The sequence below is a fragment of the Spirosoma harenae genome (assembly GCF_054776975.1).
Genome location: NZ_BAAHBD010000008.1, coordinates 57672 through 167635, shown reverse-complemented (window position 1 = coordinate 167635; position 109964 = coordinate 57672). Strand labels below are relative to the sequence as shown.

Annotated in this window: 95 protein-coding genes and 1 tRNA gene; 46 read left to right on the top strand and 50 right to left on the bottom strand. The window is 46.6% G+C overall.

The window, feature by feature from the left end:
* Positions 1 to 195: 195 nt before the first annotated feature.
* Positions 196 to 429: a hypothetical protein gene (locus tag ACYVE4_RS08995; RefSeq protein ID WP_461039192.1), complete on the bottom strand. Its 234-nt coding sequence runs from the start codon at positions 427 to 429 to the stop codon at positions 196 to 198.
* 710 nt (positions 430 to 1139) lie between these two features.
* On the opposite strand from ACYVE4_RS08995, the gene ACYVE4_RS08990 reads away from it, so the two are divergent.
* The 5 genes from ACYVE4_RS08990 to ACYVE4_RS08970 all read left to right on the top strand — a co-directional run bounded on the left by ACYVE4_RS08990 (position 1140) and on the right by ACYVE4_RS08970 (position 4072).
* A complete protein-coding gene (locus ACYVE4_RS08990) occupies positions 1140 to 1367 on the top strand; it encodes a hypothetical protein (RefSeq protein WP_461039190.1) in 228 nt (75 codons plus the stop codon).
* A 47-nt stretch (positions 1368 to 1414) separates the two neighbouring features.
* Positions 1415 to 1786: a hypothetical protein gene (locus ACYVE4_RS08985; protein WP_461039188.1), complete on the top strand. Its 372-nt coding sequence runs from the start codon at positions 1415 to 1417 to the stop codon at positions 1784 to 1786.
* A 60-nt stretch (positions 1787 to 1846) separates the two neighbouring features.
* Positions 1847 to 2086 (top strand): hypothetical protein, encoded by a 240-nt coding sequence (locus ACYVE4_RS08980; RefSeq protein ID WP_461039186.1) that lies wholly within the window; start codon positions 1847 to 1849, stop codon positions 2084 to 2086.
* A 421-nt stretch (positions 2087 to 2507) separates the two neighbouring features.
* Complete coding sequence (locus tag ACYVE4_RS08975; protein WP_461039184.1) at positions 2508 to 2942, top strand: hypothetical protein; 435 nt, start codon at positions 2508 to 2510, stop codon at positions 2940 to 2942.
* A gap of 191 nt (positions 2943 to 3133) precedes the next feature.
* Positions 3134 to 4072 carry a sterol desaturase family protein gene (locus ACYVE4_RS08970; RefSeq protein WP_461039182.1) on the top strand — a complete coding sequence of 313 codons (939 nt, stop codon included), beginning with the start codon at positions 3134 to 3136 and terminating at the stop codon, positions 4070 to 4072.
* Between the two features lie 149 nt (positions 4073 to 4221).
* Here ACYVE4_RS08970 and ACYVE4_RS08965 read toward each other — a convergent pair whose 3' ends face one another.
* A complete protein-coding gene (locus ACYVE4_RS08965; RefSeq protein WP_461039181.1) occupies positions 4222 to 5052 on the bottom strand; it encodes a DNA/RNA non-specific endonuclease in 831 nt (276 codons plus the stop codon).
* A gap of 325 nt (positions 5053 to 5377) precedes the next feature.
* Positions 5378 to 5459, bottom strand: a tRNA-Leu gene (locus ACYVE4_RS08960).
* A gap of 150 nt (positions 5460 to 5609) precedes the next feature.
* Here ACYVE4_RS08960 and ACYVE4_RS08955 point away from each other — a divergent pair.
* The gene (locus tag ACYVE4_RS08955) at positions 5610 to 6017 is read left to right on the top strand and encodes a DUF3127 domain-containing protein (RefSeq protein WP_461039179.1); all 408 of its coding nucleotides are present in this window, start codon (positions 5610 to 5612) and stop codon (positions 6015 to 6017) included.
* Between the two features lie 132 nt (positions 6018 to 6149).
* A complete protein-coding gene (locus tag ACYVE4_RS08950; protein ID WP_461039177.1) occupies positions 6150 to 6869 on the top strand; it encodes a tetratricopeptide repeat protein in 720 nt (239 codons plus the stop codon).
* A gap of 82 nt (positions 6870 to 6951) precedes the next feature.
* Here the strand turns inward: ACYVE4_RS08950 and ACYVE4_RS08945 are convergent, their stop codons facing one another.
* Both ACYVE4_RS08945 and ACYVE4_RS08940 read right to left on the bottom strand, forming a co-directional pair.
* Positions 6952 to 7761 (bottom strand): SDR family oxidoreductase, encoded by an 810-nt coding sequence (locus ACYVE4_RS08945; RefSeq protein WP_461039175.1) that lies wholly within the window; start codon positions 7759 to 7761, stop codon positions 6952 to 6954.
* Between the two features lie 40 nt (positions 7762 to 7801).
* A complete protein-coding gene (locus tag ACYVE4_RS08940; RefSeq protein ID WP_461039173.1) occupies positions 7802 to 10042 on the bottom strand; it encodes a T9SS type B sorting domain-containing protein in 2241 nt (746 codons plus the stop codon).
* Positions 10043 to 10110: 68 nt separating this feature from the next.
* Between ACYVE4_RS08940 and rlmD the strand changes: the two genes are divergently transcribed.
* Positions 10111 to 11556, top strand: a complete 1446-nt coding sequence (rlmD, locus tag ACYVE4_RS08935; RefSeq protein ID WP_461039171.1) for a 23S rRNA (uracil(1939)-C(5))-methyltransferase RlmD — start codon at positions 10111 to 10113, stop codon at positions 11554 to 11556.
* A gap of 10 nt (positions 11557 to 11566) precedes the next feature.
* Here rlmD and ACYVE4_RS08930 read toward each other — a convergent pair whose 3' ends face one another.
* The 12 genes from ACYVE4_RS08930 to rho form a co-directional block, all read right to left on the bottom strand.
* The gene (locus ACYVE4_RS08930; protein ID WP_461039169.1) at positions 11567 to 12556 is read right to left on the bottom strand and encodes a ComEA family DNA-binding protein; all 990 of its coding nucleotides are present in this window, start codon (positions 12554 to 12556) and stop codon (positions 11567 to 11569) included.
* Between the two features lie 71 nt (positions 12557 to 12627).
* Positions 12628 to 13212, bottom strand: coding sequence for a phosphatase PAP2 family protein (locus ACYVE4_RS08925; protein WP_461039167.1), 585 nt, complete (start codon positions 13210 to 13212; stop codon positions 12628 to 12630).
* The gene (locus ACYVE4_RS08920) at positions 13196 to 13861 is read right to left on the bottom strand and encodes a Uma2 family endonuclease (RefSeq protein ID WP_461039165.1); all 666 of its coding nucleotides are present in this window, start codon (positions 13859 to 13861) and stop codon (positions 13196 to 13198) included. Before ACYVE4_RS08920 ends, ACYVE4_RS08925 begins: the two co-directional genes overlap by 17 nt.
* Positions 13862 to 13907: 46 nt before the next feature.
* A complete protein-coding gene (locus ACYVE4_RS08915; protein WP_461039164.1) occupies positions 13908 to 14822 on the bottom strand; it encodes a sugar phosphate isomerase/epimerase family protein in 915 nt (304 codons plus the stop codon).
* Positions 14823 to 14883: 61 nt separating this feature from the next.
* The gene (deoC, locus tag ACYVE4_RS08910; RefSeq protein ID WP_461039163.1) at positions 14884 to 15651 is read right to left on the bottom strand and encodes a deoxyribose-phosphate aldolase; all 768 of its coding nucleotides are present in this window, start codon (positions 15649 to 15651) and stop codon (positions 14884 to 14886) included.
* A gap of 162 nt (positions 15652 to 15813) precedes the next feature.
* Complete coding sequence (locus tag ACYVE4_RS08905) at positions 15814 to 16047, bottom strand: response regulator transcription factor (RefSeq protein WP_461039162.1); 234 nt, start codon at positions 16045 to 16047, stop codon at positions 15814 to 15816.
* A 106-nt stretch (positions 16048 to 16153) separates the two neighbouring features.
* The gene (gene trpS / locus ACYVE4_RS08900) at positions 16154 to 17125 is read right to left on the bottom strand and encodes a tryptophan--tRNA ligase (RefSeq protein WP_461039160.1); all 972 of its coding nucleotides are present in this window, start codon (positions 17123 to 17125) and stop codon (positions 16154 to 16156) included.
* Positions 17126 to 17211: 86 nt separating this feature from the next.
* On the bottom strand, positions 17212 to 19479 hold the full coding sequence (locus ACYVE4_RS08895; RefSeq protein WP_461039158.1) for an NADP-dependent malic enzyme: 2268 nt from the start codon (positions 19477 to 19479) through the stop codon (positions 17212 to 17214).
* 147 nt (positions 19480 to 19626) lie between these two features.
* Positions 19627 to 20184, bottom strand: a complete 558-nt coding sequence (locus tag ACYVE4_RS08890; protein WP_461039156.1) for a LuxR C-terminal-related transcriptional regulator — start codon at positions 20182 to 20184, stop codon at positions 19627 to 19629.
* Positions 20185 to 20200: 16 nt separating this feature from the next.
* A complete protein-coding gene (locus ACYVE4_RS08885) occupies positions 20201 to 22348 on the bottom strand; it encodes a tetratricopeptide repeat-containing sensor histidine kinase (RefSeq protein ID WP_461039154.1) in 2148 nt (715 codons plus the stop codon).
* Positions 22349 to 22382: 34 nt separating this feature from the next.
* The gene (locus tag ACYVE4_RS08880) at positions 22383 to 24212 is read right to left on the bottom strand and encodes a sensor histidine kinase (protein ID WP_461039153.1); all 1830 of its coding nucleotides are present in this window, start codon (positions 24210 to 24212) and stop codon (positions 22383 to 22385) included.
* 298 nt (positions 24213 to 24510) lie between these two features.
* A complete protein-coding gene (gene rho / locus ACYVE4_RS08875) occupies positions 24511 to 26733 on the bottom strand; it encodes a transcription termination factor Rho (RefSeq protein WP_461039151.1) in 2223 nt (740 codons plus the stop codon).
* Between the two features lie 577 nt (positions 26734 to 27310).
* On the opposite strand from rho, the gene ACYVE4_RS08870 reads away from it, so the two are divergent.
* Genes ACYVE4_RS08870 through lptC form a run of 3 tightly spaced genes read left to right on the top strand, consistent with a single transcriptional unit; the run spans position 27311 to position 29976 of the window.
* Positions 27311 to 28102: a type III pantothenate kinase gene (locus tag ACYVE4_RS08870; protein WP_461039149.1), complete on the top strand. Its 792-nt coding sequence runs from the start codon at positions 27311 to 27313 to the stop codon at positions 28100 to 28102.
* A complete protein-coding gene (locus tag ACYVE4_RS08865; RefSeq protein ID WP_461039147.1) occupies positions 28062 to 29366 on the top strand; it encodes an OmpP1/FadL family transporter in 1305 nt (434 codons plus the stop codon). Before ACYVE4_RS08870 ends, ACYVE4_RS08865 begins: the two co-directional genes overlap by 41 nt.
* A gap of 22 nt (positions 29367 to 29388) precedes the next feature.
* A complete protein-coding gene (gene lptC, locus ACYVE4_RS08860) occupies positions 29389 to 29976 on the top strand; it encodes an LPS export ABC transporter periplasmic protein LptC (RefSeq protein WP_461039145.1) in 588 nt (195 codons plus the stop codon).
* Positions 29977 to 29988: 12 nt separating this feature from the next.
* Here lptC and ACYVE4_RS08855 read toward each other — a convergent pair whose 3' ends face one another.
* The 10 genes from ACYVE4_RS08855 to ACYVE4_RS08810 all read right to left on the bottom strand — a co-directional run bounded on the left by ACYVE4_RS08855 (position 29989) and on the right by ACYVE4_RS08810 (position 39572).
* On the bottom strand, positions 29989 to 30417 hold the full coding sequence (locus tag ACYVE4_RS08855) for a c-type cytochrome (RefSeq protein ID WP_461039143.1): 429 nt from the start codon (positions 30415 to 30417) through the stop codon (positions 29989 to 29991).
* Entirely contained in the window at positions 30414 to 31082 is a 669-nt protein-coding gene (locus tag ACYVE4_RS08850; protein ID WP_461039141.1) for an SCO family protein, read from the bottom strand. The genes ACYVE4_RS08855 and ACYVE4_RS08850 overlap by 4 nt, the downstream gene beginning before the upstream one ends.
* Positions 31048 to 31506 (bottom strand): viral A-type inclusion protein, encoded by a 459-nt coding sequence (locus tag ACYVE4_RS08845; protein ID WP_461039140.1) that lies wholly within the window; start codon positions 31504 to 31506, stop codon positions 31048 to 31050. Before ACYVE4_RS08845 ends, ACYVE4_RS08850 begins: the two co-directional genes overlap by 35 nt.
* A 111-nt stretch (positions 31507 to 31617) precedes the next feature.
* Complete coding sequence (gene recN, locus ACYVE4_RS08840; RefSeq protein WP_461039138.1) at positions 31618 to 33273, bottom strand: DNA repair protein RecN; 1656 nt, start codon at positions 33271 to 33273, stop codon at positions 31618 to 31620.
* 65 nt (positions 33274 to 33338) lie between these two features.
* Entirely contained in the window at positions 33339 to 34244 is a 906-nt protein-coding gene (porD, locus tag ACYVE4_RS08835; RefSeq protein ID WP_461040371.1) for a type IX secretion system protein PorD, read from the bottom strand.
* Between the two features lie 10 nt (positions 34245 to 34254).
* The gene (coaBC, locus tag ACYVE4_RS08830) at positions 34255 to 35475 is read right to left on the bottom strand and encodes a bifunctional phosphopantothenoylcysteine decarboxylase/phosphopantothenate--cysteine ligase CoaBC (RefSeq protein WP_461039136.1); all 1221 of its coding nucleotides are present in this window, start codon (positions 35473 to 35475) and stop codon (positions 34255 to 34257) included.
* A 98-nt stretch (positions 35476 to 35573) separates the two neighbouring features.
* Positions 35574 to 35882: a DNA-directed RNA polymerase subunit omega gene (locus ACYVE4_RS08825; protein ID WP_461039134.1), complete on the bottom strand. Its 309-nt coding sequence runs from the start codon at positions 35880 to 35882 to the stop codon at positions 35574 to 35576.
* Positions 35883 to 35953: 71 nt separating this feature from the next.
* Positions 35954 to 36847, bottom strand: a complete 894-nt coding sequence (locus ACYVE4_RS08820) for an outer membrane protein assembly factor BamD (protein ID WP_461039132.1) — start codon at positions 36845 to 36847, stop codon at positions 35954 to 35956.
* A 124-nt stretch (positions 36848 to 36971) separates the two neighbouring features.
* Positions 36972 to 37637 carry a T9SS type A sorting domain-containing protein gene (locus ACYVE4_RS08815; RefSeq protein ID WP_461039131.1) on the bottom strand — a complete coding sequence of 222 codons (666 nt, stop codon included), beginning with the start codon at positions 37635 to 37637 and terminating at the stop codon, positions 36972 to 36974.
* A gap of 96 nt (positions 37638 to 37733) precedes the next feature.
* Complete coding sequence (locus ACYVE4_RS08810) at positions 37734 to 39572, bottom strand: OstA-like protein (RefSeq protein WP_461039129.1); 1839 nt, start codon at positions 39570 to 39572, stop codon at positions 37734 to 37736.
* Positions 39573 to 39590: 18 nt separating this feature from the next.
* On the opposite strand from ACYVE4_RS08810, the gene tilS reads away from it, so the two are divergent.
* From tilS to ACYVE4_RS08795, 3 genes are all read left to right on the top strand, one after another.
* Complete coding sequence (tilS, locus tag ACYVE4_RS08805) at positions 39591 to 40940, top strand: tRNA lysidine(34) synthetase TilS (RefSeq protein WP_461039127.1); 1350 nt, start codon at positions 39591 to 39593, stop codon at positions 40938 to 40940.
* Between the two features lie 152 nt (positions 40941 to 41092).
* Positions 41093 to 43375 carry an OmpA family protein gene (locus tag ACYVE4_RS08800; protein WP_461039126.1) on the top strand — a complete coding sequence of 761 codons (2283 nt, stop codon included), beginning with the start codon at positions 41093 to 41095 and terminating at the stop codon, positions 43373 to 43375.
* A gap of 238 nt (positions 43376 to 43613) precedes the next feature.
* Positions 43614 to 44168, top strand: coding sequence for a DUF922 domain-containing protein (locus tag ACYVE4_RS08795; RefSeq protein WP_461039124.1), 555 nt, complete (start codon positions 43614 to 43616; stop codon positions 44166 to 44168).
* A gap of 78 nt (positions 44169 to 44246) precedes the next feature.
* On the opposite strand, the gene ACYVE4_RS08790 is transcribed toward ACYVE4_RS08795, so the two are convergent.
* Positions 44247 to 44702 carry a hypothetical protein gene (locus ACYVE4_RS08790; RefSeq protein WP_461039122.1) on the bottom strand — a complete coding sequence of 152 codons (456 nt, stop codon included), beginning with the start codon at positions 44700 to 44702 and terminating at the stop codon, positions 44247 to 44249.
* 282 nt (positions 44703 to 44984) lie between these two features.
* Positions 44985 to 45497 (bottom strand): DinB family protein, encoded by a 513-nt coding sequence (locus tag ACYVE4_RS08785; protein WP_461039121.1) that lies wholly within the window; start codon positions 45495 to 45497, stop codon positions 44985 to 44987.
* 361 nt (positions 45498 to 45858) lie between these two features.
* Between ACYVE4_RS08785 and ACYVE4_RS08780 the strand changes: the two genes are divergently transcribed.
* The 13 genes from ACYVE4_RS08780 (at position 45859) to ACYVE4_RS08720 (ending at position 69031) form a co-directional block, all read left to right on the top strand.
* Positions 45859 to 46884 (top strand): proline iminopeptidase-family hydrolase, encoded by a 1026-nt coding sequence (locus ACYVE4_RS08780; RefSeq protein WP_461039119.1) that lies wholly within the window; start codon positions 45859 to 45861, stop codon positions 46882 to 46884.
* Positions 46881 to 48059, top strand: coding sequence for a DmpA family aminopeptidase (locus tag ACYVE4_RS08775; RefSeq protein WP_461039118.1), 1179 nt, complete (start codon positions 46881 to 46883; stop codon positions 48057 to 48059). The genes ACYVE4_RS08780 and ACYVE4_RS08775 overlap by 4 nt, the downstream gene beginning before the upstream one ends.
* A 91-nt stretch (positions 48060 to 48150) precedes the next feature.
* Positions 48151 to 49443: an allantoate amidohydrolase gene (locus ACYVE4_RS08770; RefSeq protein ID WP_461039117.1), complete on the top strand. Its 1293-nt coding sequence runs from the start codon at positions 48151 to 48153 to the stop codon at positions 49441 to 49443.
* Between the two features lie 30 nt (positions 49444 to 49473).
* Positions 49474 to 50310 carry a ceramidase domain-containing protein gene (locus ACYVE4_RS08765; protein WP_461039115.1) on the top strand — a complete coding sequence of 279 codons (837 nt, stop codon included), beginning with the start codon at positions 49474 to 49476 and terminating at the stop codon, positions 50308 to 50310.
* A 149-nt stretch (positions 50311 to 50459) separates the two neighbouring features.
* Positions 50460 to 50723: a hypothetical protein gene (locus tag ACYVE4_RS08760; RefSeq protein WP_461039113.1), complete on the top strand. Its 264-nt coding sequence runs from the start codon at positions 50460 to 50462 to the stop codon at positions 50721 to 50723.
* A 136-nt stretch (positions 50724 to 50859) separates the two neighbouring features.
* Positions 50860 to 55503 carry a beta strand repeat-containing protein gene (locus ACYVE4_RS08755; protein ID WP_461039112.1) on the top strand — a complete coding sequence of 1548 codons (4644 nt, stop codon included), beginning with the start codon at positions 50860 to 50862 and terminating at the stop codon, positions 55501 to 55503.
* Positions 55504 to 55694: 191 nt separating this feature from the next.
* Complete coding sequence (locus tag ACYVE4_RS08750) at positions 55695 to 56054, top strand: hypothetical protein (RefSeq protein WP_461039110.1); 360 nt, start codon at positions 55695 to 55697, stop codon at positions 56052 to 56054.
* Between the two features lie 261 nt (positions 56055 to 56315).
* Positions 56316 to 56606: a hypothetical protein gene (locus ACYVE4_RS08745; protein ID WP_461039109.1), complete on the top strand. Its 291-nt coding sequence runs from the start codon at positions 56316 to 56318 to the stop codon at positions 56604 to 56606.
* The gene (locus ACYVE4_RS08740; RefSeq protein ID WP_461039108.1) at positions 56603 to 61528 is read left to right on the top strand and encodes a beta strand repeat-containing protein; all 4926 of its coding nucleotides are present in this window, start codon (positions 56603 to 56605) and stop codon (positions 61526 to 61528) included. The genes ACYVE4_RS08745 and ACYVE4_RS08740 overlap by 4 nt, the downstream gene beginning before the upstream one ends.
* Positions 61529 to 61737: 209 nt before the next feature.
* A complete protein-coding gene (locus ACYVE4_RS08735; protein ID WP_461039107.1) occupies positions 61738 to 66912 on the top strand; it encodes a putative Ig domain-containing protein in 5175 nt (1724 codons plus the stop codon).
* 95 nt (positions 66913 to 67007) lie between these two features.
* Entirely contained in the window at positions 67008 to 67910 is a 903-nt protein-coding gene (locus ACYVE4_RS08730; protein WP_461039105.1) for an alpha/beta fold hydrolase, read from the top strand.
* A gap of 360 nt (positions 67911 to 68270) precedes the next feature.
* Complete coding sequence (locus ACYVE4_RS08725) at positions 68271 to 68846, top strand: hypothetical protein (RefSeq protein WP_461039103.1); 576 nt, start codon at positions 68271 to 68273, stop codon at positions 68844 to 68846.
* On the top strand, positions 68792 to 69031 hold the full coding sequence (locus ACYVE4_RS08720) for a LytTR family transcriptional regulator DNA-binding domain-containing protein (protein WP_461040369.1): 240 nt from the start codon (positions 68792 to 68794) through the stop codon (positions 69029 to 69031). Before ACYVE4_RS08725 ends, ACYVE4_RS08720 begins: the two co-directional genes overlap by 55 nt.
* On the opposite strand, the gene ACYVE4_RS08715 is transcribed toward ACYVE4_RS08720, so the two are convergent.
* The 3 genes from ACYVE4_RS08715 to ACYVE4_RS08705 form a co-directional block, all read right to left on the bottom strand.
* Entirely contained in the window at positions 69013 to 69471 is a 459-nt protein-coding gene (locus ACYVE4_RS08715; RefSeq protein ID WP_461039101.1) for an SRPBCC family protein, read from the bottom strand. The genes ACYVE4_RS08720 and ACYVE4_RS08715 overlap by 19 nt on opposite strands.
* 144 nt (positions 69472 to 69615) lie before the next feature.
* Entirely contained in the window at positions 69616 to 70038 is a 423-nt protein-coding gene (locus tag ACYVE4_RS08710; RefSeq protein ID WP_461039099.1) for a hypothetical protein, read from the bottom strand.
* A complete protein-coding gene (locus tag ACYVE4_RS08705) occupies positions 70031 to 70594 on the bottom strand; it encodes an RNA polymerase sigma factor (protein WP_461039097.1) in 564 nt (187 codons plus the stop codon). Before ACYVE4_RS08705 ends, ACYVE4_RS08710 begins: the two co-directional genes overlap by 8 nt.
* A gap of 112 nt (positions 70595 to 70706) precedes the next feature.
* Here ACYVE4_RS08705 and ACYVE4_RS08700 point away from each other — a divergent pair, with 112 nt between their 5' ends.
* Both ACYVE4_RS08700 and ACYVE4_RS08695 read left to right on the top strand, forming a co-directional pair.
* Positions 70707 to 71057 carry a DUF6249 domain-containing protein gene (locus ACYVE4_RS08700; RefSeq protein WP_461039095.1) on the top strand — a complete coding sequence of 117 codons (351 nt, stop codon included), beginning with the start codon at positions 70707 to 70709 and terminating at the stop codon, positions 71055 to 71057.
* Entirely contained in the window at positions 71057 to 71680 is a 624-nt protein-coding gene (locus ACYVE4_RS08695; protein ID WP_461039094.1) for a hypothetical protein, read from the top strand. Before ACYVE4_RS08700 ends, ACYVE4_RS08695 begins: the two co-directional genes overlap by 1 nt.
* Here the strand turns inward: ACYVE4_RS08695 and ACYVE4_RS08690 are convergent.
* Complete coding sequence (locus ACYVE4_RS08690) at positions 71638 to 72270, bottom strand: pyridoxamine 5'-phosphate oxidase family protein (RefSeq protein ID WP_461039093.1); 633 nt, start codon at positions 72268 to 72270, stop codon at positions 71638 to 71640. The genes ACYVE4_RS08695 and ACYVE4_RS08690 overlap by 43 nt on opposite strands.
* Before the next feature lie 160 nt (positions 72271 to 72430).
* On the opposite strand from ACYVE4_RS08690, the gene ACYVE4_RS08685 reads away from it, so the two are divergent.
* Positions 72431 to 73177: an SOS response-associated peptidase gene (locus ACYVE4_RS08685; protein WP_461039092.1), complete on the top strand. Its 747-nt coding sequence runs from the start codon at positions 72431 to 72433 to the stop codon at positions 73175 to 73177.
* Between the two features lie 68 nt (positions 73178 to 73245).
* Here the strand turns inward: ACYVE4_RS08685 and ACYVE4_RS08680 are convergent, their stop codons facing one another.
* Positions 73246 to 74178, bottom strand: a complete 933-nt coding sequence (locus ACYVE4_RS08680) for an ROK family protein (RefSeq protein ID WP_461039090.1) — start codon at positions 74176 to 74178, stop codon at positions 73246 to 73248.
* A 251-nt stretch (positions 74179 to 74429) separates the two neighbouring features.
* Between ACYVE4_RS08680 and ACYVE4_RS08675 the strand changes: the two genes are divergently transcribed.
* From ACYVE4_RS08675 to ACYVE4_RS08665, 3 genes are all read left to right on the top strand, one after another.
* Positions 74430 to 75209, top strand: a complete 780-nt coding sequence (locus ACYVE4_RS08675) for a class I SAM-dependent methyltransferase (RefSeq protein WP_461039088.1) — start codon at positions 74430 to 74432, stop codon at positions 75207 to 75209.
* Positions 75210 to 75399: 190 nt separating this feature from the next.
* Positions 75400 to 75993, top strand: a complete 594-nt coding sequence (locus ACYVE4_RS08670; RefSeq protein WP_461039086.1) for a TetR/AcrR family transcriptional regulator — start codon at positions 75400 to 75402, stop codon at positions 75991 to 75993.
* A 106-nt stretch (positions 75994 to 76099) separates the two neighbouring features.
* The gene (locus ACYVE4_RS08665) at positions 76100 to 76966 is read left to right on the top strand and encodes an SDR family oxidoreductase (protein WP_461039084.1); all 867 of its coding nucleotides are present in this window, start codon (positions 76100 to 76102) and stop codon (positions 76964 to 76966) included.
* Positions 76967 to 77136: 170 nt separating this feature from the next.
* On the opposite strand, the gene ACYVE4_RS08660 is transcribed toward ACYVE4_RS08665, so the two are convergent.
* The 4 genes from ACYVE4_RS08660 to ACYVE4_RS08645 all read right to left on the bottom strand — a co-directional run bounded on the left by ACYVE4_RS08660 (position 77137) and on the right by ACYVE4_RS08645 (position 82456).
* The gene (locus ACYVE4_RS08660; protein ID WP_461039082.1) at positions 77137 to 79575 is read right to left on the bottom strand and encodes an outer membrane beta-barrel protein; all 2439 of its coding nucleotides are present in this window, start codon (positions 79573 to 79575) and stop codon (positions 77137 to 77139) included.
* 113 nt (positions 79576 to 79688) lie between these two features.
* On the bottom strand, positions 79689 to 80558 hold the full coding sequence (locus tag ACYVE4_RS08655) for a YitT family protein (protein ID WP_461039081.1): 870 nt from the start codon (positions 80556 to 80558) through the stop codon (positions 79689 to 79691).
* Between the two features lie 89 nt (positions 80559 to 80647).
* Entirely contained in the window at positions 80648 to 81556 is a 909-nt protein-coding gene (cysK, locus tag ACYVE4_RS08650) for a cysteine synthase A (protein ID WP_461039079.1), read from the bottom strand.
* 54 nt (positions 81557 to 81610) lie between these two features.
* A complete protein-coding gene (locus ACYVE4_RS08645; RefSeq protein WP_461039078.1) occupies positions 81611 to 82456 on the bottom strand; it encodes a serine O-acetyltransferase in 846 nt (281 codons plus the stop codon).
* 243 nt (positions 82457 to 82699) lie between these two features.
* Here ACYVE4_RS08645 and ACYVE4_RS08640 point away from each other — a divergent pair, with 243 nt between their 5' ends.
* Complete coding sequence (locus tag ACYVE4_RS08640) at positions 82700 to 83935, top strand: PQQ-dependent sugar dehydrogenase (RefSeq protein ID WP_461039076.1); 1236 nt, start codon at positions 82700 to 82702, stop codon at positions 83933 to 83935.
* A gap of 25 nt (positions 83936 to 83960) precedes the next feature.
* Here the strand turns inward: ACYVE4_RS08640 and ACYVE4_RS08635 are convergent, their stop codons facing one another.
* The 3 genes from ACYVE4_RS08635 to ACYVE4_RS08625 form a co-directional block, all read right to left on the bottom strand.
* The gene (locus ACYVE4_RS08635; RefSeq protein ID WP_461039075.1) at positions 83961 to 84737 is read right to left on the bottom strand and encodes a LytR/AlgR family response regulator transcription factor; all 777 of its coding nucleotides are present in this window, start codon (positions 84735 to 84737) and stop codon (positions 83961 to 83963) included.
* 167 nt (positions 84738 to 84904) lie between these two features.
* Complete coding sequence (locus ACYVE4_RS08630; protein ID WP_461039073.1) at positions 84905 to 85930, bottom strand: sensor histidine kinase; 1026 nt, start codon at positions 85928 to 85930, stop codon at positions 84905 to 84907.
* A gap of 67 nt (positions 85931 to 85997) precedes the next feature.
* Positions 85998 to 86579: a cupin domain-containing protein gene (locus ACYVE4_RS08625; RefSeq protein ID WP_461039071.1), complete on the bottom strand. Its 582-nt coding sequence runs from the start codon at positions 86577 to 86579 to the stop codon at positions 85998 to 86000.
* Positions 86580 to 86928: 349 nt separating this feature from the next.
* Here ACYVE4_RS08625 and ACYVE4_RS08620 point away from each other — a divergent pair, with 349 nt between their 5' ends.
* A complete protein-coding gene (locus tag ACYVE4_RS08620) occupies positions 86929 to 88254 on the top strand; it encodes a hypothetical protein (protein WP_461039069.1) in 1326 nt (441 codons plus the stop codon).
* A gap of 251 nt (positions 88255 to 88505) precedes the next feature.
* Positions 88506 to 89525, top strand: coding sequence for a vWA domain-containing protein (locus tag ACYVE4_RS08615; RefSeq protein WP_461039068.1), 1020 nt, complete (start codon positions 88506 to 88508; stop codon positions 89523 to 89525).
* A 402-nt stretch (positions 89526 to 89927) separates the two neighbouring features.
* Here the strand turns inward: ACYVE4_RS08615 and ACYVE4_RS08610 are convergent, their stop codons facing one another.
* On the bottom strand, positions 89928 to 90059 hold the full coding sequence (locus ACYVE4_RS08610) for a hypothetical protein (protein ID WP_461039066.1): 132 nt from the start codon (positions 90057 to 90059) through the stop codon (positions 89928 to 89930).
* Positions 90060 to 90632: 573 nt separating this feature from the next.
* Here ACYVE4_RS08610 and ACYVE4_RS08605 point away from each other — a divergent pair.
* Positions 90633 to 91277 carry a YciE/YciF ferroxidase family protein gene (locus tag ACYVE4_RS08605; protein ID WP_461039064.1) on the top strand — a complete coding sequence of 215 codons (645 nt, stop codon included), beginning with the start codon at positions 90633 to 90635 and terminating at the stop codon, positions 91275 to 91277.
* Positions 91278 to 91344: 67 nt separating this feature from the next.
* Here ACYVE4_RS08605 and ACYVE4_RS08600 read toward each other — a convergent pair whose 3' ends face one another.
* Positions 91345 to 92382 carry an MBL fold metallo-hydrolase gene (locus ACYVE4_RS08600; RefSeq protein WP_461040367.1) on the bottom strand — a complete coding sequence of 346 codons (1038 nt, stop codon included), beginning with the start codon at positions 92380 to 92382 and terminating at the stop codon, positions 91345 to 91347.
* Positions 92383 to 92495: 113 nt separating this feature from the next.
* Here ACYVE4_RS08600 and ACYVE4_RS08595 point away from each other — a divergent pair, with 113 nt between their 5' ends.
* Complete coding sequence (locus tag ACYVE4_RS08595; protein WP_461039063.1) at positions 92496 to 93149, top strand: response regulator; 654 nt, start codon at positions 92496 to 92498, stop codon at positions 93147 to 93149.
* A 31-nt stretch (positions 93150 to 93180) separates the two neighbouring features.
* Here the strand turns inward: ACYVE4_RS08595 and ACYVE4_RS08590 are convergent, their stop codons facing one another.
* A complete protein-coding gene (locus ACYVE4_RS08590) occupies positions 93181 to 95250 on the bottom strand; it encodes a tetratricopeptide repeat-containing sensor histidine kinase (RefSeq protein ID WP_461039062.1) in 2070 nt (689 codons plus the stop codon).
* 250 nt (positions 95251 to 95500) lie between these two features.
* Here ACYVE4_RS08590 and ACYVE4_RS08585 point away from each other — a divergent pair, with 250 nt between their 5' ends.
* From ACYVE4_RS08585 to ACYVE4_RS08565, 5 genes are all read left to right on the top strand, one after another.
* On the top strand, positions 95501 to 97201 hold the full coding sequence (locus tag ACYVE4_RS08585) for a trypsin-like peptidase domain-containing protein (RefSeq protein WP_461039061.1): 1701 nt from the start codon (positions 95501 to 95503) through the stop codon (positions 97199 to 97201).
* A gap of 94 nt (positions 97202 to 97295) precedes the next feature.
* Positions 97296 to 98516, top strand: a complete 1221-nt coding sequence (locus ACYVE4_RS08580; RefSeq protein ID WP_461039059.1) for a serine/threonine-protein kinase — start codon at positions 97296 to 97298, stop codon at positions 98514 to 98516.
* A 13-nt stretch (positions 98517 to 98529) separates the two neighbouring features.
* The gene (locus tag ACYVE4_RS08575) at positions 98530 to 99468 is read left to right on the top strand and encodes a Stp1/IreP family PP2C-type Ser/Thr phosphatase (protein WP_461039057.1); all 939 of its coding nucleotides are present in this window, start codon (positions 98530 to 98532) and stop codon (positions 99466 to 99468) included.
* A complete protein-coding gene (locus ACYVE4_RS08570) occupies positions 99465 to 101264 on the top strand; it encodes a serine/threonine protein kinase (RefSeq protein ID WP_461039056.1) in 1800 nt (599 codons plus the stop codon). Before ACYVE4_RS08575 ends, ACYVE4_RS08570 begins: the two co-directional genes overlap by 4 nt.
* A gap of 41 nt (positions 101265 to 101305) precedes the next feature.
* Positions 101306 to 101944, top strand: a complete 639-nt coding sequence (locus tag ACYVE4_RS08565) for a hypothetical protein (RefSeq protein WP_461039055.1) — start codon at positions 101306 to 101308, stop codon at positions 101942 to 101944.
* Between the two features lie 6 nt (positions 101945 to 101950).
* On the opposite strand, the gene ACYVE4_RS08560 is transcribed toward ACYVE4_RS08565, so the two are convergent.
* From ACYVE4_RS08560 to ACYVE4_RS08535, 6 genes are all read right to left on the bottom strand, one after another.
* Positions 101951 to 102454 carry a methylated-DNA--[protein]-cysteine S-methyltransferase gene (locus ACYVE4_RS08560; protein WP_461039054.1) on the bottom strand — a complete coding sequence of 168 codons (504 nt, stop codon included), beginning with the start codon at positions 102452 to 102454 and terminating at the stop codon, positions 101951 to 101953.
* A 25-nt stretch (positions 102455 to 102479) separates the two neighbouring features.
* Positions 102480 to 103487 (bottom strand): bestrophin family protein, encoded by a 1008-nt coding sequence (locus ACYVE4_RS08555; protein ID WP_461039053.1) that lies wholly within the window; start codon positions 103485 to 103487, stop codon positions 102480 to 102482.
* A gap of 45 nt (positions 103488 to 103532) precedes the next feature.
* On the bottom strand, positions 103533 to 104033 hold the full coding sequence (locus tag ACYVE4_RS08550; protein ID WP_461039052.1) for a GNAT family N-acetyltransferase: 501 nt from the start codon (positions 104031 to 104033) through the stop codon (positions 103533 to 103535).
* A 76-nt stretch (positions 104034 to 104109) separates the two neighbouring features.
* Positions 104110 to 104499, bottom strand: coding sequence for a cupin domain-containing protein (locus tag ACYVE4_RS08545; RefSeq protein WP_461039051.1), 390 nt, complete (start codon positions 104497 to 104499; stop codon positions 104110 to 104112).
* The gene (locus ACYVE4_RS08540; RefSeq protein WP_461039050.1) at positions 104489 to 106384 is read right to left on the bottom strand and encodes a redoxin family protein; all 1896 of its coding nucleotides are present in this window, start codon (positions 106382 to 106384) and stop codon (positions 104489 to 104491) included. Before ACYVE4_RS08540 ends, ACYVE4_RS08545 begins: the two co-directional genes overlap by 11 nt.
* 20 nt (positions 106385 to 106404) lie before the next feature.
* Positions 106405 to 107871, bottom strand: coding sequence for a sodium:solute symporter (locus tag ACYVE4_RS08535; protein ID WP_461039049.1), 1467 nt, complete (start codon positions 107869 to 107871; stop codon positions 106405 to 106407).
* A 165-nt stretch (positions 107872 to 108036) separates the two neighbouring features.
* On the opposite strand from ACYVE4_RS08535, the gene ACYVE4_RS08530 reads away from it, so the two are divergent.
* The 3 genes from ACYVE4_RS08530 (at position 108037) to ACYVE4_RS08520 (ending at position 109868) form a co-directional block, all read left to right on the top strand.
* Complete coding sequence (locus ACYVE4_RS08530; protein ID WP_461039047.1) at positions 108037 to 108327, top strand: ATP-dependent Clp protease adaptor ClpS; 291 nt, start codon at positions 108037 to 108039, stop codon at positions 108325 to 108327.
* Positions 108328 to 108407: 80 nt separating this feature from the next.
* Positions 108408 to 109019: a recombination mediator RecR gene (gene recR, locus ACYVE4_RS08525; RefSeq protein ID WP_461040366.1), complete on the top strand. Its 612-nt coding sequence runs from the start codon at positions 108408 to 108410 to the stop codon at positions 109017 to 109019.
* A 156-nt stretch (positions 109020 to 109175) separates the two neighbouring features.
* Positions 109176 to 109868: a superoxide dismutase gene (locus ACYVE4_RS08520; protein WP_461039046.1), complete on the top strand. Its 693-nt coding sequence runs from the start codon at positions 109176 to 109178 to the stop codon at positions 109866 to 109868.
* The last annotated feature ends 96 nt before the right edge of the window (positions 109869 to 109964 follow it).

Here is a 109964-nt window from a genome sequence, read left to right as displayed (position 1 = left end):
ACAACGCTGGCAATCGTAACATCTCTGGACTGAGGATACGTTTGCATAAAACGTTGCTTTGCCTCCTCAACACTCATATTGAAATACGCTTTTTTCCAGGGTTTTGGGGAAACAGACCCATACCCGGTAATGATGACTAGTGTATTCGATGCCATACATGATAAATTGATTGTTAGATCCGATTGCAGTCGAGAATTAGCCGATCGCTAAGCCTCGAATATAGTACTCCGTAATCGTCCCTGCTTTGCGAAGATCGACCATCAAGTCTTTACCCCGCCAGCTAAACGGGTCGACTCCGTTAATCGTAAGCGAATCTTTGGCCAGACTGATCTCAGGGCCACCCCGGATTACGCTCATAATATTGATCAGCACTTTAGGGGTCATTACCCCATCTTCCACTGTGAAGAGTTCATCAAAATTCATTCGCATGAGACTGGTTGATTAAAGGTGAGACTAACTAGATCTGCCTTCCAGGCATAAAATATCAATGAGCAGGAAGCCCTACTTATTAGGGTCTACTCAAGTGGGTGATTGATCAGATTGCTGATTGATAAGCAGCTGATCACAGGCAGAGATACGTATTGCAGTCAGAAGAAAAAGGCTGTTAGCCCACAGCGATTCAGGGAAGCTAAGCTAGGTATTTAACCAAGCCTTTCTGGATTACACAAGGGAAGTTGACTATTAAACCAGGCAATTAATTGGCGAAAACTGGTACTCAGCTAGGCTGTTACTTAGTGAACACGGCTAGAAGAGAAATGATTACTAATTCTTGAAAGAAATCGATTTAAAAGGAGCTACCTAATCCGAACGGCTTCAAGGTCAGATTGGTCTTTGCCCTAAATCGAATCTTTTTTATCAGCCGTTGAACAATTACACCCCAAAGGTGCTTATAGACTTGTACTTCACTCGTATTAGGTAGCGGCCTAATCCAGACTCGTAGCAATCGTTCAGTTAACTGAATACGAGCCTTCACTAGTCTTCTTTCGATTCCGAAATCATTGCTTTTTGAGTGTCAAGCTGTGGCAGCCACAGGTTGGTATATGCCCATACTCATGACAATTTTCGTACGTTTTTTTGCCTATGATGACGCTCAGCAGCAAACCTACCATCACCTACTAGCCGATACCTAGACTAGTTCGATGCAAAGCTTTACCAAGGGTCAATCAGTCCTGTTGATCGAGCAGACAGAAGGAAGTGTCGCGAAAACCTATGTGATTGCCAATCACCCTACAAGAAGAAAACATCCACGATATTCAACAGATACGGTGCAGGATATAGACATCTATGTCCTGAGCGAGAAAGATTGGCAAGAAAGCCGTTCCCGTTTTGATCAATTCCCTACCCCCTGGTATGGGCCAACTTTATAACCCTAACCTGTGAGTAACAACGCTTTAGGATTAATTTGTCTAAATGTATGAAGCAGTTATTAGAATGGGCCGTCGAGGCATTAACCGCCCGCCAGCCTTTACGAAAAAATCAGGTACTTGGCGAACTTAACCATGTGGGCCGCCAGTCACTAGAGCTCTTGTTCTTAGATAGCGACAGGCCAGAGCTGGGCGCGGTCGAACTCCTACAGATTCAAGTGAGTCCGGCTACCCATGTGTCCAACCTGAACCAGCCAAGGATTACCTGTCGGCTCAACAAGTTAATGGAATTGACTCGTTCTGAAAATCAGCGTAAGGACCCTGATATAGTATTGGTATTTCCGTCTACGCAGGAAGTCATTCGATGGCTTCAGACGAATGAATATATTCCACCTACTGTATCAATAAAAGGAACTGGGTGAACTTACTAGCCCGATCCACTTAATCGACTCACTCGTACCAGTATTTAATCTGTGAAATCTATGGAAACGATTTTATTCCTGGCCTTTGTATTAGGAGTCTTCTGGCTTATGCTTCAGCATGCCAGTAGGCGTCAAAAAAGGGGACAAGATTTACACCAGGCTTACCGAACGGCCATAGCCAGTGGTGACAGAACTCAGGCCCTTACGTGTGGTCAGGCCTATTATTGTTTTTTGCAAAACGGAAAATTAACGCTCAATGACGAGCTATCGATTAAAAAAGACTTGAGTGGCATGGTGTAACTCGATCAACATCACGGATAAGTCATATTGGTTCATGTTCCGCTGATTGATAGCTACCTAAGTAGCAAGAAAATAGTATTTATAAAAGTACCGACTTTGACCGTAGCTAGCCTGATTAACAGGGTATCACTCTATTTTTATCGACTATCATGAAACGAATCCACGCTTTCCAACTCTTTGTGCCAAGTTTGTACGTTGAACAGGCTCCGATTGCCCACCAATCGAATACGTTTTACAACATTCTTATTGGCATCCTACTCCTCTTAATTGGTTTTTATAGCTATAAAAACCAATTAAGAGGCGCCCAGCAGCAATTGAAAAGAAAGAAACGGCTGGAAACTGATAATTAACGGCTACTGACATAACAATAGACCGTTTACCTTACGCTTTGCCCAGCATAGTCCTGCAGATCCAACCTTGTATGAAAAAATGGCATAAGATTATCTTATTCGTTCTTTGTGGATTAAGTATGCTGATTCTGATTGGCCAATTAAAACATCAAGCGAAAATCGCCGAAATCGCCCTGAGGCAGGCGCAACAAAAAGCAGACTTGCTCCAAGCCGCCAAGCCCAATGCCAGTAGAGATTTAGTGATCAATAAATTTACTTGGCAGAAAGATGAAGTTGGGTCTGTTGCCTATCATTGGTTCACGATTTATAACACCTCGAAGCGGCACATGTACACAACTATCCCAGTACGATTTAGCTATTACTCAGAGTCAGGTGATGAGGTAGGTCGTACTGACAAAGTGATCGACAAAGCAGTAAGGATAGGAGAAACTGTACACCTTAATAAGGTAGCGACAGAATTACTCTATGAGCATGTGTATTGTGCAGACATGGAAATCATAGAGTGACACCTATTGGTTCTAACTACCTAAGTAAACTACGGCCCATTAAGAATTGGCTTGAGTAACGGTCGGCAGAACCCTTCTAATCAATGTCTCTTTTTCTCCTGTTACATCCGGCCGGTAGTCTGTCCTTCTCAGGGGATAAGAAGATAATGTCCATGGACCAGAGACCTATCGACTTTTAATTACTAATTCAAATGAATATCCCGTTTTTTGTTACTCCGCCTATTCAACTGGAGCACTTGTCAACCCTTGAGCAGACAACGCCTAATCTGATTTTATGGGCCGTTCCAGTCATGCTCTTTTTTACTCTTCTGGAAATGCTCATGACCTTTATTCAGGAAAAACCATACTACCATAAACGAGAAACCATTGGCTCGATCCTGGTAGGCTTAGGATCCCTGGTGATTAGTGCAGCAGTTAAATTATCGCTGCTATATGCTACCGTTTGGATCTACAACCAACTCCCCTGGCGTATGGCCTTGAGCTGGTGGACGGTCATTCCCTGCTATATCCTGTTTGATTTGTGCAGCTACTGGGCTCATCGGATTTCTCACGGGTCCCGTTTTTGGTGGGCAACCCATGTGGTACATCATTCTAGCGAACATTACAATCTAACTGTCTCCTTCCGGCTGAGCTGGATCCAGAATCTAAAAGTGTTTTTCTTTCTCCCCGTAGCGCTGCTTGGTTTTCATCCGATCATCTTTTTTACCACTAACCAAGTGGCCGTGCTGTTTCAGTTCTGGGTACATACCGAGTACATTCGCCGGTTACCTCGCTGGATCGAGTTCGTTTTTGCCACCCCGTCAAACCACCGGGTGCATCACGGCTCCCAGCCCAAGTATATCGACAAGAATTTCGGAGCGACGTTCATTTTTTGGGATCGCCTGTTTGGCACGTACCAGCTTGAAGAGGAGCCCGCCATTTACGGGATAACAACCAATATCGCTCAAAAGGCCAATCCACTGGTGATTAACTTCCACGAGGTACGCGATATTATTCGGGATGTAAAAGCCACGCGGGAGTGGCGACAAAAGTGGTTCTATGTGTTCGGTAGCCCCATTGAAGTGGATTGGCAGAAAAGCAGGCTGTTCAGAAAGGTTCCAAAAAGGCGATACCCAATAGCGTATAGCTAGTCGCTCTTCTATATGAAAGCAGGCCTGTACCTTAAAACTCTAGCGGCACGGTGTTATTAGTTCAATTTTGCCTGACACTTTAGTTGCCTCATTTTAGCAATCGGGTTAAGCCAGAGTTAATCATAAACCAATCTGATCAACTCTTACCTCTACTCTACCTCCTTCTGCACACTCTCCGATACATCCGACAGCAAGTCATACCCCGTCTGCTTCTCAATCTCATCCACACTAACCCGGTAGTTACCCCATGACTGCTCGCCAATCGCATTAGTATTGCCCATCCAGACCGCAATAACCCGCGTCTGATCGTTGATCCTATTCATATCATCCGAACCTACAGGCAGTACCACAATCACCTTCCAGAGCGCAGCCGGAACGGTTAGTTTGCCACTAGCGATAGTATTCGCTTTTCCATTATCACCCTCTCCACCTTTGCCGTGCGTACCAGCAATGATATATAGTTCATTACCTTGAGTGACTAGGTTCCGGCAGTACTCTTCCAGTCGTAACCAGGCCTGCCGATTTAACTGTGGAGCCTGGGGCACAATGTTGGTCAGAATGAACGTAGTTTTATTTTCCTCAGCGGTACTATCCCGATCATCCGAGGGGCAGAGGTGGCCGCGATCAAAACCGGTGTTAGTATAATCACCGTGTTTGGCCTGAAAGAAGCTGGTAGGCAAACTTTGATCAGGAATGAAGTTGCCTGTGTAACGCGATGCCGATCCTTTCCAGGCAGTTGATAAATGCCAGCTACACCAGTTAGCAATTCCTGTCGAATTGTTATAAGAAAGCGAATACGTTGGTCGGCTAATCAGGTAAGCGTTAGGACTGGAGTCGGATGCTTTGGCTCCATCAGGATTACCCAGCGCAATGTTGTCATCGCGAGTTGGCGTAGTATCGCTTGTGATGGATGGCTCTTTACACTGGCTGAGTGACAAGAGCAGAAATAAGCCAAATATTAGCCGAAAAGGATGCTTCATAACAGGTTGCGTCACTGCCCAAATTTAGGCTAATTTTTGGGTGGTAAGGTGGTAAACTCCTATATAGGGCCTTTACCATTACCAGCCAAAAAACGGCTCCCAAAACTCTTGCCAGCGGCAATTCGAAAGCGGCTAAAAAGGGGCTGGTAGTTGCCGACTAAATTCAGTTGAATTAAGCCAAATATTGAACTTGGAAGTAACAACAACTGAAGGAGATCAGGATACTACTTTGAGCTGCTTTGTACTTGTTTCAACCAGTGATTCAACCAGAAACTAAAAAAGCACTCACATGGAATTGTAAGTGCTTGTCGTTTAGTGTATTACGTGACCACGGGGAGACTCGAACTCCCATGCCGTGAAGCACCACCCCCTCAAGATGGCGTGTCTACCAGTTTCACCACGTGGCCGATTCGGTAATCGAGGTGCAAATATAACAGATTGAGTTTTTTCTGCCAACGACAGTCAGTAATCTTTTCCTTTTTTCGACCAGAATAGCCCGAAAATGATGAGATTTTCGTAATTTTATAGGTATAAATTAACTGAAAAGACCACGTAAAATGGCACTCGAATTAGTCGGAAAACTGATAAAAGTATTACCAGAAGTAACAGGTCAAGGCAAAAATGGTCCTTGGAATAAACAAGATTTTGTTATTGAAACACTTGATAGTCAATATCCTAAAAAAGTGTGTATGACAGCCTGGGGCGAAAAGGCAAATGATCTGAAACAATTTGCAGATGGTGATACCCTCAAAGCCACATTTAGCGCTGAATCACGGGAATATAATGATCGTTGGTACACAGAACTTCGGGCGTTTCGAATCGAATTAGCTGAAGGTGATAGTAGTTCTGTAGCGCCAGCTCGGTCTTCGCAGCCTGCTCAAGCACGTCCTGCGCAACAAAGCCAGCCGGCAGCTATGACGTTCAACGCTGCTTTTGACGAAGAAAGTAACGATCTGCCGTTTTAATCGTACTGAAAAACATCGAGGGGAGGAAGGAAGAAGGAAAGCAATTGTCCTGGATACCTATCCCTCCTTTTTTGTTTCGAATAGTCTCTTACAATGTTAGGCGGAATTATGAACGTTTCTTCGTTTTTGCCAATGATCCGCCTTATGCTAAGCCTGTTAGGGTTTATAGTATCAACAAGTGGCTGGGCACAGATTGCTGTACCTGATTCGCTTCGAAAGGCAGATTCTCTGTTTGCCGGTGGCGATCAGATGCAAGCGGTTCGCTTATATGAAATGGCACTTGCTGAAGGGCATACCGCTACCGACCCGCTGCTACTGAAGTTGGCCAGCGCTTATGAACAACAAAACGATGTTCCGCGTCTTCTCTATTATTTAGATGTCTATTTTGAGCGTCATCCTGAAGATGCCGTTTTGCGTCGTATGAACGACATCGCTCGGGCCAACAACCTGAGTGGATACGAAACCGACGATCTGAATTACTTTTATCTCTTCTATCGTAAATACGGCGTCTACTTCCTGCTTTTCCTCCTCATCCCGGCGGGATACGTATTTAGTGTTCTCATACTGAAAGTAATCCGCAAAGAAGAGATTCCAACTCGTCAGAAATGGATCATTTTTGTGTACTTATTATTGCTGTTGATTTTTACGAATCTGCCTGAAGGCGTACAATCGGGTATTACGAGTCGTGATCGTGTTTTGCTACGTACCGATCCGTCAGCAGCAGCCCCGGTGGTTGAAGTAATTGGCCGGGGAAATAAAGTGAATATTCTGGGAACGAAAGATATCTACTTCAGAGTACTCTGGCACAATGAACTCTACTTTATTCGACGAGATAGCGTCTGGATAATTTAACAATTGACTGATAACCTTGTTGACTGATTGAAGAAAAGTCGATAGCATAGCTGTTCAATCAGTCAACAAGGCTATCAGTCAATTATTTCTTTAATGGCGAGTCTTTTTCTTTGGCTAATGTGTTGTATACCAGGGTATCAGCAAGGCCGGGGAGCCACTTATTGATAAAAACGGTAAATTTTCCCTGAGTCGTTAAAATGAGTTCACGTTTGCGCGCTTTTACCGCCCGCAAAATATGGTTGGCACATTCTTCGGCACTCATCATCGAACTTTCGTCGCGCATGGTTTCGCCTTTTGCCTGTCCGTGGGCATCGAGCGCGGATACCCGAATGTTTGAAGCTGTAAAACCAGGGCAAGCTGTCAGTACGTGAACTCCTGTGTGCAGCAATTCCGTCCGAACGGCTTCCAGAAAGCCATTCATCGCAAACTTAGACGCTGAATAACCACTTCGAACGGGTAATCCGCGATAACCTGCAATCGACGAAATGCCTACGATTGATCCTTTTGCCTGCTGAATATGGGGGAGTGCATACCGCGTCGCATAAACAGTACCCATAAAGTTTATATCCATAACTTTCTGAATAACAGACGGATCAGTGTCAATCAGCATGGAACGCATAGAAATTCCCGCATTGTTGATCAGAATATCCAGGCGACCAAAATGAGCAATTGTTTGCTCGATCAGACGCTTGACATCCGATTCAACACTCACATCTGCTGTTAGCGAAAGTACGTCAATGCCAGCCGTAGTAAGCTCCTGATTGACAGATTGTAATGCATCAGCTTTGCGGGCGCAGATCACGATCCGGGCTCCCTCGCGCCCAAAGGCAAAGGCGAGTGCCCGTCCTATACCTGACGAGGCACCAGTAATAAGTACTACTTTATCGTTCATAAGAGAAGGCCAAAGATAGGGCAAAAAGAGTCGACTCTTTTTATCTCATCACTGTTACTGTGCCTTTTAGGGTCCGCTGTGTGGTAACTAGAAGGTAATAATAGGTGCCAGTAGGCGAATCAGTACCGTACCAACGGAATTTCGGGTCGGTAGAGGAGAAAACAACGGCTCCCCAGCGATTAGTGACGTCAATCCGCCTGAACTGTTCGTCACAGGAGTTTTCTGGTAAGTCTTTGACCGCGAAATAATCATTAATACCATCACCGTTTGGCGTAAACACATTAGGGATTTTGATGTCTGCGCTAAAGATGGGCTTTGTAACATGGAAGGTAACCGTAGTCATATCCGTGTGATTAGGCTGACACGAACGGTCGTCTACGACAAAGTCGACAACAAACGTAGCCTCGGTTTTGCCCGCCATTAATTCACAGGTGGGCTTCCAGGTAAAGGCCGACTGAAGTGTTGGCAAACCTGATTTATTGGTAAAAGTCATGCCCATAGCTTTCATGTCGAATCCGCGTCCGGTGCCCGTTAGTCGGAGCGTGTCCCGATCGGGGTCATTACCGAGTACATCGAAACTAGTATGACCTGCCGAATCACTTGGACTGACGGTTAATTCGATCACCTGTTGAGACAAAGTGGTTCGCACACTCGGCGGTTGACTGGGAATTCCAATGGCAGCAAGCCTGACAGTAACTGTGTCCCGTAAATTTTGCCCACACCTTATATCAGTTACAATGAAATCGACTACATAATCGGTTTGGGTTGCTTGAGTACAGGTCGGTTTCCACGAAAAAGGCTGGGATACTTTTCCGACACCTGAGGCTGAGGCAAACGTCATTCCAGCCTGTGCTAACGTAAATCCGCGCCCAACAGCCTGAATTGTAATATTGTCATTGTCAATATCGCTTCCTAATGCGTTGAATGTCAACGAAGATCCTACTGTTACCTTGCCCTGATTGCTAAGCAGGTCTGTGCTTGCTCTCGGCTTGTTGTTGAGCGAAGGGATGATACTCAGGCGAATACTAATAGTATCGCTAAGCCCTTGTGGACATCCATCATCCGTTGCTCGGATCAGGAGGGTAAATGGTTTTCCATCGCTACCAACGCATCGCCCGAAACAAAATTTCGCTTGTAGTGTATCTCGTCCGGTACGGGTAAACAGATCGCCTGGGGCAAGCGATAAGCCCGGCAACGAACCGCTCATGTTGGTGATCGTAATGCGCTGGTTCGCGTCGATATCCGTGATGTATAAGTTCAGGCAATTGGTGTCTTTCTCGGAAATAGTGATAACCGTACCCTCCTTATAAAAGGTCTTTTGACCATCTGGGCGAAACAGAAGTTGGGGTGGATTGTTTTTGGGGCAATCGATAACCAATACCTGAAAATCTCGTCGGACAAGGCCAATTAATTTTTTAGCCCGGTACTCGGCAACTTCGACCGAAATAACGTATAAGCCAGCTCGATTTGGTGTGACGCTCAATAAACCTGTGCGAGCATTTACCTGCAATGGAGCAGTTCCTGGAATTTCGTTTGCGTTGGAGATGCCAGCATTCCACTGAATCGTTGGGTAAGGGCCAGAATAAAATACGGGTTGTTGATTCGAGCTGGCTGGATACGGAACCGCCACGCTACTGAATCCATTGTATGGCGTTACTAAAGTATACGTTAGGCTATCGCCATCAGCATCGGTTGCGCTAAAATCAAGCGTGAACGGTTGGCCAATACAGGCATAGTCACCTTTCGGAATGGTAAATACTGGGGATGAATTCCGGACATTGTTGATTAGTGCTGGGAACTCCAGATAAAATACCGAACCTGCTCCACCGGGATTGATAATATTACTGATTACGCCATTTCTACAGCAACGCTCCCACGACATATAATAGCCACCGGAGTCATTAAATAGATTAGGATCGAGGGTTAAGTCCAGACTGTATCGGATCAGCAAGGTATTCAGGCTGGCATTCGCGCAGGCGGGTCGAGTATAGACGACACTTTGCTCACTAATTCGACTAAGATCTACGTAGCCAATAATCTGATTCGTACGTTTGGCGAAAATACCAACTCGGACGAATGGATCTTTAGCGTCTACATTACCATTGACCGCATCGAAGTAAAGATTAAGACTGATTCGGTGGCTATACGCGCTTTGTGCTCCCAGATAGCGTAACTCCAGCTCTCCGCCAACGATATGGGTTGCCTGGGCTACATGGCTCATTACCAACAAAAAGCTGGTTAGAAAGATGAAAGCCCATAACGTTCGGTACAAGTTTAACATACGCAGAAATAAATCAATATTGAGACCGTCCGAAAACGGATGCTTAAATTAGCGGTTTTTTGGGACTTATGCGTAGAAGGAGTCATAAAACACCCGAACGGTTGGCAAGCGTTCGAATTGATACGGTAGCAGCCGAGGGTAAATGTATTGTACGTACCGATGAGGGCGTAATTTTTGTCGATAATCCAACCGGAGGACCAGGAGTTGCTCCCGGCGATTTGGTCGATCTGCGCATTACAAACCGGAAAAAACAGTATCGCGAAGCAGTGGCAGAACACGTCCATGAATGGTCGCCGGTGCGAGCGGAGCCATTTTGCGAACATTTTGGTACTTGTGGCGGGTGTAAGTGGCAACATATCCAATACGGCGAACAGCTAGGGTTTAAACATCAGCAGGTTGTCGATCATTTGACCCGCATCGGCAAGGTTGCCCTGCCAACAATTCGGCCTATTTTGCCTGCGCATCCTACTCAGTACTACCGAAATAAACTTGAATTTACCTGCGCCGAAGGACGCTGGCTGACTACGCGCGAAGTCAATACGGATCAATTGATGGATCAGCGGGCCGTCGGCTTTCACGTTCCCGGTCGATTTGATAAAGTACTGCCCATTCATCATTGCTATCTGCAACCTGACCCTTCAAATGCCATTCGACAGGCGGTGAATGACTATGTTTTTCAGCACGACCTGACGTTGTACAACCTGAAATTGCATACTGGCTTTCTGCGAACACTGATTATTCGTACTGCTGCTACTACGCAGCAAATTATGGTTACGTTGCAGGTTGCGCAGGATAATCCGGCACTTCTCAATGGGTTATTGAGCCATTTGAAAGAGACGTTTCCGCAAATCACGTCGCTCAATTATATTCTGAATACCAAGAAGAACGACAGTTACCAGGATCAGGAGGTGATTAACTGGGCTGGGAAATCGTACATTGAAGAGCAAATGGACGATGCAGACGGTCCCCCGTTAACCTTTCGGATTGGCCCGAAATCTTTTTACCAAACCAATGCTCAACAAGCACATAGCCTCTACAAAATCACCCGCGACTGGGCCGGGCTCACTGGTAACGAACGTGTATATGATCTATACACTGGCACCGGCACCATTGCGCTGTTTGTCGCGCGTCGGGCCCGCCAGGTGATAGGCGTAGAGTATGTAGAGGCTTCAGTAGCTGATGCGCGGATCAATGCTCAGGTGAATGGAATTTCGAATACAACATTCGTTGCCGGAGATATGCGTGATATTCTGACCGATAACTTTTTTGACCAGCACGGCCGCCCAGATGTAGTGATTACTGACCCGCCCCGCGCCGGAATGGATGAAGCAGTAACCCGTCAGTTGCTCAAAGCGGCTCCTGAGCGAATTGTGTATGTAAGCTGTAATACGGCCACCCAAGCGCGCGATCTGGGCATTCTAGACGAAGGGTATATAGTTGAAGATGTACAGCCCGTTGATATGTTTCCGCATACGCATCACGTTGAAAATGTAGCGCTGCTCAGACGTCGGTAAGTCACTTCAGTCAAAACTCCAGATAGGGAGCAATTTTCTCGATAGTTTTTGCATCCAGCATTTTGATCGGTTTCAATGATTCTGGAGAGGTATAAGCACCATGCTGCTCGCGGTAATTGACAATCATCTGAGCTTGGCGTCGAGATAAAAATGGATGTCGATCTAATTCGTCTACGGAGGCTGTATTGATCGGCATTTTGCGAACTGCTGACTGGATAAGGCCGAATTTTTGTAATTCGCTCAGAGCCAATGAGTCTAAACCATAAATATCACGGAACTGATCGGTTGACACGAACCCACCCAGCGCGTCACGAAATTTAATAATCCGTCCGGCTAACGTACTGCCAATCCCTTTCAGGGCGATCAACTGCGAGGTATCGGCTGTGTTCAAGTCGAATGGTTGGAGTACCGGTTTGGATGGTCTTTCGGTGAAATTCGTTCGTTCTGTAAACGCTGGTTTTGAGGAAGAGTTGGCTTCTAAAGCACTGTTTTTGGTATCGGTAAATTGGTCAGTATGAGGAGATACCTTTAGCGTCATATACGGCTCAAGTTGATCGTACAGATCAGGTGGAAAGTCATAAATACGCAGTAAATCTTCTTTCTTCCGGAATCGACCACCTTTGCTACGGTATTTGTCGATGCGCTCAGCTAACCAGCGTGGTGCACCTAATTGTTGCCAACCTGCCAGGCTAACTGTATTCGGATCGAAAGCGAATAGCCTGGGTTCGCTAAACTGTTCGGCAGTGGTTCTATCTTTTTCTGGACGATTACCAAACTGAGGCTGTTTCGCTTCTTCAGCCTTCATTAATGCGACTAGACTGTCAAGTTTACGCTGATCGGCTGCTGATGTATTCGTTGATTTTTTGTCGGCTATAAGCCGATAGGTAAAGGGAAGGGCTAAGCAAAGAAGTGTTAGAAATAGGAGAAGGATAAAGCCCCTAGACTCCTTGTGGGAAAATCCGAAATAATCACGGACAGCGGCATGGAACCGGTTTAGCATAAAAATTACGTACAGTATGTAACTTCCGCAAGCTAAACTGTATTGTTAAATTATGCAACCTTATTTTTAATTTAGTTGATTAATGGCGCTGCGCTATTCCTATAACGACGTTGCCACCAGTGGTAAATAAGTACGCTAAGCCAGGCGGCCAATATGCCAATGCCTATTCCAGCAAGGACATCGAGTGGATAATGAGCCGCTACATAAATCCGACTGTACGATATGATTGCCGCCCACAAAAACCAGCCAACCATCCAGGGATATTTCTTGCCAAATAATAGCCAGAGCGTAGTGGCGAGGGCAAACGTCGTGGCTGCGTGTGAGGAGGCAAAACCGTACTGACCACCGCAGTCCATAACCGGATGAATGAGCTTTTGTAAAGCGACCTCATGACAGGGGCGTAGTCGGTGGGTGAGAGGCTTCAGTACCGACGACGTTACCTGATCACCAATCGCAACGGCTGCGGTGATGGTCAACAAAATGCCAAGCGTTCGTTTTCGATATCGGTAAATAATCCAGCCGATAAGCAGCGCATACAGGGGAAACCAGGTATTACGTTCCGTAACCCAAATCATAAAAGGGTCGAGCCAGGAAGCGTAATGACCGTTTAACCAAAGGAATAAATCGGTATCGAGTTGATTAATCGTTTGTAACACGGTTGACTACCACTTTGTGGTAAATATCCTGCATAGGGATGGTAAATGTATCGATCTGAACAGCCATATCAAGCGATGTATAGTCCTCATTGAGCCAGTGCCGATTGTCCTGTTGCTTGGTGTATACAGAAATAAATGGCACTTCCTGCTCAACATAAATGATATGCTGCACAGACTGAAGCTGTTTGTAACAGCGTAATTTGACATGCATATCTTCCCGATAAGTAGATTCAGAATGGACTTCAACGAGTAGATACGGGTTGATGATGCCAGACTCTTGACCTTTTCGGGGAAATAACTGACTTTCCCCCTTCATTACCAATACATCGGGTTTTACGGCTAATTCGCAGATCGGTACGTACACTAACTTGTTACTACCCATGACACGCAGGTCTGGCGTATCATAGAAAATAGTTCTTAAGGCAGATCCGATGTTTAAAACTATAGTTTCATGTTTATCACTCGCCATTCCGATTTGCGCTCTGATTTGATCATTAACGTATTCAATGTCATAGTCAAGAGGAAACGGTTCTTCGCTTAATTCATCCAGTACGGCCCAGTATTCATCCAGCGTGGCCGGAATAAACACTACAGGGTCGTGCTTGAGTCGTTCGATGATTTGGGTGGCGATTGACGTAGTGGCAATCATTGTAGTAGTTTTTTGTTAAAGATACGAAATGAACTCAAATGGAACATTACAGTACCAGAAACTGGCTCAGGTAATTTCGGGCTGTTAGGATGGCCGTTTGTACATCTTCCGGGCTACCCTCAAAGGCTTTATCTTCAACCTCAATGCAAATTGGTCCCCGGTAGCGAACATCTGTTAAAGCGGCAAAGAAATCACGCCAGCGCACATCACCCAAACCGGGCAATTTAGGCGAATGGTATTCGAGGGGATTCGCCATAATACCCACCCGATTCAATTTTTCTGGATAGAGCTTAACGTCCTTAAGGTGAATATGATGCAGTCGGTCGCGGTAGTCGTAAATAGGTTTGATTTCGTCCATCATTTGCCAGATCAGATGGCTGGGGTCATAATTTAAACCCAGTGCCCGCGACGGAATAATTTCGAACATTCGATCCCAGATAGCGGGCGTGGTAGCCAGATTTTTACCACCGGGCCACTCGTCGTCAGTGAACCACATCGGGCAGTTTTCAATCCCAATTTTTACATTACATTCCTCGGCTACTTTAACAATAGCTGGCCAATGTTCAGCGTATAACTTCAGATTTTCTGTAATACTTAATGACGGATTGCGGCCAATGAACGTGTTGACGACGGGTACGCCCAGTTTTGCGGCAGCTCGGATGATTTTCTTGATATGTTCCCGATAAAATTCGGCCTGTTCAGGATTTGGATCGAGTGGGTTTGGATAATATCCCAGACCAGAAATCGAAATGTTATAGAGTCGCGTTAGCGTATGGATTTGATCAACATCAAGATGGTCGACATTTACGTGAGTAACCCCTGCGTAACGTCGGGTATCGGCACTGCTGGATGGCCAGCACATCAATTCGACGCATTTAAATTGGTGATCGGATGCGAATTTAAGAACGCTATTCAGATCATAATCAGCTAAAATAGCCGAAACAAAGCCAAGATTGAGCATATAAAGAATTTATGGATTTAGAATGACGAGGTAGGATGGTATGGCAACTCTAAAGCGTTTATTAATATCCTTTGAAGTCGGGGACTTGTGGAATTGGCGCATCGGAAACAACCGCACCAAATCGTCGGTAAGCTTCTTCCATGATCGTAACTGTAGCAGAAGTGCCCAATCGGGATACGCCCATTTCTTTTACTTTCAATAACTCATTCAGAGTACGGACTCCGCCAGCGGCTTTTACCCGAACGTCTGAACCAACGTGGTTGAGCATAAGGAGGAGGTCATGTTCAGTAGCACCTTTGTAATTATAGTTACCGTCAGCACCTCTGACAAAACCATAACCCGTCGAGGTTTTGACAAATTCGGCTCCGACCTCGGTACAGATTTCACACAGCCGGATTTTAGGCGCATCGTCAGGCAGGAAATCATTTTCGAAAATAACCTTTAGAATCGCTCCATGCACCTGACAGGTTTTATGGATAACACTGATTTCATTGGTAACGTATGTCCAGTCATTACCCAATACTTTACCAATATTAACCACCATATCAATCTCAACAGCGCCGTCCTGACAGGCCTGCTCCGTTTCAGCAACTTTAATGCTTGTCGTACTATGGCCATGAGGAAACCCGATGACTGTACCGACCAGGACACCAGATTCAGCTAATAGGTCGGCGGCCATGCGAACAGCGTAGGGCTTAATGCAGACCGAAGCTACATCGTATTGCATCGCCAGTTTGCAACCTTCGCGTAATTCCGCATCAGTTAGGGTGGGATGAAGCAGCGAGTGGTCAATCATCTTGGCAATCTCGCGAAGCAGAATTGAATGCATAGCCGTAGGGAAAAGGTCGGCTAAGATACAGGATTGTCCTAAGAAAGTAGGATGGAGTGAAACTCAATTATTCGAGTTCCAGGAAGATACCCGGTTGTTTTATTGACTGGGCCAAAATGAAAAGACCCCCTCTTTTTAACATAAAAGAGGGGGTCGGGGGGCTTACAGTTTTACTAATCCTTCTCGTACTGCCCACAGGGCCATGCCAACCCGGCTTTTTACCTGTAAACGATCAAAGAGGGCTTCCCGGTAGCCATCTACCGTTCGGGGGCTGACGCACATTTTGTCAGCGATCTGGACGTAGGTTAGTTCAGAGCAGGCCAGTTGAAGAAAGTGGCGCTCACGTTGATTTAGTTTCACAGCATTCAGGCTATGAGGGGCAGATAGAACGTACATGGAGTGGAAAATTTAAGTTACTAACATATTTATTAGTAACACCAAGTAACTAGACGTTCATTTATCTTCCAAATCAAATGAGTTAACGGTAGTTTTTTAAATTCTATTAACTAAATCCCAATTTTTCGCGTACACGTGCAATGGTTTTTCCGGCTATTACGCGGGCTTTTTCTTCGCCAGCCTGTAACTCTGTTTCCAGAGCGTCGTTGTTAGTAATATAATAGTTAAAGCGCTCTCGCTCAGTAGCAAACTGCGATAAAATAAGCTCGTAGAATGCTTTTTTTGCCATGCCATACCCATAATTGCCGCCCTCGTACAAACTACGTATCTCGGCAATTTGGGCATCGGATGCCAGCAGGGAATAGAGCTGGAATGTAATATCTGTGTCCGGGTTTTTAGGATCTTCGAGCGGAGTTGAGTCCGATTTTATTTTCTTGATCACTTTCCAAAGTTCATTTTCCGGCAGAAAAATATCGATATAATTATTATACGATTTGCTCATTTTAGCGCCATCAATGCCCGGAATAGTCATTAACCGATCATCAATACGAGCTTCGGGTAAGACAAAAACATCTTCGCCATATTGATGATTAAATGAACTGGCAATATCGCGAGTCATTTCAATATGCTGTCGCTGATCTTTCCCGACAGGAATGATTTCGGCATCGTAGAGTAAAATATCAGCCGCTTGTAAAACTGGGTAAACAAATAAACCCGCATTGACAACCGAGGTCCGATCTGATTTCTCTTTAAACGAAGTCGCGTTGGTCAACATAGGGAACGGAGTAAAGCAACTTAAATGCCACGCAAGTTCGGTATGCTCAGCCACCCGGGATTGCCGCCAGAAGGTATTTTTTTGAGTATCCAGACCAAACGCCAGCCACGTAGCCGCTACGGCTCGTGTAAACTCCCGGCGTAGTGGCCCGTCTTTAATTGTAGTGAGTGAATGGAGATCGGCAATAAATAGAAAAGACTCGTTATCAGCATGTTTTGATAACTCAATGGCGGGCTTGATCGCTCCCAAAATGTTGCCTAAATGCGGACGCCCGCTAGACTGAATACCGGTTAAGATTCTCATTGTACAGTGATGAACGATGAGTGATGAACGATAAGTAATGAGTTATTGACATTCAATACTTATCGTTTATCACTCACCACTAAAAATTATTTCCCCTGCGCTTCCACTACAGCGATGGCGACCATGTTTACGATTTCGCGTTCGGAGGAGCCTAATTGTAAGACGTATACGGGTTTGCGGATACCGAGAAGAATCGGGCCGATGGCGTCGAAACCAGCGGCTTCGCTCATTAAGTTATACGCTATGTTTGCTGCTGATAAGTTAGGAAAAATCAGCGTATTAGCTCCTTCGCCAACCAGTTTGCTAAACGGGTGATTTTGCTGAAGCAATTCGGTATTGAACGCTAAGTGAGCCTGAATTTCCCCATCGACAATCAAATCCGGGTGCTTTTTTTGGAGAATCTCAACGGCGCGATTCATTTTCTCTGCATCGTCGCCTTTGGCACTTCCAAAATTAGAATAGGTAACCAGCGCGATTCGTGGTTTAATATTGAATCGTTCGACGGTCCGGGCGGTCAGTTCCGTTATTTCGACAATTTCTTCCGCTGTAGGGTTGAAATTGACCGTTGTATCCGAGAAAAACAGTGGCCCTCGTTTCGTTAGCAGAATATACATTCCGGCTACTTTTTGAACCCCCGACTCTTTGCCGATGATCTGTAAGGCAGGGCGGATAGTGTCTGGATATGAGCGTGTTAAACCGGAAATTAGCGCATCTGCTTCACCTGTCTCGACCATCATGGCACCGAAGTAATTTCGGACATACATCGATTTACGGGCTTCGGTTGCGTTGACGCCTTTTCGCTTCCGTTTTTCAAAATACAGATCGCCGAACTGTTGAATCAGGTGCTCCTGCTCTGGCGCTCTGGGGTCGAGTATTGGAATTGAGCCCAGGTCCAGACTATTATCCAGAATAAGCTTTTCAATTTTCGCCTGTTCGCCCAACAGAATAGGAAAGGCAATGCCCTCATCGCGAACTTGTTGTGCAGCTTTTAATACTTTTAGATTTTCGGCATCGGCAAAAACTACTCGCTTGGGATTTGCTTTCGCCTTACTCAGAATCACCCGCGAAATCTGATTGTCTTGGCCTAAACGTCGAGCTAATTGCTGCTCATACGCATCCCAGTCCGTAATGGGTTGTCTAGCCACACCCGAATCCATAGCAGCTTTAGCTACTGCTGGTGCGACGCTGGATAGCAAACGCGGGTCAACAGGTTTGGGGAGAATGTAGCCGCGCCCGAAAATCATATTCGATTCACCATAAGCCAGATTGACAAGGTCCGGTACAGGTTTTTTAGCCAGTTCGGCCAGCGCATACGTAGCCGCTAATTTCATGGCTTCGTTGATTTCGGTGGCCCGCACATCCAGTGCTCCCCGGAATATGTAAGGAAACCCGAGTACGTTATTGACCTGGTTGGGAAAGTCGGATCGACCTGTCGCCATAATGATATCGGGCCGGGCTGCCATAGCGTCATCATAGCTGATTTCGGGGTTCGGATTGGCCATGGCAAAGACAATCGCATCCGTTGCCATCAGGCGAATTAAGTCCTGACTTACAATATTGCCCTTTGAAAGACCTATAAATACATCCGCTCCGGTGAATGCATCGGCTAATGAGTTGATATCACGAGTAGTCGCAAATGGACGCATGATCTCGCTCAGATCGGTCCGATCAGTGCGCAATGGACCATTAACGTCGAACATTACCATATTTTCGTGTTTGGCCCCAAGGGCTACATATTGGCGAGCGCACGAAATAGCGGCTGCTCCAGCTCCCAGGATGACAAATTGAGCGGTTTCAATCGACTTATGAACGAGTTCAAGCGCATTGAGCAGAGCCGCTCCACTGACGATGGCCGTACCATGCTGATCATCGTGCATGACCGGAATGTTCATCTCGCGTTTAAGCCGCTCCTCGATCTCAAAACATTCTGGCGCTTTGATGTCTTCCAGATTAACTCCGCCAAACGTCGGTTCCAAAATTTTGACCGTTCGGACAAACTCATTAATATCCTTCGTATTCAATTCTATATCAAATACGTCGATATCGGCATAAATCTTAAATAGAAGCCCTTTTCCTTCCATCACGGGTTTACTGGCTATGGCACCAATATCGCCCAATCCTAAAACAGCGGTTCCGTTGCTGATAACGGCTACCAGATTGCCTTTGGTTGTGTATTTAAAGGCGTCATCAGGGTTCGCTTCGATGGCTAAACACGGCTCGGCTACACCCGGTGAGTAGGCCAGAGAAAGGTCGCGCTGGGTATTGTATTCTTTGCTGGGAATGACTTCAAGTTTGCCAGGGCGCCCCTTGGCATGGTAATCGAGGGCGTCTTCGCGCCGGATTTTCTGCTGCATACGAATTGAATTGTCGATGAACTTTGGTACAGCTCGGGAGCGCGAAGGTACGGAAAAGTGAGTGCGGTTAGATGGAAGTGTTGTAGTTTACTAGCTGATTCATCGAAATCAGGTTACTGAAAGAGGCTGGCCCATTCCGATCCGTATTTAATTTGTCCAACCTTGAGTACGGCTAATATGAATGAGTTCGACAAGGCTGTTAATGCCTAATTTAAGGTAAATATTTTTGCGATGGCTTTTTACAGTTTCATACGTAATGTGTAGTTCGTCAGCCAGTTGCTCCGCCGTTTTGCCAGAAACTAGTCCTTTGATAATTTCTTTTTCGCGTCGGGAAAGAAGAAACCCCTTAACAAAATCATCCGCCGGATTGGGGGGCGACTGTAGTTTGGGGTCAAAAAAACGTGCCCCATTAAGCACGGAATGAATGCCGTTGATAAGTACATCAGAAGGAGAATCTTTCAAAAGGTAGCCTTCCAGGTCCAGGGCTTTCGCTTCAGCCACGAAATGGGCGTGGTTGTACATTGTTACCAGCAAGATTTTAAGGGTTGGTACTTGCTGACGAAGCACACGGGCTGCATCCAACCCATTCAGATTCGGTAAGTTGATATCTAATAGGAGTAAATCGGGAGAATGAGCCTGGATTGCATACGTCAGGTCGGCCCCGTCGAAAACTTGCCGGATCGGTCCAAAGATAGGTCGTAACATTCCGGCCACGGCATCATTAAATAGTCTGTGGTCGTCGGCGATGAGAATGCAACTGTGGGACGAATCCATACGGAATTTCTACAAGCGTACTGGTTCCCTGCTCTGTGGCATCGGTTTGCCAGCGAGCGTTGAGAAAATTGACCCTTGAAGATATATTTTTCAATCCAATTCCGAGGAGTTTCGCCGTATTTTTTGTGGATTGATTACCAATGCCATCATCTTCAATCACCAGGCTTAAACTATCCGAGTGAAATAATAATTGTACCGAAACGTGCTGAGCCTGAGCGTGTTTCTGTATATTGTGAATTAACTCCGAGATTATTCGATAAGCGTTCAGTTCGATTTCAGGCGTTAGCCGCCGTGGATGGCCAAACACCACAAACTGGAAACGAGGGTCGTTGAGTGAGCGAATAAACTGTTGGACACTTTCAACCAATCCCAACCGCTCAAAGTCGGGCGGCATCAGGTTATGCGCAATTTGCCGAACCTTGTCACCTGCCTGGGCCGATACCTGCTTTATTTGTAGAATCCGCTGTTGAAATTCCCTGATCGAATGACTTTGAAGGGTTTGGGAGAGCAGATGGTTTATGGTCGCGATGACACCGCCTAAGTCGTCGTGCAGATCGGCGGCAATGCGCTGACGTTCAGAGTCCTGCGCATTCATGATTTGGGCGTTGGCTTCGGCCTGGGTTTTGGTCAGTTGGAGAACCGCTTCTGCCCGTCTTTTTCGCAGTTGCTGGGTATATAATAGCAATATCAGAACACTAATCAGAAACAGGGAGGTGGTACCTACGTAGATTAAATGATTTTGCTGAAGCTGAGCTTCTTTCTGAAAACGTTCTTTCTGAAACTGATTTTGTAATTGCTTCTGCCGACTTTGCTGACTGGCAAGAAGCAGTTGAGCTTTCTGGTTATCGAGTTGCCGATCTTGCTCGGCTAACAAGGCTTTTTCTCTGAGCGCATCATTTTGTACGTTAGCACGAAGTCGGTCTAGTTCTGCTTGTTTCTGAATCATTAGCAAACGTTGGTGCTGTAATTGATGTTCCTGCTGATTCTGGGTTGTAAGCTGATCGAGCTCGGCTCGTTTCTGAATAGTGGCTAATTCTTTCGCGCGTAGGTCGCTCTCGGCTGAGTCGCGAAGGATTATAAATTGTTTATAATTGATCAGCCCGTTTTTCCAGTCACCTTGCCGTTCAGCTACCACATAACGAGCATAGTGGGCACGTCGTCGAGAGTAGGAAATAGCACGTTGTTGAGCGAAAACCCGGTTTGTATAGGCCAGCGCCAGTTCATTCTGCCCTAATTCGGCATACGCGCAGGCCAGCGTCGACCAGGTGCCAGCCATACCAAACGGATTATTCATGGCTTCCCAAATGAGGGCCGCTTTTTTGCCATAGTAAATGGCTTTGTTGTACTGCTGATATTTCAGGTACAGTTCCGACAAATCGTCATAGCTGTACGCGTGATTCGATTGATGATCTTTGTTGGAGAAAAGCGCTTCTACGGCCAAAAAATGTTTTTCACTTTCGGAGAAATTGTGATCAAAATAAATGAAGGCAATTTTCTGCTCGATTTCCATCTGGAAATTGATGAAATCAGTTCCCGGAAGGTTCTTCGTTTTCATCAGGCCGGAAAGTGCTTTTTTCAAGAATCTGAGCGCATTCGTCGTGTCGCCTGATATACCGTAGATTTCGCCCAGATTCATATCGACTCGCCACGCGATGGGTGGTCGAACTTTGGCTTTCCGTAATGCGTCCAGTGCTTGTAAATTAACCCGGAGGGCGCCTGGGTAATTCTGTAAAATATTATGGTAGTAGTACTCGTCCAGTAGGATTCCACGGATCTCAAATTCAGTATCCTGGCGTTCGCGCGCCTGACGGACCAGTTCATTGCCAAAATACCGGATGCTATCTTTATGACCAGCCCAGCGTCCGTAAAGCCTTCCCAGATAATACAGCGTCTCGAATCGAAGGCTGTCATTTAACCGAGTTTTATGTTCACTCGATAAATGCGCATATACTTTCTTGACCACTCTGGATAAACTATCCATATAGGCCAAATCGCCCCGTCGATCAATTTTGAAGGGAGGTAAAAACTGCGCCTGACTATTTATTGCCAACCAAACGATCAGCAGGAAAGTCGTATAAACTTTTCGATACCACATAGGTAAGCAATTATCTGGCAGTGATAAACAGTGATTAATTCTGAGCAATAGGCTCATAAGGAATTTCGACTAGCGTGGTGGTTCCCTGCCCGGTAGCATCAGTCTGCCAACTGGCATGGAGGTACTTCACACGAGAAGATATATTCTTTAAACCAATTCCAGTTTGCAGGCCATCGGCTGACTCACCATATCCACCCACGCCATCATCTTCAACTACCAGGCTTAAGCTGTCGTCGTGAAACAGTAGCTGAACTGAAATGTGTTGAGCCTGAGCGTGTTTCTGTACATTGTGAATCAGTTCCGATAAAATTCGATACGCATTAAGTTCTACATCCGGAGCGAGCCGTCTGGGTTCACCGTATACAACGCATTGGATATGAGCATCGTTGAGTGAATAAACCAGCTGTTGAATGCTATAAACCAGCCCCAATCGTTCAAAGTCGGGCGGCATTAAGTTGTGGGCAATCGTACGGATTTTATCACCTGCCTGTGCCGATAGATCTTTAATCTGGCTCACCTGTTGCTTTAGTTCAGACAGCGTATTTACGCTAAGACTTTGTGTCAGTTGGTGAGTAAGGGTAGCAATCAACCCACCCAGATCGTCGTGCAGATCGGCGGCAATGCGCTGACGTTCGGAATCCTGTGCGTTTAAGAGTGCTTTTTTGACCTGACTTAATTGAATCAGAGTGGCTTCACGGTCTCGGACCAACTGATTGATTACGCCTATGCCTAGCACAATGATCTCGAATAGAGGAGCATAGTACCGGAGGTAATAATGCCAATCCTGGGTCGGCATCAGGTTGGCGCTATTCAATACCCGAACCACAACAATAAGTAAGAACGGAGCAATGGCCAACAAATAGGAGCGGGCTTCCTGACTTCCTTTGGCCAGGCAAATCAGTAGATAAACAAACGTGAAACTAGCGGTGGAGCCGGTGGTAATCAGCGCAATATCAGCTGTTCGTTCTTGAAACGGAGTGAGCAGGACATACAAAAACCAGCCAATCTGCATTCCAATAACTGCGTAGCAGGCCCACTTGAGCCACTGGACAGGATAAGGGAGCCGTTTATAGACGTATTGTTGGGTAAACAATAAGTTGGCGATAAAACTAACCGAAACGCCCAATGCATAGCCTTTGATATGATTAAACGGCTCGGGTGCATAATGCGCCAGAACGCCTTCAATGTTAAGGTTATAGATCGCTGTTCCGAAGGCCTGTATGGAGTAATACAGCCAGATTCGTTTGTGCGAGGTCAAAAAAAGAATAAAGCCCGTCAGGGCAATCAGAAGTAGAATAATTGCGGGCAGAATCAGGATCGTAGTCTCGGTGGCGTAATAATGATGGTAGGCTGATTTCTCCCAAATTCGGATAGGGGTAATTAACGTGCCACTACGCTCCTGGGTACGGATAAATACACGGACAGTTTGGTGGGCTTCTATATTCAGTGGGAAAGCGAAATAACGAGATGGAATTTCCCGATTCCAGAGTGGCACACGCCAACTATCATGCTCAATTCGTTTACTAATTGTTGAGCCCTCCAGTACATAAAAACTCATTTCATCGGCGTAGACAATGTCGACTTCAAGAACAAATTGCCCGGCTCGGCTCGCCTTATTCTGACAAGTAAACGTAAGCCAGTGAGTGAGCCCATCGGTACCAAAATTCGGATGCGAAGTGCCTACCGGCCGAAAATCAGAAAGTTGTAACTGGTTTATGGTACGTGTACCAGCCGAGTCGGTGAACGCCATTAGGCATTCAGATAGGTAGGCACCGTTCGATAAACTGTCCAGAAACAGGCAGGGCTGTGCCCGGCTGCCGAAGGATAATAAAAAAAATGTCAGACCCAGGAAAAGCCTTCGCATGCGGATCAGCAGTAATGTGGCTTTAGTCATTCACTAGTACAAAACAACTGGAGATAAGCAGATAAAAAAATCCCCCTTGAGGGGGATTGTCAGGGGGAAATTAGAGTATGAACTTTGGGGTATTCAATTCTATCCACACCATTTAATACTTTCTTTTTATAACTTCTATCCACATACCTCTCTGTTTTTATCGTTCCCGTATTAACAGAAATAAGAAAGTATAAAAAACAGCTTTAATGAAAAAAGCCGCACTAGTTTCAACTGGTGCGGCTTTTAGTTTAGCGGATAATCGAGAATCTTAGCGATTCATCGAAATCAGGAATTCTTCGTTATTCCGGGTACCTTTCATGCGATCAAGTAGGAAATCCATGGTTTCCATTGGATTCATGTCGGCCATGTGTTTGCGCAGAATCCAAACACGTTGCAGCGTTTCTTTGTCCAGCAGCAGATCTTCCCGACGGGTACCCGAAGCCAGTACATCAACCGCCGGATAAACCCGTTTGTTGGCTAGTTTACGGTCGAGTTGGAGTTCCATGTTACCCGTACCTTTGAATTCTTCAAAGATCACTTCGTCCATTTTAGAACCCGTATCGATCAGAGCTGTAGCAATGATGGTCAGTGAACCGCCATTTTCGACATTCCGGGCTGCTCCGAAGAACCGCTTGGGCCGGTGCAGGGCATTGGCATCCACACCACCTGAAAGGATTTTACCCGACGAGGGAACAACCGTATTATAGGCACGCGCCAGACGAGTGATCGAATCCAACAGAATCACCACATCGTGGCCGCACTCAACCATTCGCTTGGCTTTTTCAAGCACCATGCTCGATACTTTTACGTGCCGGTCAGCCTGCTCATCGAACGTAGACGAGATCACTTCGGCATTCACACTGCGTGCCATGTCAGTTACCTCCTCCGGACGTTCATCAATCAGTAATACGATCAAATAGATTTCGGGGTGGTTCTTCGTAATGGCGTTGGCAATTTCTTTCAGCAGAACGGTTTTACCGGTTTTCGGCTGAGCCACAATCATACCACGCTGACCTTTACCGATCGGAGCAAACAAGTCCAACACGCGGGATGAATAGTTTTCCGGGCGATTGCTTAGGCGAATATGCTCATCGGGGAATAGGGGAGTCAGGTATTCAAATGGAATACGATCCCGAATTTCTTCCGTGGTTTTTCCATTTACCGTTGATACCCGTAACAAGGCGAAATATTTTTCGCCCTCTTTCGGTGGCCGAATGGCTCCGCGTACGGTATCGCCGGTTTTCAGACCAAATAATTTGATCTGAGAAGGAGATACGTAAATATCATCGGGGCTGGCCAGGTAATTGTAATCGGCCGAACGAAGGAAACCATAGCCGCCGTCCTGCATAATTTCCAACACACCTTCATTGTCGATGATGCCGTCGAACTCGCGGATGTGCTGATTATACTGCCGTCGGATGCGATTCTGGTACTCTTGAGCCTCCCGATTAGGTGGGGGAAGTTGCGGTTGAGGAGTCGCTCCTCCGTCGGTTTGTGGCGTTTCTGTAGGCGTACCAACCGGCTCCGCATTAGTTTCCGTTACTGCAACAATTGGCTCGGCTGCCGATTGCATGTTTGCCGCATTTTCGTCCGATACGACTGTTGGTGTTATAAAGTCCTCATCAGGCGTGGTACCGTAATTCAGCGTTAGTTCATCGGAAACAACCCGTTGTGTACGTGGACGTTGATCACGTCGTTGATTGTTATCACGTGGGTTACTTGTGCCTGAGCCATTCTCGGCCCGATCCCGATTCGAATCGAACCGTTGCCGATTAGTATCCCGCGACCATTCTTGGCGGCCATTTCGTTGCTGATTTTGATCGGGTCGATTTGGTCGATCCTGCCGATCCTTATCATTCCGGGGGTTATTTTGTCGGAAATTACGGTCTGTTGATGATCCGCCCTCTTCGCCTTCCCGCCGATTATCGGTCCGGTTACGGTTGGGATTGTTAAACTGACCATTCCGCTGACCAGATTCGCGTTGTTCACGAGGCTGGCTGATGGGTTGGACAGGCTCGATGGTACTTTCAACGGGCGTACTAACAGAGGGGTTCTCAACCGGCGGAACTTCTGACACCGCTGGTGTTGATACAACTGGTGTATTTTCCCCGAAAGGTAACGTTGGCGCACTCTCGGCCACAACAGGCGGCTTCGTAGTTTCCACACGGTCACGCCGTATACGCTGACGAGGCTGAGTACTTAGCGCTGCTTCAGCGACGGGTGTTTCTACTGTTGCCACAACTGGCTGAGGAGTTGGTTCAGGTACTACGTCAGCTTGAGTAGCAACAGGCTTAGGTCGTTTACCTTTCCGGGGCGCTTCAGAAGCGGGGGCTTCCGTTTCGACCGGGCCAGGCTGTTCCGACTGTTGTTTTATGATTTCGTAAATCAGTTTTTCTTTTGTGAATTTGGCGAGATTACGAATGCCAAATTGTCCGGCAATAGGATGAAGCTCCGCGAGGGTCTTCTTATCTAATTCTTCTTTCTTTAACATAAAGGTCAGGTTATCGAGAAACCTATAATGGACCGCCTGCGCGGTAAAGATGGATGTTGGGGATTGTTGAAACTAAGAAACCGCAGTTTGTGTAGGCGTGTTAAGAGACCCATATTGGTCTGATGTGGGGCAATTGATTACTACCAAATTAACCTCAACAGATTTACCTAATTACGTGATGAAACTAACTCAAAACTATTAATTGGGGTGATTTGCCTGATCCAAACACAACCGTCTGGTGGGGCCAGATTTGGTGTTTATAAAAACGTTTGGAAAATGGCGGTTCGCCGTGGTGATTATCTGCCGTCGCTAAAGGCTATCGCTTTGTTGAAAACCTATCTACCGACCTGGATTGATAGAAACAAAGGTAATAGTTTGTTACGGTTTTGTCAAGAAAACGTTATTCCGAAAAAAATGTTTCCTTTTTCAGGATAAAAATCGGTTAAAAAACTATAGGAATGGTCAGCGGAAATTATGAAAACTCCCACCCCTTAAGAAAAGTCGTCGTTAAAAATCCTTAAATCAGACAGGAATTACAAATTTGTTTTCTGAATATTCGTTGCACTTCTGTACTCGAATGCAAGCAAAAATACCTGATATAATCCCCGTAAAAGCGTTGAATCTGGTGATTGACTGGGGAAATTCCAGTCTGAAAACGGGCTGGTTTGCCGACGATATATTACTTGAAACAGGACGGTATTCGACCCCCGAGGAATTGCTAGCGACATTGGTTAACCGATCGGTTGGTCATGTATTAGTCTCTTCGACAAGTAGACCTGCTGATGAAATTCAGGCTGGATTTGTGGGGCTGCAAACTGATTTTCTGGTGCTGAACAGCCATACGAACGTTCCCATACGAAAGGCATACGATACGCCACATACACTTGGGGCAGATCGTATTGCCGCTGCAGTGGGCGCTACGGCGCTTTTTCCAGATCAGGATTGCCTGATTCTTGATTTGGGAACCTGCCTGACGGCTGATTTGATTGATCGAGATGCCGTATTTCAGGGTGGACTGATTTCGCCGGGATTGCACATGCGGTTTCGGGCGATGCATGAGCAAACGGCCCGATTGCCTTTAGTGAATGTATCGTCGGATTGGCCTGCTGTAACGGCGAAAAATACGCGGGCGGCTATGCAGAGTGGCGTTATGAACGGACTGGCGTTTGAGCTAAATGGAATTATTGATTTCTATCGCCACGAGCGGCCAGATATTGTCGTATTGCTATGTGGGGGCGATGGCCCTTTCTTTGAAAGTCGTCTGAAACCGCCGATATTTGCAGTTTCGGACTTAGTGCTGATCGGATTGAATCGAATATTACGCTATAATGTTGAGAATTTACAAGCGCATACGCCAGGTCACAATTAGTAGTTTGCTGGCTGTTGCCGCGACATCGCCAATGGTATTGGCACAGGGACTAGGGAACTCGCCCTATTCTGCGATTGGCATTGGTGAACAATATAGCCCGGCTCACGTAGCGAATATGGGGATGGGCGACGTAGGGGTTAGTAATGCCAGTGTTTTCTACATGAATCTGCAAAACCCTGCACTGCTGGCCCGTCGAAACCGATTTACTGTATTTGAAGTCGGTTTAATTGGGGAAACAAAAGGGCTAAGTCAGAACATCAGCAATGTAGTTCATAATCAAAATAATACGGCTGTTAATTTAGGGTATCTGGCATTGGCTTTTCCCGCTAGCTCCCGCTGGAACATGGCAATCAGCTTAAAGCCATATACCTACGTAAACTATAATATAAGACAACAAACCACAGTACCCGGTACCGTTTATCCCGCAGAGTATAACTACACCGGAAAAGGTGGCTTGAATAAAGCGACATTTTCCAATGGTTATCGATTAGGTAAAAATATATACGCAGGTGTAGAAGGCTCATTTTTGTTCGGGAACATCACATATTCGTCGGATTCGCGGGCTTATACGGGCTCTACACAGGATGTGCTTGTCAATCGGCTGAATCGGGTTACTTATAGCGATGTTGTATTTAAGCTAGGGGCCGCCTGGCGTCCTAAGCTCAGCGATAAATGGACAATGAATTTAGGTGCTACATACGAACCACAAACAGGTGTAAAAGCGCAACAAACAGACATTTATCAACAAACGACAGCTGATAAACAGGCTATTGCAGCACCTGATACGCTCCGGCTAAATTCAACCAGCAAAGCCATTCTACCCAATCAGATGCGCTTCGGTATCACGCTGGAGAAATCTAATTCATTACTGTTTGGGGTAGACGTTGGGTACCAGCAGTGGAGTCAATTCCGTACGGCCGATAATACGTCAGGTAATCTATCCAATACTATGAATGTGGCTGCGGGAATTGAATACACCCCCAATCCGGCGTCGAGCCGATATCGGGATTTGATGACGTTTCGGGCGGGTTTTCAGTACAATCAGATGCCCTATCAGATTGGTAACTCGAAAATTAATGATATCAATGGAAGTCTGGGGTTGTCGTTGCCAATTGGAGCATACCGGGTGAATCAGGTGACGATTGCGTTGGTAGCAGGACAACGTGGTGTTTTATCAGCTACACAGATTCGAGAGCGTTATGTGCGAATCGCTTTAGGCTTCTCTCTGAACGACTTATGGTTCCGTAAGCCGGTTATTGACTAAATTACTTACTAAAACGTAACGAATGACAGAGGAAGTGAATAAGAACCGGAGTTCTCGACATTGTAGCCAGTATGTCTATTCTGCATTCTTATTTATTTTCTCTTCTCTCTTCCTTCTGGCTTGTGGCGACTCGAAACAGGCTAAAAAGGTAGAGCCATATAGTGGTCCAATCGAAGAAATTAACGATGTTAAGTTGTTGTATAGCGAGGCTGCTGTACTAAGGGTGAAATTGACAACGGCTAAGCAACTTCGATATACTAATGAAAATCGCCGTTATCCCAAGCCTGTCTACATTTCGTTTTTCGGGCCAACAGGTGAGGAAATGACGACTGTTCGATCCGATTCCGGTCGCTATGATAAGTCCAAGGATATATATGTCGTGATGGGCCACGTAGAAGTTCTGAACAAGCAGAAACAGGAGAAGTTACTGACACCTGAATTGACCTGGAATCCAGTTACCAAGAAAGTTTACACCGATAAACCCGTAACCGTACTTAGTCAGCAAACGGGCGAAAAATTGTATGGGGTTGGACTTGATGCCAATCAGGATTTTACCAAATACGCCATCCGTAAAGTAACGGGCGTTTTCAACGTTGACGCTGGGATTTAATAAGATGTCCAGTTACTCCTGACTTTTTTTACACTGCTTCAGGATGGGTGTAACTTCTTTGACATCCGTTATTTTCGCTTCATTTCCCCACTCATTATAGATGTACGTAGCTAGTTCAGCAATTTCAAGATCGCTAAGCTGGGGTTGAGCTGGCATCGGGCGATTGTAGTGTTTGCCATTCACGACGATAGAATCTTGCTGGCCATTTCGAATAAGGCAAATCACCTTGTTTTTATCCACTAAATAATCCGAATTAGCGATGGGCGGATACAGGGATTCCAGGCCTTCCCCTTTAGGCTGGTGACAGTTCGCACAATTGTTTTTATAAACGAGAATACCCTCTGTAATGTATTTCTGTCGTTTTATTTCGGCTTCACTCTGACAGGAAACGAACCCAGCGACAGTTGCAACTAGTAATAAAAAACTGACCAATCGAATCATAGTTTTTCCTCGACGAGAAGCCGTTCCATATCGGTTATTAATTTGTCGACACCTGCTTCCGTCGTTCCATCGTAGATGCCTCGAATATGCTTATTCTTATCGACTAAGATAAAGGCACCGCTATGGATATTTCCTCCCGGAGCTGTCGAATCGGCCTGAGCGGTTACCATGTAGCTTTTTTCCGCAATATCAAAAATCTTGTCGCGATCACCCGTCACAAACAACCATTGACGTCCTGTTATGCCAAGGTTCTGCGCAAACTCTTGCAAAACAGCTACTGAATCGTGGGCGGGGTCGATTGTATGTGAAAGCAGCGAGACATTCGGATTGTCTTTAAATTTCTCGTACACTCGTTTTAGCTGCACCTTCATTTTTGGGCAGATCGTGGGGCAACTGGTAAAGAAAAAATCAGCTACGTAAATTTTATTATCGAGTGTTTTGGCTGTTACGGTATCACCATACTGGCTAACAAAGCTGAAATTAGGAATCGTATGATCGACCGAATCCGTTACAGTTTTCCCATTGACTACTTTTGTGATAACTTCCCGCTGGCCCAAAATCGGCAGTTTGTCACTAGTTGAAGTGCAATTCCACAGGAAACCTATGCCTGGGGCCAGTAGTACTAGATGCTTATTTTTTTTCCAAAAACTGGCGAGACTGTTCAAGGCTTTTGTTGAGTCGGGTTTTAACATCGGTAATTTGATCTTTTTGCGCTGCCAGGTAGTTCATGGCTTCATCTGTCGATAATTTGGCAAGAGTGTCGCCGTTATAGCTAGCCATCCAGTCGTTCATCAGACTATCGGCGAGGTTTAAGTCGTGAACCAGCCGGGTGGCTTGCGCTTTTTCTTCGTCAGTTCGTAGCGTTGTTGTGGCTGAACCACTGGCTTTTAGGCTGTCGAGCGAAGTAATTCGTTGATTCAGCTGTTTTTTCAATTTTACCAGATCGCCCATCACTTTGGGCATAATCTCATCGTGAATGGCAAAAACCTCATTTTCTGCGTTTTTGACGCCATCCTGACCAGAGTTACAGGCAAAAGAAAGACCGCAGATGGTTAAGATTACGATTAGTGAACGTGTAGCTTTATGCATAGGAGTGAGATGGAGGATATGTAGTATATGATGCATGATATTGGATGTGTGAAAAGGGAATAGAGATATAGCCTTTACCCTACGCTTACTTCATACATTCAATATCATAGATCATTTCTGTTTTAAAATTTCGCGAGCGTTTTTGAGGGCGCTGGCCGACGGGTTTCTACCGCCAATCATTTGAGCAATTTCAGCCACACGTTCTTCGTGGGTCAGTTTTTTAATCCGACTAACCGTTTTATCCGACGAGTGATCTTTATAGACAAAATAATGTGCTGTTCCCTGACCGGCAATTTGGTGCAAATGCGAAATAGCAATAATCTGGTGGCTATGCGCCATATCGCGCATCATATTGCCCATTTTGATAGCAATCTCGCCCGAAACCCCCGTATCAATTTCGTCAAAGATAATAGTCGGTAAGGAGCGTTTGCTGGCCAGGATGTATTTAATCGCCATCATCAGGCGAGAGAATTCACCTCCCGACGCTACGTTTTTTAGTTGCTGGGGCTTAACCCCTTTGTTAGCACTGAATAAGAATGAAATGGTGTCAATTCCTGTTGGCGTTGCTTTCGTAGTTTCGGCCTGAATTTTTAGCGACGCGTTGGGCATACCCAGATCATGCAATAAACTGCCAATCTCCGTTTCTATAGGTTTTAATACCGCCAACCGCGAAGCTGACAAAGCTTCGGCACTCGTCTGAAGTTGGGTGTAAGCGACGGTTGCCTGTGCTTTGGCATCGGCTAATGCATCATCCAGATTTAAGACTTTGCTGACTTTCTGACCAAGCTCGTTTCGCAGGGCGATTAACCCATTGATATCTTTAACCTGATGTTTGGTCTGGAGTTGATAAATCAAATTCAACCGTTCGCGAATGGCTTCGACGCGTGCATCATCGACTTCGACCCGATCCTGTTCCGTACTAATTTCGTCGGCTAGATCGCGCAGTTCGATCAGGCTACTTTGCGCCCGATTCTGCAATTGTTCATACTGGTCCGATAATTTGCTGATATAAGCCAGATTACTGACAGTTCCTTTTAAAAAGTCAATAACTGACTGTTCTGTATTATCCAGATATTCATATGCCAACTGAAGCCGCTCCTTGATTTCTTCAGCATTTTCGAGAATTGTTAACTCCTGCTCAAGTTCGTCCTGTTCATTCGGCTGCAACTGCGCTTTGGATAATTCTTCGTACAGGAAGTTATTGTAATCGAACTCTTTCCGCATCGCTGAAGCTTCTGCCTGAAGTTGATCATAAGCCAATTTTTTAGTGCGATAGACTTGATAATCAGTTCGGTATGCCCGTAGGAGCGCGTCATTTTGTCCGTAAATATCAACAATTTCCAGTTGATACTCGTTGGAGCCAAGCAGGACCGAATCGTGCTGGGAGTGAATATCCATCATCTGGCTGGTCACGCGCCGTAGCGTCTCCAGATTGACAGGTGTATCATTCACAAAGGCGCGTGATTTTCCGCTTGCGCCAATTTCCCGACGAACAATACATGTCGTGGAATAGTCTAATTCTTCTTCTTCAAAAATTCGCTCAATGGCGTAGCCCGATACGCCGAACGTTCCTTCTATAACACATTTTTGTTCAGGATTGTAGAGGACTCGCGTGTCTGCCCTATTTCCCAGCAATAGCCCAATGGCTCCCAACATAATCGACTTCCCGGCCCCAGTTTCACCCGTGATAATATTTAATTCACGGTCGGGCATGAGCTCGAGTTCGTCGATCAGCGCGTAGTTTTTTATTAATAAATGTGATAACAAAACCTGTGAATAATTAACCGTGAGCCGATGCGCCTATAGTGTAAGCGTATATTGGCAAAATTAGTTTACTGGATCAATCTTCGGTACTTTTCTGTTTTGGCCGGGTCGAGATACGATAGCAAGTCAAAGGCTTTCTGCCGCTCTGTCGATGTCCCTTCGTACAGAATATTATACAACTCTTCCGACTTCGCATCGAAAAATGAATTGATTAATACCGAATTAGGAAGCTGCAACCCAATTGTCCGAATGGTTGTGAGTAAATCGAGGGTTTGTTTCCGAACCTGAACCGGGTTGGCTGAAAAAACATCTAATCCTAACCGATGATAGGTATACAGCCCATCCCGAAACGGAATCAATTGCTGATTTTGGAGATTTTCAATCAGCCAGTATCGATTCCGTCGGTCACCGCCAGCCTGCCAGGCTCCGTTCGGCGACCCTTGCTGGGCTAGATTTGTAATCGTATAGGCCCGTTGCACGAATGGGCTTCCGCCTTCCTTACTAAACGTATCGTAATCGACAGCCAGAATGACATTGGCATAAAACGCCAGCAACGAGGTTAAATCGTCGGAATACTGATTTTCCCGAAAATAGACAGGGGTAGTTGGCAAATAAACAAAGTTAAAAGCGCGATCTACATAGTTAAAGATCGTTGTCTCATAGTTGGTGCCGTAAACGGGACGAGTAGCAGTAATCTGGGCTGTGGCTTCAAAAACGCCCTGCGTCAGCGATTTTACCAGGTTGATGTTGAGGGAGCAGTTAATTCGCTCGTTCACCGCAAACTGATCGTTGCTCCAGCGTCGGTTGTTCATAAACTCTGTAATAATCCCCTTCAATTGATTGACGTAGGAGAAATCAGTTTTCTGCTGAGCAAATAACTGATCAGAGTTGATTGTCACCTGACAGTTCAGTTCCTGCCCCCACAAGGAGCCAGATAAACAACTCAATAAGGCTAAAATATAGAGTGATTTCATCATCTCAGATTCATCGGGATGTTAATGTCTGTATAACCAGATTAACCAAATCCTGTGCCACTTCATCCTTCGATTTCAGTGCAAATTCGTGGGTTTTTTCGTCTAAGTCAATAACGGTTATTTTGTTCGTATCGTGCCCGAAACCCGCCCCTGAATCGCGTAGTGAATTTAACACAATCCAGTCTAAATTCTTTGCGTGGAGTTTCTTAATCGCATTTTCAAACTCGTTATCGGTTTCGAGCGCAAACCCCATTAGTAGCTGTCCTGGCCGTTTCTGACTGCCCAATGTGGCCGCAATATCGACTGTTTTCGTGAGTTCAATTGAAAACGTAGCTTCCTTTTTCTTAATCTTCCGATCGGCAGGATGGGCAGGTGTATAATCGGCCACAGCTGCGCTCAACACGACAATATCGGCTTCATGAAAATTGGCTTGTGTTGCCTCAAACATTTCCTGTGCTGAACGCACCTGAACCCGTTGAACTCCAGGGGCGGGGAGGGGTAATACAGTTGGGCCGCTTACTAGTGTAACATTCGCTCCGGCAAGTGAAAATGCTTTAGCAATGGCATAGCCCATTTTTCCCGTCGAATGATTACTAATATAACGTACAGGGTCAATCGCTTCCTGTGTCGGCCCTGCCGTTATCAAAACGTGCTTTTCGTGTAATGTACCATGTTCCGGGCTCCGTGTTCCATGCCAAAATTCATCAAGCACCTGCATAATTTTTTCTGGTTCAGCTAACCGGCCTTCGCCGACTAAACCACTGGCCAATTCGCCGTGCTCTGCCTGGATAATGTGATTGCCAAAGGATTGGAGTCGACGTAAGTTCTCAACCGTTGTTGGATGCTGATACATGTCTACATCCATAGCTGGGGCAAAAAAAACGGGGCAGCGAGCCGATAAATAAACTGCGGATAGCAGGTTGTCACACAACCCTGTTGCACATCGGGCCAGAGTATGTGCCGAAGCTGGAGCAACGACGATAGCATCTGCCCATAAACCTAATTCGACATGGTTATTCCAACTGCTATCTGAGTTCACAAACGACGAGAAAACAGGTCGTTTAGACAGTGTGCCTAGCGTAAGTGGAGTAATAAAGGTTTGTGCCGATTCCGTCATGATTACCTGCACTTCGGCACCAGCCTTCACCAGAAGTCGAACGAGAAGGGCAGCCTTGTAGGCTGAAATACTACCCGATACGCCCAAAAGAATTCGTTTGCCTGCAACTGACATGGATTCAGGTAAGTCGGCTCTTGACTAATTTAAATAGTAAAACCGCACGGCAAAACTACCGTGCGGTCATAAATAATCGTAGCCTGGATGGCTTATTGTTAAATCTGTTCGTCGTTATAACGCCAGTAAACTTTTCCTTCCAGAAACTCATCGGTTGCAATGGAAGTTGGTTTTGGCATCCGCTCATAAAACTTCGAGATTTCGATTTGCTCGCGGTTTTCGAACACTTCTTCCAGATTATCAACTGCCGAAACGAACTCGGATAATTTGTTGCTCAGCTCTTCTTTATTTTTAGAAGCAATCTGACGAGCACGTTTCGAGATAATCGCAACCGATTCGTACAGGTTGCCTGTGTGAGCCGCAATCTTATCGTTATTGCGGGTAATAATGGATTGGTTGGTTGCCATATTTTAATCGATAGTCAGTAAGCGATAGTCAACAGTCGCGAGTGTTCAGCGATTATTAACTATTGACCTTATTAATTTGCTGCCGTTACTTTGGCGGGTTGATTCTTAAGTTTTGCTTTTTCCTTTTCGCGTTCCTGTTCCAGTTTATCCAGACGTTCAACTTCTTTCTGACTGGTTTCATACATTTTCTCGGATTGCGACAGGTATTTACTTTTCGGATACCGATCTACAAACGCCTGGTGATAACTGATTGCTTCCAGATAACGTTCCTTCTGCTTCGATTCCAGGCTGTTTTGTGCCAAACTAAATTCTGCGTCTACCTTTTTAAAGGCAAGTTCTTCGTTGTATTCAGAATCTGGAAACTCTTTCTGAAAGTTATTGATCGCAATCACAGCCGATTTATAAGAAGCAATGTTAAAACCACTGGTCTTATAATACAGCAGTGCTTTTTCGTACGCCTTTTTTTCCAGTTTGCCACGCAGCTCTATAATCTCCTTAGTTGCGTCCTCTCTGTACTTACTATCTGGATAGGCGTTAATAAAATCCTGAAGTGCAGAGGTTGCCGTTAAGGTGTTCGATTGATCGAGGTTGAAGGCTGGCGTGTCTTTATATAGCGAGAAGGCATACATATACATAGCTTCCTGAGCGTAATCAGACCGCGCAAACGTTTCGTAAAATTTCTTGAAAAGAGTTGCACTCAGTAAATACTGACTCTGATGGAATTGTGTATATGCATAATAGAATTGAGCCATCTCTGATTCATTACTGCCTTTTAAGACAGGAATCAGCTCTTCGAACAATAAACCGGCTCGATACCAGTCTTTTTTCGCATAATACTCAAGAGCGCCTTTATACTTCTGGTCGTCGTTGCCATTTTTCTGCAATTTAGCGAATGGGCTGCACGCTCCTAGTAAAAACACGACGCAAATCCCCAGCAGAACCTTTCCTAAATGACGTTGTTGCATACGGTTGCAAAGATACAAAAAAAATAAAGGCTACACCTGTGTAACGACGGCGCAGCCTTATATAGTGCTAAAAAGAGTGGATGCCAATCGCTGTTTAGGGTATTTTAACAAATAAAAACAACGATTATTGATGACGGACGAGTAAGCGCTTGGTCGCTACCTTCTTCCCATCGACAGTCAGTTGGTATAAATAATACCCGGTATCTAGCGGACGAGTAACGATACGAACCTTGCGATCGCTTTTCTCAAGCTCAATCTGTTCGTAACCAGCCACTGGAGTGCCTAATATATTCAGAAGCGCCAATTTTGCTTCAGAGCCAGTACCCAGGAATTGGTAGTCGAATTCAGCAACATCATCAGCAGGGTTCGGATAAGCATTCGAAATCCAGAGCTTATCGTTGGCAAACAGTTTATTCTCGTTCTTACCTTCCTGAGCAGGAGCCGAGCGAACCTCATTGTTCGCTACAGAAGAGGTTTCAGTCGATGCTGTTCGAGTAGTTGATTTGGCATTGGCTCCTGGTAATAAAACCGACCGATAATGTTCGCTAATAGCGCTGTTTTTATTGATTGTTATGGAACGATCCAGGCCAGAAGCGTTTGGATTCGGGACCATCGAGAACCGTTGCGTTGGCAGCCGGGTCGAAGATGACTTTTGTGGCGATGATGTGCGGCCAATTTCAAGCCGACTTCCTTTCCGGGCATCCGAATCCCGAAGAGCGACCTGCGCTCTGATCGGGATTGTTGCCGTTAGCAAGCCCATCAATACACCAATAAGTATAAATTGTTTCATGAAAGTCTCTATTCAGATACACACGTATTCAACACAAACCTATTCACCACAAAAGACAAAGTCAACGGGCAGCCCTCTAAAAAATTGTTAAAAGGGTCAATTATTAGCTTTTTGAACCAATTTTTGAGCCAAAGGTTTAATTTTGCCCTTATTTTTTAATGTTTTTTTCACTGCCGGTTTCTCCTGTGGGGGGGCTTCAAGCCACAAAACCTGATTTTTAGTTGGCTTTTCAGCTTCGCGCCATCGAAATCCGTCAAGTTCCTGTACCTCACTCGTTATTTCTTTAGGTGGAATAAGTTGCGAATCCGGGTGCCCATAAAATCGAATTTGCCCCACTTTATTGTCGCTAAATGCGATATTCATTCGGCTGCATTCTACATGATTCAACCCAATCATTTTATTTTTTTCGTCGACCGCATAATATAGGCTCTGCCCATTGCCTTCAACAATAACCCGCTCCAGTGTAGTTTGCTCCTGAAGCGTTGCAGTAGTTGATGAAGGTGAACTGCCGTTTTTATCTAATACGCGTTTTAGAGTAGTATTCGTTGCAACACTTGATACACTTTGCCCGGAACTGGCCGTAAGAACAGTTTTTTGGCTTGTTTGGATGCGCTTGGAAACAGTTGGTAACGTATCTGTTGAGACGATTTTGGTGGTAAAATAAGCAGTTACTGTACGACCTTTTATCTGGTTAAAATTCTTTAATGTATCGAGCGAAATAACGAAGGACTTTGTCTTCAAAAAGAGCGTATGAATCTTATTATTTTTGAGAACCGCTCGCATTGAATCGGCCTCCATCTGGTATTTATTCTGACTCCAGACAATAGGTTTTTTATAAAAATAAATAGTCGAATCAGCCGTATCGTAAATGAGGGAATCGCACTTGCTTTGCAAATCAGATTTATAGACAAATACATTTTTTTGTCCTAGCAGACGGCGGGTATTTGTGATTTTATTATCGTAGGAAAATAGGGTATCTGCTCGCAAAAAGAGCGTATCTTTAGTGGTTTCACTGGCCAGGCTTTTGGCCACCGCATGGCCCGTTACCCGTGAAATTCCCGCCTTGCCATTATACCGAACATGATCGCCCAGAATAACGGCTTTTTGATCCTTAGCGACCATAATAACCTTACCTTTGGCAATGCCTAACTCCGTTATGTTGTCATAATATAAGGAATCCCCAGTGAGCCGGTATTTCGGCGTTTCGACCGTGGCCCGGCGCTGGAAATTCGAAATACCTGTTGTCGTATTATATTGGCCGGCAACAGCCGTTAATACACCATCTTTGTTTGTAATTCGGGTCGGACCCTGGAAAGTAGCCAGACGAGTAAGCGAATTATACAGCAACGAATCGGCTACGAGTGTACCTTTGGTATTAACCAATCGCACATTCTGGCGAAAGGTAAATAGCTTGGTACGCGTATCATAATAGCCTTCCTTACTGGTAAGCGTATTTTCTTTATCAACAATTCGACCAGGAACGGGATAATGCGCAATGCCCGAGAGCATATCGTAATCAAGTTTCGCCGTAGTCAGGGTCATTTTGCGGTCACGCATGTTGACATGGCCCCGCATATTGGCCTGACGGGTTTTCCCATAGTAAAACATGGTATCACCCCGAATAGTAATGGTATCGCCCTGAATCAGACGAACGTTGCCGTAAGCTTCTATCTCATTGGTAGTGACGTTTTGAACAGCGAGATTACAGCTCATCAATACACCTTTATGGCGTAAGCGAACGTTGTTATGAAGCTTTCGAACAACCTGACCCGGTATATTGAGTACAACTAAGCTGTCGGCATGGTATAACTCAACTTTGTCATCTGCTCCTGATGGCGTAGCGGATGGCTTGACCTGCGCCAGAACATCCGAAGCAGGAATGAACAGGCTCATACAGATGGCAATGAAAAAAAAGCGGACTACTAAACGAATCATAATAACAAAACTACGGCATTGGACCGACACCGTATGTTGGAGCGGGATTTTTTAGCATTTATTAACGCCAATCAGTTGTTCGAACCAACTAATCGTATCCTGTTAGCTGTAAGCGGTGGACTGGATTCGGTTGTGATGGCGGAGCTATTTCATCGTATTCAACAACCTTTTGCAATCGCCCACGTTAATTTTGGCTTGCGTGGAGATGAATCCGATGAGGATGCTCTTCTGGTAAAAAACAAGGCTGAACACTATGGGGTTCCGTTTCACTTAATATCGTTTGATACTACGTCAGTTGCTGCTGAGCAGGGAGTTTCCATACAAATGGCCGCCCGCAAACTCCGCTACGATTGGTTTGCCCAGCTTTGTCAGGATCATAAGTACGCTAGTGTCGCAACCGCACATCATCAGAATGATGTACTGGAAACAATGTTACTAAATCTGACGCGCGGTACTGGAATAGCTGGACTACATGGAATTGCCAGCAAACAAAATGGAATTGTACGCCCCCTTTTGTTCGCGACTCGCGAGCGATTAACTGCGTATTTGGATGAACAAAAATTGACGTATCGGGAGGATCGGTCTAACCTTGAAGACAAGTATGCCCGAAACCGGATTCGTCATCATGTAGTGCCAGTGTTAACAGCGTTAAATCCCGCTTTGTGGCAAACGCTTCCCCGAACTATTGAACGACTGCGAGCTGCTGAAAAACTGATGCAAACCCAGTTGTCGCAGGTTTGGCAAAATACAGCTGAACAACGAGGAAATCAGACATTGTTGCCAACCGCTAAACTGGTTGAATTACCGGAGATATTCTTTTATCTGACCGAGTGGCTAAAACCGTTTGGCTTTACGGAAGCTCAGGTACAACAAATGATTACTTCGCTTAATCAGCCCGTCGGGCAAGTGTTTTCCTCGGCCACGCATCGGATTGCGCATGAACGGAAAGGTTTACTTCTTGAATCAATATCAACGTTGTCTGATTTTGAGATCACGATTTCTGCATGGCCAGATAAACCGATAAGAATAGCGAATCAATTTACACTGGAGGTAAGTGTACAGGAGAAACCCACCGACTTTGTGCCATCCTCGAATTCTGCGATTGCGTACCTCAACGCCGATCAACTAAACCTTCCGCTTACAATTCGGCCGTGGCGGCAAGGCGACCGTTTTCGCCCATTGGGTATGAAAGGACAAAAACTTGTAAGCGATTTACTAAATGAGTTGAAATTAACTCGTACAGAGCGAGAACAAACGGCCGTCTTGCTTTCAGGTAACGAAATTGCCTGGGTTATTGGCCGACGAATCAGCCATTCCTTTCGCGTGACGCCCGAGACTCAGCAAATTCTTCGACTTTCGCTGAGATAGTTCTCATTAATTCACTCAATAAATTGTATTTTTAGAATAACAACTTACCGCTGTTAGCCCTAAATAACGGATTAGATATAAACTGGTGAAAAGTTGGCACTTTATTTGATAGCTTTCGTGCGGGCCCATAGTTTTCCAAACTTACTAACACCATGATCAGAATTGTACGTGTCCTGTTACTTACGGGACTGGCCTTCTGGAGTCTAACCGCTCAGGCACAAAGCGCACGTCTTCGAGCGGCTAACAAACAGTTTGATAATCTTAGTTATGTCAGCGCCGTGCGTGCGTATGAGGAGTTTCTCCGGGGCGATAAAAAGAAAGACCCGGCCGAAACCAGAGATGCGCTGATTAAACTTGGGTATAGTTACCGCAAGTTGCAGGATACTCGCAATGCTGAGCGAGTGTATGGCGAACTGGTCAAATCCTATACGGATTTAGATAGTGAAGTTTATCTCTATTATGCCCAGGCGCTGGCGGCCAATGGTAAATACCGGGAGTCGCAGAAAATGTATAGCCAGTATGGCGAAAAACAAAGCCAGGACTTACGTGGGCGCCGTTTTACGGTATCCTACATGGATGTCAACCGGTTCTATCAGGACTCCTCCTCGTATCGGATGCACAATCTGCCAATCAATTCCCGCCAGGCCGATTTCAGTCCAATGTATTACAAAGGCGGCCTTGTCTTTGTGTCGGCCCGGAACGAATCTGGTGTGTTGAAGCGCGTATTTAACTGGAACCAGACACCGTTTCTGGATCTGTATTTTCACCCCGATACAACGCAGTTACGGGTTCCCGGATCTGATCTGGGCCGAGGTGTCAACTCGTCTATTCTGGGTGGCGGTAGCGATGCAAAAGGGGGAACTACGGAGGCTGTTACTGAGCAAGGAAAGCTGAGCAAGACGGAAATTTTCAGCCGTACGCTCAACACTAAGTACCACGAAGGGCCGATGACGTTCACCAAAGATCAGAATTTCATTGTCTTCACGCGAAACAATACAAGTGCTGGGAAAGCTGGAAAAAGCTCGGATGGTGTAAAAAAGTTGAAATTGTACACTTCCGTGAATAAGAAAGGCAAATGGGTCGATATTCAGGAGGTGCCGTTTAACAGTAATGAATACTCCGTTGGTCACCCCGCTTTTTCGTCGGACAACACCAAACTCTACTTCGCTTCGGACATGCCTGGTGGTTTTGGCGGAACCGATATCTACGTTGTTGAATTCAGTAACGGTCAGTGGGGGACGCCAGTGAACATGGGTAAAGAAATCAATACGGAAGGCAATGAAATGTTTCCGTTCGTATCGGAAGATGAAAACCTGTATTTCTCGTCGGATGGTCATGAAGGGTTAGGCGGACTGGATGTTTTCGTGGCTGAACTTAAAGATGGTATAGCGTACAAAGGCGTTCAGAACGTAGGTGCGCCAATCAACTCTGAGAAAGATGATTTTGGGTTTATTACAGACCGAAATCGTACAACGGGGTATGTGAGCAGTAACCGCAAAAAAGGCGTTAGCGATGATGATATTTATTCATTCCGACGAAACTGCAAGCAACTTAATATCTTGGTGTACGATGCGAAAACCAACGTTCCGCTCGAAAATGCCGATGTTCGTATCCTGCGAAATGGCATGAACCAGGAATTGCGCATCACGAACGTACAGGGTCGGGCTGATTTGTGTGTTGATTCAAATACCGAATACGAATTTAAGGCAATTAAAGAAGGATATGCCATGAACAGCGTTCGGTTCTCAACCTTGACACAGTCGCCAAAACCCGTAATGAACGTGTCGATTTACCTCGAAAAATCGGAAAATACCCTAGTCAAGGGGGTTATTAAAACGGAGGTCAACCAGCAGCCGGCGACGGGTGTAAAAGTGACGCTTCGAAATGAAAAGGATAAATCGGAACAGACCGTTACAACTGGACCGGATGGTGGGTATGAGTTCGATGTAAAACCCAACGCACCGTATACAATTACGGCTCAGAAGGATCGTTATGCGACCAAAAAGGCACAGTATGGCAAAACCAAGCGCAAAACGAAAGTGGTTACCGATTCGCTGGGGCTATATGGTGTGGGCGACGTGTTTCAGCTCAAAAACATCTACTACGACTTAAATAAATTCTTTATTCGGGCCGATGCCGCTCGCGAACTCGACCACGTTCTGGCTATGCTGAAAGAATACCCACAAATGCACATCGAACTTCGGTCGCATACGGACGCTCGCGCTACGGACAATTACAATCTTCGGCTATCCGAAAATCGCGCAAGAGCGGCTCTGGATTACCTGGTGTCGAGAGGAGTTTCAGCAAGTCGATTGGTCGCTCGGGGCTACGGCGAATCTGAAATTCTAAATGGTTGCGTCGATGGCGTCAACTGTACCGAAGGGGAGCACCAGCAAAACCGCCGAACAGAATTCAAAATCTTGTCTGTTCAATAAAAAGAGTTGATAGTCGCCTTGTCGACAGGGATTTATAAGTGGGTTTCAATCAATTTAAACAGTTGATTGAAACCCTTTTTTATGGAAGGAAAAAACGGTAAGTTGACTAATTTGTGGTTAAGGTATAATTTGTCGATCCGACGCTTATTAGTAGAAAGCAGATTATATAATAGAAAGCTTACCAGTTTTGCCACTAATCTTGTAGTAAACATCAACAGATTTTCGCAGCCAAATACCTATGATTTTACTACGTTGGCTCAAAAGCAAATTTATACTATTGCTCCTTTCAACAACTTTTAGCCCTCTACTCGGTCAGGCTCAAGCAGCGTATACCAGCAAGATAATTGCAAATGGAAAATTGAAATGGGAGGATTTTAGTGGTCCTGTCGATCCCACTTCGAACTATGCTGCTACGACCCATTACCAGATTGTCTATACCTATAAAGTAATTTCCATAAAAGGAAGCCAGGTCAGTCTTGATCTGCAGGTATCTACTCGATTGTTAGGAAACTCTTGGGTAAAACCGACTCAGCGAAGCGATGAACTCTTAGTTCATGAACAGGGCCATTTTGATATTGCTCGGATACATGCATTAAAGTTCAAAAAGGCTGTTCTATCAACAGTCTTTTTGAAAGACACCTACAGGGAGAAACTAAACTTAGTCTTCCAGCTCCATCTAATCAACGCAAAGCTCATGGGTCTACAGTACGATGAAGAAACCAATCATTCGCTCAACAAATCTGACCAGAAAAGGTGGAATCAAAAAATTAATGGTTTGCTCTTAGATCTATGAATTTGCCCACAAGAGTGTTCTCATTCTAGGTTTATTGCTGGGTCTAGCTTAACATATTGGCACTTATACAAAAGGGTCTTACAATCTGATGACCCAATCTCTGTCTTCTACTTGATCCAGTGTGGATGAGTATACCTTCTCCCATTTTTGCCCCATTCGTATGCTATCCCAATCATTGTCTAGAACTGTCTTTGGGTTAAAAATATATATCCATAATTTACCCTTACCGATATGAGCTTCCCATTTTCCCATTCCTAAATGAGCAGAAATGGTATCATTAGGAGAGATATACTTTGGATTATCTTTCAATAATCCGGCTTGGTAACCTCGAGTAGTGTCTGCCTGCTGAATTTCTTGAAATGGATTGTAGTCAGACAAGCCATTTATCGCATGATCAAAACGACCATCAACAGTGTAGACGACCAACATGGGTCTGTTAGAACTGTTGATAAGCTTTAACTTCGAGTCGATAGGAGGGTCCATACAGGCTCCCAAGCAATAGACTAAGCAAACCCAGTAAGCAATGCGCTTCATTGTATTTTTTCTACTAATGCTCTGTTGTCATCTTAACGTAAATATTAGCTAAATCTCTTTACATAAGATTAGTGGCTGTTGCAAAAGTAGATAAGTGATTCAAAGCGACGAATTTTAACCAGCAACTCTCATGTTTTCGAGGCCGAAAAATGACGCTCAAGGCATCAGAGATCAGTCACTTCAGACTTTTGCAACAGCCACATTAGTGATAAAACCCAGCTCAGAAGAATACAATTTAGCGGATGAATAGTTAATTGTACTAAAGACGGATTGATGCTTTCACTAGCCTGCACTGATTAAAATTCGGACAGTAACCGATAATTGACCTACATGACGCATCGTATGTTCGGCTGAATGTGTTAGTAAACCAATAACTGTTGATGGCAACTGAGCGCGTCCAACTCCGCGTACTTCCGTCAATGTCTGTTCCTCTGTCTTACGGAGCTGTATTAATGAACGCTCCACTTGATTATCAAAATCTCGAACCAACTTTTGAACCGAGCCCGAAGGTTTTCCTTCCGAAGCCAACGCATTTAATTGTTCAGTCGAGAGGGTTTCGGCTCGGGCATAGGTAAAAAGTCGATCTAATACACCTGTCAAATGCTGTAAATGAAAACCAGCCGAAGCTATATTGGCTGGGCGTTCCCAAAGTTTACTCTCTGGAAAATTGTGCATCAGAGATTGAACTTCTTCACGGGCCTGCATCAGCGCATGGGCGATAGGCTGGAGTAGGGGAGGTGTATCGGAAAGAGGGCCGCGTAACCAAACCTCGCGCGTTTCAGGGGAAGTATTCATGACATAGGGAGGGGAAATAACCTAATTAGTTGTCAAATCTAACCATAAATAGCCTTGATCAGGATGAATAAATAAAGCAACTAATGGAGGCTACGTTTATCGGTAGTTGAATTAGAAAGTTCGTTTAGTGCTAATTATATCCTAGTAAATCCTATGGTAATCAGGAGTAGTTGCCGTTCCGTAAACGCCAACTTACCGCGTTGGGTATTTATATGTCAAAAAGGATATATTTGATGCCTAGCTAGTAAAACCTGTCGAGATGATAAGCGTAGACAAGATACTTTGAAGTTGGTCAATCGTTACACTCTTCAAAATTACTCCTTCACTTCCTTCGATTCACTATAAACACTGCAATTTGCCCATGCGACTACTTTCCTTCTTTTTAGCCTTTTGCTTTCTTAGTTCATGCCAACAAAAAGAGTCAACTACGACGGTCGCCGTCGCGGATTATTTTAAAAACTATGGCGATACACCCGAATCGGGAGGGGTAAAACTAATCCCGATTAAAACGCCGGTGGGCGAATTCAAGGTATGGACAAAACGGTTTGGCAATAATCCCAAAATCAAAGTTCTGTTGTTGCACGGCGGGCCAGCCTCGACCCATGAGTACATGGAATGTTTTGAGACGTTTTTTGGGCGCGAAGGCTTTGAGTTTTATGAGTATGACCAGTTAGGTTCATACTACAGCGATCAACCAAAAGACAACAGTCTCTGGACAACTGAACGGTTTGTGGAAGAAGTTGAGCAAGTGCGCCAGGCGATTGGGGCTGATAGTACTAACTTCTATGTATTGGGTAATTCGTGGGGTGGTCTTCTAGCTATGGAGTACGCCCTGAAATATCAAAAGAATCTTAAGGGGTTATTAGTTGCCAACATGATGGCTAGCGCACCCGAATACGGACGGTATGCGGAAGAAGTGCTCGCTAAACAAATGAAACCCGAAGTGCTGGCCGAAGTAAGAGCGATTGAAGCCAAAAAGGATTTTGCGAATCCGCGTTACATGGAATTGCTTATTCCTAATTTTTATCAAGAACATTTATGTCGGCTAAAGGAATTGCCGGACGCCGTCAACAGGTCAATGATGAAGCATACGAACAACGACATTTATGTCCTGATGCAGGGCCCGAGCGAGTTTGGTGTCAGTGGACGACTAGCTAAATGGGACATCAAAAATAGGCTTCACGAAATCACGGTGCCAACCTTAATGATCGGGGCGAAATACGATACGATGGATCCTAAGGCAATGGAAGAGCAAAGTAAACTGGTCAAAAAGGGCAGATACCTCTATTGTCCCAATGGCAGTCATTTGTCGATGTGGGATGACCAGCAGGTATTTATGAATGGTGTTATTCAGTTTATTCACGATGTAGATGCCAATCGTTTATGAAAACTTTGCTCGTTGTAATCTATTGGCTTTTAGGGTTTTGTGTGTTGTGTTTCGATCCATTTTCGGTTTACGGTCAAAAACCAAGAGCAAGAGACATCGGTATTCCATTTAACGGCACACCTGGTAAATTCAATGCCATCACGGATGTAAAAGGCGTAGAGGTTGGTTACAGCACGATTATTTCCGGGCAGGGAAAAAACGTTCGGGGAAAAGGGCCGGTTCGGACGGGGGTAACTGCCATCTTTCCCCGTGGTCGAATCAATAATCCGGTACATGCGAACTGGTACACGCTGAACGGAAATGGTGAAATGACGGGAACGACCTGGATAACTGAATCAGGATTTCTGGAAGGCCCCGTCATGATAACCAATACCAATAGTGTAGGTACGGTACGAGATGCGGTACTGAAATGGTACGTCAAAACGGGTTGGTATAAAGAAGACTTCTGGTATACCTATCCCGTAGTAGCCGAAACGTATGATGGCTTTTTGAACGATATCTATGGCTTTCATGTGAAGGAAAGTCATGCATTCGAAGCGCTTGATGGTGCCAAAAGTGGACTTATTCAGGAAGGCAATGTTGGGGGTGGAACGGGTATGATGTGTCTGGGATTTAAAGGAGGCACAGGCACCGCTTCCCGAATTATCAAGATCGCTGATTCTACCTATACGCTGGGCGTATTGGTACAGGCGAACTTTGGTGCCAAACGAAACCTGACTGTTGCTGGCGTTCCGATAGGGGTGGAGCTAAAAGATACGCTGAATTCAGAATTCAAAGCCCCGCCTTCCTACCAGCCGGGTGATGGATCGATCATTGTTATCGTTGCCACCGATGCGCCGTTACTACCTCATCAATTGAAGCGGATAGCAGCTCGGGTACCCTTGGGAATCGGCATTGTTGGCGGACGCGGTGAGAATGGTTCTGGTGATATCTTTCTGGCATTTTCCACCGCAAACCCCGGTGCGTTTAAGCGGGATCGATTCACTACACTATCCGAACTACCCAACGATCGGATAAATCCACTGTTTGACGCTACGGTTCAGGCCGTTGAAGAAGCAATTATCAATGCAATGGTAGCCGCTGAAACCACAGAAGGCATCAATGGAAATAAAGCATACGCTCTGCCCCATAAATCGGTGATTGACCTCCTGAGAAAGTATAAGCGAATCAAATAATAGACTGATACTCTCAGACTGGAAAGTAGAACGTTAACATCAACTCTATACAGTTGAGTCAAGCTGAATACAACCTGAAAACGAGCCTGTAATGAAACACACACTACTCATTTACCTGATTTTGCTTTCGCCAATCGGATTGGCACAGAGCCGAACGAGCAACCTGAAGATCAATCAGCAACGAATTCAGAGCCGGTTGCTGGAATTGTCAAAATTTGGGGAGCTACCGAATGGTGGAATAGGGCGAGTAGCCTATAGTAAAGCCGATCAGGAAGGTCGGGCCTATTTTATCGAACTAATGAAAAAAGCCAAACTCGATGTAACGATTGACTACGCAGGTAATATCATTGGCCGCCGAAAAGGGAAAAATGCATCGCTGAAACCTATCGCTTTTGGTTCACACATTGATAGCGTACCGAACGGTGGTAATTACGACGGCCCCGTCGGTTCCATCAGCGGACTCGAACTGATCGAGACGCTTAACGAAAATAACATCGTCACGGAGCACCCGCTGGAGCTGATTATTTTCGCTAATGAAGAAGGGGGAACTGTTGGTAGTGGGGCACTGATTGGGAAAATCACGCCAACTGCGTTGAAATCGGTTACCCAAAGTGGATTGACTATTGCCGATGGTATTCGGGCTATTGGCGGCAATCCCGACAGTCTGAGCAAAGTGGTTCGGAAAAAAGGTAATGTGGCCGCTTTTATCGAACTGCATATCGAACAGGGGGGCATTTTGATGAAAGAAAATTTGCAAATCGGGGTCGTAGAAGGGATCGTTGGCATTCAACACTGGGATGCTACGATTGAAGGAGTGCCAAATCATGCCGGTACTACGCCCATGACCGCCCGTCGCGATGCGCTACTGGCAGCCGCAAAATTGATAATCGCCCTGAACGAGGTAGTTACGAGTCATGGAGGTCGGCAGGTGGGTACTATCGGCAAAATTGCGGCCGAGCCAGGCGCGTACAATGTGATTCCGGGTAAGGTGGTGCTGGGTGTGGAAATCCGGGATTTATCGCATGAGAAGATCTGGAAACTGTTTGGTGAGTTCGAAGCGAAAGCGAAAGAAATCGCCAAAACGTCCGAAACGACCATCTCCTTCGCGCAGTCGTCTATTGGCGTAACCCCCGCCCTAACGGCCAAACCGATTCAGGATAAAATCATTGCTTCGGCCAAAGCCTTAGGTCTTTCTCACCGCTATATGCAAAGTGGAGCCGGACACGATTCGCAGGAAATGGCGCAAATCGCACCCGTTGGCATGATCTTCATTCCGAGTGTCGGCGGCATTAGTCACTCACCCAAGGAGTTTTCTAAAGGCGTTGATATTGGCAACGGTGCGAATGTGTTATTGCAAACACTCCTGGCGCTCGATAGAGAATGATTCGCTGAAAAAGACGGAAATAAGTACTTTATGGGAAACAAACTTAGACAGCTAACCTTTCGCTCTGCCGCTTATACGCTGGCTATGTTTGTTATTTATTTTTTGCTGAATATGACTCTAACTGGCCACAGTTGGGAAGGAATGGTCGTCAGCAAATCAGCGTTGACGGGGGAGTATTGCGAGTTTAATAATGTTAGTCAATTTTTTCACCAGTCGGTCAATACGTATTCCAATCTGGTGTATTTCTTCTTTGGTATTTTCATTTGCCTGCTCGCGATAGAAGACCGTAAAAATGGCCCGGCGATTGGTCAGAATCGACTCCAGCAATTCCCATTGCTATCGTTGCTTATGGGTATTTGTCTGATTTATCTAAGTTTTGGCAGTGCTTTTTTTCATGCATCGCTGACGTGGGTAGGGCAGCGGGTCGATATGAACGGCACGTATAGTATCACGGTTGCCCTACTCAGTATTGCCGTTTACCATGTTTTCTATCGAATCCATTTATCAGACTCCGCAAAGCGAATTTTTATTGGCATTGCCGTTCTACTGATTCTATCATTTTATGAAATCCACCTGCTGATCCCAAGCAGTGTTCTATTACCCGCTTTAATCCTGATAACCTGGATATTGATTGTCATCAATTATATCCAGTTCAGGAAAGAACGCTCTATTTTGCTGGCGGTTTCCAGTATCGTACTGATTATTGTTGCGTTGAAAATTCGGGCGCTCGATGTGCAAAAAATTGGCTGCGATCCGCATTCACTGTATCAGGGACATTCAGTTTGGCACTTGTTGGCAGGCTTGAGCAGCTTTTGCAGTTACGCCTTCTTCCGATTCACACCTTCACGAATCGCTTCAACAAATTAGCCTGTTTTCGAGAAAAAGCTCACCATGCAACAATAGACGAAGTTTTTCAGGTCTCGTGCAACAATAGACTAAGTTTTTGACACAATAGTAGAAGCCTTTTCCTGGTAGAACCCTCACCTTGCAGTCGCTAAAATACCCACGTGACCGCTATGAGAGATCCCTACTTCCTGACCCGTTTTCGTTTCTATTTACACCTTTTCAAGTTTACTCGATACGGGCTTTCTCTCCTCCTGATCGGGCTATTGCGGGCTTGCCATTTGGGCCAGCCGACTAATCTGGAACAGGTTCAAGTTGCCAACTTGCGGCTCACTAAAATACGTCATTCGCATCTCAATCACCACGACTGGAAAGCCGCCGAACGGCTGTGCGCCAAAACATCCGAAAACTTAATTCCCCTATTGGGACACTTTTAAGGGGCGTTCGTCCTTGACTGACGGGTTGAGAACGTGCTAGCGTTAGTTTTAATCAAAATATTCTCCCAAGCCATTGTTTGTTCGTTTTCCTTGCCTGTTAAACTTCCTTAACTCGATACCCAAGCTCAACGTGTTCATGACCTATTTTTACCCATATTTGCTTTTAGTAACCCGCTCATCGGCTAACACCGGACGTAGTGTTCTCCTGTGTTTTTTACTGCTATCAGTTGGGGTAACAGCTCAGGCTCAGCGAACCTGGACGGGCAATATCAGTACCGACTGGAACACGGCTGGCAACTGGAATCCAGCCAGCCTACCCTCCGCTACTGACGACGTAATCATTCCATCGGCTCTGGCCAGACAGCCTATTCTCAGTACGGCAGGGGTAGCCAAATCGGTAGTGGTCAATAGCGGGGCTTCGTTAAGCATCACCAGCGGAGGAACGCTGACTATAAATGGTTCTACGAACGATGGGCTGAATAATAGTGGTACGGTTAGACAGGCCGGTACGCTGATTATCGGTAGTTCAGGCGCTACGTTGGGCGGTTTTGGTATCCTGAACGCGGGAACGTTCACGAATGAGGCCAGTAGCGGAGTGATTCAGATTGACAGGGCTACGGCTGGCATTGGCAATGCTTCTTCCTTTACCAACGCGGGGCAAATTCGGATGGGAACCGCAGTGCCCCTTACCCAGCAGGGCATCCGAAACCGAACCCAGCTCGCAGGGATCACCGCTGTATTTACCAATGCGACAGGGGGCATCATTCAGGTTGAGCAATCGGGCGTGAACAGTGTTCAGAATGATGTGAATTCAAGTTTTATCAATTCGGCGACCATCACAATGGGGGCTTCGACGACGAGTGGGAATGCTGGTGTTTTTAATTCGGGGACATTCACCAATAATGCCGGTGGCGACATTCGCGTGGATCGATCCAGTACGCTCGGTATATCCAATGTCGCCAGTGCGACGATGACCAATTCGGGAAAGCTCGTAGTAGGCAATACAGCATCGACTGGTACGAATGGTATTGAAACGCAGGGAACATTCACCAATACAGCAGGGGGCGACATTCGGGTCGATCGGGGGAACTCCGGAATCGTTCTGAGTGGAACGGCCACCGTAACCAACTCGGGTACGATTGTTATTGGGGCTGTTGCAGGGTTAGCTTCATCGGGCATCGGTGTTCTGGGGTCGGGTCGTTTTATCAACAATGCAGGGGGCGATATTCGGATCGACCGAGCCGAGACGGGCATGTTAACAGAAACGACATCCTCCACGATGATCAATTCGGGTTCGGTTGTCATTGGCGCTATTGCCGGAAACGGGACCGTTGTCGCCGGTTATTTCAACAATAGCCTTCGCAACAAGGGTACCCTGACCAATACCGCAACGGGTGTGCTTAGCCTGGATCGGGGCGCTGTCTACGGAATTTTACACGAAACGGGTTTATTCCAGAATACGGGCCAAATCAAGATTGGCTCCATTGTCCCCCTCCCCGCCAGTTTGAATGGGCAAACAGCTCCGGTGGGGATCAGCAATTTGGCGCCGTTTAGCAATTCGGCCGGGGGCGATATCCGTATTGACGGGGGAACTACGGCTATTCGAAACTTTAATTCATTTACCAATACGGCTCAGATTACGGTGGGTGGAACGACGACCCTAACGACCGGCATCGACAATTCGAAGGCTACGAGTCTCACTAGTATAAATGGTCAGTTTTTTAATGATACGGGCGGGATCATTCGCATTGATCAGGTACAGACTGGCTTGTCAAACAATGGCGGTCTGTTCAGCAACTCGGCGACCCTGATCATTGGCGCTACGCCAACAGTCCGCAACTTTTGCATTCTAAACTTTACCGGCGGATCGTTTACGAATGCCGTAACGGGGCTCGTTGATCTCCATATTTCCGGGACTGCTACCGATGCGCTGGCGAATGCGCATTCGTCAACGTTGATGACGACGTTTGCCAACAGTGGAACCTTAGTCATTGGCCGCGCGGTATCAACTACGTATTCAGTTGGCATCAATAATGAAGCGTCGTTTACCAATACCGCTACGGGCTTGATTCGGGTAGATGGGACTAACTTTGGCATTTATAATGGTATTCCGATAAGCTCCAGTGCGGTCTTTGCCAATAACGGAACCATCCGGCTGGCCTTTCAGGAAACGACTGGGCAGCCAGGTAGTGGCATTTGGAACCTGGATAAATTCAGGAATCAGTCGGGCGGCAAAATCTACATAGATGGCTACCTCGGACCTGGGCTTCTGAACAGCATACAGGGTGAACCACTCGCGACCAGAACAACCGGAACCGCCAATTTTCAGAATGTGGGACTGATCCAGATCGGGGCCAGCGTTCAGAATGGGTTGGCGGGCATTCTCAACAACCAACAATTCAGTAACAATGCCGGTGGACTTATCCAGATTGATCGGACGGGGCAGCAGGGGATCAGTAATGCCAATAGTGGTACGTTGACGGCCAGTTTCACCAATAATGCCACGATTTCCATTGGTACATCAGCGAGCATTGGAACGGATGGTATTGCCAATACAGGTATGTTCGCCAATAGCGCCTGTGCTACGTTGACAGTGTTCGATAATCTCAATAATGGGAGTAGTTTTACCAATTCAGGCCTGTTTACGCTCAGAACCACACAACCCCATAGCAACACCGGTACGTTGACGAACAACGGGATTCTGGAATATCCGCTGGGTAATCCCATTCCCAACGTAACAAATAATAAACTAATTGCCGCGCCTGTTAGCAGTTGCAGTCCCTCCTTCATACCGGCGCTGCAATTGGGCACGAATAACAATCAATTTACGGTTGGCACTACGTGGTATTCTGATCAGGCGTTGACCCAGATAGCGGGAACATACAACCAGAGCACCAACACCTTCGCTCCCATCAACCGAACGCCGGGTAGCAGTCAGGTGGTTTATTTTTCGGTTCTGGACAACGCCAGCGGTTGCAGCAAAACCGTATCCGTATCGGCAACGCTGAACGCTACGTTGCTGGTTGTCAGCATTGCGGCTAATCCGTCGTTGCCCATCGCTACTGGACAGAGTACTACGTTGACAGCCAGTGGAGCTACTACTTATCAGTGGAGTACGGGAGCTACTACGTCGACTATTTCGGTAAATACAGCCGGAACGTATTCGGTAACCGGCACCACCGGAGGCTGTTCTTCTGTGACCAGCGTAGTGGTAAGCGTTACGTGTACACCTGTATACGTAACACAGACTGGTGCGGGTTCGCAGAATGGCAGTAGCTGGAGCAATGCCTATGCCGGAACAGCCCTGCAAACCGCTATTAATCAGGCGGCTACCTGCGTTGGCATTGGCTCGGTCTGGGTGGCTGCGGGTACGTATAAACCAACTACCACCAACGACCGCGACGCTACGTACACCATGCGACCCAACGTGGCCATCTACGGTGGATTTGTCGGCAACGAAACAGCATTGAGCCAACGTCCCGCTATCAGCATCACAGCCCCCTCCAGCACCACGCTCAGCGCCGATATTGCCAACAATACCAACGTCAGTGCCTACAACCTGTTTCGCAACGGCAACAACCTGACCAACTCTGCTGTTCTCGATGGCTTTGTGCTGGCCTACGCCCTCGCCAACAATACCGGACCGCAGCAGGGAAAAGCTGTTGGCGGGGTCATGTACAATGAAGCTGTCGGAGGAGTCTGTAGCCCAACCATACGCAACTGCTGGTTTATGAACAACTACGCCTTAAGCGGTGGGGGCGCACTCTACAATTATGCTTCCAACGGAGGTGATGCCAGTCCGATTATCGAGAATTGCCGGTTTCAGAATAATACCACGCAGAATGGCAGCGGTGGAGCGATCTACAATCGCGCACAGAGTGCTTCCGGTCAGCTTAATTACACGACTAAATCCAGTCCAAAAATCCTGAATTGCCTGTTCGTTACCAATGTCGCGTCGAGCGGAAATGGCAATTCCGATGGCGGTGGTGCCCTCTACAACTATGCCTACGGTGGTACGGCCAGCCCGACCATTACGGGTAGTTCGTTTCAGAACAATTCAGCGACCATCCGGGGTGGAGCTATCTGCACCAATGGCAGTGACGACGGTGCCGGAAGTTACACGGGTACGGCCAAGCCGGTTCTGATCAACTGCTCGTTTCAGGGCAACTCAGCCCCTGTCGGACAGGGGTCGGTCATGGCGAATATCCACGTCAACAATGCCACCAGCACCAATGCCACTGCTACGTTGGTGAACTGTATCGTCTTCAATAATACTGGCTCTGTGCCTTTTTTCAATGCGTCGGGGGCTACCGTTAATCTGTCGTACAGTTTGTATGAGCCGGGCGTTGACAGCCAGTCTGGTAACACGACTGGCGCGGGTAATATTTCAACCAACGTAACACCGTTTGCCAGCACAACCAGTACGCAACTGGCTACGGGTTCGGCCGCCATCAACGCGAGCAACCCAGCCTCGACAACCGCTACATTAGGTACGAGTGTAGATCTGGCGGGTAATCCCCGAATTACTGGTGGCCGGGTTGATATGGGCGCTTATGAGTTTGGCAGTTGTACGGGACCGATCCTGACCGTGAAAGCGGGGAGCTGGGACGATCCAACGGTTTGGTCGTGCGGGGCAGTACCGGTGCTTACGGACGTAGTGCAGCTTAACCACGCAGTGACGTTACCTCCCAGCTACGTAGCACAGATCAAAACACTACGTTACGGTGTGAGCGGAAAACTAACGTATCAGGCTAATGCAAATGTAAGGTTAGGGTTTTGATCGACAACCTGAAAAACAGCAACTGATTTCGGTAATACGAATAGATTCTCTACGAGAAAATCACGCCATACATCAATAGACTAAGTTTTTGTTGGCTCATGCAACAATAAACGAAGTTTTTGACACAACAGCAGAAGCCTTTTCCTGGTAGAGCCCTCACCTTGTAGTCGCCAAAAAAAAACGCGACTGCCATGAGAGCCCCATATTTCCTGACTAGTTTTCGCTTCTATCCATACCCTCTTAAATCCATTCGATACGGGCTTTCTTTCTTCCTGATTGGGCTGTTGTGGGCTTGCAATTTAGGCCAGCCAACCGATCTGGAGCAGACTCAAGCCGACAATATGCGGCTGACCAAAACCTTACACACGCACCTGAATCACCACGACTGGCAGGCCGTGGAGAAGCTGTGTGCCCAGACAGTGCGTTACCGAGGGAGAGCTACGCACTTTGTGGAAGGGGTTGCTATCTGTGAACCACCCGACACGACTCAACCCGTCTGTCTGATTTACACCATCGAAGATCAGACCATCACCCGGCTATATGCCTATTAGAATTCAATCATTTTTTATTGACTAACCCAACGTATTCATGTCTCGATTTTACACTGCTAAGGTTGTCCATTGCATTCGATAAATATTCCCCTCGTTTCGGACATTTTTAGACTGTGTTCGTCCTGGAATGCCTGGCGGATAGCTCACTTTTTGTCAAGTTTATCTCCCATTCCCAACCTAAACATAGTTCAATCGGCTCCTTAAAGCCCATCTATACCTGGTAAACTCAACTAACTTTTTATTGACTAACCCAATACGATCATGACTCAGTTTTACAAATCTATTCAATGGCTATCCCACAGGCAGCAGATGCGATACATGATTGCCGCTTGCCCCAGCGCGATTATAACCATGCCCATCCTCACGCTGGGGCAACCCACCAGCCAAACTCTCAATGCCAGTGGCACTTACGTGGTTTCGGCAGGGTACACCTCAGTGGTGAAAGTAGAAGCTTGGGGTGGGGGCGGTGGTGCCTACGCAAGTATCAATAAACTGATACTTGTGGCTAGTTCATGTCTGATTACACGTGTACTAACAAAACATTTCTCATGAACGCACTTATACCTTTTTCGGCGAGTAGCCGCCCACGCCGGACGATTTTGTTTTTTCTGCTTCTGTTGCTCGGCAACCTTACCACGCAGGCCCAGAACAACTGGACGGGCGCAACCGACCGCGCCTGGAACACGGCGGGCAACTGGTCGGCGGGTATACCAACGGCGGGCAGTGATGTCGTGATTCCATCGACTCCGACCAACCAGCCCATTATCAGCACTGAGGCTGTGGCCCGCACAGTGGAGGTGAAAAGTGGAGCATTACTCATTATCAGCAACTCGGGCAGTTTGACTATCAACGGTAGCAAATCGGTAGGTGGTGTAAATCCGACGACTGGTTTTTACAACGGAGGCAGCGTGCTCAACCAGGGGGCTGTGGTGTTGGGCAATCAGAGTAGTGTGGGTCAGTATGGGCTGGCGAATGTGGCCTCATTCAGCAACACATCGGGCGGCTCCATATCTATTGATCGGGCCATTTTTTGTGGTTTGTTTAATAGAGATGGGAGCTTTGTAAACACGTCGCGTCTGATCATCGGGGGATCGGCCAGTGTGGGTCAGTATGGGCTGATAAATTCAGCATCGTTTAGCAACACGTCGAGCGGTTCCATCTCCATTGATCGGACCAGTGCTGGGGGTTTATTAAATGACAGAGCCATCTTTGTCAATTCGGCCAGGATCACCATTGGAGCATCGGCCACGGTAGGTGCCGATGGGCTGCATAATAACGGGTTATTCAGCAACACGGAAGGCGGGAATATCTCTATTGATCGGGCCAGTAATATAGGCCTGAGGAATAAAGACCTTGAGGGCAGTGTGAACACGACGGGCGGCAGCTTTGTCAATTCGGCCACCATTACCATCGGGGCCAGCGTGACCGGCACCGCCCTTGACAATCGGAGCGTGGTTGGTAGCGGCAGTCAGAACGTGCCTGTTTTCAACAATCAGGGGTGTTCAGCTCTGCTTCAGAGTCTGGGGAATGCAGTTATTACCAATACCTCGCCGGCTTCCTTCTCCAACACTGGCACTATCATTGAGAACACTAGCGACAACAGCAGCATCAGCTACAACGGGGGCTTGGTGCAGAACCTCAACGGCGGCACCTTCAACGTCACGGGTACCAACACCGGCGTAGTGACCACCACGCCAGAACCTCCGCCTACTATTACCGCTACGCCTTCGCTCACCATTACTCAGGGCGAGAGCGCTACGTTGACCGGGTCGGGAGCGAGTTCCTATAGCTGGTCGAATGGGCAAAGCACTACGGCCATTTCGGTGAGTGTGGCCGGGCCGTATTCTGTCACAGGTATCATTGGCAGTTGCTCCTCGGTAGCCAGCGTAACACTTACTGTCAATGTGCCTGTTTGTGGGTCGGGATCGTCGGGGCCTACCTGGACGGGTTGCGTTAGTACCGACTGGAGCACGGCGGGTAACTGGGCATCGGGAGCCGTTCCCACCGCTTCCGACGATGTCGTTATTCCAGCGGCACCAGCCAACCAGCCCGTGCTGAGCACTACGGCCACAGCCAAATCGGTGGCCGTGCAAACAGGGGCATCGCTTACGATCAGCAGCGCGGGGAGTTTGACCATCAACAGTTTTGCAACCCTGGATGGCTTTCCCACGGCGTTCTATAATCAAGGGACAGTCACTAATAATGGCACAGTGATGCTGGGCAACACGGCCCCGGTGGGTCTGATCGCTCTCCACAACACTGGTAGCTTTACCAACACCGGCACACTTCAGGTTGATCGAGCCACTAACCAGGGGATCAACAACAGAGTTACGGCTACGTTCACCAACACGGGCCTCATCACCATTGGGACGCTTGTCAGCATGGGAACGCAGGGCATCTGGAATCAGGCTGCATTTTCCAACACGGGCGGGACGATAACGATTGACCGAACAACCGACAACGGTTTATTGAATTCAGGCAATTTTACCAACTCGGCCACCATTACCATCGGGGCCACCGCTGCGGTGGGAGGCTCTGGGCTTTACAACCTGGCCACGTTCGCCAATCAGGCGGGGGGACGTATTCAGATTGACAACTCGACTGGTACAGGCTTATTCAACGCCATTGGTAGCCGTTTCACGAACTCGGCCATGCTCATCATCGGGGCCAGCGCAGCGGTGGGACTATATGGGCTTTACAACAGGCCCAATGCCACGTTCGAGAACCAGGCGGGAGGATATATTCAACTGGATAACTCGACGTATGTAGGCTTGTACAACCCGGGGGAAACCTTCATCAATTCGGGCACCATCACCATCGGGTCGTTGGGTACTATCGGGGGTACTGGCATCCGCAACGAGGGGCCGTTCGCTAACAGAGCCTGCGCCACGCTGACTGTGTTGGCCCCTATCATCAACAGCAACAGCTTCACCAACGTGGGTTTGTTTACGGTTAATACCACGGGGATACATAACAACAACGGGACACTAACCAACAACGGCATCATCGACTATCCGCAGGGCAACCCCATTCTCAACGTAGTGAACAATGATGTGATTGCCGCTCCCATCGTTAGTTGTAACTCTACGTTCAATTCTGCTCTGCAATTGGGTGGAAATAGTAGCCAATTTACAGTCGGGACTACCTGGTACAAAGATCAGTCTTTGACTGAGTCGGCAGGGACCTACAATCAGGGAAGTAATACCTTAACAGCTACCAATCTGACACCGGGCAGTAGTACAATTTTATATTTTGCTGCCACCGATGTTGCCAACAGTTGTACGAAAACGGTATCGATCTCGGTAACAATTAACGCGATCTCTACGGTCAATTTGATTAACAATGGGCCGATTACCTGTACCCAAGCCAGTGTTACGCTTACCGCTTCCGGGGGAGATATGTATCAATTTAGTGCAGGCGCTACCCAAAGTGGGAGTGATGCCGCTACCGCGACAGTCAGTATGACGGGTGTGTATTCCGTAACGGTCATCAGCACCAATGGCTGTTCGGCAGTTGCCTCTACCACTGTGACCAGCAACAACGAACTATCAGCTCCCACCTTGCAGGCATCCGCTCAGATGACGACGAACCAGCCCATTTCCGTAACGGCCAATGGGTGTTCGGGAGAGACTATCAACTGGAATTCGCAAGGCGGAACAGGTTCTGCCAATGGGAATGTGTACACCTACTCAATTCCCGGCAATTATACCCTGACAGCTACTTGTACTCTTGGTAATTGCACTAGCCCAGCATCGACCCCGGTTAGCCTGACTATTCAGTCGGGAGTATTTACCATCATGAGCGTGACAACAGTAAATTGCTCGCCCATTACGCCTAGTAAGTTTAGTGTCAGCTTTAGTCCACAGTATAGTGGTCTGACGGGTCAACCGATCAGCTTCTCGGTGGTCAATGAACTGCTACCCACTAGCGAGCCCGGCCCCTATACGATCCAGCTCTACACCGATAACCCGGTCATCACCCTGAAAGCCACTCAAAGTGGTTCCCCAAGCGAAGCGAGTTTTGTCTACAACTGGTTAGCCGCTTGTCAGACCACCCAGAATCCAAATACGGCTCCAACCGTGGTGACGCCCTTAGCGAATCAGACGGCGACGGTGGGCAACTATTTTAGCTATGTAATCCCTCCGAATACGTTCACCGATGCCGAAACGCCGTTAAGTCTGCAGCTCTCGGCTAGAGGTGTGCCCGAGGGACTGAATTTTTCAGGCGCGACGCTGAGCGGTACACTGTCGACGACGGTAGGCTCTCCCTTCAGTTTGACCATTATTGCTACCGATCCGGGAGGACTGACTGTGAGTACTCTGCTGACATTAAGTGTGTTGCCAGCAACTACACCGGTTAATCCGACAAATCCGTTTGCTATTACAGCAGTAACGACGATTAGCTGTACACCCGTAGCCAGCAAACTCAGCATCACGTTTGCTCCGCGCTACTCGGGCCTCAATGGACAGGCGATCTCTTTTGAGGTCATCAACGAAATGGTGCCTACCACCAATCCGGCTCCGTACTCGTTGACCTTGTATCGGGACAATCCGGTGATTACGCTGAAAGCGACGCAGACAGGTAGTAGTGGTCCGATGACGTTCACTTACAACTGGCTGGATGCCTGTATGAACATTGGTCAGGACAATACTCCCCCTCGATTGAATAGTCCAGTGGGGAATCAGACGGCGGTAGTAGGTCAGGGGTATAGCTTGAATCTGGCCAATACGTTTGCGGATCAGGAGACGCCCAATCAGATCAGCTTAAGCGCGAGTAAATTACCTGCTGGATTAAGTTTGGTCGGTACGTCGATTACCGGCACACCCAGTGTGAGTGGTGTTTCTACAATTACAATTACGGCCACTGATCCGGGCAGTCTGACGGCCAGCACGAGTTTTCAGTTGATGGTAAATCCGGCCGGGATTTTGTTTGGCATCAGTGGGGTTCAGACCATCAGTTGCGAGGTATTGAGTGCGGGTTTACGCAAGGTAACGTTCACTCCTCAGTACACGGGAGTAAGTGGGGAACCGATCAGCTTTTCAGTGGTGAACGAGATGTTGCCGACGATGGCAGCAGGGCCTTACCAGTTGAATCTTTACACCGATAACCCAGTAGTGACCTTGAGTGCCAAACAGGGTAATGTTAACGCGAATTATGTGTATTCCTGGCTCACTTCTTGTCCATCGGGAGCTCGTCAGGCTACGGCAGAGACGAGGACCGGGTTGCAGGTTCAGCTATTGGGCAATCCAGTTATTGGCACATCGGCTGAGGTAGAGATTAGGGGTGTGTCGGGTCAGCGAGTCGAATTACAATTGATGAATCTACAGGGAGGCTATCTGCATCAACTTGTAATCGAGCAGGCTGATCTAGTGGATCGGTTACGAATACCGCTGAATGGGGCAGGGGGGGCACTATTGTTGCAGGTACGTAGTGGACGGGAAACTAAAATCCTCAAAGTGATCAAAAACGAGTAGACTTTTTTGTCCCTAAAAACAGCAATGCCCTTTCCTTTTGGTCAGGGCGTTGCTGTTTTCACGAAAGAGCTTTCTAATAGAAAAAGTAAATCTTCTACCGAATAGGAAAAATCCTGTTATAGTATAAAATACTCCAATATATTTGCTTGTAAAGACGATTATGTATTGAGCGTCCGTTTATTGTCGATCCTCTTCCCATTCACTACCTCATGAAACAATTCTCCTTCCTAAGGGGTGTCATGCCCTTTTTTGCCCCATTCTTAGTTCTTACGTTGTTCTTCCGATGGTGTCGTAACGCACTTTTTGCCAACTCACGTACCTCGTTTACGAGACTGTCGTGGGCTGGAAAACGGAGTGGGCGTTTGTGGTTACTAGGGACAAGTCTGCTGATGACGTCCCTGTTCAGACCAGCTATCGCACAGAACTGGAATCAGATTATTGCTGCCGCTGCGTCGGATGCGGCAGTTGGCGATAATTTAGGTGTTAGCGTTTCCATTTCGGGTGATTATGCCATTGTGGGAGCTCCTACTAAAAATTTCATAAGGGGAGCGGCCTATGTGTTTATTCGATCGGGTAACACATGGATTCAGCAGGCTGCGCTTACGGCATCCGATGCCGCACTTGGTGATAATTTTGGCATTAGTGTTTCTCTTTCGGGCGATTATGCCATCGTAGGGGCACATACTAAAAGCACCAATAGGGGAGCGGCTTATGTGTTTGTTAGGTCAGGCACCAGCTGGAGTCAGCAAGCCAAACTCACTCCATCCGATGCCGCACTTGGTGATCAATTTGGTGTTAGCGTTTCTATGTCAGGCGATTATGCCATTGTAGGCGCAAATACTAAAGGTTTTATAAAGGGAGCGGCTTACGTATTTGTTCGGTCGGGTACTAGTTGGAGTCAACAAGCCAAACTGTCAGCATCAGACGGAATAGCTGGCGATAATTTTGGGGTCAGCGTTTCTATGTCAGGCGACTATGCGATCGTGGGAGCCAATGCTAAAAATTTCCTAAGAGGGGCGGCTTATGTGTTCGTTCGGTCGGGCACTAGTTGGAGTCAACAAGCCAAACTCACGCCATCAGACCCGGTAGCTGGTGATAATTTTGGTTTCAGTGTCTCTATATCGGGTGATTATGCGATTGTAGGGGCCCATCTGAAAAAAATTGACACGAATGAACTTCAGGGAGCCGCTTATGTATTTGCTCGCTCGGGCACCAGTTGGGATCAGCAAGCTAAACTGTCAGCATCAGACGGAATTATTGCTGATAATTTTGGTATTAGCGTTTGCTTGTCGGGCGATTATGCCATCATAGGGACGCCTACTAAAAGCTTCCTGAAAGGAGCAGCGTATGTGTTTGCCCGCTCAGGAACCAACTGGGGTCAGCAAGCCAAACTCACCGCGTCAGACAGGGTAATAGGCGACAATTTTGGGGTCAGCGTCGCTGTTTCGGGCCATTATGCAATTGTGGGAACACCTACTAAAAACCTTCTGACGGGAGTGGCCTATATCTATGAACGGTGCGATATCGGTATCACAACTCAACCTGACGCTGGTTCGACGGTGTGTGTAGGGAGTGCGGTCACTGCTTCGGTCAGTACGACGGGGACAGTCAGTAGCTACCAGTGGTATAAAGGCACCACTCCCTTAGAGGATCAGACAACGGCCACCCTGTCGATTCCCTCAGCCAGTCTGGAAGATGCGGACGTTTACTCGGTGGTGGTGACGGGGGCGACATGTAGTCTTACCAGTACCGCATTTAATCTAACGGTAAATAACCTGCCTACGGTGAGTATTACCGCCGATCCCTCGCTGACCATTACACAGGGCTCCAGTACACTATTAACGGCATCAGGAGCCGATGCCTATAGTTGGTCGACGGAAGAAAATACGGCCCAGATAACTGTGGATGAGTCGCGAACGTATTCGGTGACTGGTACTACAGAAGGCTGTTCCTCGGAAACCAGCGTAGACGTGATTGTAACGACACCTGCGCCGACCATTTCCGAGTTGTCCGCTAATCCGGATCCGGTTTGCACCGGTAGTCAGGTGACGTTTACGGCGAGTCTGGGCAACGTTTCGGAAAATTACAGCTATACGCTTACCAACGGCACCAGCACAGTTACGGGTAATGGCTTCCGCCAAAGCTTTAGTCAGACGATCACTGCCAGTGAATCGGGTTTTCAAACGTATACCCTGATCGTCAGTAATGGAGAACAAATAGCCAGTGAAACCTATGAGTTAACCGTAAACGAGTTACCTATGGCGTCACTTTCGGCCAGCAATGAAGGGTATCTTACCTGCGGTACGACCAGTGTAACCCTGACAGCTGGAGGAGGAGATGATTACCAATTTAACGGGCCGGGCCTGCTCAGTCAGGATGTCGAAAATGGAATAGCTGTGGTCAATATATCGGGCCTTTACTCCGTGACCGTGACGAACACGGAGACGGGTTGCTTCAACACCGAAAGTGTCAACATCTATCAGTCTACCAACACCCCAGAAGCTTCCCTCTCCGCACCATCGACGACGTTGACCTGTGAACAGTCGACCCTTACATTGACAGCACAGGGCGGATATGACCTTACCTTTGATGGACCGGGTATCATAAATCAGGGTGAAAACTCGATTGAGGTGAATGTCGCTGGTGTTTATTCGGTAACGGTAACCGATGCGGAATCGGGCTGTTTCAGTGTCGCAAGCCTTACGATCACTCAGGACGCTACTCCTCCTGTCGTGAGTATCACCGCCAATCCGTCGCTGACCATTACAGAGGGGTCGAGTACGGTATTAACGGCATCGGGGGCAAATTCCTACAAGTGGTCGACAAGTGAAACGACTGACCAGATAACGGTAAGTGAGTCGCAAACCTATTCTGTAACTGGTTCCATTGGAAGCTGCTCTTCAGAAACCAGCGTGGTAGTGATCGTCATAGCCAATACACCTACCATTACGGGGTTTAAGGCCATCCCGAACCCGGTATGTGTGGGTAGCCCTGTTACCTTCACTGCCAGCCTGGGTAATCTGGGGGAAGTCTACAATTATACGCTGACCAATGGTAGCAGTACGATGACCGGGGGTGATATCAATTCCAGTTTTAGCCAAACGATCACGCCGAGCCAGGCAAGCAGTCAGAGTTTTACCCTCATAATCAGCACGAATAATCAAGTGGTCTGGAGTAGTGATGAGGTAGTTGTGCGGGATTTACCTATCCCTACACTGACGGCCAGTAACGAGGGGCTACTCACTTGTCAGCAAACGAGTTTAACGCTTACCGCGGGTGGTGGCGAAACCTATCTGTTCAGTCCGAATGTGGTAAGTCAAAGCGGGAGTAAGGCGGTAGTGAACGCGTCGGGAACGTATTCGGTGACCGTTACAACGTCGGGTTGTTCTAGTGTGACCAGTATCGACGTCAATCAACAACCCGATCAGACTATCGCCTTTACCCAGCAACCGGCTTCTAGTTCTTCCGTAACCGTCGGCACCAACGTGGCTACCAGCGTTGGGGTGAGTGGGGAACCGATGGGGTTCCAATGGTATAAAGACAACCTGGGAAATCCTCTGGGAGGGCAGACCTCCGCGACGCTGGCTTTGAATGCTGTTCAACTTTCAGACGCTGGTAACTATTTCGTGATCGTCACGAGTGCCTGTAATAGCCTCACATCGAACGCTTTTGAATTGACGGTCAATCCAGTGCAGACGTTTCCTTTTGCCATCACGGCTGTTACAACGGTAGCCTGTACGCCAATTACCCCTGCCAAGTTCAGTCTCAGCTTTAGTCCACGATATAGTGGTTTAACTGGTCAGCCCATCAGTTTTTCGGTGGTTAATGAACTCTTACCCACCAATGAAGCAGGGCCATACACGATTCAAATCTATACCGATAATCCGGTCATCATTCTGAAAGCGACTCAAACCGGTTCACCCAATGAAGCCAGTTTTACCTACAATTGGTCGGAAGCTTGTCAAACCTCGGAAAACCCCAATACAGTTCCCCGCGTAGTAACCCCACTGACCGCTCAGACAGCTACTGTAGGCAGCTTTTTTAGCTATGTGATTCCGCCGGGTACGTTCACCGATTCGGAAACCCCGTTGAGTCTCCAACTCTCTGCCCAGGGCGTGCCCAATGGCTTGATGTTGACAGGAGCCACCTTGAGTGGTATACCTTCGACAACAGTGGGTTCTCCGTTCACGCTATCCATTATTGCCACCGATCCTAAAGGGTTGAGTGTGAGTACTCCGCTGACCTTAGTGGTGTTACCAGCAACAGAACCAGTCAATCCAACAGCCCCATTTGCGATCACAGGCGTGACCACAATCAGCTGTACACCTGTAGCCAGTAAGCTCAGTCTTACATTTGCCCCTCAATATAGTGGCCGGAATGGTCAACCGATTGCCTTCGAGGTAATTAACGAGATGGTACCTACCACCGATCCGGCTCCGTATTCGCTGACAATGTATCGGGATAATCCGGTGATTGTCCTGAAAGCAAGCCAGGGTGGTAGCGAGGGGCCTGTAACCTTCACTTACCATTGGCTGGATGCCTGTATGAATTTAGGACAGGATAACACACCGCCCCGGGTGAATAGTCCGGTAGGTAATCAGACGGCGGTGGTGGGTCAGGCCTTTAACCTGAATTTGGTTAACACGTTTGCAGATCAGGAAACGCCAGATGGTATCACCTTAAGTACGACGGGTTTACCCGCCGGATTAAGTCTGGTCGGCACTTCGATTACCGGTACACCGAGTGTAAGTGGCGTTTCGAACGTAACGATCAAAGCGACTGATCCGGGGAATTTGACTGTAAGCACGAGCTTTATGTTGACGGTGAATCCAGCAGGAAGCGAGTTTGGCATTAGTGGGGTACAGACAATCAATTGCGAGACGATCAATCCCGGTTTACGGCGAGTGACGTTTACTCCTCAATATACCGGGGTGAGCGGAGAACCGATCAGTTTCTCCGTAATCAATGAGATGTTACCTACGATGGCTTCAGGGCCTTACCAACTGAACTTATACATCGATAACCCGGTCATCACCTTGGTTGCCTACCAGGGAAGTTCCAAGGCGAGTTATGTGTATTCGTGGTTGGCAGTCTGTTCATCGGGCGCTCGTCAGAGCGCGGCTGAATCTGGATTGCAGGTTCGGGTGTTGGGTAACCCAGTTACTGGCTCATCGGCTGAAGTGGAGATACAAGGTGTGTTGGGTCAGCGAGTGGAGTTGGAATTGGTGAATCAGCAGGGTTATCGGTTGCATCAGCAATCGATCGATCAGGCAGATTTGGTGAATCGGCTACAGGTGCCCGTGGGTTCGGCAGTGGGAACGCTGCTATTGCAGGTACGTAGTGGTAGCCAGGCCCAAACGCTGAAAGTGATTAAGAACGAGTAAATTGATCTGAGTACAATGAAACGAGGCTGGTAAGGTTACAATCTTACCAGCCTCGTTTCATTAATAAGCCAGAAACCAAACGCATTTACGGTTCAATGAGCGAAATCGGTTATCTTTCTGCCATTAATCGGTGGGAATTATTTATGGTTTCAGGAAAAAAGGTAGCTCTGTTATTATTGACTTTTTGGGTAATACAATCGGCTTTTTCTCAGTCTACTTTGCCAGTCACTTCATCCTATGGAAACAACACGAAAATGGGGAAATACGCCACTATTCGGGGTTTTCGACTGTATTATGAAGTGTATGGTACTGGAAAACCATTGCTCCTGATTCATGGAAATGGTGGGTCTATCGAAAATTTCAAGAATCAGATTCCGTATTTCGCCAAAAACTATCAGGTAATCGCAGTCGATAGTCGCGCACAGGGAAAATCAATCGACAACAGCGACTCGCTAACCTACGAGATGATGGCCGATGATTTCAATGCGCTTCTGAATACGTTAAAGGTCGATTCGTGTTACGTAATTGGCTGGAGCGATGGGGGAATCAATGGGCTTTTGTTGGCAATGCGGCATCCTGAAAAAGTAAAAAAACTAGCTATTACAGGGGCTAACTTATGGCCCGATACAACAGCTATTGAACAGGGTCTTTATCAATCGATGGTGAAAAGTCGTGATAGTCTGAATCAGGTAACGCAGACAGCAGTAGTAAAGGCGCAGAAAAAACTGCTCAATCTGATGATCGTTCACCCGCATATTTTACCATCTGATTCGAAAAAAGTAAAATGCCCGACTTTGGTTATTGGAGGGGATAATGATGTGATTCTGCCAAAGCATACGTTGATAATAGCGGAGTCTATTCCACAATCGTATTTATGGATTTTGCCTAATTCAGGCCACTCGACATTGATTCGCTACAAGGAGCTATTTAATCAGACAGTAGGAGATTTTTTCAAAATTCCTTATCGAAAAATACAAGGTGAAGCTAAAGTGGATTAACGAAAAAAATATGTCAACCTTTTCGATTTACTCATTCATTCTCTTGACTGTTTTATGCCAGTCCGGCTTCGGGCAAGGTAAAAAACAACCAATAGTATTGTCTAAACCATTCAGTATTCCCTTTCAATTAACAGACTTTAATAATTTTTCTGTTCGGGCAATTTTGAATCAAAAAGATACGGTGAATTTAATGTTTCACACGGCTGCTAATGCCGTAACGTTGACTGAGGAGGCAACTAAACGGCTGAAAACGATACGCTTTGAAGGGGCCGATAGTGTAAAAAGCTGGGTGGGTCGGGAAATGCATCAAGGTTCAGCAAACGTAATTTACTTCAACTTGGGGAGCAGATTTGGGATAACGTGCCACTATGGGAGAATATAAATTCAGGCCCACAAACAGACGGTAAGTTTGGGATAGATCTTTTTGAGAATAGTGTCATCGAATTAGATTTCGATAACAAACAAGTAACGCTATATCCAGCTCTTCCTGATAAGATAAAAACGTATGATAAACGTAAATTGATTTTTGAAAACGACTTGATGTTTGTTGAAGCCGATTGTGAAATTGATAAAAAGATTATAAAGAATAAATTCCTGCTTCACTCCGGGTATTCTGGTGGCGTTTTATTCGACGATCAATTTGTTCAGGATAATAAAATCGACGAAAAACTGAAAACGATTGCGGAGAAAGAATTAAAAGATTCGTTTGGCAATGTATTAAAAACCAAAAAGGCTATTCTGCCTGCCTTTATTATCGGCGATAATCAATTAGCAACTATTCCGGTTGGTTTTTTCACCGGCGCTATCGGTCGACAAAAAATGAGCATTATTGGGGGCGATGTTTTGAAACGATTTAATATCGTAATCGATGCAAAACGAGAATTTATTTATTTAAAAGCAAACAGTTTATTCTCCTCGCCTTACTTCAACAGCTGACCGGAAAATTGGCCTTTTACGTACTAATTATCTGGCGGTCTTACATGGTTAATCGGAATTACATCGCCGAGGTCGAAACGTATATTAATGGCGAATACCTGGTGAAAGTAAAGACGGCCCAGCAACTGAGATGGATTCGGAATTACCGGGAAAACAGGAAAGCGTTTTACGCTAACTCCATATGAACTAGTTCATTCCGCTCAAGTTTCTGCTTTAAGATTGATAAATCGTTCGCCATTTGTCGCTGATACAATAGGCGGATAATCGGGGAGAGTACTTTTAGAAACCCAGTTGTACCTACTGTCAACTCATAAGTGAAGTGAGTACCGTTTCGGCGTTTTTCAAAATGGCGCTGTTCCCAGGCTTTCACTGGCCCATCAATGACCTGAAAAGCTGTTCTTCGGTTGAGTTCAGCCGCCGTCACTTCAGCCGTCGTCATGGCCTGATAACCCATAAATCGTACAACTTCCTGCGTATACATGCCCGTCTGGGCTATTCCGCGTACGCTTTGTTTCATTTTGATAACGCCCGTACGCCAGTGAATATCATTTTCATAACAACCTAAATAGGTATACACGTCAGCAATAGGTCGTTGAATAAACGTGGTAGCTCGGATCGTCATCATGAATTTGTTGTTTAGTAAAACAAAACAACAACGTTGATCCGAATCAACCATGACTCATTACCTGAATGGTTATAAATCCTATGCGAACGGAGTTTAGCAGTTTCTAACCATTCGTGAAATAAATTAAGCCTGAAAATGGTTACTTCACGACCTGATCCGTTTTATCAGCCAATAATCGGCGAGCTGGATCAGGCCAAAACCTGTTAAGGTGACGAATAGAGGGATTGCCAGACGTAAAAATCCTTTTTCCAGTAGTATATAAGCATTATCAGGGGCAGTATACAGGATACTGGCCGTGATTAGTAGCGCAATACATAAACCTAGGCCGTACAAAACAAACGTTTTGATTTCTCGGCGATTCTGCGCTTTTCGCTGGACCATCCGGGCCAAAGTTGCCGCAAAAGAATAGGGCAGAAACATATCCGCGGGTTCTGCAGATAATCCATCAAACAGCCGTTTATATGCCTGCATTTCTTCCTCGTCGGGTGCTGTCGACGAAGCTGTTCCGTGACTGCGCAGGTGTACGTCGAGGAATTCCTGTAGTTGCTGGTCGGTTCGTTTATTCATAACCTTGTTCGCGGGTTTGATGCTGTTGCAACGCTTCCTTTAATAATTTTCGAGCTCGAAACAGGTAGTTCTTGACAGTTCCTTCGGGTAGTGAGGTTACCTGACCAATTTCTTCGTACGATAATTCATCCAGATGATAGAGCGTCAGAATCGTACGATAATGAACAGGCAATTTATCAATCTGTTTATGTAAAAACATTCGCCAATCATGCTGCACGAGTAATTCTTCTGGCGTTAATGAGGCTGAATCAAGGTCTGGTAACTGATCAATAGCCTGTTGATTCCAGTCTTGCTGGTGTTTCTTCAGATAATTGATACCCGTTCGATACGCAATGGTAGCGATCCAGGTAGAAAGTTTCGCATCGAATTGATAACTGGGTAAGTGTTGAAACACTTTCAGAAACACTTCCTGACAAACGTCTTCCACATCGGCTGGCTGCTGAATAATTCGTCGGATCATGTGTAGCACCAGCCGCTGATAACGCTCGACCAACGTCTGGAAAGCCCGAACGTTGCCTTGGGTAATTTGCCGTACTAATGCCTGATCCTCATCCATTGGCCTATGAGACAGTGACTTGGCATCAAAAGTTGCAGTTTTCAAATTTTTTTAGTGAACTGCAACTTTCTGATCATCGAAACTGTCTCATAGCGAAATCAATAACAATTCGATGGAAGAAGAATATGGCATACAAGCAGCCTTTGTCATTATATCGATGGCCTTGGGGATTTATCTGACGATGCGCCCGCTAACAACGTATCTGCTGCGACGACGGCTCATCGAACTGGGACTCTGGAATGAACAAACGCACAACCAACTCGATCAGGAAGCCCAGTCACCAACCGAAAGCCTGAAATGGGGATTGATTTTACTGTTTACGGGTATTGGTTTTATCATCGTACATTTTCTGCCAATATCCGCCGATTCGAGTTTGTCATATGGCGTCGTTATGGTGTCGGCTGCTATTGGTTTTCTCATCTACTACCGAATTGTATCAGGAAAAAATAACACAAATACCTAATGAGCTCTTCCCTTTCAACTCCAGCCGAACAGCGCCTTTGGGGCCTTTCCATGATCATCGCGCCCTTCTTGTTTTTGATATCAACCTTTTTCTGGCAAAACGGCGAATACACCATTGCGGGCGGTACTATTCTGGTAGTTGCAACAGCTTTCTGGATACCAGCGCTTATGGGTTTATTTGCCAAACTAAAATCGGTGACGCCCAATTATGCCAGCTGGGGATTGTTGATTGCGCTGTTTGGGGCATTGAGTGGCAATAACTTCGGGATGCGGGGTATCTACGCGGAAGTATTTGGTATTTCAAAAAAGACATTACTGCAGGAAGCGGCTAATCACTCGGTCAGTTTCAATATAACGATGTTCCTGTCGGGGCCGCTATTTCCACTAAGTTTGCTGGTGCTGGGGATTCAGTTATTACGCAGAAAATTAGTTGCCTCCTGGGTTGGATTTTTGATTTGCCTAGGGGCCATAGCCTTTCCAGTAAGCCGTATTTTGCGCATCGATTCAATTGCGCATTTAGCCGATTTTTTACTGTTTATTCCAATTGCTTATCTGGGCTGTCAACTGTTACTGGCCAAAAATCAAGGTGCCAGCCAGACCATTTTAGACTCGGGTTCGTACTGAAATCGAGCGCGTAACTGACCTTCTGGCAACAGATATAAATACTCCATCGTCAACACCCGACACTCGATCGTCGCGAAATTATCTCGTGCGATTTTAAGCAGTTCGGCCGAAGGCGATTGGGAATCTAACTGGCTTGAGTAGCCCAGGTAAGGTTCCGGAATTTCGGTACCGGGAATATATTCAGAAAAATAAAGTTTTTTTTCACGATCTGAAATGGATTCCCAGTGTTCGTCGGCTATGTAATCGTCAGTATGAAGTCTTGTTTCTATTGTCAGTCGGAGTTGAATATGCCGTTCTTTATCCCAGAAAAGCAGGGTTGCTAACGGAAAGGCTTCCAACTGAAGGACTTTCTCCGCACGAGCATCGGTATGAAACCAAACATATTTGTGGACCGCGTCTACCTTGCGAAGGACAGTGGTTCGGGCATCGGCACCTCGGTTTGTGCAGGTTGCTACGGTCATTGTCCGAAAACCGTCTGCCTTATGTTCAGCCCCCGATATTAATTGATGCCAACAGGCACTCTCCAGATCTGCCAAATTGTGGATAGGAGTAGACTGGGTAGGTTTCTCTGATGAAGGTGCCTGACTCATAGGGCAAATTTTTACAGTAGATACATCAATTAAAGTAACTGGAGGTATAAATTTTTTGTTTATGAATTAACAGCAAATGTTAACGACAATTGACTTTTTACCTATCTAATTGCTGATCGTGTGGTAGGTAATAATCACCAAATCTAAACCGGACCGACCCATGTGTTATCATAAATCACTCAATGCAAAAGTGGATGAGCTTGAAGAACGTTACGATGCCACCTTGCCCGAATCGGCTACTTTTCAACCTGTCTATCACGCAAATGCGTACCAATTTCCAGCCTGGCCGATTTTAACCCATCAGCAACCCGGAGAATTTCAACTGATGCGCTGGGGATTGATCCCTCACTGGGTGAAAACGCAGGAGAATGCCGACGAGATGCGTACTCGAACCATTAACGCTCGTTCAGAAACGATTTATGAAAAACCATCATTTCGGTCGTCGGCTCAGACTGGAAAACGCTGTCTGATCCCCGTTACGGGTTTCTACGAATGGCATACGATCGGCAGCAAGAAGTTTCCGTTCTACATCCATGCTAAAGATCAGAAGATTACATCCATTGCTGGGCTTTGGGATGAATGGGCAGACCCTGAAACGGGTGAATTAGTGCGAACCTATACGTTGTTGACGATGGATGCTAATCCCTTGTTAGCGGCTATTCATAATTCGAAAAAACGTATGCCCTGTCTTTTATCCGCTAAAGATGAACATAGTTGGCTGTACGATGACTTAAACGAGCAGGATGCGCTGGAGATCCTGCACAAAAAATATCCGGCTACTAAAATGCACAGTCACAGCATCAGCAAACGAATCACTTCGCGCACCGAACCGAATGATGTTCCCGAAGTGCTGACGCCAAGTACATATCCTGAATTGAAAAATCACCAGGAGTTGTTTATGGCATAGGGTTCGGGGCATGGGGCAGAGGGTCATTATAGATTTTTACCCCATGCCCCGAACCCTATGCCCTTTGCTTACAACATCGCAGCGCCAAAAACGCCCGCGCTGTCGCCTAATTTGGGTTTCAGAAAGTGGGTGTTTAGGTCACCACTGTTGAACACGTATTTCCGAGCGCGTTCTACCCCCTGAGTGTAAAGTAAATCGACGTTTCCTACGCCACCACCTACGACAATGACATCAGGGTCGAGGATATTGACAATTACAGAGATGGCTCGGCCAAAATATTCCAGAAGCCGATTAACTGTCTGACTGGCAACGAGATCATTCCCTTGTTGATAACGTTCCATGATCTCTTTCATGGTTCGTTCTTCACCACTGATCTGATGATAGTAGTGTTGCAGAGCTGGTCCTGAAATGACTTGTTCGACACAGCCCCGTTTGCCACAGTAGCAAGCATAGCCTTTTTCTTCCAGCACATTATGCCCCCATTCGCCCCCTAATCCCTGCAAGCCATTGAGCACGAAAGGTCGGCCCGAGGGGTTGTGCTGTTTGCTCCGAACGACAATTCCTCCGCCGACGCCAGTTCCCATAATGACCCCAAACACGCTCTGGTAGTCAGGAACTTCATCGGGCACAATTCCCATAGTGGCTTCGGCTAACGCCAGACAGTTTGCATCGTTTGCAATTTCGATGGGCAACCCTAGCAACTTGCTTAAATCCTGTTTCATGGGTTTCCCATTCAGCGAAGTTGTGTTGCAGTTTTTCATAGCCTGACGGGCCGGATCAAACGTACCGGGCGTCGAGAAACCGATTCGCTCGGGCGCCAGTCCGGTTTCGGCTTTCATCATCTCGACAAGCGACACAACCCTTGCCAGAATATGCTCATAACCGTGCTGGGCTTCAGTATCAATACGCTTGCGGATAACGACAGCATCAGGTGAGGGAGCCGAAAGCACAACGCCTTCTATCTTGGTTCCGCCCAGATCAATGCCCCAGTAAGTTTTCATAACAGATAGTCGATTTAGGAAGAGTGATGTAGGATTTAAACTAGCTTTGCCGAAAATAAATAAAAAATTCTACAGGGTGAAACCATCATCAGTTCGGTTGATTCACTCTGTACGGCGGCTAAAGATAAGCAAGACAAGCGACTGCCGTTTTCCCTTTTAAATGATTTTAATACAGATGTTTATTAGTGATGAACGATGAGTGATGAGTATAATCTTTGCTCCACTCATAATTTATCACTCATCGTTAGCTTATGGCCTGGTATCACAACTTTTTTCACGGATTGCCGCAGGAAGCCTGGAAAGCGGCTCAAACAGAGGAGCAAACCCAACTTGACCTCGAACTATTAGTTGAAACACTGGAATTTGGCCCCGACGACCGATTGCTGGATGTCTTTTGTGGTTATGGTCGTCACGCCTTACCACTTGCCCGAATGGGGGCTCAACTTACGTGTATTGATATCTCACCGGACTATATTGCTGAACTTCAGAATGTTGTAAAAAAAGAAAAGCTGCCTTTGACCGCTATTTCGACTGATTTTTTGGCTGTTCCTGAAAATAAACTAGGAGGTACCTCATCGTTCGATGCTGTGTATTGTTTGGGCAATAGTTTTAGCTTTTTCCCGCCAGCTGATATGAAGAAATTCCTGTCGCGGATTGCCTCGTTGCTAAAGCCTGGCGGTCGGTTCCTGGCGCACTCAGAGATGATTGCTGAAACAATATTGCCTGATTATCAGGAACGTAACTGGTTGCCTGTTGATACAGCGGATGGAGGAAAGATTCTACTTTTGGTCGAAAATGAGTACGTGCCAATCGACGGTCGGATCGATTCTCACCTGACATACATAAAAGATGGCGTGACGCAGACACGCTTGGCCCAGCATTATGTGTATACCCTGTCTCAGCTTTGCCAGCTATTTACAGAAGTAGAGTTGAACATTGTTAACTGTTTTGGCACGGTCTTTGGAGATCCCTATGCACTTGGTGATGAAGCCGTTTGGATCCTGGCTGAGAAACCGAAATCTCATCGTTAGCCCCTCCTCAGTATCTGGTAGAATTGTAAACTGGATATAAATTTTTTAAACAAAAATTTCCTTTTTTTAATGAATAGTACATGGTTTTTTAAGAAATCATGAATTAACGTTAGAAAATACCAACATTAATCCGTAGTTTTCAATCGATTTAACACCGTTAACTGAAACTGATCTACTTCCCCAATTTTTTATGGAGATAATCGAGCGTAAGCCGCGAAGCCATGAGCAGACTCGCTCGGGCATTGTAAAAACGGCAAAAGCGATCGCCCGCCGAGAAGGGTGGCAAGCCGTTTCGATTCGAAAAATTGCCGACGCCATTGAATACAGCGCTCCTATTGTATATGAGTATTTTGATAGTAAGGATGTGCTGCTGGATGAGATTCGAAACGAAGGTTTTCGCCACTTGTATCAGGAATATGACCGTATCCTGAGTCTTTACCGAGATCCCGAAAAACGTCTGTATGAAATTTCGCTTGTGCAATGGGAATTTGCCCGCCAGCATCCGGAAATTTATCAGGTAATGTATAATCTGGATGGAGCCTTGTGTAACCTGCCCGTTTATCAATCTGAAACCATGCAGGCCGTAAGTCGAATTGTTTGTAAAACCATCTTCTCATTTATCCCAAAATCAGAGGAGAGTATCAGGCGATTATATTTCCAATGGTGGTCCGTCTCGCATGGTATGATTACCCTGGCGATGTTGCTGAAAGATGAGCAACCTCTTGAGCAGTCGGAACAAGTTTACCGGGAAACAATGCGCCGATTTGTGCGCGACTTACGATAGAGAAAAGCGGGCGGATTACCCGCTTTTGTGTTTTTTAAAAGGGAATTGTGATATTTTCACACGGCTGGTTTTTCGTGTGGGTTATTGAACTGTCCGTTTTTCATCCATGCGGATTGCCATCATTGGTGCCACAGGTATGCTGGGGCAGCCGGTTACACACGAACTTATCCGTGCTGGTTTTTCCATTCGACTAATTGTTCGGGACGTTGCCAAAACGAAAGCGATGTTCCCCAATGTAGAAGTCGTATCGGGTAATCTGCGTGACACCAATAAACTCAGCGAGGTTTTGCAAGGTGTCGATATCGTTTATCTCAATCTCTCCATCAAACAGACCGAAAAGCCATCCGATTTCCATACGGAATCGGATGGACTCATTAATCTGCTACGGGCAGCCCAGATCGCTGGTGTTGGCCGGATAGGCTACTTATCGTCAATCATTATGCGGTATCAGCGCATGAATGGTTTTGACTGGTGGGTTTTCAAAATCAAGCAGGAAGCCGTTCAGATCATCAAAAATTCGGAAATTGCCTACAGTATTTTTTATCCATCCTGTTTTATGGATTCGATAAATGGTACCCAACGTGTTGGTCGGTTTGTACTAATGGTTGGGCGATCTGCCGTACGGCCCTGGTATGTTGCTGCCAGTGATTATGGAAAGCAGGTCGTTAAGGCATTTCAGATTGCACAGGATGGGCAAAATCAGGAGTTTGTAATTCAGGGGCCAGAAGCCATTACGCAGCACGAAGCCGCCGAACGATTTATTGGGGCTTATCGAAAAGAAAAGCTGGCAATTCTGACAGCCCCTTCATTTCTGCTCAAGTTGGGTCGATTATTTTCAGCTCAGGCGGATTATGGTTCACACATTACCGAAGCGCTGAATAACTACCCGGAAGTATTCGAAGCCGACCAAACCCGGCTTGAGTTGGGTAAACCCGAAACAACAATCGAGCAATTTGCTGGTAGAATTAATTAGCGTGAATTTTGGAAGAATACTTCGCTATTTTTTGTCATCCTGACGCCAGGAAGGATCCCGAAGTATCCTTACCTGAATGCTAAGAAACGATGAGATCCTTCCTGGCGTCAGGATGACAAAAAACACCATTGTATTGTCATTAGTAACTCAGTAAATAACCCAAACTCATTTTACGATGCGCCCCCGGCTCGGCGTTTTTCGTCTTCGGCTCCCCCGGTTCGTCGACGTGTTGGGGCTATTGTATCACTGCCAAAGCGGTAGGTAAAGGAAGCGGTGGCAATGCGCGTATCCTGTCGCTGATCTAGTTTTTCGACATAATTCGCGTAAGTAGAAGTTGCTTTGAAGGGACTAGTATAGAAAATATCCGTCATATTTAGTCGCAACGTTCCTTTCTTGTTCCACATCGCTTTTTGTAAACCTACAGTCAACTGACCTAAGGGGCGGATATCGAAAAATCCGTATAGTTGATGCGATTGATAATTGCCGACCAGATCGGCTGTCCAGCCATTTCCTAATGTGAATGTATTGCTACTGTTAACATTAAACGCAGGTTGCCCAGCATTAAGAGAGGTTCCAGCCAGATTGCCAACAAATCGATTGTAGAAGGCGACAACGTTGTTATTCATCGTCCACCAACTCGCTGGCTGTGCCGGAACGGTCAGTGTAATGCCGAAATAGTCGGAACGGGTTAAATTCTGGAAGGTGGATACAACCTGTCGATTACCTTCGGGCGCTGGCTGTACTACATCAATAATTGGTGAATCTGTTCGACTGTAGCTGATGGAGGTAATAAATTTCTGTTTAAAGGTATGCGTAAGTTCTGTGTTGTAGCTCAGTTGTGGAAATAGCGACGGATTCCCTGTGAAATAGGTTGTTGCATCGATATAGGCCCGGAAGGGGTTCAATTGATTATAGGTCGGACGGTCGATTCGACGGCTGACTGAGATACCCAGTTCGTGATTTTTTGACAGAGGTTGCTTGATAAATACACTTGGGAAAAGTTGAAAATAATTACGTTCGAATCCGTTATTTCCAATCATTTGTAAACCTGTTGCCGTGGTTTTTTCGCCCCGCAAACCAGCCTGAAACGATGTTTTGTTGAAGGTCTTATTGACAGTAATGTAAGCAGCGATGATCGATTCGTCATACCGAAACTGATTGCTCTTGCCAGTATCGACGACACTTTTTCCTTCACTTATATTCGTAAACAGAACATCATTATCCGAATGAACCTGACTTAGTTTAAAGCCGCCTTCCAGCCGTGTTTTGTTTGCCAGAATATGGGTATAATCTGCTTTGAAAGAACCGATATTCAGCCCTCCGTTTAGATTACCATCCAGAGTTGTGACCGGGCGCACTGGAACCGTAAATGTAGTGGTTAGATTCTGGAGCCGATGAGTCTCATAATGTGCAAAATCCACATCGGCTGTTAACTCACGACGGCCGGTTGAATCGAAACTGTGTTTTAGATTCAGGTTGACAGCTGTATTCGGAACCGATAAGGTCCGGCGGTTGGCAGATTGATAGCTAGATTGCAAATTTCCCCGTTCATCAAATGTCTGGCTAACGTTGGGAATATGGGCTTCTGCATTCATAATCAGGCCATTAACTACCAGCCCCACTAGGGTTCGTTTTGAGAGCGTGTAATCTATTCCAGCTCGGTATGTATCTGATATGTAGCGTGTTTTCCCAATATTTTCCTGATCGCTACTGCCGATAAATAGACTGTTCTGAAAAAAGTCCCGATGCAGCGTTAAGCGAGTATATACGTTTCGATCGTTGTGGTTAATACTACCGAATAGATTTACTTTTTTATGGCGATGATTTAGTGAGAGTCCACTGGAAAACTTGCCGTATCGCCCATACCCATAACCCAGATTGATACTGCCGTTTGTGCCTTGGCGACCATCTTTCTTTAGTCGAATATCGATAATTCCTGCTCCGCCAGCCGCATCGTATTTAGCCGGCGGATTTGATATGAGGTCAATTTTTTGAATCGAATTGGCTGGAAGAGCGCGTAGCATTTCTGCCAATTCGCTCCCCGTCATCGGGACTCGCTTCCCGTCGATGAAAACCATAACCCCCTGTTTCCCACGCAACGCCAGGTTATCATTTTGGTCGACTGTTACACCCGGCGAACGACCAAGGATTTCCAGTGAGGTTGATCCCGCACTTATCGAACTCCCGTCAACATTGACAACAATCCGGTCGGTTTCTCGCTCGAACATGGGTTTGCGAGCCTGTACGGTTACTTCTTTTAATTGAGTTTTGCTGCTGGGTTTCAGTAGAATAGGGGCCAGGATTTGGTCGGAAGAAGTGATTGTAAAGGTTGCTGTCTGAACGCGTTCAAAACCGACTTGCGAAGCCGACACAAAGTAATTTCCAGCAGGTAATTGAGCAAAGTGAAACGCGCCTGTTGCGTCGCTAAATTCCGTTTTTATAACAACAGAGTCGGCCGCACGGTGAAGGGCAACCGTCGCAAACTCAACAGTTGTTCCAGCTACATCGCGGATTGTACCGGAAATAATAGGGTCTTTGCCAGCGTAGGAAAGTTGGTTGCCTAGTAGCGAAAGAAAGAACAGGATGCAGACACGTAAAGGGAACGTCATGGAGACAATCGTTTAGGTTGATGAGAAGACTGATTTCGCAAAAGACTGGTGAATACATCCTCAGCGCAGCAATTCTCCATAAACGGCCCAAAACGGGTATTAGTGGCGATGCATTAATGCATGGGCAGGCTCTTTACTTTCCCTCCGGCCACATCATCGACACTATGCTGAATGATGAACGCGTTCGGATCCAGTTCGATGACCATAGAGCGTAGTCGGCTGATTTCCAGCCGTGTAATGACCGTGTACAGTACGCTTTCTATTTCCTGGTGACTACCGTGTTTGCCATAGCCACCCTGTCCTCTGAGGATCGTAATGCCCCACCCTTTAGCAATGACCTGTTCCCGAATAGGATCAGGGTTTTTCGAAATAATGAGAATCGCAGTATACTCCTCAATACCGTGAATCACAAAATCAACCGTTTTGGATGCCGCGAAGTAGGTAATCATTGAGTATAGAGCTGGACTAATCCCTAAAAAGAAGGCAGCAGCGCCAAAAATCAGGACGTTTAGCACCAGAATAACATCACTTACTTTTAGGGTGTGATTGCTTCGGCTTATCAGTAGCGCTGCAATTTCGGTTCCATCCAATACGGCACCTCCACGTATGGTTAATCCAATACCGGCACCAATAAAGAAACCACCAAAAACAGCAGTCAACAGAAAATCGGGGGTTACATCAGGATAAGGAACAACCGCCAGACTGATGGAAAGACCGGCAATGGCCAATATACTTTTTAAAGCAAATTGACGGCCAAATTGACGATAGCCTAAGCCAATAAACGGCAGGTTGATGACTAATAACCAGATGGGAAGCGGAATTTTGAAGAGCGTAGCCAGCAACATCGAAATTCCCGTCACACCCCCATCAATAAAATGGCTGGATGTCAGAAATCCCTTGATGCCCAATCCTGCGCTGAATACACCGGCGATGATAAAAATTGTATCCTTAATATTTCGATAAGTAGTTGATTGTGGGTTCATACGTAACGTTGTCGATGTATAGAATGGGCAAAAGTCTACTGAGGAGCGTTCTCGTTCCTAATTCACCTCAGACTGTTGTTGGCAATCGGCTAATATAAGCCTTCTATCGATAAATAGCGCTCACCAGTATCGTAACAGAAGGTAAGAATCCGGCTTCCTGGCGTAATATCCGGTAATTTTTTGGCGACGGCTGCCAGTGATGCCCCCGACGAAACCCCAACGAAAATGCCTTCTTCCCTGGCCGAACGACGGGCCATTTCGTACGCTTCATCTTTACTAACCTGAATGGTACCGTCCAGCACATTTGTGTGTAGATTGGCAGGAATGAATCCTGCGCCTATTCCCTGAATCGGGTGTGGCCCCGGCGCACCACCGCTAATGACTGGCGAAAGTTCAGGCTCTACTGCGTATACTTTCAGATTAGGAAATTTCTCTTTCAGTACTTCGCCAACAGCGGTAATGTGGCCACCCGTACCGACCCCTGTAATCAGTACATCGAAACCCTCCGGAAAGTCAGCCAGAATTTCCTGCGCTGTTGTGCGTACATGAACATCGATGTTGGCGGGGTTTTCGAATTGTTGGGGCATCCAGGAATTTGGCGTTGTCGCCAGTAGTTCGTGTGCCCGTTCGATGGCACCTTTCATGCCTTTCTCGCGGGGCGTCAAATCAAATTCGGCTCCGTAAGCTGCCATAATTTTCCGTCGCTCGATACTCATAGACTCCGGCATGACAAGAATAATCTTATACCCTTTCACTGCCGCAACCATCGCCAGACCAATACCTGTATTACCCGACGTTGGCTCAATAATGGTGCTGTCGGTTGTCAGCAATCCTTTAGCCTCGGCGTCCTCAATCATCGATAGCGCAATGCGGTCTTTTATACTGGCCCCAGGGTTAGCCCGTTCAAGCTTCGTCCAGACTTCATAACCAGGAAATAGCCGATTAAGACGTACGTGGGGTGTATTGCCAATCGTATTGAGGATGGTTGTAGCTTTCATAAGAGGCTCGTCGGTAGTTAGTTAGGGAGTGTTTTGGGGGCTATTGACTTTAGTCTAAATCACAAAATTAATGGGCTCAACCGATTCCAGGGATTTTAGGCGAACCTCAGTCTGATGCTGGTGGTAGACAAGGGAGTGTGCTTCGACGCTGCTGGTAAGCCAGACGTTACCGCCAATAACCGAATCGTGCCCAACGACAGTATGACCACCTAAGATGGTGGCGTTGGCGTAGATAACTACGTTGTTTTCGATGGTTGGGTGCCGTTTCTTCTGCGCCATCGATTTCGCTACATAGGTGGCACCGAGGGTTACGCCTTGATAAATTTTTACATTGTTACCAATCACCGTGGTTTCACCGATAACAACTCCGGTACCGTGATCAATAAAAAATGACCGACCAATTTGTGCGCCTGGATGAATATCGATTCCCGTTTGTCCGTGCGCATATTCAGTTAGCATGCGGGGGAGAAGCGGTACATTTTGTTTCATCAATTCGTGCGCAATCCGATAAACGGCGATGGCATAAAAGCCCGGATACACCGCTACAACTTCTTCAATTCCAATGGAAGCCGGATCATTATCCGCAATTGAATGGGCGTCGAGCAACAAGTTGTCGTAGATGGTGGGTAGCTGCTCGAAAAACCGTTCCGTAATGGTTTCCGGTCTTTCGGTCAGGTTTTTTTCAAGGGGGCATAGCAAGTTGGTAAGCTGTTGCTGTAATGCCTGATAAGTTTCTTCAACATGCTGCGAGACAGATTTACAGTCCTGCGTAACCGGGAAGAGTAAGCGCATCAACTGGTCGATAAATCGTCCGGCATCAGGTCTTGACGGGAGTTTATACCGGTAGTGTGAGCGTTGAGCCTGAAGATGGTCGAGGAGCGTATTTGTCGCAGTGGTCATGGGGGTAAGTTTAGTTGTAAAACCAAGGAAAATGCGTAGTCGTTCGATTTTAGGATTAACTCATTATAAACAGGAGTGGAATCTACACCCCGTTCTGTGGAAAGACTACACTAACCTTTTAGTCGTTAAACGTATGAAGTAGAATTATTACATGACTAATTAGCTGTTTTTGAGCAAAATATGGGCCGAAAAAATGATTTATTATAAATAGGTCCCTGATTTGTAGACAAACTTCCAGAACAAATGAATCAATTAATCATGCTCAGCAAAACCATAAGCACGTTTATCATCTCTCTGATAGCCACATCGGTTGTTGCCTGGTTTGTCGCGTTGGCCTGTAAGCCAGCTACCGCCCCTGATGCGATAGCTACTGATTCGACCGGTACGGGAACTGGATCGTTGAAAACCGAAGTTGTTAATGCTTATCCAAAACTGACATTTGCCTCTCCGGTTGAATATACCTATGCCAATGATGGTACCAATCGCGTTTTCGTGGTTGAAAAGGATGGTCGCATCCGGGTATTTGAGAATGATGCCAATGTCGCTTCAGCAGAGACTTACCTCGATATTCGCTCAAAAGTGGCATCGAGTGGTGAGATGGGTTTGCTGGGACTGGCGTTTCATCCCGATTTCAAGCAAAACGGATTTTTCTACGTCAACTATACAAAAGATAACCCTCGCGAAACCATTGTGAGTCGGTTCAAGGCATCGTCGGCTACTGCCTCGTCGGCTGATCCGGCTTCGGAAGTTATTCTCTTTCGTTTCGATCAACCCTATACGAATCATAACGGGGGTAAGATTTTGTTTGGACCAGATGGTTATTTATACGTTGCAACAGGCGATGGCGGTAGTGGGGGCGATCCGCAGAACAATGCGCAGAATCGTACAAACTTGTTGGGTAAAATCCTGCGGGTTGATGTCAACAGCACCGAAAAAGGTCAGTATGGTATTCCGGCAGATAACCCGTATAAAGGCAATACGAATGGATACCGCGAAGAAATTTTTGCGTTCGGTTTACGAAATCCCTGGCGAATCAGTTTTGATGATCAAAAACGCTTGTGGGCTGGTGATGTAGGTCAGAATGCGCTTGAAGAAATAGATATTATTACGAAGGGTGGTAACTACGGCTGGCGAGTGAAAGAAGGTAATAACGACTTCAATTCGAGCGGTAATACAGTAAATGGGTCGGAATTGATTGCGCCTGTTTATCAGTATGGGCGCGCTAATGGCGACGTTTCCATTACAGGTGGCTACGTCTATCGCGGAACGGCACAGCCTACTTTAAAGGGCAAGTATATTTATGCCGATTATGCCAGTGGCCGCGTCTGGGCATTAACTATGAATGGCAATACGGCTTCTAATAATCAGGAGATTATAGCCCGCGCGGGAGCCATATCCGCTTTTGGTGAAGATCAAAAAGCGGAACTTTATCTGCTCGACTTTAGTGGAGGTAAAGTTCTAAAGCTGGCTTCTAACTAGCTCTGTTCGGAATGGGCGTACTACCTCACTTTCCCATCCATTTCTTAAACTCGGTGGCCCGCTCGCGACTGACAAGTACCTCTTCAGCAGGTGAAGGTAACAGGGCCAGTTTGAGCTTATGATTAAAATGGGGATGAATCTGTTGCACAGACTGTACACTGACAATAAATTGTCGGCTTGCACGAAAAAACTGGGCCGGGTCGAGCATGCTGTCTAACTCATCTAATGTATAATCCAGCGTAAATTTTTGCCCTTTGGCCGTGTGGAGCAACGTAACCCGGTCTTCCGAATGGAAATAGGCAATCTCGCTCGTCTCAATCGGTAACCATTGAGATAGGTGTCGAACCAGAAAACGGCGACGATAGTCAGTGGCCTGATTTTGCTGACGAAGATGTCGAACTAGTGTTTGAATCGCTTTTAATTGCCGGGTAGAGGCTTCGTGCTGGCGATTGAGTTGCTCAAACTTTTGCAGACTGGCCGCTAATTCAGGCTGCTTGATTGGTTTCAACAGGTAATCGATGCTGTTTACCTTGAACGCTTTTATTGCATATTCGTCATACGAGGTCGTAAATATGACTGGTGCTGGAACCGTCGTTTGTTCGAAAATTTCAAAGCTCTGACCATCTGCCAGTTCAATATCCATAAAGATCAGATCCAGGGACGGTTTCGCTTGCAGATAATTGACTGTGGATTCAACACTGTCGGTGGTATTAGCAATTCGGATTTGAGGAGCCACTTCTGCGAGTAACTTAGTGAGCCGCAGGGCCGCTAATTCTTCGTCTTCAATAAGGAGGACATTCATGTACGTAATAAACTGAGTCGATAGTAGTTGTAGGTCAATATATTCATAATCCCGTGTCTGTGTCCTCACAGACACTTTTCCGGATGGCGTGTTATGCTGACGCATATGTGTCTGTGAGGACCGGGACGCCGGCCGCTCAGACACGGGAGTTAGCGTTAAGAATTGCTCTATGCTGGAATTAGCGGTAAGGCTACGACGAATTGGCCGGTTTCTTCCCGAACTGAAGGCCGGGGTTGGCCGAGCATTTCATACTTGGCCAGAATATTGGCTAACCCTACACCATTCGAAACAACGCTCTGTCTTTTCTTCTGGATATTATTCCGAACGTGCAGATTGGCTAAGTCATCCGTCTGAATGTCAACGGTCAGGGGTTTACTTTTCAGAATGCTATTATGCTTTACCGCGTTTTCCACTAATAACTGGAGTGTTAACGGTGGAATCTGATACGATCGAAAGCGCTGATCGACCTGAATCTGCAATTCAAAACCGGCTCCATATCGAGTACGTAGCAAGTGCGTGTACGAGTTAATAAAGTCCAGTTCTGTTCCCAGGTCAGTCAAATCCTGCTCATTAGCCCGTAACACGTAGCGATATACCGAACTCAACTCTTCGGTAAACGTTTCGGCCTGTTGCGGATTTTCGCCAATTAACGTAATCAATGAGTTTAGGCTATTAAACAAAAAGTGCGGATTGACCTGCTGTTTGAGTACATCCATCTGCTGTTGCATGTGCAGCTGTTTTAGTTTGTACTCACGCTGTGTACTTTCCCGAAGCTGATTATACGTGAAAATAGATTCATGGCATCCGGCCGACGTTACGTTGGTAACGAATCCGATCATCAGTATCCACGGAATCGTTTCCGTTTTAAGTGGGTAATCTAATTTGTAGTAAATCCAGCAAATGGACAGAATAGCAAACATCATAAACCCGACATAACCCAACATCGAATACAGCAACCGTTGACCAAACTGATCAGCGGCTCCGTAACAGTGTCGCATGTACTTCATCCATGTGGTCAGCACGACAAAAATGACCAGCCCCCAGGCGTTGACAATGAGGGTAGCCCCTATAAATAAGGATGAATTCTGGAAGTAGATTGGCCCAAAGATAACGTAGTTGGCGATGATGACAGCCGGATAATTCAGTAGATAAATGAGAATATCGAAGCGATCAAACTTGGCCCACTGTTTCATAACGAGGAAGAGAATAAAAAATACCAAAGATACTAGCCAGGCATAAGCCAGTCAACGAACGTATTGGTTACCAGACGGTCATGTACCGGCGTTGTAAGTCGGCCGCAATCCCTTTCTTGACTGCCTGACGTCCAAACCAGGTCAATATGGGTTGAAGCATCGACATCCATCCCGTCATACAGGTGCCGCTAATCATCATAATATAACCCAACACATAGGGGCTTTTAGGCATTCCCTGCGCGTTTGACAGGCCATCTTTAGCTAATCCGTAAGTGATTTGAAGCAATTGCTCAAAACCAGGGCAGCCGGGTGCAATTCGACACTGAAATCGACACGATTCGGTACTCTGATTAAAGAATCGGTGTTTGCTGTAGGCCGGTGCCGTAGCCGACTGACCGGGCTTGAGACGGATAATCTGGCTGCCGAGCTGGATACTTAATTCACCTTCGAGGCAAGTGAATTCTTCGGAGAACTCTTCATGGTAATGAAGCGGATTCCCTCCGCCAGCCGATAAGGTAACTTCGACTAACGTTTGGTAGCCGTTGCTTTCACGGCTGGTTTCCAGAAAAATGACTTCGTCTTTCAGAATTGGATTAACGATAGTGCGCAACTTGGTTGGCGCAGTTACGGATGTTTTTGTTGGTTGCATACATGTGCTGTTTGATTTGATGAAGCAAAGTTGTGCTGAACCAGTGCCGATTTCCGAACCTCAAACCAACGAAGCGGTATTTATGCCTACTGAACCATCACATGCTCAAACAGAGCGTTTCTAACCGAGTGGACCATAATTGATGGTTACCTGGTTGCCTGATAAATACAGCACATCTATCCCATTTCAGTGGCTTATTGTCTGTTCAAGACGCAGAAATAGCCAGCATGCCGATTGACCAAATCTTTGTACCGCTTCAGTAGACGACTATCCCGTTTCAGTAGATCTCGACTTCACGTACTGAGTTGAGCCGCTCAATTTTGTGCACATCCAGTAAACACAAAAGCTTATGAAATTTCGACATTACCTCCTGGCAGGCTGGGCGCTGATGGCCTGCCTGACTAATTGCAAAAAACCAATTGATCCTGTTGATCCAATTGTAACCCCCATTCCCAAGCCCGATCCAGACGATGCTGTGGTTGACCCAACAGGGTTAGTTTGCCCCATTGGCGAACCGATCGGTGCCTCTGATCTGACGGAAATGATTGGCCCGGCGGGTGGAACCGTGTCGTCTGAGGATGGTAAGATTCGTATCGACATTCCGGCGGGCGCTTTGACCAGCGAAGAAGCTATCAGCATTCAACCCCTTACCAATACGAATCCCACTGGAAAAGGAGCCGCTTTCCGTCTGGAGCCCCATGGAACGACGTTTGCCAGGCCCGTAAAAATTACCTTCGCCTACGATGATATTGATTTACAGGCGACCGTTGCCGAAGCGCTTCAGGTTGCGTATCAGGAAAAAAATGGTGTCTGGATGGCGATGCCAGGAGCTAAGCTCAATAAACAGGCAAAAACCCTTACCATCGAAACAACGCATTTCAGCGACTGGAGTTATTTCTCGACCATCTTTTTGTCGCCCCAGCAAAAAGGCATTCAACCGGGCGAGTCGGTGCCGATGACCGTATATACGACGATGGCGTACGATGAGTTATTAGCCCCGTTAGTAAAGCCCAGTCCGATTGTTCAGTTGCATCAGGACCAAACGGTACCTGTAATTCAATGGTCTGTTGCAGAACGTATTGGCAAACTGGCTACTACGGGTGCAAGTAATTTCAACACATACACAGCCCCAACAGGTATTGTCAAACCTACGCCTGTCACCGTCACCGCTCAGGTACAAAGCAAGAGGAAAGAGTTTCTTCTGTTAGTGTCATCAATGATGATCATACCGGAGGGGATTGTTTATCGACTGGATGGCGGCCCCTGGATTCATCGAGTTGGTATAGCCCAGCGAGCGGGTGGACAGTCGGTTACGATTGGAGCCGCAAAACCTACTTCAAACGACACCGGCCTAGCTATTAGTATTGTCATTCCCCGATTATACGATGTCAAGAATATGAGTTTAAGCTGGGGACTCAGTGCTCTGTTCACCGCTAGCCCCGTATCCGATTATTTACGGTATGATATTTTATATGTTGTCGGGAAAAACTTACTTATTAGCCCCGGTTACGTATACATCAGCGAGATCAGTTATTCCGCGTCAAACATAGCGGGCATTGAGTCGGCTGCGGTCAGTGGTAGTTTCACCGTACCAAAATCTGGAGCTTTTAATGGAGATGGTTACCTAGGCACGCACCGGATCGAAGGGTATTTTAGCATAGGCAAGAAGATGTGAGTAGATTGCTTTGAGCTCGTTAATTGGCTTGAAAAGGATAAGGGTAGAACTGCTAGTTCATAGCTTATTGGTTCAAGGTAACTAATTGCCGGATTCCCCATGTACTACAAATAGCGTCGGCAATACAGCAATTGAAGCAGGAATTTTAGCAATTCAGTGATCTGGTGGTAGCAATCCGCCGGGGTAAGAGGAGACTTTTGTGCCATAACGGCGGTACAACAACCCGCTAATGAACCTCTTCGATTAAGGCCATGAACTTACGTCAACGTCTAGTGTCCGCCTGGCTGCTGACGGCAATACTTGCCGCTTGCACCACCCCACCAGTTGATCCAATTACAACAGATCCCATAAAAACGCAACCTGGTGATCCTGTAGAAGTCGAGTTTTTTCGACTTAGTGCCTCTAACAACAAACGGACGGCGGTTAACCTAAAATGGAAAGCACAGCCGGGAAACCCAACGTACCGAATCAAACGAGTGTCTACCGTTGGTATGACCAATAATGTAGCAGACCTGACATTTGAGTCGGTCGGTGAAACAAACGAGGTTACGTTCGAGGATAAAAAGGTAACGCCGAGTTCGTTCTATTACTATAAAATTGAGGCTCGATATAGTACCGGTAGGGTGATAGAAAGTGAGACTATGTTAGGGATGACAGTTGCTGAGCTATCCGCTTATGAGAAAGCTTTAGAAGCCTATACCAATCTGGGCGATGCGACGGGCGGCAAACGCTACGATATTGCGAATCCTACTTTTTTACCCGAAACCGTTATTAAAATCATCAAAGACAATGTAGGCAATCAGAATGCAGACATTGTAATACTACTGGACAACACCAGCAGCATGGGCGAATACATCGATGCTTGTCGGGCGGGGTTAAATAAAATAATCGATGCCCTACCGCCCACCGCCCGATTGGGAGCAGGTGGCTATCGGGATCACGGCGACCTGTATGTATTAAGCTATCAGGATCTGACCACGGATTTCTCGTCCATCCGTAAATTCCTCGGTACAATGACGGCCAGCGGAGGTGGTGATGCACAGGAGGCCGTATATGATGCTGTTTATAGCGTTCTTGAGCAGGCTAAATGGGTCAATAAGAAGCGAATTATTATTGTTGTAGGTGATGAAGCTCCCCAGGAAAAGCCTGGTCTAACGGATCATAGCTACCAGCAGGTAGTCGATAAGTGCCGCCAGTTGGGCGTTGAGGTTAACCTCTACCCAATCTTAATTGATGAATCGCTTGAGGAACTTCCTGAGGGAGGGGCCTAAGAGGATGTTTAGACTTTCATTCTAACATAGCTTTTGTCATTCTGACCGAAGGGAAGAATCTTAACCTATCCTTACGTGAGCGTCAGATTACGTTAATATTCTCCCCTTCGGTCAGAATGACAAAACCACTCATTCGGACCTGGTTTTAAAAGTTAAGTAGGGCCTGAATGTCAAGAAGAAAATCGAAAGCGTATAGAGGATATCGGTAGCGGGGAGCTAATTAGATCACCAGGTGGTATCAGTATCGACAAAATCGAACTGGTCAACGGACTGAAATACGTAACCGGATCAGTATCCGTAACTGGCTATAAAACACGTGGGTCCTGTAACAAAGGCTAGTCAGTGGAAAAAGTGAGTATTTCAGGTTCGTTCAGGATGCCGTATATAACCCCTCAATTGTAATCATTCGACCAATATGGCCAATACATTGGCGATGCGGTAAAATTTACCTGGGAGAATAACCGATTGATACGGGTAGTCGATATGCTGAGAGAAAAAGCCATGCTGACCACTATACTGAACTACGACGCTCACGGATGAATTACCAACATAAAAGGGGATGCTGACCCGGCCTGGGGAAGTTCATTTGAGAAAACTTTTACGTATCAGGCAAACGGTGATTACCACTATACGTTCCTTAACAAAGAAACAGGTGTCGAGGATTACTACAGGGAGATAAAGTCAGTCAAGACCATTAAACACCCGTACTCCCTGTTAGCTGCTCACGGCTCACCGTACGATATTTTCAATTCACATCCGTGGTATGAATATGCGTATAGTGAAATAAGCAGTCAATTATGACATAATTGATTGTGATTAACGAATGACAGACTCTAAACAAATCGTGTTCTTCCTCGGCAATGGATATAATCTTTGTCGAAGCGGAACACGGTTTGTCTTGGGCAATATGGTCTTTATGTTAAACTTATTTGGTGGACCTCAATTCTGGTAAATAAGTATGGTCTTGATACTCTACGGATTCTGTAGAAAAATAGAAACACTATTGGATTCCTTAAATCGATAACTCGCAGACTATCAGTAGTTGGCCTGAAATTGGTACAAAGGCAGAGAAAATCAAGTTAACTAACATCAAAATCAATAGAAATTATGGCAACGTTTGGAGAACGCATCGCAAACTTTTTCGGAGGAACTGATACCGATACACAGGAAGGTCTTCGTAGCTTGTTCGTTACGGAACTACAAGATATCTATTACGCCGAGAAACAGGCTGTAAGCGCACTGGGTGAACAGGCCGATGCATCAACAACCGATGAAGTACGAAACGCTTTTCTACAGCATCAGAATGAAACCCGCAACCAAGTAGCTCGTCTGGAACAAGTATTCAGCAGCATCGGAATCGATGTTGACGAAGGTACCTGCGAAGCGATTGATGGACTAGTAGAGGATGCACAACGGGTTGTTTCCAATACAGATTCAGGCTCATTGACGCGAGATGCAGGGTTAATCATTGCTGGTCAGAAAATAGAGCATCACGAAATTGCTGCGTATGGTTCGGCTGTTACGCTGGCACGTGTTTTAGGCTATCAGGAGGCCGCCCGTTTGCTTGAGCAAACACTGGAAGAAGAAAAAACAGCGGATAAAAAACTAACTACGCTGGCCGAATCATTTATTAATGACCGTGCTGCGTCAGAATCTGAAGGCAGCGATATGAGCCGTAGTGCAGATTATGACTATCGAACTGAGGATACAACTAGTGTTGTGAATCCAGACGGTACTCGCTACGATCGGTAGAGTAGTGTTTTGTCTTTAGTAAACTATACATGAAACCTAAAAGGTCTTGAAGACCTTTTAGGTTTTTTCATTTGAACACCATAGGCATGCCTTCTTTCGGAACCAGGAATTTTGCTTCGGGAATATTCTTTTCGAGAAGTGCTTTTCTTAGATCATCAGCTGGTTCGAATAACCCATCGTCACCCTGTTGAAAGGTGCCGAAATGAATACCTACTGCCTGGATTGGTTTCAGGTCAATAAATGCCTGGACTGCCCCGGCAGGCGACACATGGACGGGAGCCATGAACCACTCAGGCCGATAGGAGCCAATAGGCAACAAAGCTAGTTTAATCGGCCCACCTGACTGATTAGCCAGTTCACCAATGCGTTTAAAATGAGGTCCATAGCCGCTGTCTCCACAGAAATACGTGATGCCAAAACTAGTGTGAAGAAAATAGCCACACCAGAGCGTTTCATCGCGATCGCCCATACCTCGATTGCTGAAGTGCTGCGCCTGAGTACAGGTAAGTTTCAGCTTTTCATTGATTTGTAATGTATCATTCCAATCGAGTTCACGGGTAGTGCGTCCGTCAACGGACTTGGGTAGATGCGATACACCCAGTGGCGTAACAAATAGAGGATTATGCGCCTTCACCAGTTTTTTGATCGTTGGCATATCCAGGTGATCATAGTGATTATGACTCAGTAAGACCACATCGATGGGCGGCAACTCCTCAAACCGCAATCCTGGCGGACGTTTTCGTTTGATACCAAGCCACGAAGTAGGCCCAACACGATTCGACCAAACAGGATCTGTCAGAATATTTAGTCCGGCTGTCTGAATAAGAAACGTAGAGTGATTGACGAACGTAAGAACCAGGCTATCACCCTCAATTCTTGTGGCCGGTTTTGCACCCACATACGCATCGGGCTGCTCGGGCCAGGGTCCCTTATCCCGATTGAACATCCATTTCAATAAACTACCTGTTCCTCGTTCTGAGCTACCGGGATTGAAGAACTTCTTTCCGTCGAAATGATCAGTGATAGGACCTTTATAACGCGGAGCACAGGCTGATACAATCAGGAGTAAACTCGACACAGCGAGCAGTGGTAGGAGCGAATACATGCCGTCAATGTACGAATAGAATAGAAATCGGTCAACTTTCATCCGTGTTGGCAATCACGAAACACTCATTATCTTTGACTTATCCTATTCCTCTAGATTGATCTGTTTGCTGTATGTCCTCTTCAATCCGCGTAGTGCTCACCGATGACCACGAAATTATTTTAGACAGTTTATCCCTGTTGCTCAGCCGCATCGAAGGCGTTGAAGTAATTGGCACCCTGAACGATAGCCGGGATGTTGTTGATTTTCTGCACGAAAATCCGGTCGATATCCTGCTAACCGATTTGGATATGCCGGACCTGAATGGTATTAATCTAACCCTCCAGGTTCGGCAGCATTTTCCCCAGCTTAAAATACTGATGCTCACCGTTTCAGAAGATGCAGACCGAATTCGGGAAGCATTTCGGGCAGGTATTTCGGGTTATGTGATGAAAAAGGCCGGGAAAGCCGAGCTGGAACGGGCCATAAAAACACTGGCGCGAGGGGAAAAATATTTCTCTGAATCAGTCATGAGCCAGCTTATGGCGCTTCCCGTAGAATCTGCCCGACCCACCGATGAAGCACCAGCCCCACTTGTTCCCCTGACCGATCGTGAAATCGAAATCATCAAACTAGTTGCTCAGGAATTATCGACGAATGCCATTGCCGATAAGCTATTCATTAGCCCCGGTACGGTCGAAACGCACCGGCATAATATCCTCCGCAAATTAGGCGTCAAAAACTCGATTGGCATTATCAAATACGCTGTGAAACACGGGTTGTTGTAAGAGAAATGACGCACATAAAGAAGTAGTTGACTCATGCCACAATTGGGATCTGAACGTTTATCTGCGTGCCACCTTCTTCCCGGTTTGCAATCTGACAGGTACCCCCCAATCGTTCCAGACGGGATTGAATATTTTGAAGGCCGATTCCATTCTTTGTTTTCCCGGTAGGCAGCCCCTGTCCGTCATCCTGAACAGTTAGAGATAGAGTTCCATTTTGACGGAATAGGATGATGCCTGCCTGGCTTGCTTTGGCGTGTTTTAAAATATTGTTGACCAGTTCGAGCGTAATGGCATATAATTCGTAAGCTACTTTGCCCCGTACATCTTCTCCAGATTCTTCGGTTTCGAGCGAAAACCGAGTTCGATTCTGCACGCTTAGCGTATCCGTCAGTTTGATGAGTGCCGCCTGAAGCCCCTGTTTATCCAGAATTTCGGGCATGAGATTATGCGAAATCGCCCGGATATCGTCGTAAACCTCGCCCATGTGTTCCAACAATCTCTTGTGTTCACGGAGTTGAGCATCGTCAAACTCGTCGGTATCGAACGCTTCGAATCGCCATTTTAGGGCCGATACTTTTGCGGCTACACTATCATGTAGTTCGCTGGCAACCCGTTTACGTTCAAGCGTTTGTCCGCGATACAGTGCTGCTTCAATTTCGGCGTTCTTTTGCGAGAGCTCTTCATTTTTACTCTTTAGCTGTCGGTTGCTCCAGAATACATAGCCCAAAATACCCGCTCCAACGCTCAGTAGAGCAATCAGAAAATTACGCAATTGCTCAAGTTTGTCGTTTTCCAGCGATTGAATCCGCGATTCCTGTTGGGCCTGTTTCAACAGGGCACCTTGCTGTTTTTTTTCGAAGTCGTATGTCATGCTGGCAACAGTCGCCTTCTGCATAGCTTCTTCATTCAGCATCGTATCCGCTTCGGCTTTATACCATTTATAATAGAACAAAGCCTTGGCTGGTTGAGCCAGATGGTCGTACGCTTCGGCCAGCTGACGAATGTACTCGGTGCGTTCAGGACGCATCTCCTTCACATCTTTCGTCCACGTCAGGCCTTTCTGTGCAGATTCTACAGCCTGATTATACTGTTTAAGCGCTAAATATATTTTCCCGAAATTACTTTGCGCATTATGCTCAACTACATCCTGCGATTTCTCCACGGTTTTACGATAGGTATCTGCCGATAATCGGGTGTATGTTAGCGCTTTATCGTATTGCTTCAAGGCAATGTATAATCGACCAACGATGCCGTATGTTCTGGCCAAACTTCCTGGCTGATAAGGATTCGTATAGCTTTTTAGCAGTTCGAGGTTCATCGATAATGCTTTCGTATACTGTCCTTTTTTCTCTAGAATTTCGGCTTGTCTTGCCGTTAAAAAGGCTTTAACCATCTGGTCGTTCATCTGGTCGGCGAGTTTTTGTGCTTCAGTAAAGCAAGTCATAGCATCGTCGTACCGATTGAGTTTTATATAAGCCATGCCTAGATTGGGCAGCGTAGAGCGCAACCCTTTTAGATCCTGAATGGATTCCTGAATGCGACGGGCGTTGAGCCACAGGTTGATAGCGGCAACATAATTGCCTTCGCCCATCTTCATGATTGCCATCTCATTATACCCCTGCGCTTCCCATTTTCGGTCTGGAGCCTGCTTGAATTTCTGTAAAGCTTTCTCCAGCAGACTTCTGGCTTCCGGAAGTTTGTTCATGATATTTTCGTAGAGCTGCGCCCGGCGGAGGAATACCTGTCCCTGCAAAGACAAGTCCTTTATTGCAATCGCCATTTTTTCGGCCGTATCCAGTTGGGCGTGAGCCGACTTTGTATCGGACAGATAATCGGCTTCGATCCGGGCCAGCGCCAGACGGGCGCGAATTTCGCCCGTTGGATACTTCACCTGATTGGCTATTCGCATAGCCTGCATCAGTGTTTGCCTTGCCAGCGAATCGTAGCCATTCCACCAAAGGTTGGTAGCCAGTTCATGCATCGTTTTTACCCGATTGCTGTCAGAAGGCAACTTTGCCAGTTGCGTGCGCAGTGAGTCGATAGTCGGATTCTGCGCAGCAGCCAGCGAGCAGGTAAGACACAGGAAAAATAAGTAGCGCATGTGTGTGAAGAGCGAAAGAGTGCTTAGCGTTATTTGGGCGCTCATTCACTCAATGAGCCTGTAAAATAGAGACTTAACAATCTCAATAGCAAGTGCTAAAACCAATCTATAGGAAAACCTATAGAAGCAAAATATAGGTTTTCCGGCCCGCAAATCAGGGGGTTCCCCGATTTCCCACCGACGCGCCATCCGCCAACTTTGTATCAGTCAAAACGACAACAACTTTTCACCTCAAGACATATAAGAAATCATGGCAACTCTTGTTAACCGCTACGTAATTCGTCACCTGACCGGCGCTAAAGCCAACCAAGTCGAAGAGTTCGACTACAAAAAGTATACTGAACTGACATTCGGTCGCGCTGCTACCAATGTGGTTCGCTTCGATCCAGAACGGGATGCCGCCGTTTCCCGCGAACATGGTAAAATTGTTCGGGAGTCGGACAAGTCCTTCACATTCACGTTGTTTGATAACAATTCTCGCAACGGAATTTTCGTCAACAAAACTCGTATTAACGGTTCCGTTCAAATCCAACCCGGTGATGAAATTCAACTTGGTCAGGGTGGTCCGGTTTTCCAGTTCGATCTGAATCCACGTCCGGCCGAACTAATGATGAGTACCCGTGTGGTTGATATTCCAACGTCAATCAAACCGACTACAGAATTAAGCCTTGCTGAAACAATTGCTGCATCCAGCGAAAGCGAAATGCCTGCTCCACAGAAAGTTGGTCTGGGCAAACAAACTGTTGAGCGGATGATGATGACCGAACGCCGGAAAACCAATAAGTCAGTCATGGTTGGTATTGCTGCGCTACTGGTGGTTTTATCTGGCTTAACCTTCGCTTTCAAAGATAAACTGAAGCCCGAGGTTAAAACCGTGACGATTCATCACCACGATTCAACCAAAGTTATACAAACCGCCAACGATGGCTTAAATGCAGAACAAATCGCATCGGCAAACATTAACAAAGTGGTTTTCATCGAATTTGGCTACAAGCTTACCCACACGATGGGCGATGATATTTACCACGAATACATGCCAATTAAACTGCCTGATGGCCGTACGGTGAACAAAGCTGTGTATATCGAAACCGCTCCCGGAAAAATTGAACCTCTGTTAGGTCTGAAACGCAATGTATCCGTCGGGAGACCCATTGCCATGGTTGGTGCTAGTGGATCAGGATTCGTGGTATCGAACGAAGGGCATATCATGACCAACCGCCACGTAGCAGCCGCCTGGAACTCGTACTATAGCTTCCCACAAGATGCGTTCCCTGGTATTCTGCTTGTGCAGGGGGCAAAAGGATGGGAAATTAGTGCTGAACCTGTACAGGAATTCCGTTGGGTACCGTCTGAAACACAGTTCTTTGGTAAAAAACCAATGTCGGGTAAAGTAATCGAAGGTGTGAATACCTACATGGACGTAACCTTTAATAAAAACGAACAACGTTTCCCGGCTCAAGGCAAGCCAGTCGTATCGCCGAAACACGATGTAGCTATCATCAAAATTGATCTGGCCGAAGATCTCTCTCCAGTAAAACTACGCGATGCCGATCGGACTGTGGCCCCTGGTCAACCAATCACGGTAATGGGTTATCCAGGAATCTCTCCGGATGTGTACGTTGGTGAATATTCGTCAGACTTCTCGAATCGTAATCCACAGATTGTTAAAGTACCGGATGCAACCATCACTCCTGGTAACATTGGCAAGATCTTACGTGGTCAGACAACCGGCAAGGCAGCAGCCTACTACAGCGAATTCGGTGACTACTATCAACTTACGGCCAACGCAACTGGCGCCGGTAACAGTGGAGGTCCGGTCTTCGACAAAGATGGTAACACAATCGGTATCTTCTCTGCCAGCACCAACAGTGGCGATGCAACTCGAATCACCTTCGCCATCCCGATCAAATATGGTCTCGAACTGATGGGCCGTCGGCAAGTAGTTGAATAAGCAAGTTTCAAGTTCAACGTTCCAGGTTTCAGGTTGGTACCGAAAATAGCACCTTCCTGAAACTTGGGCTCTCAAAGCTCAAACAATAAATAAAATGACACCCTCTCATTCACTCCTCTACCGTACCGTTGCTGGTTATCGCCTGACCGATTACATTGGGGCTGGCGGAATGGGAGAGGTGTTCAAAGCCTTCCATATCGAAACGGGTCGACTCGCTGCTGTAAAAGTCTTGTATCGACCTGAATTTGCAGCCCGCTTCCGTAACGAAGCATCGGTTCAGGCTTCGGTTTCGCACCCAAATATTGCCGCTCTCTACGATTTTAGCCTGGTTGATGAACGTCCTGCTCTGGTAATCGAATGGATTGATGGACTGGCGTTGGATGAACTGATTCGACGGAAGGGCAAATTGACCAACGAAGAGGCTACCCGAACCATCCGACAAATTGCCAATGCAATGGCCTACCTGCACCGAATGGGAATTGTTCACCGCGATCTGAAACCGTCTAATATTCGAATTAAGCCCAATGGTCAGGTGAAGCTAGTCGATTTCGGAATTGCAAAAGATCGACACACCCCGCAACTCACTAAAGTTGGACACGCTGTCGGAACAACCGAGTTTATGGCTCCCGAACAATTCCGTGGACAGGTTGACGCGAAATCTGATGTTTGGGCTCTGGGTGTTGTACTGTATGAAATGACTACCGGACATTTACCGTTTGATGCGGCTAATCCGCTTCTTCTCCGCCACCAGATTGAACGAGGACAGTTTACCCGCCCTCAACTACTGAATCCCACTATCTCGCTCGAGTTGGCCGCATTGATTATGAATTGTTTACAGGTAAATTCGGCCAAACGTCCAGCATCAACTGAGCTAGAAGCAATGCTTGATAAACCTGCAGAACAAAGCATGATCGCCCAGAATCTGTTTTCGCAATTCTCCTTGCCGACTTTTGATTTGGCTACTTCTATCCACACCTTTCGTTATTGGTTAATTGCCGCAGCAGTCGGTATCGGAATGATTCTAATTGTCAATAGTCGGCCAGCAACCCCAGAAATAGCCGAACAGGAGCAGGAACTAGGTCCAACACCCCCGGCGACTCGTCAAACCGAACAGATAAAAGTAGAAGTGCTCAACGCCGATTATGACTTGGAGTTGGTTATGCCCGATGGTACGGTTCAGTCAAAAGAGCCTTTTGTTGTAAGTAGAACACCTGGACAGCCACTGCCGATTACGATTAAATATCAGGGCGTTGCCAGGCAATTCACGATTGAACCAGAAGTACAGGGACTATATCAATGTTTTTTCGACCGATAGCAACGACACACTCATGAGAAATTTCTTTAAATGGCTATTTGGTCAACAAGAAACGACCAACCTTCCCGAAACCGCCGAATCGCTGATTGAATCGCCGGCTACTGAAGTAAGCGAAGTTGCAGAAACGATGGAAGAAATCAATGCCGTTGTTCTGTCTGACCTGGGAAATGTTCGGCAAAACAATGAAGATACCGGACTGTTTGTCCGCCTGGCCGATGAAGGTTTACGCCGAAAAAAAGGATATCTGTTGCTGGTTGCCGATGGAATGGGTGGGCATCTGGCCGGAGAAATTGCCAGTCAGATGGCGGCTGAATTAATCAATCGGGAGTATTTTCAAAGTACGCAAAACATTGAAAAAAGTTTGCAGCGGGCTTTCCAGATTGCGAATCAGCAAATTTTTGACGAAGCCCGGACACACGATAAATTCCGGGGGATGGGGACCACCTGCACCGCCATTGTCGTGCACGAACAGGAACTCTATTTCGCCCACGTTGGCGACAGCCGGGCCTACATACTTAAAGCTGGTCAATTGGTGCAACTCACCCAGGATCACACGTATGTACAGGAGTTGCTTCGGAAAGGCGAAATCAGCGCCGAAGCAGCCGCTAATCATCCCGAACGAAACGTATTGACCCAGGCGATGGGTACCAAAGCCGAAGTACGAGTCGATATAGGTCGATGTGTACTTCCGTTCGACAAGGGCGATCGGTTGATCCTCTGCTCAGATGGATTATATGAATATTGCCTTGAGACCGATTTTATTCGGATATTAAGCCAGGAAAGCTTACCGGATGCGGCCGAAGAATTGATTAACCTGGCCAAAAGCCGGGGTGGTCACGACAATATAACGGTAGTGCTGGCCGAGCGGATTAAGACGGACGTGCAAACCACCTCGAAAGAGACCCGTGAAATTGATTTACCGCTCACCCGTGATCTGGAACTACCTCAATGACTACTGTTATGCAACCAACGATGAAAGGCCGACTCATCCATCACTACCGCGTAGAGTCGCTGCTGGGGGAAGGGGGGATGGGAACCGTGTACCAGGCGCTGGATACCCATCTCGAACGGCCTGTTGCGGTTAAAATGCTGCATCCGCATCTGGTTAGCCAAACGTCATTCATGGAGCGATTCCGGAATGAAGCCCTGATTCTGGCCCGGCTCAACCACCCAAATATTGCCGTTGTCTATAATTTCCTGCAGGATGGCTCCGATTACTTCATGGCAATGGAGTACGTTGAAGGAGATAGCCTGGAAACATTAATTCGAAAAGCCGGAGCCTTACCCCCTGTAATTGCCGCCGAAATCACTCGTCAGGGACTGGAAGGGCTGGCACATGCCCATAAAAAAGGGATTTTACACCGCGACATCAAACCTGCGAACCTGATGCTAACGCCCGAAGGTTCCGTCAAGCTTATGGACTTTGGTATCGCTCGGATCGTTGGTAATCAACGGATGACCCAGGTAAACCGCATCGTCGGCACGTTGGAATATATGGCTCCTGAACTGATTCAGGGAGAAGCCCCTTCGCCAGCCTCCGATATTTATGCGATGGGAATTCTGCTGTACGAATTGCTTTCTGGGAAACTGCCCTTCGCCAGCCGCACTGATTATGCGCTGATGCAGGCCATCATTCAGGAAAAACCGATTGCGCTCCGAAAACTGAATGCTCAGGTGCCAAAGGAACTGGAAGCTATTGTACATAAAGCACTCGATAAAAATCCGGAGAAACGGTTTGCCAACGCCAAAGAATTTCAAAAAGCATTACAACCCTTTTCGTCGCAAGCTCCCATTCTCGATCCGGCTCAATTGATGGGTACACCGACTACGGGTATTCTGAACATTCAGCCTGTTCGTCAGACCGTTCTGCTGGAAACTAAAGAGGCTTCGCAGGCAGTAAAACCCGGATTGAATTCCTCCGTAATGCCCTGGATGTCGGATAACTGGCAGACGCTCCTAGCCGGTGGACTTACCTTAGTGGCTTTATTATTTATCGGGCTAATCTTTTTCGATTCGTCGGATAGTCCCCAAAAAAGTATCAAAGAGTCAGGTACAATCGCTTCTAATCAACCGAAGAAATCAGAAGAAATTAAGATAACACGAGAAGAGCCTGCGGCAGAAGTCTCGGTAGCGCAAGTAGCTCCAGGCACTGGATCGACTTCACAACCTCGTGAAGAGTCACCCGCGCCGATTGAAAAGAAGGAAGAAATCGGTCCTAAATCAGTTCGTCCTTATACTAAAGTTCCGGGTGAGAGTAAAAAGCCGATTGTCAGCGCACCTATTACACCTGCTGAAACACCGTCAAATCCCGTTACGCCAGCAACGAAACCAGAACCTGCTCCAGAAGTAGTTACGCCAAAATCAACCGCAGTCGCGCATAAATCGATTACCATTCGTCGACTACGCGTCAATCTGGCTTTAGTAGATGGCCTTTCGTCGGATGCTTCGCAGGAAGGGCAGTCAATTCGTTTCCGGGTCACCGAAGCGGTCGTGAGCGATGGCGAAGTCGTAATTCCAAGTGGGGCAACGGCGTATGGCGAAGTCAGTCGGGTAAAACGGGCTGATGGGGATGTATTCCGCAAACGAAGCTTACTGGAATTTCGGATCAACAGCGTCGAAGCCGTGAATGGAAAACGAGTTGCGCTCCGGTCGGCCACAATCAGCGAAGAAGCTAAAGGGCAGCCTGTTCAATTTCGTTCCGGACAAACCTTTGAAGTACGCACCGGCGACGATGTCATTAACCTCTAATTCCAGAAATAATCATTTACTACTTTTCAATTATAACTACCATGCGATTCAATCGATTTACCTATTTGCTTCTCCTGATAAGTTTTTTTCTAACGGGATCATTACAAGCGCAAACTATCCGCCAACGATCGACAACTGAAGGATTAAGCGTCGGATTGCAGGGGCACTATATGGGTTGGTCGTCAGATTATTTTCAGTTCCTGGATGAGAACTCGGGTAGTGGTCCCGGCATTGGCGGCCGAATCGGCTACGGACTGAATCAACGGTATGAAGTCTTCGCCCAGTATGATATGACGTTTCTGAACGCTGATAACATAGCGGCTAAAACCTTTGGCTTTTCGCACATAACAGGTGGAGTTCGCTTTAATTTTTCGGCAACGACCCACGCCCTTCGCCCGTTTGCCGAATTAGGATATGTATATCAGACAGGTAAAGCCGATCAGGTACTCAATGCCAATCTTGGGCGGGATAATTTACTTTTTAAGGGTGGTGCCTTACATGTAGGCGCAGGGCTGAATTATTTTGTTGCCCTTCCTGTAGCCATCACGCTGAACGGTAGCTTCCAGGCGGGGGGGAAATATCCTGTTTCGGTAAATGGTTTCGATCAAAACCAGAAGGCCGATGCAACCTCGTTTCGTATCTCTGCTGGTGTGCTTGTGTATTTGAGCGAGTTGTTCTGATCCCAGTTAAAACAGCGAAAGCTGGCTTGGGCGGGCAAAAGCGCCTTCGTGTTCAAGAAGCCATTGTTTCCGCCATAAGCCTCCGGCATAGCCAGTTAACGAGCCATCAGAACCGATTATGCGATGGCAGGGAACGACTATCCAAAGTGGATTTTTGCCATTCGCAGCTGCTACTGCCCGAATCGCTTTTTCATCGCCGATTCGTCGGGTTAAGGTCAAATACGATAGGGTAGTGCCAAACGGAACGTCCAATAACGCTTTCCATACGGTTTGCTGGAAGGTGGTTCCGGCTGGATTGATCGGAAAATCAAACGTTTGTCTCGTGCCAGCGAAGTATTCATTTAGTTGATCAACCGCCTGACGAACCGGCCCATTGGGTAAGTCTTTTGTTTCCGTTTCCTGAACCGATTCGACGGTCGGAACATCTGTACAGGAAATTACTGTAACGCCCTGTTCGTCACCTGAAATGCGGACCAATCCGAGGGGTGAGCTAAAATAATGGGTTGTCATATAGGAAATAACGTGAGTTAACGCTTTATAGCAAAATGTTGTTGACAGGCGTGAGGGCAGGAGGTAGGTCCGTTTCATCGAGCATTTCACGCAGGTCGATTTCGATTGTTCGGCTCATGGACGTAATGGGGGTATCATTGGCGCTGCCTTCAAACGGATTCTCTGTGCTTTCGCCCACTTGTTCCAGGCTCATAAATACCCACGATACCAGCACTCCAAACGGAATCGTCAGCCAGACAATATGCTCGCCAAGTTTATCAAATTCTTTTAATAGGCCGAACGGGACCAGCCAGGCAAACAGGCGAATGAATAAGGTGTTGATCGTGGCGAATTGACGAGGATATGGAAAATTCTTAATCCGTTCACTTTTACCCTGATGCTCATAAAATTCTTTGAGCATCAATTCCAGTTCTGTATACTGGTAACTATCAATCCAACCCTGATCGGCTAGCTCACGTAATTGTTTGGATTGTAGGCTGATCAACTGAGTAGCCCGATTTTTCTTGCCTAATACATAATCAACTTCTTCAACCGATAGCAGCTTTCGAAGTTCATCGGCCAGATTACTTTCCCGCTCAGGAATTTTATAAAATTGTCGATACTCCGCGTTGTAATCCTTATCAACCGTTTCCCAGGCGCGTGGTTCACGTAATTGAAAACGCAATGCCGTCATCCAGGCAATATGTCGGTAAATCAGTTGCTGGTGAGCGTCGTTTGACGAATTCAGGCCTTTATCTGGGTTCCTAATGAAATCCCGAACCATAATCCCGAAACTCCGACTGCTGTTAACTATTCCACCCCAGATTTGTCGAGCTTCCCAGGCGCGGGCGTAAGTTGCATTATTTCGGAAACCTGCGATGAAAGCTGCCGCCGTACCAAGCAATGCAATAGGCACCCAAGGCATTCCCAGCCAAGTTAATCCGACTACGGCATAGAGAATAGTCACGAATGCATTAATGCCAATGAGCCAGTAAATAGTTCGGCGCGTCCAAAAGAGAAACTCACCTAACGTATAATTTTTGCCAGCGTGCATATGATTTGTTGTCGGGTTTAGCGAAGTAATACGCCTAATAAATTATCACACTTTTTTCTCATAAGCCAGAAATCGTAATCCGGGACGGAAGCCAAGGGTGATTTCACCTGAATAGGTATAGCCTAGTTTTGGGAAGAGTTTTTGCGTTGACTGATTTTCGGAATTCGTGTCGATTCGTAGAAAACCAATGCCGCGTTCAATCGCTAGTTGTTCAGCCTGTTTTAAAAGAGCCATGGCGACGCCTTGTCCACGAAACGTCGGATCGACCGCCAGCCTATGAGTGACTATGGCACGCTGATTTAAATCGAAGCCGACTTGGGCATATTCGGGTTCCTGATCTTCGGTCAGAGCCGCTACTCCGGCAATTTGCCTGTCGATTTCAGCAACCCAGAGTTGACCTTTATCAATGTCTTGTCGAAATACGGTTTCGTTTGGGTAATGGGCATCCCATTGAAAATTTCCAGCTTCATGCATGAGCGGAACTACATGTTTCAGAAGATTTAATAAAGCAGGTAAATCGTCAGTGGTGGCTGGGCGAATGATCATGTAGTTGCTTTACGAATTATATTTTTTGATAGTCTGTCATTCTCCCTAAAGTGGAAATGACAAAATCTAATGATTTCTATTCTACAATCACCCGGTCTCCATGACTTTTAGGGACCGATGTTACAGTAAATAGCAGGTCATTTGTCGAATCATTTCGCATTTGGTGTGCTACGAAAGGTGGGATTTCAACACCTTGATTTGCCTTTAACCGAATAGTTTCATTCCCTATTTCCATTGTAGCTTCACCTGCTAAAATGTAGAAAAACTGCCGGGCTTTCTGGTGATAATGTTTTACTTCTGAGGTGCCGGGCGGCATCCGTTCCTGAATAACGCTCAACGAATCGGACTTGACCAGATACCAGCCATCGCAGCTACTTCCCCAACTATAATGTTCTGCATTCTCCAGACTAATCACCTGAATTGCAGTACCGTCAATCAACCTATCTGGCGTCGGATTATTTTCCATTCTTCAGTAATTCAACCACCAACGCCAACTCATTGACCGTGGCTTCAGGATCGCCCGAGTAACCAATTGTACGGTACCGAACGCGTCCGTTGGGGCCAATAACCACTTTTGTTGGAATACCCTGTACTTTGTAGGCGTTCGCTACTTTTTGCTGCCCATCCAGCGGAACGACGAAGTTATATGGGTGTTTATTCATGAAGTTGTGGACCCGTTGAACCGGACCACCTTCGCGGGTATTGACGAACAGGAAGCGTACGTTAGGGTCACTCTGAAATTGCGTTTGCGCCTGTTGCATCGCTGGAAACGACGCGATACAGGGCCCGCACCAGGTAGCCCAGAAGTCCAGCACAATCACTTTCCCTTTAAACGCCGATGATGAAATACTTCGGCCCTGCAAGTCTGTCAGGGCAAACGAAGGGGCTGGTTCATTGATCAGTTTTTGTTGCAATTCGTCCATCTGGTCGGCTTTCAGATCGGCTTCCAGATCGATCAGATAAGCTGTTGCTTTTGTCGGATCATTGCCAGGTTGTTTAGCGTACCAGTCGCGCAGGGCGGTTTTTAAGCTGGGAGTTGCTTTGCCAGCCTGAATGGCCGCTTCTACCATCGGTTGGGCTTCGATAGCATGATTCGTTCGGAGGGCGCAACGGAAATAGCGTTCAGTGGTAACAGGGTCACTGGTTTCCGCTGCTTCTGGATTAACAACGGATTGATAGGCCGTAAAGGCATCTGCATCTTTTCCCTGCTGCTCCAGCGTTCGGGCAAGCGTGTTGGTTAATTGTCGCTGGCGAGTTTGTTTGTCCGTTTCCCAGGTAATGGGTGAAGGTCGAGGTTTGGGTTGAGCGTTCAGTACCGTTATTGCGCGTTTAATTAGCTGTTCTGCTTCGGGCAAAGAGCGCCGTTCTTCAGCTAATTGAACCACAATAGTATTTACTACCAGGGGGTCGATCTGGGCGTCAGGAAGCTTGTCTACAAACGTGACCAGCCCCCGTATATCGTTGTTTTTATAATACCCATTGGTCATAATTACGGCCAGATCGGGCAGATGAGAAGATGTTGGAAATTCGCGTAGAAACACTTCATAAGCCGCTTTTTTACGTCCCCAATCTGTTTCATTCCGAATAGCTATGGCGCGATCTTTCTGCATCAGCGAACCCGATGGATCAACTGTTTTCTGACGCTCACGCAGGATTGCTACCTTCTGATAATCCCCCATGCTTTCATAAAGCCGCACGGCATCCGTCAATTCAGCCATAGTAGGTGTTGGGCGGGAAGCCAGGTAGGCATCAATAGCGGATTTGACTCTTGGTCCATAACCAGGCTTTTTCTGTTTGATCAGTGCGCCTAAATGATCTGCCCAATACGTTGGTTTTAAGCTTGGATTTAAAGCAAGTTCATGTTCATACAATCGAATAACCCAATCTGGATCAGGGCGAGTACTGGTTTCATTCAGAAAATGACTGCGTGTAAATACGGATGCCTGACCGCCTGTTACGTGAGGTACTATTCGGCCAGCACTATCGCAAACAGGAATGACGTAAAATCGTCCGCAGTTCAGATCGGTACGTTGTGGTTGCTTACTATTTCGGAAATAGAGCATCGTTCCGGTCACATCCTTTTTCGGGATATATACTTCACCTACATAATCATTGCCCTGGCGCACCAGCGTAGCCGTCAATGGGCGACTGATATTCATTACATTAGGAGCCCCATAACGGACATAACGTGCTTCCAGAATACTATCCTTAGCTAATGGAGTTGTTTGGGGCGTATATGTGAACGACACCATTTGCCCGATTTGAGGCCTTTCGGGCGAAAAACAGAATTGAGCCGAAGCTGACAGGCCGCTAAGCAGAAACAGACAAAGTAGACGGAAAGTATAGCTCATAACGGAACAAATTAAGATGGCTAGGAAACAGGTACAGGTGTTTCGTTTTTCACAGGTTTCGATACGGCCAGAAGGCCTAAAAAGGTGAATAACCCATTGAGCAATAAGCGTTCGAAACCAAATTGATACCCACCGAACCAGGCCACCGAATTTTCATTGACAATGTACGTCAGGATGGGTGAGGCAATGCAAATAAACGGAACAGCCCCATCCATAACCGGTCGTTTGCTGAAAATACCAAACGCATAGAGTCCAAGTAAAGGGCCGTATGTGTAGCCTGCAATATCAAAAACAGCCGTAATCACTTCCTTGCTGTTTAATTGCCGAAAGACGATGATGATTATATAAAAGAGAACTGAAAATCCGATGTGAACAATGTGCTTGATCCGGGACCGTTCCGCTTCCGGACGATTTTCTACATTCATAAAATCAATGCAGAATGAGGTTGTCAACGCCGTGAGTGCCGAATCTGCACTAGCATAGGTTGCGGCTGTTATTCCCAGCAGAAAGGTAATGCCAACTACTAAACCAAGATGATTCAATGCTAGAGTAGGGTAGAGATCGTCCGTTCGGGTAGGAATCTGAATACCTTCGCGTTGGGCAAATGCATAGAGCAAGACGCCTAGTGAAAGAAATAAAAAGTTTACGATTACAAGCGTTACGGTAAACCAGAACATATTCTTCTGAGCTTCGCCAATATTTTTGCAGGTCAGGTTTTTCTGCATTAAGTCCTGATCCAGCCCTGTCATTACAATCGCAATAAAGGCACCCGAGATGAATTGTTTAAAGAAATTCTTCGAATCGTTGCCCTCCCAGAAGAAAATCTGCGACATTGGGCTGTCTTGTACCGTTTGAACCAATCCGCCAAAGGATAGCCCTAATTCTTTAGAAATAAGAACGATTGTCAGGATTACAGCCGTAACCAAAAATACTGTTTGAAGTGTATCCGTAACAATAATCGTTTTAACGCCCCCTTTGAATGTATAAATCCAGATGAGGCCAATAGTGATGAACACTGAAACCTCAAATGGAACGCCTAGTGGAGTGAATAAGGCAAGTTGCAGGACGCCCGCTGCTACATAAAGTCGAACGGCGGAGCCAACACTTCTGGAAAGCAGAAAAAAGCCAGCGCCCGTTTTATACGACCAGAAGCCAAAACGTTTTTCGAGATAACCATAGATCGAAATCAGATTCAGCCTGTAGTATAGCGGCATTAGGACTGAGCCAATTACAAAATAGCCAATGATATAGCCCAGAACAACCTGAAAATACGAAAAACCAATCTTGCCAACGGCACCCGGCACCGAAATAAACGTAACGCCCGACAGCGAAGTCCCGATCATTCCGAAGGCCACCAACCACCAGGGCGACTGCCGGTTTGCCGTGAAAAACGTATTCGTATCGGCCCCACGAGCGGTGTAAAATGAAACGGCAATCAACATGCCGAAATAAGCAATCAGGATGATTAAAGCGAGTGTAGTATTCATGGAAGAAACGTACGAATTACGGGTTACAAATCACAATTTCACAGCGCGCAACTAAATCAAATCGTAGCTCGTATTTCGTAAATCGAACATGATTGTATCGACAAACAACTTTTAAAAATGGTCGTTTTTTTGTAAATTTGCTAAGTAAATACGCTTTTCGCTCTCATGCAACCTTTTGAAGAAAATGACTGGTCGACGGATGTCGATGTGATCGACGAAGTGGTTGAAACCGACTTGCATAACCTCGTCGTGTTTAACGATGATGTCAACACATTCGATCACGTGATCGAAACGCTGATCGACGTATGCCATCACACGCCCGAACAGGCCGAGCAATGCACGATGCTGATTCACTACAAAGGTAAGTGTACGGTCAAAAATGGTTCCTGGGAAGAACTAGTCCCAATGCGGAACGAAATCTGCCGCCGAGGCCTATCTGCGGAAGTGCTAAATTAGTGATGAGTTATAAGTGATGAGTGATGAACGAACTTATTACTTATAACTCATCGCTCATCACTTATAACTCATCACTCAGATTGGAATATCCATCCAAACTTGTAGAAGACGCGGTCAATGAAGTCTCGAAATTGCCGGGAATTGGGAAGAAAACCGCCCTCCGGCTCGTGCTCCATTTGTTGAAACGCGATGAAGATCAAACCGAACTGCTGGCGCAAAGCCTGACGGCGATGCGCTTAAACGTCAAATATTGCCAGAAGTGTCATAATCTGTCGGATCACGATTTATGTACGATCTGCTCGAGTCACAAACGCGATCAATCCCTGATTTGTGTGGTGGAAGATACGCGGGATGTATTGGCAATTGAAAATACGGCTCAATACAAAGGACTTTACCACGTATTGGGTGGGATTATTTCTCCTGTAGAAGGGGTTGGGCCCAGCGACCTGCAAATCGATTCGTTAATGGATCGACTGCGAGGTCCTGAGGGTGAACAGGTTCGCGAAATTATCTTGGCCATCAGTCCAACGATGGAAGGCGATACAACTGCTTTTTACCTGCAAAAGAAGCTGAAGCCCTTTAATCTAAAAATCTCGACCATCGCACGGGGTGTACCAATTGGGGGTGACCTCGAATATGCTGATGAAGTGACACTTGGCCGGAGTATCCTAAGCCGGATTACGTACGAGTAAGTCGCGTTGCTGGCCGCGATTGGCTGTCGGATAGAAAAAACTCGTTTCTTTGCGTCTACGACCTGTGTTATTGAACATTCGCCCGGTTAATGGGTTTTGTGTTCAATAATTTTCAAGTTGTAGACGCTTTTATTTTCTCCCAAACTAATCACTCGCATGAATCGCTCCGAGTTTTTAAAACTAGCTTTTAGTGCTTCGGCCGGGCTGGTCGCATTCCGGTCGTTTGGATTGACACCCGTTCAGGCAGAAGGCCCTTTTACGCTGGCTCCGTTACCGTATGCTTCCGATGCGCTCGAACCGCATATTGATAAAATGACCATGGAAATTCACCACGGCAAACACCATAAAGCGTATGTAGATAACCTCAATAAAGCTGTTGCAGGAACCGACATGGCGAAAATGGATATTGTCGCTTTGGTGAAAAGTGTTAGCACCAGTACACCAGCCGCTGTTCGTAACAATGCCGGTGGGCACTGGAACCACACGTTCTTCTGGAACATTATGGGCCCGAATGCGGGTGGTGCGCCAAAAGGTGCTTTGGCCGACGCCATTAATAAGAAATATACATCGTTCGATAATTTCAAAACCGAATGGGGAAAAGCAGCAACCGCGCGATTTGGTTCTGGCTGGGTATGGCTGATTAAAAATGGGAATGAAGTTGAAATCGTATCAACGCCCAATCAGGATAACCCGCTAATGGCTTTAGCCGAGAAAAAAGGAACCCCAGTTTTGGGACTTGACGTGTGGGAACATGCGTACTATCTCAAGTATAAAAACCTTCGGGCTGACTACGTTACGGCGTTCTGGAATGTGGTAGACTGGAATAAAGTCGCCAAAAATTTCGGGTAAGCATTATGTATTTTGTGGAGACGCAATCCCTAGCGTCTGCTGAGCGTCAGCCATGATCTCCTAATCAGGCGATTTTTATAGCTGGTGCTCAGGAGA

Excerpts from the sequence above, each read along its gene's own strand:
- ACYVE4_RS08970 (WP_461039182.1), top strand. The coding sequence starts at position 3,134 with ATGAATATCCCGTTTTTTGTTACTCCGCCTATTCAACTGGAGCACTTG.
- ACYVE4_RS08560 (WP_461039054.1), bottom strand. The coding sequence starts at position 102,454 with ATGACAACCCATTATTTTAGCTCACCCCTCGGATTGGTCCGCATTTCA.
- ACYVE4_RS08765 (WP_461039115.1), top strand. The coding sequence starts at position 49,474 with ATGGGAAACAAACTTAGACAGCTAACCTTTCGCTCTGCCGCTTATACG.
- ACYVE4_RS08825 (WP_461039134.1), bottom strand. The coding sequence starts at position 35,882 with ATGGCAACCAACCAATCCATTATTACCCGCAATAACGATAAGATTGCG.
- ACYVE4_RS08555 (WP_461039053.1), bottom strand. The coding sequence starts at position 103,487 with ATGCACGCTGGCAAAAATTATACGTTAGGTGAGTTTCTCTTTTGGACG.
- ACYVE4_RS08745 (WP_461039109.1), top strand. The coding sequence starts at position 56,316 with ATGACTCAGTTTTACAAATCTATTCAATGGCTATCCCACAGGCAGCAG.
- ACYVE4_RS08895 (WP_461039158.1), bottom strand. The coding sequence starts at position 19,479 with ATGCAGCAGAAAATCCGGCGCGAAGACGCCCTCGATTACCATGCCAAG.
- ACYVE4_RS08780 (WP_461039119.1), top strand. The coding sequence starts at position 45,859 with ATGCGACTACTTTCCTTCTTTTTAGCCTTTTGCTTTCTTAGTTCATGC.
- ACYVE4_RS08775 (WP_461039118.1), top strand. The coding sequence starts at position 46,881 with ATGAAAACTTTGCTCGTTGTAATCTATTGGCTTTTAGGGTTTTGTGTG.
- ACYVE4_RS08940 (WP_461039173.1), bottom strand. The coding sequence starts at position 10,042 with ATGTTAAACTTGTACCGAACGTTATGGGCTTTCATCTTTCTAACCAGC.
- trpS (WP_461039160.1), bottom strand. The coding sequence starts at position 17,125 with ATGAGAATCTTAACCGGTATTCAGTCTAGCGGGCGTCCGCATTTAGGC.
- ACYVE4_RS08750 (WP_461039110.1), top strand. The coding sequence starts at position 55,695 with ATGAGAGCCCCATATTTCCTGACTAGTTTTCGCTTCTATCCATACCCT.
- ACYVE4_RS08575 (WP_461039057.1), top strand. The coding sequence starts at position 98,530 with ATGAGAAATTTCTTTAAATGGCTATTTGGTCAACAAGAAACGACCAAC.
- ACYVE4_RS08930 (WP_461039169.1), bottom strand. The coding sequence starts at position 12,556 with ATGCTAAACCGGTTCCATGCCGCTGTCCGTGATTATTTCGGATTTTCC.
- ACYVE4_RS08635 (WP_461039075.1), bottom strand. The coding sequence starts at position 84,737 with ATGAATGTCCTCCTTATTGAAGACGAAGAATTAGCGGCCCTGCGGCTC.
- ACYVE4_RS08670 (WP_461039086.1), top strand. The coding sequence starts at position 75,400 with ATGGAGATAATCGAGCGTAAGCCGCGAAGCCATGAGCAGACTCGCTCG.
- deoC (WP_461039163.1), bottom strand. The coding sequence starts at position 15,651 with ATGCATTCAATTCTGCTTCGCGAGATTGCCAAGATGATTGACCACTCG.
- ACYVE4_RS08630 (WP_461039073.1), bottom strand. The coding sequence starts at position 85,930 with ATGAAACAGTGGGCCAAGTTTGATCGCTTCGATATTCTCATTTATCTA.
- ACYVE4_RS08995 (WP_461039192.1), bottom strand. The coding sequence starts at position 429 with ATGCGAATGAATTTTGATGAACTCTTCACAGTGGAAGATGGGGTAATG.
- ACYVE4_RS08815 (WP_461039131.1), bottom strand. The coding sequence starts at position 37,637 with ATGAAACAATTTATACTTATTGGTGTATTGATGGGCTTGCTAACGGCA.
- ACYVE4_RS08550 (WP_461039052.1), bottom strand. The coding sequence starts at position 104,033 with ATGATCATTCGCCCAGCCACCACTGACGATTTACCTGCTTTATTAAAT.
- ACYVE4_RS08965 (WP_461039181.1), bottom strand. The coding sequence starts at position 5,052 with ATGAAGCATCCTTTTCGGCTAATATTTGGCTTATTTCTGCTCTTGTCA.
- ACYVE4_RS08675 (WP_461039088.1), top strand. The coding sequence starts at position 74,430 with ATGGCCTGGTATCACAACTTTTTTCACGGATTGCCGCAGGAAGCCTGG.
- ACYVE4_RS08770 (WP_461039117.1), top strand. The coding sequence starts at position 48,151 with ATGAAACACACACTACTCATTTACCTGATTTTGCTTTCGCCAATCGGA.
- ACYVE4_RS08710 (WP_461039099.1), bottom strand. The coding sequence starts at position 70,038 with ATGAATAAACGAACCGACCAGCAACTACAGGAATTCCTCGACGTACAC.
- ACYVE4_RS08520 (WP_461039046.1), top strand. The coding sequence starts at position 109,176 with ATGAATCGCTCCGAGTTTTTAAAACTAGCTTTTAGTGCTTCGGCCGGG.
- ACYVE4_RS08695 (WP_461039094.1), top strand. The coding sequence starts at position 71,057 with ATGAGCTCTTCCCTTTCAACTCCAGCCGAACAGCGCCTTTGGGGCCTT.
- ACYVE4_RS08845 (WP_461039140.1), bottom strand. The coding sequence starts at position 31,506 with ATGCATAAAGCTACACGTTCACTAATCGTAATCTTAACCATCTGCGGT.
- ACYVE4_RS08595 (WP_461039063.1), top strand. The coding sequence starts at position 92,496 with ATGTCCTCTTCAATCCGCGTAGTGCTCACCGATGACCACGAAATTATT.
- ACYVE4_RS08585 (WP_461039061.1), top strand. The coding sequence starts at position 95,501 with ATGGCAACTCTTGTTAACCGCTACGTAATTCGTCACCTGACCGGCGCT.
- ACYVE4_RS08685 (WP_461039092.1), top strand. The coding sequence starts at position 72,431 with ATGTGTTATCATAAATCACTCAATGCAAAAGTGGATGAGCTTGAAGAA.
- ACYVE4_RS08760 (WP_461039113.1), top strand. The coding sequence starts at position 50,460 with ATGAGAGATCCCTACTTCCTGACCCGTTTTCGTTTCTATTTACACCTT.
- ACYVE4_RS08620 (WP_461039069.1), top strand. The coding sequence starts at position 86,929 with ATGAAATTTCGACATTACCTCCTGGCAGGCTGGGCGCTGATGGCCTGC.
- ACYVE4_RS08545 (WP_461039051.1), bottom strand. The coding sequence starts at position 104,499 with ATGGAAAATAATCCGACGCCAGATAGGTTGATTGACGGTACTGCAATT.
- ACYVE4_RS08535 (WP_461039049.1), bottom strand. The coding sequence starts at position 107,871 with ATGAATACTACACTCGCTTTAATCATCCTGATTGCTTATTTCGGCATG.
- ACYVE4_RS08975 (WP_461039184.1), top strand. The coding sequence starts at position 2,508 with ATGAAAAAATGGCATAAGATTATCTTATTCGTTCTTTGTGGATTAAGT.
- ACYVE4_RS08715 (WP_461039101.1), bottom strand. The coding sequence starts at position 69,471 with ATGATGACGATCCGAGCTACCACGTTTATTCAACGACCTATTGCTGAC.
- ACYVE4_RS08570 (WP_461039056.1), top strand. The coding sequence starts at position 99,465 with ATGACTACTGTTATGCAACCAACGATGAAAGGCCGACTCATCCATCAC.
- ACYVE4_RS08530 (WP_461039047.1), top strand. The coding sequence starts at position 108,037 with ATGCAACCTTTTGAAGAAAATGACTGGTCGACGGATGTCGATGTGATC.
- ACYVE4_RS08755 (WP_461039112.1), top strand. The coding sequence starts at position 50,860 with ATGACCTATTTTTACCCATATTTGCTTTTAGTAACCCGCTCATCGGCT.
- ACYVE4_RS08980 (WP_461039186.1), top strand. The coding sequence starts at position 1,847 with ATGGAAACGATTTTATTCCTGGCCTTTGTATTAGGAGTCTTCTGGCTT.
- ACYVE4_RS08985 (WP_461039188.1), top strand. The coding sequence starts at position 1,415 with ATGAAGCAGTTATTAGAATGGGCCGTCGAGGCATTAACCGCCCGCCAG.
- ACYVE4_RS08735 (WP_461039107.1), top strand. The coding sequence starts at position 61,738 with ATGAAACAATTCTCCTTCCTAAGGGGTGTCATGCCCTTTTTTGCCCCA.
- ACYVE4_RS08625 (WP_461039071.1), bottom strand. The coding sequence starts at position 86,579 with ATGCAACCAACAAAAACATCCGTAACTGCGCCAACCAAGTTGCGCACT.
- ACYVE4_RS08660 (WP_461039082.1), bottom strand. The coding sequence starts at position 79,575 with ATGACGTTCCCTTTACGTGTCTGCATCCTGTTCTTTCTTTCGCTACTA.
- ACYVE4_RS08915 (WP_461039164.1), bottom strand. The coding sequence starts at position 14,822 with ATGCTCAATCTTGGCTTTGTTTCGGCTATTTTAGCTGATTATGATCTG.
- ACYVE4_RS08645 (WP_461039078.1), bottom strand. The coding sequence starts at position 82,456 with ATGACCACTGCGACAAATACGCTCCTCGACCATCTTCAGGCTCAACGC.
- ACYVE4_RS08790 (WP_461039122.1), bottom strand. The coding sequence starts at position 44,702 with ATGAAGCGCATTGCTTACTGGGTTTGCTTAGTCTATTGCTTGGGAGCC.
- ACYVE4_RS08870 (WP_461039149.1), top strand. The coding sequence starts at position 27,311 with ATGCAAGCAAAAATACCTGATATAATCCCCGTAAAAGCGTTGAATCTG.
- ACYVE4_RS08540 (WP_461039050.1), bottom strand. The coding sequence starts at position 106,384 with ATGAGCTATACTTTCCGTCTACTTTGTCTGTTTCTGCTTAGCGGCCTG.
- ACYVE4_RS08565 (WP_461039055.1), top strand. The coding sequence starts at position 101,306 with ATGCGATTCAATCGATTTACCTATTTGCTTCTCCTGATAAGTTTTTTT.
- ACYVE4_RS08800 (WP_461039126.1), top strand. The coding sequence starts at position 41,093 with ATGATCAGAATTGTACGTGTCCTGTTACTTACGGGACTGGCCTTCTGG.
- ACYVE4_RS08640 (WP_461039076.1), top strand. The coding sequence starts at position 82,700 with ATGAATCAATTAATCATGCTCAGCAAAACCATAAGCACGTTTATCATC.
- ACYVE4_RS08580 (WP_461039059.1), top strand. The coding sequence starts at position 97,296 with ATGACACCCTCTCATTCACTCCTCTACCGTACCGTTGCTGGTTATCGC.
- ACYVE4_RS08655 (WP_461039081.1), bottom strand. The coding sequence starts at position 80,558 with ATGAACCCACAATCAACTACTTATCGAAATATTAAGGATACAATTTTT.
- ACYVE4_RS08885 (WP_461039154.1), bottom strand. The coding sequence starts at position 22,348 with ATGTGGTATCGAAAAGTTTATACGACTTTCCTGCTGATCGTTTGGTTG.
- ACYVE4_RS08705 (WP_461039097.1), bottom strand. The coding sequence starts at position 70,594 with ATGGATGAGGATCAGGCATTAGTACGGCAAATTACCCAAGGCAACGTT.
- porD (WP_461040371.1), bottom strand. The coding sequence starts at position 34,244 with ATGAAATCACTCTATATTTTAGCCTTATTGAGTTGTTTATCTGGCTCC.
- ACYVE4_RS08945 (WP_461039175.1), bottom strand. The coding sequence starts at position 7,761 with ATGAACGATAAAGTAGTACTTATTACTGGTGCCTCGTCAGGTATAGGA.
- ACYVE4_RS08865 (WP_461039147.1), top strand. The coding sequence starts at position 28,062 with ATGTTGAGAATTTACAAGCGCATACGCCAGGTCACAATTAGTAGTTTG.
- coaBC (WP_461039136.1), bottom strand. The coding sequence starts at position 35,475 with ATGTCAGTTGCAGGCAAACGAATTCTTTTGGGCGTATCGGGTAGTATT.
- ACYVE4_RS08740 (WP_461039108.1), top strand. The coding sequence starts at position 56,603 with ATGAACGCACTTATACCTTTTTCGGCGAGTAGCCGCCCACGCCGGACG.
- ACYVE4_RS08905 (WP_461039162.1), bottom strand. The coding sequence starts at position 16,047 with ATGTACGTTCTATCTGCCCCTCATAGCCTGAATGCTGTGAAACTAAAT.
- ACYVE4_RS08950 (WP_461039177.1), top strand. The coding sequence starts at position 6,150 with ATGATCCGCCTTATGCTAAGCCTGTTAGGGTTTATAGTATCAACAAGT.
- ACYVE4_RS08820 (WP_461039132.1), bottom strand. The coding sequence starts at position 36,847 with ATGCAACAACGTCATTTAGGAAAGGTTCTGCTGGGGATTTGCGTCGTG.
- rlmD (WP_461039171.1), top strand. The coding sequence starts at position 10,111 with ATGCGTAGAAGGAGTCATAAAACACCCGAACGGTTGGCAAGCGTTCGA.
- ACYVE4_RS08700 (WP_461039095.1), top strand. The coding sequence starts at position 70,707 with ATGGAAGAAGAATATGGCATACAAGCAGCCTTTGTCATTATATCGATG.
- ACYVE4_RS08880 (WP_461039153.1), bottom strand. The coding sequence starts at position 24,212 with ATGCGAAGGCTTTTCCTGGGTCTGACATTTTTTTTATTATCCTTCGGC.
- ACYVE4_RS08855 (WP_461039143.1), bottom strand. The coding sequence starts at position 30,417 with ATGATTCGATTGGTCAGTTTTTTATTACTAGTTGCAACTGTCGCTGGG.
- ACYVE4_RS08955 (WP_461039179.1), top strand. The coding sequence starts at position 5,610 with ATGGCACTCGAATTAGTCGGAAAACTGATAAAAGTATTACCAGAAGTA.
- ACYVE4_RS08665 (WP_461039084.1), top strand. The coding sequence starts at position 76,100 with ATGCGGATTGCCATCATTGGTGCCACAGGTATGCTGGGGCAGCCGGTT.
- ACYVE4_RS08615 (WP_461039068.1), top strand. The coding sequence starts at position 88,506 with ATGAACTTACGTCAACGTCTAGTGTCCGCCTGGCTGCTGACGGCAATA.
- ACYVE4_RS08605 (WP_461039064.1), top strand. The coding sequence starts at position 90,633 with ATGGCAACGTTTGGAGAACGCATCGCAAACTTTTTCGGAGGAACTGAT.
- ACYVE4_RS08890 (WP_461039156.1), bottom strand. The coding sequence starts at position 20,184 with ATGTTACGACCTATCTTTGGACCGATCCGGCAAGTTTTCGACGGGGCC.
- ACYVE4_RS08730 (WP_461039105.1), top strand. The coding sequence starts at position 67,008 with ATGAGCGAAATCGGTTATCTTTCTGCCATTAATCGGTGGGAATTATTT.
- ACYVE4_RS08795 (WP_461039124.1), top strand. The coding sequence starts at position 43,614 with ATGATTTTACTACGTTGGCTCAAAAGCAAATTTATACTATTGCTCCTT.
- ACYVE4_RS08600 (WP_461040367.1), bottom strand. The coding sequence starts at position 92,382 with ATGTATTCGCTCCTACCACTGCTCGCTGTGTCGAGTTTACTCCTGATT.
- ACYVE4_RS08920 (WP_461039165.1), bottom strand. The coding sequence starts at position 13,861 with ATGATTGCCACTACGTCAATCGCCACCCAAATCATCGAACGACTCAAG.
- ACYVE4_RS08785 (WP_461039121.1), bottom strand. The coding sequence starts at position 45,497 with ATGAATACTTCCCCTGAAACGCGCGAGGTTTGGTTACGCGGCCCTCTT.
- lptC (WP_461039145.1), top strand. The coding sequence starts at position 29,389 with ATGACAGAGGAAGTGAATAAGAACCGGAGTTCTCGACATTGTAGCCAG.
- ACYVE4_RS08990 (WP_461039190.1), top strand. The coding sequence starts at position 1,140 with ATGCAAAGCTTTACCAAGGGTCAATCAGTCCTGTTGATCGAGCAGACA.
- ACYVE4_RS08690 (WP_461039093.1), bottom strand. The coding sequence starts at position 72,270 with ATGAGTCAGGCACCTTCATCAGAGAAACCTACCCAGTCTACTCCTATC.
- ACYVE4_RS08810 (WP_461039129.1), bottom strand. The coding sequence starts at position 39,572 with ATGATTCGTTTAGTAGTCCGCTTTTTTTTCATTGCCATCTGTATGAGC.
- cysK (WP_461039079.1), bottom strand. The coding sequence starts at position 81,556 with ATGAAAGCTACAACCATCCTCAATACGATTGGCAATACACCCCACGTA.
- ACYVE4_RS08680 (WP_461039090.1), bottom strand. The coding sequence starts at position 74,178 with ATGAAAACTTACTGGGGCATTGATCTGGGCGGAACCAAGATAGAAGGC.
- ACYVE4_RS08590 (WP_461039062.1), bottom strand. The coding sequence starts at position 95,250 with ATGCGCTACTTATTTTTCCTGTGTCTTACCTGCTCGCTGGCTGCTGCG.
- rho (WP_461039151.1), bottom strand. The coding sequence starts at position 26,733 with ATGTTAAAGAAAGAAGAATTAGATAAGAAGACCCTCGCGGAGCTTCAT.